We start from the raw sequence: 113,510 nt of genomic DNA, 5'->3' as shown, positions 1-113,510 counted from the left end.
AGCCGAGGAACGCGACGACCCAGCCGCAGGCGGCGACGTGCAGCAGCACATCGCTGTGCGCCGGCAACGCCACCGCAGCGACGCGCGCCAGCGCCGCGATGATGATCGCGGCGTAGATTCCCTGCGTCGCGGGCGAGGCCGTCAAGGCCTGTCCGGTGTGGCCGAGGCTCGCGCGCGTCATCACCGCGAGCGTCATGGTTCCGGCCGCGCCCGCCATCCAGGCATGGATGCCGGCACTCGGCAGCAGCACACCGAAGACAGCCAAGGCATGCAGGATGAAACCGAGCGGCACGAAGACATAACCGACATGCAGGATCAGCAGCAGGCGTTCCCGCGTGGTGCGATCGCCGGCCCAGCGCGCGAGCCGCACCAGATGCAGCACCCCGACCAAGGCCATCACCACGCCGGTGACCACATTCAACGGCGCCACGATCCACGCAACGAGCGCGAGCGCGCTGCATCCAATCACCGCGCCGTCGAACCGTCCGAACGGCACCGGCAGGCGGCCGGGATTGAACTTGACCAGCCAGTTGCGGGTGAAGCTTGGGATGATGCGGCCGCCGATCAGCGAGATCATCAGCACCACCACGCCGATGCCGACGCGGATGCTGACATCGGCCGCGCCTTCGAAATGCGCCTCGAGATGAAAGGCAACATTGCCGGCGAGCAGCACCAGCACGAGCACCACCACGGGCAGATTGCGCCAATTGCCGCCCGCGATGATTTCACGCGTGGCGGCGGCGACGACCAGCGCCAGGAACGCGGCATCGACAGCAAGCGCGAACGCCCAGCCAATATCCGCGGACAACGTCACCGCGAGACGACCGGCGAGCCACACCATCAGCAACGCACCCAGCGACGTCCCCTGAATCGGCAACCGCCCGGTCCAGTTCGGAATCGCTGTGAACAGGAATCCCGTGATCACCGCCGGCAGGAAACCAAAGAGCATTTCGTGAACGTGCCAGTCACGCGGCGCGAAAGCGGATGCCACCGACAATTCACCGTAGAACATTGGCAACCAGGCCAGGATGGACAGCCCTGCCTGGATCGCTGCGAGCAGGAAAAAGGGCCGAAAGCTGTTCGCAAACAGCGGCCAGCCCTCAAATTTGCGGGGTCGAGCGCCAGCCATGGAAGCAACTCCTGTGAATTCAGACCGTTGGCTGGAAAAATACTGCCGCCCCGCCGATCCGTTTTGCGCTATCGCAAACACCAGGACGATTGCAGGTGTCATCACACTCCCGAGCGCCAAGGAGGCAGAATGGCCAAGGTCGACACATCGCTGGTTGCGCATTTGCCGCTGTTCGAAGGCGTCAAGCCGGACGATCTCGACGAGATCCTGCGCGAGGCGCGTTCGGCGCGCTACCCTAAGAACACCGCCATCTTCGAGCAGGGCGCCGACGCGCAATCCTTCTTCCTGCTGCTGCACGGCCATGTCCGCGCGGCCAAGACCACGCCGACCGGCGAGCAGATCGTGGTGCGCTATGTCGCGCCCGGCGAGACGTTCGGGCTGGCGATGGCGATCGGCGCCGCGCACTACCCGGCGACGGCGTTGGCGGTCGACGACAGCGTGGTGCTGATCTGGCCGACCTCGGCCTGGCCGCGACTGATTGAACGGTTTCCGGCGCTTGCCGCCAACACGATGCAGACCGTCGGCACGCGGCTGCAGGAGAGCCACACCCGCATCCTGGAGATGTCGACCCAGCAGGTCGAGCAGCGCGTCGCGCATGCGCTGCTGCGTCTGGCCAAGCAGTCCGGCAAGAAACTCGATCACGGCATCGAGATCGACTTCCCGATCAGCCGTCAGGACATCGCACAGATGACCGGCACCACGCTGCACACCGTCAGCCGCATCCTGAGCGGCTGGGAACAGCAGGGTCTCGTCGAGAGCGGCCGCCAGCGCATCATCCTGCGCGATCCGCACAAGATCGTCGTGCTGGCCGAACGCAACCAGGACAGCGGCGCAGCCTGAAAACAGGAGTGAGGGAGCTTCCGCTTACGGCGAAAGCTCGCCCTCACCCGGGAATCCGCGCGCGTCCCGCGCGAACTGCAGCCCGCCTCACGCCGGCACGCATTCGCACAGCGCGGCGAGGAATTTGTCGCGATCGATGCCATGTTCGCGGCAGGCGTCTTCCACGGTGTGGAAGGTCGCGATCGGACAACCAACACAGGCCATCCTGAAGGCGAGAAACACGCGGATCGTGTGCGGCGCCGTACGCATGATGTCATCGACCAGATCGTCGGATCCGAAGGACATGGGCAACTCCGTTCCGATCTGACGATAGCGGAGCGGGCGGCCATTTCTTTGTTGGAGCGCAAGCTGGCGCGACATCCTCGGCTGTCATTCCGGGGCGCGCAAAGCGCGAGCCCGGAATCCATCGAGCGACAAACTATGCGGTGAAATGGATTCCGGGCTCGCGCCAAGTGGCGCGCCCCGGAATGACGGAGAGAGCGAGTTCAAACCGCTCTGCTGTGCAACTGCTTGCCCGGATCGAGATGCGCATCGAACGCGGCGGCGACGCTGCGGACCAGGAAGCGCGAGTCGCTTGCGACCGCGAGCCGGTCGCCGTCGAGCCTGACGACGCCGTCCGAGATCAGCGGCTTCAGGCGCGACGCCGATCGCAGCATCGCCCCGGCCTCCGCGCCGTGACGGGCGCAGATGTCACCGAGATCGGCGCTGAACTCACACATGATGCGCTCGATGATGTCGGCGCGCAGCCGGTCGTCGTCGGTGAGCCCATAGCCTTTCGCGGTGGCCAATTGGCCATTGGCGATGCTTTGCGCATAGGCGCCGATCTGCACCTCGTTCTGGACGTAGCCTTGCGGCAGATGTCCGATCGCGCTGGCGCCGAAGCCGAGCAGGACGTCGCCCTGATCCGTGGTGTAACCTTGGAAATTGCGCCGCAGCGTGCCCTCCTTGAACGCCACGGCCATGGCGTCGTCGGGACGGGCGAAATGGTCGAGCCCGATCTGCACGTAGCCGGCCTCCTTCAGCGCGTTGGCGATCGCACAAGCCTGGTCGTGCCGCGCCAGGCCGTCGGGCAGATGATTGTCGTTGATCATGCGCTGGTGCTTCTTGAAGCTTGGTACATGCGCATAGCCGAACACAGAGAAGCGGTCGGGCTTAAGCTCGAGCGAACGCCGCACGGTATCCAGGCACGAAGCGACGGTCTGGTGCGGCAGCCCGTAGATCAGGTCGAAGTTGATCCCGTTGATGCCGGCGCGGCGAAGCATGTCGACGACGGAGGCGGTCTGCTCGAAACTCTGCACGCGGTTGATCGCGCGCTGCACGACGGGATCGAAACTCTGCACCCCCAGGCTCGCGCGGTTGACGCCGGAGAGCCGCATAGCCTCGACCATCTCGGCGGTCAGGGTGCGCGGATCGATCTCGACCGCGATCTCGGCGGACGGCAGCACGAAGAACGCGTGGCGCATCGCCGCCATCAACTCGGCAAACGCGTCCGGCGCCATGATCGTCGGCGTACCGCCGCCGAAATGGATGTGCTCGACCTTGATGCGGCGGCCGATGGCGTCCGCGACCCGGTCAATCTCGCTGCGCAGCGTCTGAAGATAGGCGGCGATGAGCTCGTCGCGACGGACGATCTGGGTGTGGCAACCGCAGTACCAGCACATCTCACGGCAGAACGGCACATGCAGATAGAGCGAGGCGCTGGCGCTCGAGGAAAGCTCGGACAGCCACCCGGCGTAGGCGTCGGCGCCGATCGCCGGTGAAAAGTGCGGCGCGGTCGGATAGCTCGTGTAGCGGGGCAATCTCTCTTCGCCGTAGCTCGCTGCGAGATCAGTCCTCATGTCTTACCCATTCGTAAATCAACGTCGCGCAATGACGCGGCAGGTCCCCGATGGCACCAAATTACCCATTTCCGGACGGACGACCTTGCGCTCGCTCAAAGTCTAAGCGCCGGATTGGAGCCATAGTGACGTTCAATCAATGCCCCTCTGGAGATAGGCAATGGCGTGGCTTGCGCTCGATCTCGTTCTCTGGCTCACCGGCGTGCGCGGCCATATCCCCCGCTTCGACGAATTTCGTCCCGTCCCCGCCGCGCCCGCGATCGGCATCAGCTCCATCGTCCGCGTTCTGGCGATCACGGTTGCCGTCTTTGCCGCACTGTCACTCGCGGTCTGGGGTACGGTCTGGATTGCAATCCAGTTGCTCTAGTCCGGCGCATCCAGCCATTGCCAACCGAACTCGTGAGCGACTTGCCGTGGGCGCAAGCGACGTGCCGTCGTGTTTTCGCATCGTCTTTGACACATCGTCATGCGACCTTCGGCAAACGTCTTAAGTATCTTACCGGAAGCGAATCCGGCAGAAGCTTGTCGCAGCACAAACACCGTTGCCGGGATCGGCGCACACTGCATCCGTCATCAAAACCCTTTCAGATGAAGGATGCTTCCGATGTTCACCCGCAGAGCCGCATTAATCAGCGCCGCCGCGACCGCCTTGATGCTGGCGACACCCGCTTTCGCCGCCGACGATCTCAAGCTGCCGCGTCAGAAGGTCGAGCTGGTCGCTCCGCCGTTCGTGCATGCGCACGAGCAGGCGACCAAGCAGGGCCCCAAGATCATGGAGTTCAAGCTCACGATCGAGGAGAAGAAGGTCGTCATCGACGAGAAGGGCACCACCTTTCAGGCCATGACCTTCAACGGCTCGATGCCTGGCCCGCTGATGGTCGTTCATGAAGGCGACTACGTCGAAACGACGCTGGTCAATCCCGCGACCAACACCATGCCGCACAACATCGACTTCCACTCCGCGACCGGCGCGCTTGGCGGCGGTGCGCTCACCCTGATCAATCCCGGCGAGCAGGTCGTACTGCGCTGGAAGGCAACGCGGACCGGTGTGTTCGTCTATCACTGTGCGCCGGGCGGCCCGATGATCCCCTGGCACGTCGTCTCCGGCATGAACGGCGCCGTGATGGTGCTGCCGCGCGACGGACTCAACGACGGCAAGGGCCACGCGCTGAAATACGACAAGGTCTACTATGTCGGGGAGCAGGACATGTACGTGCCGCGGGACGAGAAGGGTAATTTCAAGTCCTACGACTCGCCGGGCGAAGCCTTCACCGAAACCGAAGAGGTGATGAAGAAGCTGATCCCCTCGCATGTGGTCTTCAACGGCAAGGTCGGCGCGCTCACCGGCAAGAACGCCCTGACCGCCAATGTCGGCGAGAACGTGCTGATCGTGCACTCGCAGGCCAATCGCGACAGCCGTCCGCATCTGATCGGCGGCCATGGCGACTATGTCTGGGAGACCGGAAAATTCTCCAACGCGCCTGAGACCGGGCTTGAGACCTGGTTCATCCGCGGCGGCTCGGCGGGAGCTGCGCTGTACAAGTTCCTGCAGCCGGGCATCTACGCCTATGTCACGCACAACCTGATCGAGGCGGCCGACCTCGGCGCCACCGCGCACTTCAAGGTCGAAGGCAAGTGGAACGACGATCTGATGATGCAGGTGAAGGCGCCTGCGGAGATACCGGCCTCGACCAACTAGACGCGACGAGGGGCCGGTCATCACCGGCCCCTTCTTTCTTCGGGGGACGATCATGCTGATCGCATTCAAGCTGAAACTGGCGCTGGCATGCGCCGCCGGACTCGCAGGGCCGATCGCCGTCGCACCGCTGGTCACCGACATCGCGGTGCGCGGCACGGCGACCGAGCCTGCCATCGTCAGAGTGGCGCCGGGCAGCCTGTCCTATCGCGAGGCCGGCGATTTCACGCGCGCCGGGCAGCAGGCGGAGGTGCCGCTGCGCGCGATGCGTTTCACGAAACCCCTTCACATCATGCGCGAGCAAGTCTCCTCCGCCGATTACCAGCTTTGTGTGCAGGACGGCGCCTGCCGCGCGCTCGATCGCGGCGTCGCGATCGCGCTCGATCGGCCCGTCGTGCAGGTCAGCTGGCACGATGCCGAGGCCTATGCGGGCTGGCTGTCGCGCAGGACCGGCCGTCACTACCGCCTGCCCAGCGACGCGGAATGGGCCTTTGCTGCGGGCTCGAAGTTCAAGGACGACGGCGCGCCGGTGGACGCGGACGATCCCTCGAAGCGCTGGCTCAGCCGCTATGAGCGTGAATCCGAGCGCGACCTCTCCGACACCACGGCCTATCCGTTCGGCAAGTTCGGCGCCAACGAGCACGGCATCGAAGATCTCGCCGGCAATGTCTGGGAATGGACCTCGACCTGCTTCGTGCGCTCGCGGGTCGACGTATCAGGCAATGCCGGCCGCCCGACCGTGAATTGCGGCGTGCGTGTCGCCGAGGGCGCACACCGCGCTTATGTTACCGACTTCATCCGCGATGCCCGCGCCGGCGGCTGCGCGCAGGGCGTACCGCCCGCCAATCTCGGCTTCCGCCTGGTGCGGGAAGAACCATCATGGGTCGCGAGCGTATCGGCGCGGTTCAGCAAGGTCTGGGCGGCGAGGTCGTAGGTGCCCCCACACCCAAACGAAAATGGCCGGGACGAGGCCCGGCCATTTCACGACTATCTCGATCTACATCTCAGCTGTTCTTCAGCGCGACGCGGAATTCCGCTTCGGTCTTGGCCTTGACCTCGTCGAGCGAAACGCCGTCGGCGAGCTCGATCAGGGCCATGCCGCCGTCGCCGTGCTTGTCGATGGTGAAGACGGCGAGATCCGTGACGACCATGTCGACCACCCGCTCGCCGGTCAGCGGCAGGTTGCACTGCTTGAGAAGCTTGGAGCCGTCCTTGGCCGAATGCTCCATCACCACGACGACGCGCTTGACGCCGGCGACGAGGTCCATCGCGCCGCCCATGCCCTTGACCATCTTGCCGGGGATCATCCAGTTGGCGAGATCGCCGTTCTGGGCGACCTGCATGGCGCCGAGGATCGACAGGTCCATGTGACCGCCGCGGATCATACCGAAGGAATCCGCGCTCGAGAAATAGGAGGTCGAGGGCAGCTCGCTCACAGTCTGCTTGCCGGCATTGATGAGGTCGGCATCTTCTTCCCCTTCATAGGGGAACGGGCCCATGCCGAGCATGCCGTTCTCGCTCTGCAGGCTGACATCCACCCCGTCGGGGATGTAGTTCGAGACCAGCGTCGGGATGCCGATGCCGAGATTGACGTAGTAGCCGTCGCGCAATTCCTTCGCGGCGCGCGCAGCCATCTGTTCACGGGTCCAGGCCATCAGATTTCAACTCCTGTTCCGGCCGCGGGCGCGCGATCCTGACGCGGGCGGGTGTTGCGGAATTCGATGCGCTTCTTGGCCGTACCGACCTCGATGATGCGCTTCACGAAGATGCCGGGCGTGTGGATGTGGTCGGGATTGAGTTCACCGGCCGGAACCAGATGCTCGACCTCGGCCACCGTGACCTTGGCGGCGGTCGCCATCATCGGGTTAAAGTTGCGCGCGGTCTTGCGGTAGATGAGGTTGCCGGCGGTGTCGCCCTTCCAGGCGTGCACGATGGCGAGGTCGGCGAACAGGCCGCGCTCCATCAGATACTTCTCGCCGTCGAACTCCTTCACTTCCTTGCCTTCGGCGATCAGCGTGCCGACGCCGGTCTTGGTGTAGAAGGCGGGGATGCCGGCGCCGCCGGCGCGGATGCGCTCGGCCAGCGTGCCCTGCGGATTGAATTCGAGCTCCAGCTCGCCGGCGAGGAATTGCTGCGCGAACAGCTTGTTCTCGCCGACATAGGACGAGATCATCTTCTTGATCTGGCGGGTTTCCAACAGGCGGCTGAGCCCGATGCCGTCGACACCGGCATTGTTGGAGACCACCGTCAGGCCCTTGACGCCGGACTCGCGGATCGCGTCCGACAGTTCCTCGGCGATGCCGCAGAGGCCGAAGCCTCCCGACATGATCATCATGTTGTCCTTGAGAACGCCCTCAAGAGCCGACTTGGCGTCGGGATAGACCTTGTTCATGCAAAAAACCTCGACTGAACCTTCGGCTTGCAGGCGTCGCGCCTTATTGGCGGCGATTATTAGGCGAAATCCTCCAAAGCCGTCAATGATACGGGTTCTCCGTTCCGCGAGCCGGTGCTAGAAGCTGCCCATGCCGTGGGCAGAACCGTCCGTGGCCTTGAAAGCGACAAGAAAACCCATCAAGTTGCGGGGGTTGGGCGTGGGGCGCGCAGGTTTCCCGCCCGCCCTTCTGGCTCCAACGACCAACCCGATCAGGACATGCCATTGACCATGGCCCAAGGAATGAAGCGCCTCGGGACGCCGATCGCGGCGCTGCTCGGCGTCGCGCTGATCGCCCTGATCGCGACCTCCTGGCTCATCAACCGCGACGCATTGCGCAAGGCGGTGGAAGCACAGATCCGCGAGGTCACCGGGCTCGAGCTCAATGTTGCCGGCGCGATCGACATCTCGGTGCTGCCGGCGAGCTACATTTCTTTTCATGACGTCGGCCTGAAGGGCGGCGGCACCGGCGACCCCGCGCTCCATGTCGATGTTCTCACCGCAAACCTGCGGCTGCTGCCGCTGCTGCTGCAACGGTTCGAGATCGCCGACCTCACGCTGCTGCGGCCGCGCATCCATGTCAGCCTGAAGCCGGACGGCGAGAGCAACTGGACGCCGTTCATCCAGACCATCGCGCGCACCATGAAGCCCGGCGCCGACAACCAGGTGTCGTTCTCCGAGATCAGGATCCAGGACGGCGTGCTCAACTACGAGGACGCAGCCACCCACGCCACCGAGAAGTTCGAGGACATCGACCTGTCGCTGGCCTGGCCCTCGATCTCGCGCTCCTTCGCCGCGACCGGACAGTTTGACTGGCGCGGCGAGCGCGTCGACGGCTCGATCAGCTTCTCCGATTTCGTCGCCGCCCTCTCCGGCGACCGCTCCGGCCTGAAGGCGCGGATCGCCAGTGCCCCGCTCAAGCTCGCCTTCGACGGCAGCGTCGCCAACCGCACCAGCCCGATGATGGAAGGCACGGTCACGATCGACAGCCCGTCCTTGCGCAACGCGCTGCGCTGGACCGGCCAGCCGCAGCCCGGCAGCGGCGGCTTCGGCCGCTTCGCGCTGAAGGCACGCGCCAATGTCGTAGGCCCCTCGATCGCACTCACCAACGTCAATGTCGAGCTCGACGGCAACACGGCGGAAGGCGTGATGACCTACGCCAATAACGGCCGGCAGACGCTGCAGGCGACGCTTGCCGCCGACGCGCTCGATTTCACGCCTTACATTTCCACCTTCCGCCTGCTCGCCAGCGGCGCGCGGGACTGGAACAGGCAGCTGTTCGATCTCAACGGATTGTCGACCACCGACCTCGACATGCGCCTGTCGGCAGCCAAGCTGACGGTCGGGCCCACGAAACTCGGCCGCACCGCGATCGGCGCCAATTTGCGCAACGGCACGCTGGCGCTCTCGGTCGGCGAAGCCCAGGTCTATGGCGGCATCGCCAAGGGCTCGTTCGGCATCGCGCGCTCCGACACCGTGGCCGACGTCAAGGCGCAATTCCAGTTCATCGACGTCGATCTGCAGGCCTGCGCTTCCGAACTGTTCGGCCTCAGCAAGCTGTCCGGCCGCGGCAACATCAACGTCTCACTTCTCGCCTCCGGCTCGAGCCCGTTCGGCCTCGTGCAGTCGCTCGACGGCACCGCCACAGTGACCGGACATGACGGAGCGATCTCGGGCTTCAATGCCGAGCAGCTCCTGAAGCGGCTGGAGCGGCGGCCGCTGTCGGGCGGCGGCAATTTCCGCAACGGCACGACCCCATACGACAGCCTCACCATCGCGGTGAAATTCTCCGACGGGGTCGCGACCGCCGAGGACATCCGCATCGAAGGGCCGGCTGCGAAGATCACGCTGACCGGCACCGCCTCGGTGCCGACGCGCGAATACGACATGAAGGGCGTGGCAAGCCTCAACACCACATCCGGCTTCCAATTGCCCTTCATGGTGCAAGGTCCCTGGGACGATCCCCTGATCTTCCCCGACCCCGAAGCCCTGATCCGCCAGTCGCCCGCGGCCACGCCCTTCCTCGACCTTCTGAAGCAGCGCATCACCGGCGGCGGAAAGCGCCCCGCGCAGGATGGATCGCCGACGGCGGACAACGCCAAAGAGAACGCGAAGTCCAACTGAGAACGGCAATCGTCCGGTCCTGCCCGATCAGCTGTGAATTGATTCGGTCGAATTGATGCGGCGATTGGATCGATGCGCACATTAAGCGTCTCCCGGGACCGGCACCCCACGACCCGGGTCCGACAAGATGCGTTGATTGCGCTACCATCCTGCGCTAGTGTTTTTCCGACCGGTCAAAACACCGGCGGCTTGAGGGAGAAAATCGTGAAATCCAAGGTTATTGGCGCAGTATCACTGGCGGTCGCTGCGGCCGGGCTGTTCGCAGCCGCTGCACCCGCATTTGCGCAGCAGAAGACGATTACGGTCTGGTGGGGCAAGGGCTTCTACCGCTCCGAAGACGACGCATTGCTCGACACGATCAAGAAGTTCGAAGCCAAGACCGGCATCAAGGTCGAATTGTCGCAGTACGCGATCCAGGACATGATTCCGAAGACGGTCGCCGCGCTCGATGCCGGCACCGTGCCCGATGTGGCCTATTCCGATTCCTATGACGTGCAGGCGCAGGGCAAGTGGGCCTATGAAGGCAAGCTCGAGGATCTCTCGGATGTCATGGAGCCGATCAAGGGCCGGTTCGTGCAGAACACGCTCGACGCCTCGATCCTCTATAACGACGTCACGAAGAAGAAGGCCTATTACGGCTTCCCGCTGAAGCAGCAGAGCATGCATGTCGAGATCTGGAACGACATGCTGGAGAAGGCCGGCTTCAAGCTCGCCGACATCCCGACCGACTGGGCGGGCTACTGGACGTTCTGGTGCGACAAGGTGCAACCGGGCATCCGCAAAGCCACCGGCCAGCGCATCTACGGCGTCGGCCAGCCGATGGGCGTGGAATCCACCGACGCATTCCAGTCGTTCTACACCTTCATGGACGCCTATCACGTCAAGCTCGTAGACGACGACGGCAAGCTGCTGGTCGACGATCCCAAGGTGCGCGAGAACCTGATCGCTGCGCTGAAGGACTACACCGACACCTATATCAAGGGCTGCACGCCGCCCTCCTCCACGACCTGGAAGGATCCCGACAACAACGTCGCCTTCCACAACAAGACCATCGTGATGACCCACAACTTCACGATCTCGATCGCGGCGAAATGGTTCGAGGATTCGCAGAACCAGGCTCTGACCCAGGAGCAGCGCGACGCCGGCAAGAAGGCCTATGAGCAGGACATCGTCACCGCGTCCTTCCCGAAGGCGCCGGATGGCTCGACCATCCGCTACCGCTCCGACGTCAAGACCGGGCTGGTCTTCACCGCGGCCAAGAACAAGGCCGAGGCCAAGCAGTTCATCAGCTTCCTGCTTCAGGAGGAAAACGTTCGTCCCTACATCGAGGGCGCGCTCGGCCGCTGGTTCCCGGTAACGAAGGAAAGCCAGGCCAGCCCGTTCTGGCAGGCCGACAAGCACCGCAAGGCGGTCTACGCCCAGTTCACCGGCGGCACCGCGGCGTTCGACTTCACCAAGAACTGGAAGTTCACGATCCTCAACAACGAGAACGTCTGGGCCAAGGCGATGAACCGGGTCGTCAGCGAGAAGGTCCCGGTCGACAAGGCCGTCGACGAGCTGATCGTCCGCATCAAGCAGGTTGCAGGTTAAGTTCTGTCTCTCCCTCTCCTCGCTAGCGCGAGGAGAGGCGAAACGCTAACACCGGCCGCCTCGTGCGGCCGGCAATTCTTTCAAAGAGTCCTGAAGAATGGCGATCACACTCTCTGGCGACCAGGCAATTCCCGCGCCGCCCCTGGCGCCGCGGCTGACCCCGACGCAGGTCTGGGGCATTATTCTGCTCGCGCCCTATCTGCTCGTCTTCCTCGCCTTCGTGGTCTATCCCGTCTGTTACGGGCTGTGGTTGGCGCGGGCTCCGTCGAACTATGTCGCGCTGTATCACGACCCGATCTTCGCGCGCGCCGCGGTCAACACGCTGATCTTCCTGGTCATCGGCATCAATATCAAGATGCTGATCGCGCTGTTCCTGTCCGGCTTCTTCGCGCAGCAGCGCCCCTGGATCAAATGGCTTTCGGTGATCTTCATCCTGCCCTGGGCGGTGCCGTCGATCCCGACCATTCTGTCGGTGCGCTTCATGTTCAATCCCGAATGGGGCGTGGTGAACCACCTCATCTTCAACTTGACCGGCGAAGATGGCCCGAACTGGCTCAACGACCCGACCGTCGCACTCACCATGGCGATCGGCGTGCACATCTGGAAGTCGCTGCCGTTCTGGACGCTGATCCTGATGACCGGCCGGCTTGCGATTGCGCAAGATCTATTCGAAGCGGCCGAGGTCGACGGCGCGAGCTGGTGGCAGAAATTCCGCTTCATTACCTGGCCGTCGATGCAGACGCTTTACATTACCTGCACGCTGCTCTCGATGATCTGGACGCTCGGCGATTTCAACAGCGTCTATCTGCTCACCGGCGGCGGACCGGCCGATCTGACGCATGTGCTGTCGACGCTCGGCATCCGGTATCTCCGGCTCGACCAGCTCTCGCTTGCGATGGCCTCCATCGTCTGCGCGATACCGTTCGTCCTGCCGCTGATGTACTTCATGATGAAACGGTTGTCGCGATGAAGCTCCCCTCTCTCCGTGACGTCGCGACAGAAGCGCGGCTGCTCCTGATCGGCATTCCCGTCTTCCTGTGGACGATGATACCGATCTACCACATGTTCCTGTTCGCGATCTCGCCGAAGGAAGACGCGTTCTCGGGCAAGCTGTGGCCGGATCATCCGACGCTGCACAACTTCGAGATCGTATTCAAGCAGCAGCACTACTTCCTGCGCGACTTCTATGCGCAGTTCTGGAATTCGCTGGTGATCGCCGCGACCGTCGGCGTGCTGACATTGGTCATCGCCACGGCCGCGGCATTCTCGATCTCGCGACTGAAGGTGCCGGGCGGACGCTTGGTGATGAACCTTGCGCTCTTCACCTATTTCATTCCCGCGGCGTTCCTCGCCGTGCCGATGTACCGCACCATGGGCAATTACGGCCTGCTCAACAATCACTGGTCGCTGATCCTGGCGATGGTGACGATCGCCAGCCCCTACGCGATCTGGGTGCTCAAGCAGGCCTCCGACAAACTGCCGGTCGAGCTGGACGAAGCCGCGGTGATGGACGGCGCCACGACGCTGCAGATATTCCGCCTGGTCTATCTGCCGCTGATGATGCCCTCGCTGGTCGCGATCGGCACCTATGCGGTGCTGCTGGCCTGGAACGAATATCTCTACGCGTTCCTGCTGCTGTCGAACGACCGCGAGATCACCCTCCCCGTCGCGCTCGGCAACTTCCTCGCCGCCGACGATTCGCCGTGGGAGCTGTTGATGACGACCGGCTTCATCTACGCGCTGCCGCCGGCCGCGATCTACTACGCCTTCCGCCGCTACATGGTGGGCGGTCTCACGGCGGGCGCGGTGAAGTCGTAGTAATCGCCCGTCATCGCGAGCGAAGCGAAGCAATCCAGACTGCATCCCCGGAGAGACTCTGGATTGCTTTGTCGCAAGTGCTCCTCGCAATGACGGCCTGGCTACAGCGGCGCCGCGCTCTCGCCCTGCTCGCTCGACAGTTTCGAAGCGAGCGAGGCGATGACGATGACCATCGCGATCAGGCCGATCACCAGCGTGCAGATCGCGTTGATCTCGGGCTTCACCCCTAACCGCACCTCCGAATAGATCCGGATCGGCAAGGTCGCCGAGCCCGGGCCGGTGGTGAAGCTCGCGATCACGAGATCGTCGAGCGACAGCGTGAACGCCAGCATCCAGCCGGCGACGATGCTAGGTGCGATCAACGGCAGCGTCACGGCCACGAACGCGCGAACCGGGTTGCAGCCGAGGTCCATCGCGGCCTCCTCCAGCGAACGGTCGAGCGAGCCGAGGCGCGACTGCACGACCACCGCGACGAAGCACATCGTCAGCGTGGTGTGGGCGATGGTCACCGTCCAGAAGCCGCGCTCGGCGTTCAGCGCCACGAACAGCAGCAGCAGCGACAGTCCGGTGATCACTTCCGGCATCACCAGCGGCCCGTAGAGCATGCCGGAGAACAGCGTTCGGCCTCGAAACCGCTCGCCGCGCGACAGCGCCACCGCGGCGAGCGTGCCGAGCAGCGTGGCGATCGTCGCCGAGGACATCGCGACCTCGAGGCTCATCCAGGCCGCCTCGATCATGGCGCGGTCGTTGAAGAACTCGTGGTACCAGCGCAGCGACCAGCCGCCCCACACCGTCACCAGCCGCGAGGCGTTGAAGGAATAGATGACGAGGATCAGGATCGGCAGATAGAGGAACGCCAGCCCGAGCGTGAGCGAGGCGATGTTGAAGCGGGACAGGCGGGAGGACTTTCGCATCGGCTCAACGTCCCTGTTCCAGTTGACGCTTCTGCAGCCGCTCGTACAGCAGCAGCGGCACCAGCAGCACCGCCAGCAGCACGATCGCCGCGGCGGAGGCGACCGGCCAGTCCTTGTTGGTGAAGAATTCGAGCCACAGGGTCTGGCCGATCATCAGCGAGTTGGAGCCGGCCAGGAGATCCGGGATCACGAACTCGCCGACGATGGGGATGAAGCACAGCAGCACGCCGGCACCGACGCCAGGCAGCGACAGCGGAAAGGTGACGAGCCAGAACACCTGCCAGGGCGGCGCGCCGAGATCGGCTGCCGCCTCCTCCAGCACCGGCTCCATTTTCGCGAGCGTGGCGTAGAGCGGCAGGATCATGAAAGGCAGATAGGAATAGACGATGCCGATATACATCGCGCTGTCGGTGGAGAGCCACACCACCGGCTGGCTGACCAGATGCAGGGCCAGCAGGATCTGGTTGAGCAGGCCGTCGTGCTGGAGGACGTTGATCCAGGCGTAGATACGGATCAGGAACGAGGTCCAGAACGGCACGATCACCAGCACCATCGTCACCGCCTGCCAGCGCGTCTGCAGCCGCGCCATGCCGTAGGCGATGGGATAGCCGATCAGCAGCAGCAGCGCAGTCGCCGTGATGGCGACGGTGAGGCTGCGCACATAGGCGAACACGTAAATGTCGTCGGAGGCAAGCAGCCTGAAATTGTCGAGCGACAGTGCGGAAAACGCCGCGCTCAGCGCTGCCCATCCCGCCGTCAGGTCGAACACCGGCTCGTAAGGCGGCTGCGCGATCGCCGTCTGCGACAGGCTGATCTTCAGCACGAAGCCGAACGGCACCAGGAAGAACAGCAACATCCAGACATAGGGCGCGATCGCGGCAAAGCGCGCCGGCCGCGCGAAGATGCGGCGGGAGCTCATGACATTAGCACCATGCAGTCGTCGGGCGCGAACCAGGCGACGACATGCTGGTTCAGGCTGTAGGCATCGACATCAAGGCGCGCGCTGTTGGCGACGGACGCCTGCACCATCCCGCCGGTATCGAGCTTCACCTTGTAGGTGGTGGTGCCGCCGAGATAGCAGATGTCGGCGATCACGCCGTCGAGCCGGTTGATCGCCGTCTCGTGACCGGCCTCGCTCACCGGGCCCCGGCGCGACAGCTTGACCTTTTCGGGACGGATCGCGACCGCCAATTTTCCACCGCCGACCGGTTCGCGCGGCTCGGCCACCACCAGCGAACCCGCATCACGCGTGCCGATGACCAGGCGATGGCCATCGCGCAATTTGGACTCGCCGTCGAACAGATTGATGTCGCCGACGAACTCCGCGATCCAGCGCGAGCGCGGCGCCTCGTAGAGCTCGCGGGGGCTGGCGACCTGGGCCAGTTTGCCTGATTTCATCACGCCGATCCGGCTCGCCATCGTCATGGCCTCCTCCTGGTCGTGGGTGACGATGATGAAGGTCATGCCGAGCCGGCGCTGCAGCTCCATCAGCTCGCCTTGCGTGCTCTCGCGCAGCTTCTTGTCGAGCGCGGCGAGCGGCTCGTCGAGCAACAGCAGTTGCGGCCGGCGTGCCAGTGCCCGCGCCAGCGCCACGCGCTGGCGCTGGCCGCCGGAGAGCTGGTCGGGCTTGCGCTTCTCCAGCCCCTCGAGCTTCACCAGCGCGACCATCTCGGCCACGCGCGTGGCGATGTCGGCACGCGCCATGCCGGCGCGTTTCAGGCCGAAGGCGATGTTGTCGCGCACCGACAGATGCGGGAACAGCGCATAGTTCTGGAACATCATGTTGATCGGGCGCTCGTGCGGCAACGCCTGCGCGATGTCCTTGCCGCCGAGCAGAATGCGCCCTTCGTCCGGCGCCTCGAAGCCGGCGAGCATGCGCAGCAGCGTGGTCTTGCCGCAGCCGCTGGGCCCGAGCAGCGCAAAGAACTCGCCGGCCTTGACGTCGAGCGAGACGCCGTCCACGGCGCGGAAGGTGCCAAAGGTCTTGGCGACGCCCTCGATGCGCAGCAGCGGCTGGCCGGCAGCCGGATGCGCGTCTCTGCCGGCTGCACCAACCGCGCTGCCTGTTGTGAGCAACTCTTCAGACATATTCCTGCCAACCCCGATTCCGCCGCACGCTAGCGGCCGATCGGCCTTTGCTCAACCGGTTCAGGACTTTTCGTTTCACGTCACACTCGCCATGAACGCCGCCAGCGCATCCCGGTCCGCCGCGGACATGGTCAGGCCGAGCTTGGAGCGGCGCCACAGGATATCCTCGGGAAAGCGCGCCCATTCGCAGGCCATCAGATAGCGCACTTCGGCGCCGGTCAGCTCAGGCCCGAAGGCGGGGCCTAGCTCTTCGCGCGTCTTCGCCTCGCCGAGCACCGCCGATAGCCGCGAGCCGTAGGCCGCGACCAGACGTCGGGCCTGCGTCTCCTCGAGAAAGCGCCAGCGGTCGCAGGCGAGTTCGACTTCAAGGTCGAAACGGTCCCAGGCAAAATCGCCGCCGGGCAGCGCCGCACCGGCGGTCCAGCGCGGTGACATCGGATAGAACGGCGTCAGCCGCGTCACTGCCCGCTCCGCGCGCAGGCGCGACGTCGTGACGTCACCGCCGAACATCGTGATCAGCGGCGCCTTGCGCCGGCGCGCGTGGAACAGCGTGGTGCCGTCGCGCCTCCGTGCGGATGCCAGCGTCAGATTGACGCCGGAGACCGCGCGGACCACGTCGGTCGGCGCGACACGCTCGCGGAAATAGCGGCTGGCGGCGTCGCAGAGATAGCTGACGTCGGCCCCCGCCATCGCCACGATCGCGGGATCGCCGGTGAAGTCGTGCGTGACCGTCCCGATCAGCGTGAAGTCGTGCGCGAAGCTGGACGCGAAGATCAGCCGTCCATCGCTGTTCTGGAAGACGTAGACGTGGTCATGCTCGAACAACCTGGGCACGACGATCTGGCTCATCTGCATGGCCGCCATCGTGGGCTGCCGTTGCCGCAGCACGGTCTCCGCGACCATCGAGGTCCAGCCGCCGGTGGCGTTGGCCAGCGCCCGGGTCGTGATCGTGCGGCGATGGCCGCGGTCGACCACCGCGAGCCTCCATGTGTCGGTTCGATCGGCGCGCACGCAGCGCGCCCCGGTCCGGATCACCGCGCCGCGTTCGGCCGCGTCGAGCGCCGTGAGGACCACCAGGCGGGAATCGTCGACGACGCAGTCCGAATATTCGAAAGCCGTGCCGAACGGACGCTTCAGCGCATTGCCGACAGGATGATGTGTGACGTCGAGGGTGGCAGTGACAGGCAGCCCGCCACGACTCGTCAGGCTGTCATAGACGAACAAGCCGGCGCGCAGCAGCCAGGGTGGGCGCTCCTCGGAATGGGCGGGAATCACGAACCGCATCGGCCGCACCAGATGCGGCGCGATCCGGAGCCAGGTCCGGCGCTCGGCCAGCGCCCGGTGCACCCGCCTGAAACCGCGGCGCTCCAGCACCGAGAGATCGCCATGGATCAGCCGCGGCGTCGCCGAGGACGCGGCGCCGCCGAGATCGCCCTGCTCCAAAAGGATGACGCGCAGGTCGCGGCCAGCCGCATCGCGGGCGAGGCTGACACCGTTCAGACCGCCACCGATGATCGCGAGGTCGTAATCCGCCATGAAGCCGTCGAATGGGAGCGAAGCGCTCCATCATTAGCCGGTCTTGAGCGCGAGCTCCATCGTCTCGGCGCGACCGACGAGGTCGGCATATTTCCCGATCGGCAGCGGCTTGCCGAGCAGATAGCCCTGCACGCCGTCGCAGCCCTCCCGGGCGAGGAAGGCAAGCTGGTCGATCGTCTCGACACCCTCCGCGACGATCGACATGTCGAGGCCGTGGCCGAGATCGATCACGGCGCGCACGATCGCGGCCGATTGCGGGTTGCGGCCGAGATTGATGATGAAGGCGCGGTCGATCTTGATCTTGTCGAACGGGAACGCCTGGAGATAGCTCAGCGAGGAATAGCCGCTGCCGAAATCGTCCATGGAGATACGCACGCCGAGCGCCTTCAGCCGGCGCAGCAGCGCGAGGCCCCGGTCGAAATCCTCGATCAGCACGCCCTCGGTGATTTCGAGCTCGAGCCGGCCGGGCGAAAGCCCGGTTTCGAGCAGGATCGAATGCACCAGCCCGACCACGTCTCCGTGCATGAACTGAGCCGGCGACAGATTGACCGCGACCTGAAGCGGTTTCGGCCAGGACGCCGCCTCGCGGCATGCCTGGCGCAGGATCCACTCGCCCATCTCGACGATCAGGCCGCTCTCCTCGGCGATCGGGATGAAGTCGGCCGGTGAGACCTGGCCACGCACCGGATGCTGCCAGCGCGCCAGCGCCTCGAAGCCGATGATGTCGCTCTCGGCGACACTGTGGCGCGCGATGCCCTGCGGCTGGAAGGCCAGCGAGAGCTCGCCGTTCTTGATCGCGTTCGACAGGTCCTGGTGCAGCACGCGGCGGTCGCGGATCTGCTGGTCCATCTCCGGCTGGTAGAGGCTGATCGTGCCGCGCGACTTCTGCTTGGCGCGGAACAGTGCCGCACCGGCATTGGCGAGCAGCGAGGCGCCATCGGCGCCATTGTGCGGGAAGATCGACATGCCGGTGGTGACGCCGGCGCGGACCGCCCGACCGTCGATCTGGAATTCCTGGGTGACGGCCTCGCCGACATGCTGCGCCAGCGCGAGGCCCGCTTCGGGCTGCTTGCCGTCGATGATGAGCCCGAACTCGTCACCGGACAGGCGCGCCACCAGGCCGCCGCGCGCGACGTCCTGGAGGCGCTGGGCGACCTCGATCAGCAGCTTGTCGCCGAGCGCATGGCCGAACACGTCGTTGACCTCCTTGAGGCCGTCGAGGTCGATCGAGAGGACCGCGAATTCCTCGCCGGTGCCCTCGCAAGCCTCGATCATCTGGTTCAACGCCTGCAGGAAGGCGGCGCGGTTCGGCAGGTCGGTGAGGCCGTCGTGATAGGCCATGTGCGCCATGCGCGACTCGGTCTGCCGGCGGTCGGTGACGTCCTCGTGGGTCTTGATCAGATATTGCGGCTCGCCGGCATCGTCGAGCACGGTGGCGCGGCGAGTGAGGAACAGGCGCAGCCCGGCCTTGGTCGAGATCGGGTGCTCCTCGGAGATCATCCCGCGCTTCTTGATCGCGGCTTCGTCGCGCGCGATGATCAGCTTGGCTTCCTTGGCGTTGAAGATGTCGGAGGCGGTCAGGCCGGTCGCCTCCTCGCGCCTGCGGTTGAGGATCGTCTCCGCACTTCGGTTGGCGAGCAGATAGCGGCCGTCCTTGACCTGCTCCACGATCAGCGCCACCGGGATGTTGTCGACGATGAGCTCCAGGAACTTCTTCGTGCTCTCCAGCTCCTGCGACAGCGAGCGGCGGTCGGTGATGTCCTCGAACACCAGCAGCAGGAATTCGGGCTTGTTGCGCTCGTTGCGGACCACAATGCGTATCGAAGCCACCATGCGCCGCTCGCTACCGCGCTCGACCTCGAATTCGTTGCGATACTGCCCGTCCGGTGCCAGAAGCGCGGTGCGGTCGGTGGCCTCGATGCTTGCCGCCGAAATGGGCCCGAACAGCTCGCGCGCGTTCTTGCCGACAACCTGGTCGCGCGAAAAGCCCCAGAACCGCTCATAGGCGCTGTTGGCGAAGATGTAGCGGCCGTCCTCGATGCTCTTGGCGGCGACACAGGCCGGCACGTGGTCGAGCACCGTTTCTAGGAACTGCTTGGTCGAGGCGAGCTGCCGCGACAGCCTGCGCTCCTCGCTGACGTCGAGATGCGTCGCCACCGAGCCGCCGTTCGGCAGCACGAAATATTTCACCAGGATGGCGCGACCGTCAGGCAGTTCGGTGATCAGGCCGTTGGGGCTTGCCGCCTTCTCGTAGAAATCCTCGTCGGAAACGCCGAGAACGCCGCGCTTGCGCCGCAACTCGAGGATGTCGTAGCCGGTCATGCCGGTCCACAGATCCGAGCGCGACAGGCCGTAGATCTCGAGATAGCGATCGTTGCAGAACATGATGCGCCGCTCCGCATCCGTCATCACCACGCCCTGGTTGAGATTGTTCATGGCCGAGGAGATGAACGCGCTGCGGCGCAGTTGCGACCGCCTGGTCCGGCGCAGCGAGGAATGGATCCACAGGGCGACCGCGGCCAGCAGCGCGCAGACGACGATGCCACCGATCAGGGCTTCCCAGACCACGTTGGCATCGAGCTTGTCGAAAGCCGGCGCGGACAGACTGTCCGACAGCATAAAGGCACGCGCAGGCGCGACCGCGCCGGCCAGGCACACGACGGCCTGCACAGCAATCAGTAGCGTGCTGCCCACATGCCAGTTCTTCTCAGCCATCAGCCACCCGCGATTTCAACGTCGGATTGTCTGGCCTCGCGGGTTTGGATCGGGTAAACGCCTGTACGTGCAACAGAAAAATGCGACGCGAAATACGGCAATTGCCCTGACATGATAAATGCTTCCTTAATGAAAAACGGCCGCGCGGCCCGTTTGCCCGGCAACCCGATCCGACCGGCCCCTCCGGCGAGCCTTCTGCACAACCATGGATAGGGTCGACTGCGTCGTCATCGGAGCCGGCGTGGTCGGGCTCGCGGTGGCTCGAAAGCTCGCCCAGGCCGGGCGCGAGGTGATCGTGCTCGAGGAAGCCGAGGCCATCGGCACCATCACCTCCTCGCGCAACAGCGAGGTCATTCATGCCGGCATCTACTACCGCGCCGGAAGCTGGATGGCCCGCATGTGCGTCAACGGCAAGCACGCGCTGTACCGCTACTGTGGCGAGCGCGGCATTCCGCACAGGAATTGCGGCAAGCTGATCGTCGCGACCAACCCGAAAGAGACCGAGAAGCTGCAATCGATCAAGGCGCATGCCGAGGCCAATGGGGTGCTCGACATGCAACTGCTCGCGGGCGAGGCTGCACGCGCGCTGGAGCCGGCACTCGCCTGCGACGCTGCGCTGCTCTCGCCGTCGACCGGCATCATCGACAGCCATGCCTACATGCTCTCGCTGCGCGGCGAGGCCGAGGCCGCCGGCGCCGCCTTCGCGTTTCACACCCCGCTGATCCGCGCCAAGGCGGCCGGCGGCGTCATCGAAGTCGAGGCGGGCGGCGAAGCACCGATGACGCTGCAATGCGACCTGCTCGTCAATGCCGCCGGGCTCTCGGCAACGAACGTGGCGCGCCACATCGATGGCATGCCGATCGACCGGATTCCGCCGGCCTATCTCGCCAAGGGAAACTACTTCAGCTGCAACGCCAAGGCGCCGTTCTCGCGCCTGATCTATCCGGTGCCCGAGCCCGGCGGACTCGGCGTGCATCTGACGCTGGACATGGCGGGACAGGCGCGTTTCGGCCCCGACGTCGAGTGGATCGAGACGATCGATTACGAGGTTGATCCATCACGCGCCGAGCGCTTCTATCCGGCGATCCGAAAATACTGGCCGACGCTGCCCGATGGCGCGCTGATGCCGAGCTATTCAGGCATTCGCCCGAAGATCGTGCCGCCGGCGGTGGCCACGCAGGATTTCCTGATGCAGGGGCCGCGCGATCATGGCGTCGAAGGCCTGGTCAATCTGTTCGGAATCGAATCGCCGGGGCTGACGTCGTCGCTCGCGATCGCGGATCACGTCGCCGAGTTGGCGCAAATCTAGGCGCCGCGCAAACATCGCCGCGCGACATACGCACCCTGCAGCAGGGATGAGCGCAATAGCTCTCACCCCTGCCTGAAAGGGTACGGTCCAAACTCTACGCTGTTACGGGGGTTACTAGTGGAGCGTGTCGCCGGTGTGCCTCAGACGCTCGATCTGGTCCTTGACCATCAACTTCCGGCGCTTCAACTCAACAATTTGCAGGTCGTCTGTTGAAAGGTGCACGAGAGCTTCGTGCAATTCGTGTTCGAGAGTTTTGTGCTTCCGTTCCAATTCAACCAGATGTGCCTGAATTGTCATTCGAAACCTCCTCGGTAGGGGTGAACCTTGGATTCGATCCGGACGAGGAAGTGTACATCACCGATTCGTTCTGTCGATGGGTATCCGTCGTCGCAGTGTCATTTTTGAAAATTCATATGTAACGAAGCGTGAGTAAGGAACCGTGCAGGAAAAATTCATGATATCAATGTGGTTGCGTAGCGCCGCAACGAATCGTTGAACTATCTTGCGAGAGATCGGTGAGCGACGGCCCGAGATCGCTTGCGATCACGGCGCGCAAGGACGATAATTTCCACAGGGCATCCACAGCCTTAATCTCACGCCATCGGTTTTCGGCCACCGCAGACATGACCAATGAAGACGAGCGTGAGCTCGAAGCCGAGCTCACCCGGTTGCAGCAGGAACACCGAGATCTCGATGCGGCGATCGATGCACTGCATCAATCGCCTGCCCCCGACCTATTGCGGTTACAGCGGTTGAAGAAGCGCAAGCTGTTGTTGCGCGACCGTATCCAGTTCATCGAAGACCAGATCACGCCGGACATCATCGCCTGATCCACAGGCGATTTGCGCGGCAGCTCGCCGCATCCGGAATCCACTTGACTCCAAAAGAACAAAATAGGAACATTTGGGCAGATCAACGCCGCCCAGGAAGCGCCCAAGGAAAACTCACAAGGACAACGCAGATGCCGGCAACCGCCCTTCTCGACAACAGCCATTATGAACAGGCCTGCGATCAGGCGATCGCGATGTGCGACGGCAATCTGCGCAGCACCATCAAGGCGCTGATCATGGCCAACGAATATCTGGAAGCCGAGCTCGAGGAATTGCGGGCGGCGATTTCAGCCGGCTGCATTCCGGAGAGCTCGCGCAGCAAGATGCGGAGCAGCGCCGCTTAAGTTTTGATGCCCGGAGCAACGCGATGTCAGATGTGACTTACTACGTTGCAATGCCTTTCCTGATCGATGCCGACGGATCGCCTGTTGCGGGCGCAGCCGAGGAATGCCAGAGCCCGACGGCCGCGTTGCGGCGTGCCGAGATTTTGTCGCGCGGTCCGGGCCACATCGGCGCGGTCGCTTTCAGTCGCAGCGGCGATCCCATGACCGGCGAATTCGGCGACGCCACGCTGCTGCGCAAGTTCGGCAACGTGCCGGAAGACCTCGCGACACTGTAAAGTCAGCTACTGACCAGCCTGATCCGCGGCTCGTGCCGCCGGTGCGCCTTGCGCACATACATGGCGGCATCCGCCTCCTCCAGAGCGCGGCCCGCATCGGAGTGCGCGCCCAGCAGCGCAACACCGGCGGACGCGCCCGCGGTCACGTGCTGGCCGCGAAAGGTGAACGACAAATCGTCGATCGCCTGTTCGAAGATCGCGGCCTTCGCCTTGGCGTCGGTCTCGCTGAGATTCCACAGCAGCAGCGCGAACTCGTCGCCGCCAAGCCGGCCGACCACATCCGAGGCCCTGACCTGCTGCGTCAGCGTCGCCGCGATGGCCTTGAGCACCTCGTCGCCGGCGGCATGACCGAAGGAATCGTTGATCGGCTTCAGCCGATCGACATCGAGCACGATCAGAGCGCCGCTGGCGCGATAGCGCTTCATGTAGGCAATGGCGCGCGTCAGCTCGCGCTCGAAACCGCGCCGGTTCGGAATCTCCAGCAGGAAATCGGTGTCGGCCGCGGCTTCCAGTTCCGTGACCCGCCGCTGCGCCTCCTTGAGCTTGCTCCGCAGGCCGCGGATGGTCGCCTTGGTGTCGGCGGCCGCCGACGCACCGCGCTGGGCCTGCTTGGCCGGACGCTTCGCCGGAGGTTTGGCCAACCGCTTGGGAACGGCTTTGGATCGGCTGGCGCGGGTCTTCCGGCCCTTTTTGGCCTTCACAGCGCTCGCCCTTGTAGGTTTCTTCATGGGCATCCTGCTCAATGAAGGCTTGCGGGGATTCACCAAGACAGGATAGTGCATTCCCTTCTCCTTGCCACCGCCTTGCGAGCCACCGGCCGGAACCTTTAATCTGGCCTATCTTTCTGTTTTCCGGGCACAATTGACGTCATGACCGCGCCGATCGCCATCATTATGGGAAGCCAGTCGGACTGGGAGACGATGCGGCACGCTGCCGACACGCTTGCAGCACTGGGCATTGCCGCCGAGACCCGCATCGTTTCGGCACACCGCACCCCCGACCGGCTGTTCGCCTTTGCCAAGGGCGCCAAGGCGGCAGGTTTCAAGGTCATCATCGCCGGCGCCGGCGGCGCTGCCCATTTGCCCGGCATGGCGGCGGCACTGACGGAACTGCCGGTGTTTGGCGTGCCCGTCGAATCCAGGACGCTCAAGGGCATCGATTCGCTCTATTCGATCGTGCAGATGCCCGCAGGCATCCCGGTCGGCACCCTCGCCATCGGCAAGGCCGGCGCGATCAACGCGGCGCTGCTTGCCGCAGCCGTGCTGGCGCTGTCCGACCCGGCGCTGTCCGACCGTCTTGCCGCCTGGCGAAAGGCGCAGACCGAGGCGGTCGCCGAGCGCCCGGAGGACAAGGCGTGACAGACAGCAAGCAGGTGAAGCTGAAGCCCGGCGACACCATCGGAATCCTCGGCGGCGGACAATTGGGGCGGATGCTGGCGATGGCCGCGGCTCGGCTCGGCCTGCGCTGCCAGGTGTTCTCGCCCGATCCGGACTCCCCTGCCTTCGACGTCGTCCTGAACGCGACCTGCGCCGAATATGCCGACGTCGAGGCACTGGAATTGTTCGCCAACGACGTCGACGTCATCACCTACGAATTCGAGAACGTGCCGTCCGCCGCCGCGATGGTGCTGGATGCGCGCCGCCCGGTGCTGCCCAACCGCAAGATCCTCGAGACCACCCAGGACCGGCTCGCCGAAAAGGATTTCGTGACGCGGCTCGGCATCGGCACCGCCGCCTATGCCGACGTTACGTCCGTCTCCTCGTTGCGCGAGGCGATCGTCAAGATCGGCCTCCCCGCCGTGCTGAAAACCCGCCGCTTCGGCTATGACGGCAAGGGCCAGGCCATCATCCGCGAGGGCGACGACATAGCCAAGGTCTGGACCAGCCTCGCCACCAAATCGGCAATCCTCGAAGCCTTCGTCCCGTACGAGCGCGAGATCTCGGTGATCGCCGCACGCTCGGCCTCGGGCCAGGTCGAGTGTTTCGACGTCACCGAGAACGAGCACCGCGACCACATTCTGAAAATCTCGCGCGCGCCCGCGCAGATTCCGGATACCCTCGCGGACGAAGCGCGCAGCATCGCCGGCAAGATCGCGAACGCGCTCGACTATGTCGGCGTGCTCGCCGTCGAGATGTTCGTGCTGGCGAATGGCACCGGACCGAAGGTGCTGGTCAACGAGATCGCTCCGCGCGTGCACAATTCCGGACACTGGACGCTCGACGGCGCCTCGGTCTCGCAATTCGAGCAGCATATCCGCGCCATCGCCGGCTGGCCGCTCGGCAAGGCCGTGCGTCACGGCGACATCGTCACCATGACCAACCTGATCGGCGACGAGATCAACGATTACGAGAAGTGGCTGACGGTCCCGGGCGCGACCGTCCACATCTACGGCAAGGGCGCTCCGCGCCCCGGTCGCAAGATGGGCCACGTTACCGAAGTCAGGCCGACGAAGGGCAAGTAGCGGAGCCGCGGCGCATGCCGCGACCCCGCCTGCGACTAAGCCGTCTTCACGCCTGCGACGACGCCCGCGGGCTCTTCGCTGAGCCAGCGATAGATCACCCCGCCCAGCGCCCCGCCGATCAGCGGTGCGATCCAGAACAGCCAGAGCTGCGATAGCGCCCAGCCGCCGACGAACAGAGCGGGACCCGTGCTCCGCGCCGGGTTCACCGACGTGTTGGTGACGGGAATGCTGACGAGATGGATCATCACCAGCGCGAGCCCGATCGCCAGTGGGGCAAAGCCCGCGGGCGCGCGGCCGTGGGTGGAGCCCATGATGATGAACAGGAACATCATGGTCATCACCACCTCGGTGACGAAGCAGACGACCATGCTGTACTGGCCGGGCGAATGCATGTCGTAGCCGTTCGACGCAAACCCCTTGGTGACGTCGAATCCGGGGGCTCCGCTTGCGATCACATAGAGCAGCTCGGCGGCGACGATGGCGCCACAGACCTGCGCGATGACGTAAGGCAGGATCTGCCCTGGCGGGAAGCGGCCGCCGGCCGCGAGCCCGACGGTGACAGCCGGATTGAGATGGCAACCCGAGATATGGCCGATCGCATAGGCCATGGTGACGACGCTCAAGCCGAACGCCAGGGACACGCCGACCAGGCCGATCCCGACCTGCGGAAAGCCGGCTGCGATCACCGCGCTGCCGCAGCCTGCGAATGTGAGCCAGAATGTGCCGATGGCCTCGGCAGCATATTTCTTCATATCCATGTGACGTCTCCCCTGATTTTCCGGCTTGCGGCGCACGGTAATAGCCCGTTCTCGGCGCCGAACCACCCAAATCGGCGCTGTACGGATGGATTTTCACCCCATTTAGTGGCTGAACTTGGCCCGAAATCTCGCCTGGCAGGTGGACATCAAGGGTTTTGTCTGATACATCCGCGCCCTCAAGGTTAAGGGCTTGCGCTTTTTGCCATCCCCTTCGTCTTACCAGAATTCAAAACCGATCCACTGAAGAGGATGCCGCGTGCAGGTTCTCGTTCGCGATAACAATGTCGACCAAGCCCTCAAGGCGCTGAAGAAGAAGATGCAGCGCGAGGGTATTTTCCGCGAGATGAAGCTCCGCGGTCACTATGAGAAGCCGTCCGAGAAGAAGGCCCGCGAAAAGGCCGAAGCCGTGCGCCGCGCGCGCAAGCTGGCCCGCAAGAAGCTGCAGCGCGAAGGCCTATTGCCGATGAAGCCGAAGCCGGTGTTCGGCGCCGGCCCCGGCGGTGATCGTGGCGGTCGCGGTGGCCCCGGTGCAGGTGCTGGCGCCGGTCCGCGCGGACCGCGCTGATCCTGCCGGAATTGCCAGGCGGAGTTTTCCAGGATTTTAGTTTTCAATGACGCGGGCCCCGGGCCCGCGTTATTATTTTGTAGCAGTGCCTTTCTGGGACGGGGCACTACAGATGCGGCACCAACGCGCGAGCGAACCGTAGATGGTCTCCCCTTTCCCCAAGCGCGGCCTGGCGCGGCACCGCCGGATCTGGCGCCAGCCGCTCACGCTGACCCTGATGGGGATCGCGCTGTGCGGCTGCTCCTTCGACCTGGGATCACTGATGCCGGAGAAGGAAAAGCCGCAGGAGGCGCCCAAGGCGGCTGCCGCCCCGGAGAGTGCCGTCAGTGCCGGCAATGTCACCGAGGCCCAGGCTCACACCGCAAAAGGCCAGACCCTGGCGAAGGCGGGGGAGACGGCCGGCGCGCTGGACGAGTTCAACCTCGCCATCGCGCTCGATCCCTATAACGCACAGGCGCTCTATGGCCGCGCCCTGATCTATCAGGGCAGCAACGAGCACAACTTCGCCATCGCCGATTTCAGCGCCGCAAACGGCCTCAATCCGCAGAAGGTCGAGCCGCTGCTCGGCCGCGCCACCAGCTATCTCGCGATCGGCAAGGTCAAGGAAGCGGCGGCCGATCTCGATGAGGCCTCCGAGGCCGATCCGCACAATGCCCAGGTCTGGACCACACGGGGACAGGCCTATGAGCGGCTGGGCGACAAGGCCAAGGCGTCGGCGTCCTACAACAAAGCGGTCGCTCTGCGCCCACGTGACGATGCCGCCCGCAGCGGCCTCGCCCGCGTCGGCGGCTGACAGCGCGGCGGATACCGCTTTTAATCGGGGGTGGAGCTCTTCGGCAGCACCGAGTGGAACATCGACTTCATGCCCGACAGCATCTCGTCCGCAACGTTCGTCTTCTTCGGCCGCGGCATGGTGGCGCCGGCATCGGCACGCAGATCGAGCGGCGGCGCGATCACCGGGACCGGGATATCGGCCGGCGGCGTGATCCGGTTCGGATCGTCGTTGCCGACCGAGGCGGTGTAGGACGGACCACCATTGCCATAGGCCTCAGGCGCGGGAGTCGACACCGTGATCGGCGGCGGCAGCGGGCGCACTGCGGACGGTTCCACCGTGACGACCCTCGGGGCCTCAGGCGTGCGCGCGGCGTCTCGCACGGCAGGCTCCTGGGTCCTCTCGGCCGGCTTGGTCTCGAAAGACTTGTTCTCGAACGACTTGGTCTCGGTGGATTTGGCCTCAGCGGCCTTGGCGTCTGCTGCCTTGGCTTCAGGCGATTTGCGCAGACGCTCGATGGCGGCGCGGGCGAGATCGTTGGCGTCGGGGGTCGCAGCCGGGGATGCGGCGGCCGGCGCCGAATTGGCTTCGACCACCGGAGTGGTTGCCGGGGTCGATTTGGCGGCTGCCTTCTCACGTGCCGCAGGGCGGCCGTGCGAGGCGGTTTCGGGGGGAGCAACGTCCGCAGCCTTTGTGTCCGCAGCCTTGATGTCCGCAGGCTTCTCGGCCGCAGCCTTGTCCGTCACGCTCTTCTCGGAAACGCCCTTGGCCTTGACGCCGTGCGCGGGAAGGCTGGCGGTGTCCGTGGGCTTGCCGTCGGTGCCGCTCTGGGCAGGCGCCACCACGACCGCAGGGGCTTCCGCCGCCGGCTTGGCGTTGATGTAGTGATTAACGATGTACGCCCCGATGATCGTCGCGAGCACCGAGGGTAAAATATCCATCGAGATTTTAGCGAGGTATTTCAGCATTTCTCGGCCACTCCCCGCGCGATCAGATGCGGGAACTTTGGGGCATTGTAAGGGATCAACTGCGACGGATCGATGGCAAAGGTAACGCTTGCCCTACGGCTTAAGCTCGATCTCAAGGAACACGATCTCGGTTGAGGTTTCGTTAAGTACGTCGTGTTGGACGCCGGCCTTGCGGAAATATGATTTTCCGGCCGAAAGCTGCGCCTTGGACCTCTCGCCCCCCGGCGCCACGATGGTCATTTCACCGGCGACGACGGGTACGATCACATAGTCCATCCCGTGGGTGTGATGCCCGGTCGCGCTGCCCGGGGCGAGCCGCCATTCGGTCACCCGGACCTCTTCGTTATCGACCTGGACCTCGGACTTGGCAGCTAACATCGAACCTTCTCCTACGGCACGAAAACCATGAACACGTAGACGGCAAATACCACCATATGGACCAGTCCGAACAGGACATTGGTCCTGCCTGTGCCGAATGTCATCATGCTCAGCAAGAAGGTCAGGAGCAAAAGGATGCTGCTTTGGGGGCTGAGACCGAGTTTGAGCTCCTTGTCGAGCACGTAGGTCGCAACGCCGACGGCGGGGATGGTCAGGCCAATGGTCGCCAGCGAGGAACCAAGGGCGAGATTGATACTCTTCTGGAGATTGTTCCTGCGGGCCGCGGAAATCGCCGCGACGCCTTCGGGCAGCAGGATCAGGAGTGCGACCAGCAGGCCGGCAAAGGCGGGCGGCGCGCCGATCTTGGCACCGACCGCGTCGACCACCAGCGAGAATTTCTTGGCCAGAAGCACCACCGCCAGAAGCGACACCAGCAACAGCACGATGCTGAGCGTCAGCATCCTGCCCGAAAGATGGGCCTCCGCGTCCTCGCCCTCCCCTCGCTCATGGACGAAGTAGTCCTTGTGCGCAACTGTCTGGGTATAGAGGAACACCCCGTAAAGCGCGAGCGTGACGACATCGACGAAGCCGAGCTGCATTGCCGAATACACCGGGCCCGGCGTCGTAGTCGTGTAGTTCGGCATGATCAGGGCAATCGTCGCCAGCGCGAAGAGAACGCTGAGATAGACGTTGGCGCCGGAGACCTGAAAGCCCTGCTCGCCGTAACGCAGGCCGCCGATGAAGACGCAAAGCCCGACCAGCCCGTTGCAGACGATCATGATGACGGCGAACACCGTATCGCGTGCCAGTTCCGGCGCCGGCTTTTCGCCCAGCATGATCGTGGTGATCAGCGCCACCTCGATGATGGTCACCGCCAGCGTCAGCACCAATGTGCCGTAGGGCTCGCCGATGCGCTCGGCAATCACCTCGGAATGATGAACGGCCGCGAACACGGTCCCGAATAGGATCACCAGCAGGGCGATCGCAAACATGGCTCCGCCGGCTGTCAGGGTAAAGCCATAGCCGGTCGCGGTCACGACCAGGAACAGCAGCACCGCCAAAGCGGGGAAGATCCAGGACGACCGCGGCATCGGTCCGGGTGCGCTCATGCGGGCGATTCCTTCAAATGGGGGATTGAGTATGCGCGAGAAGATCGCGCCCGTCAGCCCTCAGGACCCATTGATAAAGTTTCTCGCGAGGTCGGCGACACCAAAATTGCCGAGATCGTCATGCCCACCGCCGAGAATGCGAACGAACTGCTTCGGCTCGTGGGCCAGTTCAAACAGTTTCTCGCCGAATGCGATGGGGATCGTCTGGTCCTGCGCGCCATGGACGATCAGAAGCGGCGCCGTGACGCGTCCGATGCGCTCGTCCGAGTGAAACGGGTCGCGCATCAGAAGGCGCACCGGAACAAGACGGAAATGCGAGGCGGCGACGTCGGCGATCGACGTATAGGGCGCCTCGAGAATCAGCTTTCCGACCGGATGCCCGGATGCGATCGCGATCGCAACGCCGGTCCCGAGCGAGAACCCCCAGGCGACGATGCGCCGGGCATCGTAGCGTGCCGTCGCGAATGAATAGGCGGCCTCGCCGTCGCGCAATAGGCCGTCTTCGCTCGGCGCGCCGCTGGACCCCGCATAGCCGCGATAGGACAGCGCGACGAGACCCGTGCCGTCGGCCGTGATCGCCTTGAAGCGGCCCGCAAGGCCCGCGAGAAAATCACCATTGCCGTGGAAGAACAGCACCACGGGACGGCCGGGCTCTGGCGGCACGTGCCAGACGATGATCTTCTCGCCGTCCGACGTGGTCAGGACGTGCTCCTCGGCCTGCGGAAAGCCCGCGGCGGAAGGCGCGATGCGCTCGGCGGTCGGGATCGGAAACAGCATGGCGCGCTGCTTCACGAACAGCAGGACGAGACCGGCGAGATAACTGGCGGCAACGACGATGGCGGTCTATTTCAGGAATGTCATCGCTATCGCCGGCTCTCCGGCGTTACATCGCCTTGACGATATTCTCGGTGACCTTCTTGGCGTCGCCGAGCAGCATCATGGTGTTGTCGCGGTAGAACAGCGGATTGTCGATGCCGGCATAGCCGGAGGCCAGCGAGCGCTTGATGAACATCACCGTGCCGGCCTTCCAGACCTGAAGCACCGGCATACCGTAGATCGGTGAGGTCTTGTCCTCTTCGGCCGCCGGATTGGTGACGTCGTTGGCGCCGATCACGAAGGCGATATCGGCCTGCGCGAACTCCGAGTTGATGTCCTCGAGCTCGAACACCTCGTCGTAAGGCACGTTGGCTTCGGCGAGCAGCACGTTCATGTGGCCGGGCATGCGGCCCGCGACCGGGTGAATGGCGTACTTCACCTCGACGCCTTCCTTTTTCAGCATGTCCGCCATTTCGCGCAGCGCGTGCTGGGCCTGCGCCACCGCCATGCCGTAGCCGGGCACGATGATGACCTTCTGCGCGTTCTTCATGATGAAGGCGGCATCGTCGGCCGAGCCGAGCTTGGCCGGCTTCTGCTCACCGCCGCCACCGCCGGCCGCGGCGGTCTCGCCGCCGAAGCCGCCGAGGATGACCGAGATGAAGGACCGGTTCATCGCGTGGCACATGATGTAGGACAGGATCGCGCCCGACGAGCCCACCAGCGCGCCGGTGATGATCAGCGCGGAGTTGCCGAGCGTGAAGCCGATGCCGGCCGCGGCCCAGCCGGAGTAGGAGTTCAGCATCGAGATCACGACCGGCATGTCGGCGCCGCCGATCGGGATGATCATGAGCACGCCGAGCGCCAGTGCGATGATGACGATCAGCCAGAAGTCGAGCGCGCTGCCCGACATCACCAGCCCGACGATGAAGACGACGAGCAGAACGGCGAGCACAATATTGATGATGTGGCGGAACGGCAGGATGATCGGCGAGCCGCTCATGCGCGCGGACAATTTCAGGAACGCGATCACCGAGCCGGTGAAGGTCAGCGCGCCGATGGCGACGCCGAGCGACATCTCGACCAGGCTCTGCGGATGGATGTTGCCGGGGGTGCCGATGTCGAAGGCTTCGGGCGCGTAGAACGCCCCGGCGGCGACCAGCACCGCGGCCATGCCGACCAGCGAGTGGAAGGCGGCGACCAGTTCGGGCATCGAGGTCATCGGCACGCGGCGGGCGATCACCGCGCCGACGCCGCCACCGATGGCGATACCGAGAATGACGAGAATCCAGGCTAGGCCGTCCGCCGGCGGATGGCTCGCGAGCGTGGTGGCGACCGCGATCCCCATGCCGACCATGCCGAACAAATTGCCCTGGCGCGACGACGCCGGGCTCGACAGCCCGCGCAGCGACAGGATGAACAGCACCCCCGCCACGAGATACAAGAATGCAGAGAGATTGGCGTTCATCTCAGGTCCCCATTGATCCCTTCAGCCCGAGGTGGCCGCTCATTTCGACTTCTTCTTGTACATCGCCAGCATGCGCTGGGTGACAAGGAAGCCGCCGAAGATGTTCACGCAGGCGAAGATGAGCGCGACGAAGCCGAAGCCGCGTGCCCAGCCGGAGCCGCTCGAAACCATGCCGACGCCGACCGCGAGCAGCGCACCGACCACGATCACCGAGGAGATCGCATTGGTCACGCTCATCAGCGGCGTGTGCAGCGCAGGGGTCACCGACCACACCACGAAATAGCCGACGAAGACGGCGAGGACGAAGATCGACAGCCTGAAAACGAAGGGGTCGACGAGCTGTGCAGCATGCTCCATGGCGGCTCTCCTTAAACCCGATTAAGTTGATTTGTGCTGGAAGTTCGGGTGGATGACGGCGCCGTCCCTGGTCAGCGCAGTCGCCTTCACGAGTTCGTCGTCCCAGTTCACGGCGAGAGCCTTGCTGCCCTTGTCGACCATGGTCTCGATGAAATTGAACAGGTTGCGTGCGTAGAGGCTGGATGCGGAGGCCGCCACCCGGCCGGCGACGTTGGTGTAGCCGACGATCTTGATGCCATCGACCTCGGCGACCTCGCCCGGCCTTGCGCCCTCGACATTGCCGCCGCGCTCGACGGCGAGATCGACCAGCACCGACCCCGGCTTCATCGACTTGACCATCTCGGCCGAGACGAGCCTCGGCGCCGGCCGGCCAGGAATGAGCGCAGTGGTGATGACGATGTCCTGCTTCTTGATGTGCTCGGCAGTGAGCGCGGCCTGCTTGGCCTGGTATTCCCTAGACATTTCCTTGGCGTAACCGCCGGCGGTCTGCGCGTTCTTGAATTCCTCGTCCTCGACGGCGAGGAACTTTGCACCGAGCGATTCCACCTGCTCCTTGGTCGCGGGCCGGACGTCGGTCGCGGTGACGACGGCGCCGAGACGGCGCGCGGTCGCGATCGCCTGGAGGCCGGCGACGCCGACGCCCATCACGAAGACCTTGGCGGCGGGCACGGTGCCTGCCGCCGTCATCATCATCGGGAAGGCGCGGCCGAACGCCTCGGCACCCTCGATCACGGCGCGGTAGCCGGCGAGGTTCGCCTGCGACGACAGCACGTCCATCACCTGCGCACGGGTGATACGCGGCATCAGCTCCATCGCGAAGGCGGAGACGCCGGCATCGGCGATCGTCTTCAGCGCGGCCTCGTTGCCGTAGGGATCCATGATGGCGATGACGAGCGCGCCGCGCTTGTAATGCGCGAGCTCGGAGGCCTCGGGGCGCTTCACCTTGATGACGATGTCGGCGTCCTTCAACGCATCGGCGCTGACGGTGGCGCCCGCTGCGGTGAACTCGGAATCCGGCAGACCCGATTTGAGACCGGCACCCGGCTCGACGGCGATCTCGGCGCCCAGCGCCTTGAACTTCTTCACCGTATCAGGCGAAGCGGCAACGCGCGGCTCCGATGGATCGATTTCCTTGGCAACGGCGATCTTCATAGGCCCTCCGGCGACGCGGGACAAAGCGCGCACGCGAACTTAGCGTTACTCCCGCAACGTTGGATACCGGTTTTGAGACCGGCTTGAATGCAAATTTTATGAGCACCGACGACGATGGCGGTGCAGCAGAGGATGGATCAGGTCAGGAAGATCGCCATCAGGATCACGATGAGAGCGACAGAGGCGGTGCCGTACTTCACCAGCTTGATGAAGCCCTCGTAGGTCTGCTCGTGGGCAACGTAGTCGTTGCCGTCTGCGGTGGTGTAGGCCACTTCGCTATGGTCAGCCATTGATTGTCCCCAGTAGAAAGTCGAATTCCAAGGTGGCAATACCGCAAAGCTTCAGGCAGGGCAACGGCAGGCAGGCGCGGTTTTCCCGCAAATCGGCTCATTTGGAATCCCGATTGTCGCGGATCCAGCGCGTCAGGCTCTGCTCGCTGACTTCGCCGGCGGGGGCCCCTAAGGCCGTTCAATAAATGTTTTACGGCCGCCCTACCCCAGATCCAGCGCGGCGATCGTGGCCGCCATGACTGCAGGCCGCTCGACGACCGGCCATCCCAGCGAGCGGCGGACCTCGTCGATCACGGTTTCGCCCGGCTCGGTAAACCGGGCCGTTCGCGGACTGACGCCGCGCCCGACCACCACCGGAGTCTCCCCAGACAGGAAACCGTGCGCCATGTGGAAGCCCAGCGCGCGGTAGACCTCGAACTGCTCTTCGGAAAAGAACTGGTCACCTGTGGTCTCGTGCGGGAAGCGGTCGTTTCGCCGTGCATAGTCCCGGATGTAGTCGTTCTCGTCGCCATTCAGCGACGATTTGACGTAGACGAGATAGCCTTGGTCATCCCCGCCATAGTCGATGGTGCCGATGGCGACGTGAACGCGATCTCGGGCGGCCCCGTCATGCTCATCGGCCGCGCCGGGATCACCCGCCTTGTTGGCATTGCGCGCCATCAGCGCGCGCGTGCACTCGCGAATCGGCGTCCACGGCAGGTCGATCCGGACGCCGAGATCGATGCGGGCGTATCGTTGCAGCCGCATCAGGGAACCGAAGTTCATCGGCGCATCGGCTTCCGCATCGACCGCGATGATCACCTTGCAGCGGCGGCGGAGCAGCTCGTAGACGCCGAGATTTTCGATATGACCGCCATCCGTGAGGTAGACGCTGTCGCTGTTCTCGTACAGGCGCCCCGAGATCTCGGACCAGAAGTAAAGCGGCGTGGAGCGGCGCTGCGGCCGCACGCGATCATCGACGTAACGTGGATTCTTCAACCAATAGCCGAGCCGAACGTTGAGAAGCGCGAGCGTCGGCGTCAGCGCCCTGATCGAGCTCGAGCCCATGTTCGCAGAGGCCGCGGCTCCGGAAATCGCCATCGCGGTTGCGAGGTCCAGGCTTTGCTCATCGTCCTGCACCAATCCGGTGGGCGCATAACCCGTCGCCTCGCTGCCGACGTTCAGGGCGGAGAACACGAAGAAATCCGCGTTGCGACCGCGCCGGTTGGCAAAGTCCGAGCCTTGAATATTGAGCGCCGTATTGATGAGCTGATAGGGCGCGTGCAGCCTGGGCGCTATTGATTGCCCCGGAATGCGGTCCGCCTCGACCGGAGCCGCGTAGAGATCGGTCAGCTTCATGCGATCGAGCGTTCCGAAATCACGCCCTTGATCGAGGCTGGCTTCGGCGCGCGCGATACCGCCGTCCGCCGAACGCGTCGGATCGAACAGGAAAGCCTTGCTCAGCCGATCGCGATAGAGCCGATGCAAGGAGTTCGCATTCGGCGTCAGGCAAAACGAGACGGCGAACAGAACGACCCCGGCAAACGTGTACAGGATCACCATCGGAAGACTGAACGAATAGGAGAGTTCTGAAGCTGTCCCCCGGAACAGGCCGGGAAACTGCACCTGAACCACATGCCCTGCTTTCTGCGCGAGGAACAGAAGCCAGCCGGGAGCATGCCAGGTGGGCGTCAACCGCTCGCTATCCGCCACGACCGGCGGCATTGCCTTCGGCGTGATTTCGGCCGACAAGATACCCTTGCTGGCATCGAACTGGATCTTGCCTGCGAGGCTGCCTGACGGCGCGTTCGATTTGGCGTTGGCCAGGCACTCCCTTTGCGAAACGGCCCCCAGAGCCGACGGACACCGCTCGAACAGGTCGTTGGAGATGCCCCAATACGACAGGTAGAGGTATGCGACCCAGATGATCAGTGGAAGCGCAAGGCCCGCGATCCATAGGGCGACCCTGGCGACGACCGCAAGCAGCAGTGAACCCCATTGCGAGGAGGCGCTGTTGCCCTTCAACAATTCCACGAATTGCTGCCTGAATGCGGTGACGAAGACACCGATCGGCGCGGCCACCGCCGCGAGCGACTTGATCCAGGTGATCGCGACTGCGGCGGCCGGTCCGCCGACCGCGCTGCTCTCGGCGACGTCGAACATTTGCCCCAGCATGAAGGGCTGAAACTCGAAGAAGGCGATGACGGCCAGCAACACGAGGAAGGTCGCGCCCATGCTCGGCCAGTGTGAACGGAACTCCTGTCGCTTGCCGGGACTTGCGAACGACTGCTTGAGAGCCCATCCGAAAAACAGGACGACGCCGATGATTGCGATCGAAAGAGTCAGCGCGAAATGCTGAACCTTGAGAAAGCGCGCGAAGTCGCACGCAACGCCCAGCAACAGTGTGATCCCGGCAACGTAGGCGAAGACGACGCTTGGGCCGTTTCCACGAATGGAGCGCGAGGTGAAATAGGCGAGCCCGCTGCAAAGCAGCATCACGAAGGCGATCGCCAGGCCGAATGTGCTGAAACCATAACGGTCGATGACGCTGAAATCATGCAGCTCGCATAATTTATTGTTGTCGAGGCTGACGCCGAAGATGTTCGCAACCGTCAGGCAACTCCGCAGCGGCGTGGACCAGATCGTAACGGCGGCAAGCAGCAGCACGATGGGCAGCGTCAGTCCGATATTGGCAACCAGTCCGCGCACGACGATCGCAACGCCGGTCAGGAGATCGCGGGCGCCGGCCGGAATCAGATAGTTGGAATAGTTGCGGAGATGTCCGACCGAAGGCGTATCGCTGATCTCGGCGGCCGTGGCGGTCCCGCCGACCGGCCTTTCACCGAATACAAATCGCTGCGCCTTTGTCATGGTGGCGCAGAGAGAGGTGCCGATATAGCCGCCGCCCGACACCGTGGAGAGATAATCGATCCGCTTGATCAGATCGTGATGGTTCAACGCCTGCAGCACGCCCAGGCAAACGGCCGACGAGCGAATGCCGCCCCCCGACAATGCAAGCCCGGTGACGTCGAGCAACTGGCAGGCTTCGAGGCTGTCGGCATCGATGCGTCGGTCCGGCTCCCGCCGCGTGTTGATCGCCGCGATTTCATCGCGAACGATCTGATGGTGCTTTTCGCACCAAGGCGTTTCCTCGTCGACCGCGGCAGCGTTCTTTGACGCCGGAACCGGCGCGGCGGATCCCTGATCGAGCATGGGTGCCTCCCCAGGGGGAAATCGATCAATCGACAATCAAAAGTTGAAAATTATCTTCTCAATATCTCTTGAGTTAGTCTGGGGGGCTGCGCGAACGTTCAATCTCACGTGGCAAAATCTCAGCCTACGCCGCAAGAACCGCCTCGGTATGTGAATGGAACTCGCAGCGGCACTGCAAAAGACCTGCAGCGCCGCATAGTCGCGAAACTAAAATCGCCACAGCAGCCCGAAAGGAACTCGCGGCCGGCTCAGCCCATCGCCTCCAGCTCGTCGATCATCCCGGCAATGACGCTCAGGCCGCCATCCCAGAATTTGGGATCCTTGGCATCGAGCCCGAACGGCCGCAGCAGCTCGGAATAATGCTTGGTGCCGCCGGCCGCGAGCATGTCGAGGTAGCGCTCGGCAAAGCCTTCCGCGGCGTTCTCGTAGACCGCGTAGAGCGAGTTCACGAGACAATCGCCGAAGGCATAGGCGTAGACGTAGAACGGCGAATGGATGAAGTGCGGGATGTACATCCAGTAGTTCTCGTAGCCCGCCTTGATCTCGATCGCCGGCCCCAGGCTCTCGCCCTGCACCGAGAGCCAGATCTCGCCGAGCCGCGTCGCGGTCAGTTCGCCGTTCTTGCGCTCGGTGTGGACCGCGCGCTCGAAGGAATAGAACGCGATCTGCCGCACCACGGTGTTGATCATGTCCTCGACCTTGCCGGCGAGCAGCGCCTGGCGCTGCCTGGCGCTCTTGGTCTGCGCCAGCAGCCGCCTGAAGGTCAGCATCTCCCCGAACACGCTCGCGGTCTCCGCCAGCGTCAGCGGCGTCGGTGCCATCAGCGCGCCGTTCTTCGCCGCCAGCACCTGGTGCACGCCGTGGCCGAGCTCGTGCGCGAGCGTCATCACGTCGCGCGGCTTGCCCTGGTAGTTCATCAGCACATAGGGATGCGCCGACGGCGTGGTCGGATGCGAGAACGCGCCCGGCGCCTTGCCGGGACGCACCGGCGCGTCGATCCAGCGGTCGGTGAAGAAGCGCTCGGCGATATCGGCCATTTGGGGCGAGAAGCCGCGATAGGCGGTCAGCACCATGTTCCGCGCGTCGGGCCAGCCGATGGTGTCGGTCGCCGCAAAGGGCAGCGGTGCGTTGCGGTCCCAATAGGCCAGCCGCTTCTTGCCGAACCACTTCGCCTTCAGCGCGTAGTAGCGATGCGACAGCTTCGGATAGGCCGCGCGTACGGAGGCGACCAGCGCATCCACCACCTCGCGCTCGACGCGGTTGTTCAGATGACGGGAATCCGCGACGTCCTTGAAGCCGCGCCAGCGGTCGGAGATGTCCTTGTCCTTGGCCAACGTGTTGGTGATCAGCGCGAAGGTGCGCTCATTGGCCTTGAAGGTCTTTGCCAGCGCCTCGGCCGCAGCCTTGCGCTTGGCGCCGTCACGGTCCGCCAGGAAATTCAGCGTCGGCTCGATCGCCAGTTCCTTGGACCCGACCTTGAAGCGCAGGCCGGAGATGGTCTGGTCGAACAGCCGGTTGAAGGCGGAATAGCCGGTTTGCGACTTCTCGAGGAAGAGCTGCTCGAGCTTGTCGTCGAGCTGATACGGCTTCTCCTTGCGCAGATCCTCGATCCACGGACGGTAATACGCCAGCTCGGTGGCCTGCATCGCGCGGTTCAAGATATCGTCATCGACGCGATTGAGCTCGAGCGCGAAAAACAGAAGATGGGTCGACGCCGCCGTCAGCCGCTCCGACACATCGCCGTAAAACTTTGAAATCTTGGGGTCCACGCTGTCGCCGGCATGAACGAGGTCGGCATAGGAACCGAGACGGCCGGCGAGATCGTCGATCGCCTCATAGCGTCGCACCGCCTCGGCGAGCCATTTTCCGCCATCTTCGTTTGCTGTGCCTGTCGCGAGCTTGCCCTTGTAGTCGGTCTCGAAGGCGACGCAATCGGCATCCATCTTTTCGAGATCGCGCGCCACTTCCGGCGCGTCGATCCCGGAATAGAGATCGGCGAGATTCCACTCCGGAAGCTTGCCGGTCTTGCTCGCAGACTTTGCGGGCGAAGATTTGGAGGGCTTTGGCTTGACGGCGGATTTCTTGGCGGCGGACGTCTTGGTGGCGGACTTGCGGAGAGCGGACTTTTTGAGAGCAGTCTTGGAGCGCGAATTCATTGTGTGGGAAACCTGTGTTCAACAATCGCGACGGCGGGCGAGGGCATCAAGGTTTAAGAGTGCGTTAATCGGCTTCGGCCAGAGTGCCCCGATTCGAGACAGATAGTAGTAGCGTGCGGGGAACACCATGGCTGCCAGTATTTTGATCGCCGACGACGACGCTGTGGCCCGCCGGCTGGTCGAGAACATGGTGCAGAAATGCGGCTATGAGACGATCGTCGTGGACTCCGGCGACGCCGCGATCGCCGCCCTCACCGCCCCCGATGCACCGGCCGTCGACGGCGTCATCCTCGATCTGGTGATGCCCGGCCTCGACGGCATGGGCGTGCTGGCGAAAATCCGCGAGGCCGGCCTCAGCGTCCCCGTCATCGTGCAGACCGCCCATGGCGGCATCGACAATGTGATTTCCGCCATGCGCGCGGGCGCGGCCGATTTCGTCGTCAAGCCGGTCGGCATGGAGCGGCTCCAGGTCTCGCTTCGCAACGCCCTCAACGCCTCCGCGCTCAAGGGCGAATTGCAGCGCATCCGTCACAGCCGCGAGGGCCGGCTGACCTTCTCCGACATCATCACCCGCGCCGAAGCGATGGGACCGGTGATGCGCACCGCGCAGAAGGCGGCGGGCTCCTCGATCCCCGTGCTGATCGAGGGCGACTCCGGCGTCGGCAAGGAAATGTTCGCGCGTGCCATCCACGGCAGCGGCGAGCGCAAGGCAAAGCCCTTCGTTGCGGTCAATTGCGGCGCGATCCCCGACAATCTCGTGGAGTCCATCCTGTTCGGCCACGAGAAGGGCGCCTTCACCGGCGCCACCGAACGCCACACCGGCAAGTTCGTCGAGGCCCACGGCGGCACGCTGTTCCTGGACGAGGTCAGCGAGTTGCCGCTGACCGCGCAGGTCAAGCTGCTCCGCGCGCTCCAGGAGGGCGCGGTCGAGGCGGTCGGCGGACGCAAGCCGGTCAAGGTCGACGTCCGCATTATCTCGGCAACCAACCGCCGGCTGTTGGAGCGGGTGAAGCAGGGACATTTCCGCGAAGATCTGTTCTATCGCCTCCACGTGCTGCCGCTGACGATCCCGTCGCTGCGCGCCCGTCGCGAGGACATCCCGCACCTTCTGCGGCATTTCCTGGCGCGCTTTGCCGCCGAGGAGAACCGTCCCATCGCCGGCATCAGCGGCGAGGCGGTCGCGCATCTCGCCCAGCTCGACTGGCCCGGCAACATCCGTCAGCTCGAAAACGCGGTCTACCGCGCGGTGGTCATGAGCGAAGGCGACCAGCTTGGCCTCGGCGACTTCCCCATGCTTTCCTCGCAGCCGCATCCTGAAACGGAGATTCCGACCGCACCGCTGATGCTGGAGCCGATCGCGTCGCCCTCAATGGTATCGGGTAGCGAAATACCGATTGCGCCGCTGCCGTCGGCGGGATCCCTCTCCATGCTGACCCCAACCGGCGACATCCGCCCGCTGGAGGACATGGAGAACGAGATCATCCGCTTTGCGATCTCGCACTACCGCGGACAGATGTCCGAGGTCGCCCGCCGCCTCAAAATCGGCCGGTCCACCCTCTATCGCAAACTCGACGAAGCCGGGGTTCCCGGCCATGGCGGGAAAAGCGGCGAGGAGACGCACTGAACCTCATGCGAACGGAGGTTCGCGTGACCCTGCGGGACCGCCGTAAGCCGTTCGCATGACGGCGGAATTCGACGGCGGCTTGAACCGTGACTTGGAAGTGACAGACACAGTGAAAAGCGCGCGGCAGAGGCGCACAATCCGTTGCAAACCAGCTTCCTTGAAGTCAGTTTGTCGTGAGTTGTCCCGGGTAGCGCTGGCTGCATAAACGGGGCCTGTATATCGTCTGCGTAGGAATCGTTGCGTGCAGGCGTGCAACTTTCGAGAGGCCGGCGCGGTTTAGCCGAAGCTCACTAGGCGATAACGAAGCTGTTCCACGAGGGACAGTTCACCCGAGGGGTGTGACAAAATGCGTGACTGTTTGAACCACCGTGCAGGCTTTGACCGCGTCTTGATGACGGTCGCGGCAACCTTCCTCACGGTATCGGCCAGCTCGGCCCTGGCGCAGGATCAGCCGCGCAGCAGCGCCGCCGAACTCGCGATCGAAGCCGCGATCCCGCGCCCTGAGCCGGCAAACGTCGCCCCCCCGACCGCAGCAGACATCAAGCTCGACAGCACCGCCACGGTGCAGGACTCCACGAAGGAGCCGACCAAGGAACCCGTGAAGGCCGAAGCCGCACCGGCACCTGCCAAGGTCGAGACTAAGCCCGCCGATGTCGCCACCACGCCCGCGCCTGAAGCGCAGCCCGCCAAGGCCGATACTGCGACCACAACGCCGGCCGCTCCGGCAGCACCCGCCACAGCTGCGGCTCCGGCCGCCGAGCCGGTGAAGGCCGCGAGCAACGTGCCCGCCGCCGACCAGCCGGTCGCCGACAAGCTCAAGGACATCATCGGCGCCAAGACCTCGCGTCATTTCGACCGCAAGAACGAGCGCGCAGCCGTGGAGAAGTTCTACGGCGCACGTGACTTCGCACCGGTCTGGACGCAAGCCGGCAGCCTGACCGCTGCGGCCAAGGGCGTGATTGCGCGACTGAAGGATGCCGCGTCCGACGGCCTCAATCCGGCCGACTATCCGGTGCCGGATTTCGCCGCCGCCACTAATCCCGATGCGCTCGCCGATGCCGAGCTGAAGCTCACCGCCAGCATGTTCGACTATGCACGCCAGGCCCAGAGCGGCCGCATGCACTGGTCCCAGGTCAGCGGCGACATCCTCTATCCCGAGCATCCGGTCGATCCGAACGAGGTGCTCGCCAAGATCACGACCGCGACCGACGCCTCCGCTGCGCTCGACAGCTACAACCCGCCGCACAAGCTCTACAAGGAGCTGAAAGCCAAGCTCGCGGAGCTCCGCGGCCAGGGCAATGGCCCGGTGATCGAGATCGCTGATGGTCCGGCGCTGAAATACACCCCAGCCGGCAAGAAGCAGGCTGAAATCGTCGTCGAAGATCCGCGCGTGCCGCAGCTCCGCGCCAAGCTCGGTCTCGCCGAGAACGCCAGCGACACCCGCTATGACGCGACGGTCGCCGAAGCCGTGCGCAAGTTCCAGAACAGCGCCGAGCTGAAGGCGACCGGCATCCTCGACGACAAGACCGTCAAGGCGATCAACACCCCGAAGCGCGACAAGCAGATCGACGTGGTGCTGGTGAACATGGAGCGCTGGCGCTGGCTGCCGCGCGACCTCGGCGTTCCCTCGCTGGGCGACGCCTATGTCATCCTCAACATTCCCGACTACACGCTGAAGGTGATGCAGCGCGGCCAGCAGGTCTGGACCACCCGCGTCGTCACCGGCAAGCCGGGTACGCATGCGACCCCGCTGCTCACCGAGACGATGAAGTACATCACGGTCAACCCGACCTGGAACGTGCCGCCGTCGATCGTCTACAACGAATATCTGCCGGCACTTCAGCAGGACCCGACCGTGCTCCAGCGCATGGGCCTCAAGCTCGAACAGAACCGCGACGGCTCGGTGCACATCTCCCAGCCGCCCGGTGAAGCCAACGCGCTCGGCCGCATCCGCTTCAACTTCCCGAACAAGTTCCTGGTCTATCAGCACGACACGCCGGACAAGAACCTGTTTGCCCGGGACGAGCGCGCCTTCAGCCACGGCTGCATGCGGGTGCAGAACCCGGATCAGTACGCCTCGGTTCTGCTCGGCATAGCAATGCCGAACGAGAAGTACACGCCGGAGCGCATCCGCAGCATGTACGGCAAGAGCGAGATCGACCTGAAATTCCCAACCCCGATCCCGGTTAACATCACCTATCAGACCGCGTTCGTGGATGATGGCGGCAAGCTGCAATTCCGCAAGGACGTCTATGGCCGCGACGCGACCATGATCAACATCCTGAAGAACAGCCGCGGCAAGGACCTCGAGAACATAGTGGCCCACTCGCAGCCGAGCTATTCGCGCCCGGCGACGACGCTGCCGAACGGTGTGGCGGTGGCCAACAACAATGGTGGCTCGTCCGGCCTCAATTTCTTCGAGCGGCTGTTCGGGGCCCCGACCCCGCCGCCGGCTCCGGTCGGCCGCCGTCCGCAGCAACAGCGAGTATTCACCCGCTGAGCCCGGCTCGGACCAAGCGCCTCATTTCCTGAAATTCTGCAATAAAATCAGCGATCCCGTCCCTTGGATGGGGTCGCTTAACGTTAACCATTCTCCACCTGACTTCGGGCGGCGGGCGTTTTTTTGCCACACTCAACCGGTTAGGTTTGTATTCTGACTTGGTTTGGGGGCGGGAAGGTCAACCTCAAATTAACCTTCTCGCTTTAAGAAAGCGTTCACCCTCTTTCGCGCGCTAACGGGGTTGGCGGGAGAGTCCATTTTGAACGCTCGGTCGACTGGGTGGGCTCTAACGTGCTGACTGGTCTCGCACGCCAATTCGCTGTGCTGTCGTTGTCCCATGCGGGAGTGAAGGCCGGATCCAGGATCGGTCTCGCTTGCGCAGTGCTGTTTGCGGCTGCCGGTTCGGTTCACGACGCCGCCGCGCTGAACGAGACCAAGACCCTCTCCTTCCACCACACCCATTCCGGCGAAGACCTCACCGTCACCTTCAAGCGCGACGGTCGTTACGATGAAGCCGCGCTGAAGCAGCTCAATCATTTCCTGCGCGACTGGCGCACCCAGGACGAGACGGTCATGGACCGTCGCCTGTTCGACATCCTCTGGGAAGTCTATCGCGACGTCGACGGCAAGCAGCCGATCCAGATCATCTCCTCCTATCGCTCCCCCGCCACCAACGCCATGCTCCGCCGCCGCTCCTCCGGTGTGGCGCGCTTCAGCCAGCACATGCTGGGACACGCGATGGACTTCCACATTCCGGGCGTGCCGCTGGAGCAGATTCGTTTTGCCGGCCTGCGCCTGCAGCGCGGCGGCGTCGGCTTCTATCCGACCTCCGGCTCGCCCTTCGTGCATCTGGACACCGGCAGCATCCGGCACTGGCCGCGCATGACGCATGACCAGCTCGCCCGCGTCTTCCCGGACGGAAAGACGGTGCATCTGCCGACCGATGGCACGCCACTGAAAGGCTATGAACTCGCCAAGGCCGAGATCGAGCGCCGGGGCAATGGCGACGATTCCGGCAGCAGCAAGCCGGGCTTCTTCGCCGCCTTGTTCAAGGGCAAGCCGGCTCCGGCCGCCAGCAGCAGCGACGAGGATGACGAGGGCGCTCCGGCGGCGGCCGCCAAGCCTGCTTCGCCGACCGTGGTCGCAGCCGCAACCAGGCCGGCCGATCCGGTGCCGACACCGCGCGCCAAGCCGTCGATTGCCGCCACGATCCAGCTTGCCTCGGCCGATGCGCAGATCATTGCGCCGCCCAAGCCGAAGCCCGCGCCCGTGGCTGACAAGTCCCCCGCCGGCAAGCCCGAGACTCCCGCCGACATCATCAATGCGCGCGGCTTCTGGGATACCCCGGCCGCGCCACAGCAGGCGACGCCCGCCCAAGTGGCTGCGCTCAGGGCGCGCCAGGCCCTTGCTCAGGCCACTGATCCGCAAGCGACTGCCAGCGTCTCCAGCGCGGCCTATCAGGCATTGGCCTATGCGCCGGCCTCCGCCTCTCCGGTCGACCGCGCCAACGTCGTCGCCGCCTCCGCGCCGATCCCGCGCGCAGCCCGTCCCGCCGCCGCGACGCGCAGCCTCGCGCCCGCAACCGAGATCAACACCGTTGTCGGCAAGAGTTTCGATGGCGCAGTCGCCACCGCAACCCGCCTCTCGGCGCCCAAGAGTGAGAGCATCTGGCTCAAGATCGTGATGCTGTCGCCAAGCGCCAGCCGCGCGATGTCGGTGACGCTGATGGGCGAGCTCGATACCGTCGCGTTGCGCAGCTATTTCGTCAAGCCGCAGGTCGTGGTCGCGATGGGCTTTGCCGACGATCCGATGCAAGGCCTGTCCTGCGACAGCTTCACGGGCGCCGCCACCGCGAAGCTCCAGACGACGTCGTTCGTCATGCGGACGGCGTCGCTGCGCTGAGGTCTTCGAGCGCGTTAGCGCTTGCTCCGCCGATCCAGATGATATGTCAGCGCCAGCGACAGGCAGACCGTAAGTTCCTGTTTCGGCAGCGCGCCTGACACCGGCAACAACAACGCCCTCGTCTGCCGGTACTCGAATTGATCGGGAAAGCGCTCGCGAAAGGTGTCGACCAGCGTCGTCCTGCAGTTGAACAGGATGGCAGCGCGCTCGGAATCCTTCAGCCGGCCAAGCCGGATTGTGCTGCCGCTACCGGTCTCACCGGTCAGATAAGCAGGCTCGCCCCATTTCAGGGTTTCGGTGAGACGGCCAACATCGTCGTGCGCGGCGGCTGTCGCAAAGATCAGCGCGCGCACCTGCAGCAGCCGCTTGCCGATCGGCGCCGGAAGAACGTCGAAAGCGCGGCCTACCTCGCGCGGCAGTGGCGGCGCGGTCACGACGTCTCTCCCGCCTTGAAGACTTTGGCTCGTCCTGGCTCCCTCCAGGACGAGAGCCGGCCTCAGATCATACCAAGCGCTTGCATGTAGGTCTCGAGGATCGTCTCGGCCTCGGCGCGCTCGTTGGGGTCCTGCTTGCGCATCCGCACGATGGTGCGCAGCGCCTTGACGTCGTAGCCGTTGCCCTTGCTCTCGGCGTAGACGTCGCGAATGTCGTCGGAGATCGCCTTCTTCTCTTCCTCCAGACGCTCGATGCGCTCGATGATGGATTTGAGCTGGTCCTTGGCAAATTTCGTCGCGGGCTCGTCGTCGCGGACGGCGGCGGAGGTGGCCATCTTGGTACTCCCAATGAAACTGGCAAAACGAGGTGACGCCGGCATCCTCACCGCGCGTGCTGGATAGACCCTTAGGGTTGGCGCTCCCTGCGTTCAAGCAAGCATCGCGCTCGTCCACAGCGCGCCCACACCTTCCTACGGTGAAACGAAGAAAGCTGTTGTGTGATGCGACTCAGGGCACGCGTTCGACGAAGCCGGTTCAGTGCCCGTGGGGATGGACTTTCTTCATCGCCTCGATCTGCTCGGGCGTGGCCGCGCCCTGGTATTTCGACTTCCAGGTCTCGTAGGGCATGCCGTAGACGGCCTCGCGGCTCTCGTCCTTGCTCAAGGCGACGCCTTGAGCGTCAGCGGCGTCCTTGAGCCAGTTGGACAGGCAGTTGCGGCAGAAGCCCGCCAGATTCATCAGATCGATGTTCTGGACGTCCGTGCGCGTCTTCAAATGATCGACCAGACGCCGGAAGGCGGCCGCCTCGAGCTCTGTTCTGGTTTTGTCGTCGATTGCCATAACTGAATTCCCTGGCTGTGGCCTGGCTCAGACCCTGATGGCGGTCACCCTTACGGGATCAGGTGGGGTCCTGTCACAGATTTTGCCATATCCCGGCGCAAACGAGGGCAAAGCCGCCCGGGCGGCAGTTCCTCGCCCTACGCCAAATCGTCAATGATCTGATATAGCTTTCGCGACAATGATCGCCGAATCTCCCCGCTCCCCGCTTCGCCTGCTCGCCCGGTTGGTCCCGGTGCTGGTGGTTGGCCTGCTGTGCCTCTGGGCCAGCCCGGCCTCCGCCGATTTCCGGCTCTGCAACAACACCTCGAGCCGGGTCGGCATCGCGCTGGGCTACAAGGACGCCGAGGGCTGGACCACTGAGGGCTGGTGGAACATCTCGTCCCGCTCCTGCGAGACCCTGCTGCGGGGAACGCTGGTCGCCCGCTACTATTACATCTACGCGATCGACTATGACCGCGGCGGCGAATGGTCGGGCCAAGCCTTCATGTGCTCGCGCGACAAGGAATTCACCATCCGCGGCACCGAGGATTGCCTCGCGCGCGGATACGACCGGACCGGCTATTTCGAGGTCGACACCGGCGAGCAGCGGGCCTGGACGGTGCAGCTCACCGACGCCAACGAGCAGCCGTCACGGCAGCAGCGCGTGCCCGGCCTGCCCGGCCCGGTGGGCCCGGGTGGCGGCGTTCCGGGTTTGCCCAACGGTCCGCCCGGTGCTACGCCCCCGGGCTCGCCCGGCCTGCCACCCCCGCCTGGAAATAAGCCATGAGGCGTCTTCGCCGTATCAAGATTCTCGCGACGCTCGGACCTGCCTCTTCGGACCTTGCGATGATCCGCCGCCTGTTCGAGGCCGGCGCCGACCTGTTCCGCATCAACATGAGCCACACCCCGCACGACAAGATGCGGGAGCTGGTGGCGACGATCCGCAATGTCGAGAGTAGCTATGGCCGGCCGATCGGCATCCTGGTCGACCTGCAGGGCCCCAAGCTGAGGCTCGGCGCCTTCGCCGAGGGCGCGGTGCAGCTCCAGAACGGACAGACCTTCACCCTCGATTCCGACAAGACGCCGGGCGATGCCACGCGCGTCAATCTCCCGCATCCGGAGATCCTGGCCGCGCTGCGGCCGGGCCATTCGCTGCTGCTCGACGACGGCAAGGTGCGCCTGATCGCGGAGGAGACCTCGAAGGAGCACGCGGTGACGCGCGTCGTGGTCGGCGGCCGGATGTCCGACCGCAAGGGCGTCAGCCTGCCCGACACCGACCTGCCGGTCTCGGCGATGACGCCGAAGGACCGCGCCGACCTCGAGGCGGCGCTGGTCACCGGCGTCGACTGGATCGCACTGTCCTTCGTGCAGCGCGCCGACGACGTGCTCGAGGCCAAGAAGATGATCCGCGGCCGCGCCGCCGTCATGGCCAAGATCGAGAAGCCGCAGGCGATCGACCGTCTCGCCGACATCCTCGAGGCCTCCGACGCGCTGATGGTGGCGCGCGGCGACCTCGGCGTCGAACTGCCGCTCGAGCGTGTGCCGAGCCTGCAGAAGCAGATGACGCGCATGGCGCGCCGCGCCGGCAAGCCGGTGGTGGTCGCAACCCAGATGCTGGAATCGATGATCCAGTCGCCAGTGCCGACCCGCGCCGAAGTCTCCGACGTCGCCACCGCCGTCTATGAAGGGGCCGACGCCATCATGCTGTCGGCGGAATCGGCGGCCGGCAAATTCCCGGTCGAGGCGGTCGCGACCATGAATCGCATCGGCGAGGAGGTCGAGCGCGACCCGATCTATCGCTCCGTGCTCACCGCCCAGCGCCCCCCGCCGGAGACGACCGCGGGCGATGCCATCGCCGACGCCGCGCGGCAGATCGCCGAGACGCTCGACCTGCCCGCGCTGATCTGCTGGACCAGCTCGGGCTCGACCGCGGTGCGCGTCGCGCGCGAGCGGCCGAAGCCGCCGATCGTGGCGATCACGCCCAACATCAGCGCCGGCCGCCGGCTCGCCGTCGTGTGGGGCGTGCATTGCGTGGTGGCGGACGATGCGCGCGACCAGGACGACATGGTGAGCCGCGCCGGCCAGATCGCGTTCCGGGACGGCTTCGTCCGCGCGGGCCAGCGCGTGATCATCGTCGCCGGCGTGCCGCTCGGCATCCCCGGCACCACCAATATGGTGCGCATCGCATCGGTCGGCCCCGAGGGCGACGCGGATATCTAGGGCCGCCGGTACGGCCCAAACGAAAACCTCGAAAACAACCCCATGCACAGTAGCCGGCGCGTCCGGCTGGTTTGCTGAGGTCTTGCGAAAACGCGTGCTCAGGCAATGACCTGAGCGCGATCAGGTCTCAGCCCCGCTTCCCGTCCAGCTTTCAAGCCCCGACCAGCGCTTTTGCGGTTGGCAGCAGCGTCTGCTGGACCACCAGGCCGCGGGCCCGGGCGTCCATGACGCCGACGGCGCGCAGTGCCAGCAGCGTCACGGTCTGCACGGCGTCGCGCATCCTGGCGGGATCTTCGAGATTGTCGGGCGCAAGCGGCCCGACCAGCGCCTCATGCAGCGCGCCGAGCAGCGCGGTCGCGGCAAGTGCGGTGTCCTGCGCCGGCAAATGACCGGCACGCACGGCAGCGTCGATCCGGGCTGCGATCTCGCCCGCGATCTCGCGGCGGCTGGCAAGGCGGGAGGCGCTGACGTCGACATCGACGGGCTCGGCGAGGATGCCCCAGGCCAGCCGGCGCTGCGACAGGGTATGGACCGCCACCGTGGTCACAGCGGCCGCCAGTGCCGAGGACGGCCCGGGCGCGGCTTCAGCCGCCCGGCGGATCGCCGCGAGCTCGTCGCGCGAGACTTCGGCAATCAGTTCGGAAATCAGCTCGGCCTTGGAGGGGAAGTAGCGGTAAACGGTGCCGGCCGCGACATTGGCCCGGACCGCGACCGGCGCGATCTGCACCGCCGCCATCCCGCCTTCCGACGCAGCCTCGCGCGCCGCCGCCAATATCGCACTGCGCCGCGCCGCAAGGCGCTTCACCACTTGATGCGTTCGCCGATAAACCATGGCGCGCTTCCTGTCCCACACGCCTGCCGCACGCCCGCGGCCGAACGCTTCGTCACTGCAAAAGATGCAAATCGCCCCGCAAGGACTGAACAACTATTCAGAGTGGATGACAAGATGCAAATGCGTGGAGCGTCACGGCGAACGGACGGGAGCGCCATGCTAACGACCAAGGCCAACGACGAGCGCTAGAAGAACGCGGGCATTGGAGGCACGAGAGCTTCCAACAGCGTCATGGCCGGGCTTGTCCCGGCCATCCACGCCCGACGCCGGGGCACAGAGAACGTGGACGCCCGGGACAAGCCCGGGCGGTATTCATAAGAGAGTGCCATGCTCGCGACCGGAAAAGACCACCCAAAACAAAAGAGCCCCGTCCAGGACGGGGCTCTCGAAACTCTCAGGTCGTCCAGTCTTACTTGAGGCTGGACGAGATCGAGCCGAACTTGGTGTTCAGCGAGGTGCCGAGGTTGTTGACGACGGTGATGATGGCCAGCGCGATGCCGGCGGCGATCAGACCGTATTCGATGGCGGTGGCGCCGGATTCGTCCTTCACGAAACGCGAAACGAGGTTCTTCATAACAGCTCCCAAAGAGTACACGAGGCTACAACTGATCTGGTCTTTTCGGCTTCCCAGCGCCGCCCGACCATGAAACCGAACGTAGAGGCAAAGAATTGCGTCGCAGTTAATTCGACTGCGGAAACACGAAGCGCATTGCACGTATTCGACGATGGTAAACCGGAATTGAAAACAATCCGTTAAATCGTACCTATCCGCTGCAGTGATGCGAAGCGCGATTTACTCGAAGTTATGACCGCGCGTGGTGCAATGCCGTCCGCTCGGACCGAAACGCGATGGGAATAAATCGTTCATCGCACTTCGCGTTATTGTTCGAGCATGATCTTTCCGGAAAGCCGCGGCACACTTTTCGGGATCATGCTCGGGTCGACGAGAACAAGCAGGACAACGAGGCGGCATGTCCCTTTCCTTTGCCAACAGCATCGCGGTGCAGAGCCGCGCGCGCGCCCTGGTGCCGCTGTGTGTCGGTGCCTGCACCTATCTGTTCTTCTTCTTTACCGGCGACACGCTGCTTCAGGACTCCGACTCGTTCTGGCAGATCAAGATTGGGCAGTGGATCCTCGATCACGGCGCCATGCCGTATACGGACTTCTATTCCTTCACACGGCAGGGCGAGGCCTGGATCTCGACGTCGTGGCTGTCGCAGGTGCTGTTCGCCTTCTCCTATGCGCAATGGGGGTGGGCAGGTCCCGTGATCATCACCGCGATCGGGGTGGCGCTCACCGCCGCAATCCTGGTCCATCTGCTCGAAACGCAGATCGAGGCGCCGCGCGCGGTGCTGTTTGCGATGCTGGCGCTGGTGCTGTCGTTGCATCACGTGCTGGCGCGTCCGCATATTCTCGCATTGCCCGTGATGGTAGCGTGGGTCGGGCTGCTGATGGCGGCCGCCGACCGCAGAAGCGCGCCGTCCTGGACCTGGCTGCCGCTGATGGCGCTGTGGGCGAACTTGCATGGCGGCTTCGTGCTTGGCCTCGCGCTGATCGGTCCGATCTCGCTCGAGGCGGTCGAACATGCGGAGAAGGGACAGCGGCTTCGGCTGTTCATGCGCTGGGTGCTGTTCGGCGCCGGCGCGCTGCTCGCGAGCTGCTGCACGCCTTACGGCTGGCGAACGCTGATGGGGGCGACCAACATCCTCAGCCTCGGCGAGCTGCTGTCGCTGATCTTCGAGTGGATGCCGGCGAACTTCGCCACCTTCACGTCGTTCGAAGGCGCGCTGCTCGGCCTGATCGCACTCGGCTATTATCGCGGCCTCGTGCTCTCGGCGCCCCGGATATTCCTGATCCTGTTCCTGACCTGGAGCGCGCTGACCCATGTCAGGAGCATCGATGCCTTTGCCTTCCTGGTGCCGCTGGTGCTGGCAAAGCCGCTCGGCGAGATGCTCCCGCGCTCACTGGCCGAATCTGCCGGCGCCGACCGCTGGCCGGCGCGCACCGTCACCGCATTCGGCGCGCTGATGATCGTGGCCGCAGGCTGGACCTCGACCGCGCTCTTCATGGCGCACCACGCCTTCACCTTCACGATGACGCAGACGCCGGTTGCGGCGGTCGACCTGCTCGAACAGCGCAAGGTGCAGCGCATCTTCAACGCCTACCAGTTCGGCGGCTATCTGATCTCACGCAACATCCCCGTCTACGTCGATGGCCGCGCCGAGCTCTACGGCGAGAAATTCGTCATGGACTTCTTCAAGGCGACCGAAGGCAAGAAGCCCGAGTTGCTGCCGCGCCTGCTCGACGACTACAAGATCGACGCGACGCTCCTGGTCGCCGACGCACCGGGCCCGCAGATCCTCGATCAGCTCAAGGGCTGGAAGCGGATCTACGCGGACGACATCGCCGTGATCCATGTGCGGGATGGCGCGTCCGCCGCGGCCGCGCCGGCCAAACCGTGACGATCGCGGCCAGTCTTCCAATCGCGCATCGCCAGCGAAACCTGGCGCCGCTGTGCGCTGCGGCCGCGACCTATCTGCTGCTGCTGGTGAGCGGCGACGGCCTGCTGCACGACCCGGATACGCTCTGGCAGATCAAGGTCGGCCAATGGATTCTGGATCATCGGGCCGTGCCCTGGACCGACGTCTATTCCCTGACGCGCCAGGGCGACGTCTGGCTCTCGACATCCTGGTTGTCCCAGGTGCTATTCGCGGCGACCTATTCTCACTGGGGTTGGGCCGGGCCCGTCATCCTCGCCGCCACGGCGATCGCGGCGGCGATGGGCCTGTTGCTGGCCCTGCTGCAGCGGCATCTCACCCTGCCCTATGCGCTGGTCTTCTGCCTGCTCGCGATGACGCTGGCGACGCCGCATCTGCTGGCGCGTCCCCACGTTCTCGCGCTGCCCGTCATGGTCGGCTGGGCCGGTGCCTTGATGGCCGCGGCCGACCGCGGCCGCGCGCCCTCCTTCCTGCTGCTACCGCTGATGGTGCTGTGGGCCAACCTTCACGGCGGCTTCGTGCTCGGACTCGCCCTGATCGGGGCGATCGGCCTTGAATCGCTCTGGCGCGCGGCGCCGGCACGGCGGCTGGCGCTTACATTGAAGTGGGTCGCATTCGGGCTTGCCGCGCTGGTGGCGAGCTGCTGCACACCCTACGGCCTCGACACCTTGCTGGGCGCTCTGCGCATCCTCAGCCTCGGCACATCCTTCGCGGTCATCGCCGAATGGCGCCCGGCCGATTTCAGTTCGTTCAGTCCGTTCGCGGGCGCACTCCTCGCTCTCCTCGGTCTCGCGCTCTCCCGCGGCCTCTCGCTGTCGCCGCCGCGCGTGCTGCTGATCCTGATCGCAACCTGGATGGCGCTGGCACATATCCGCAGCATCGAGACCTTCGGCATACTCGTCCCACTGGTGCTGGCGCAGCCGTTGGGCACGGGGATCAGGCCCACTGCGTCAGACGCGCCACGGGCCCTGTGGATGGTCCCGCCCGCGCCGGCGGCGCTGGTGATCGTCATGGCTGTCGCGAGCGCGACCGCGGCCTTTGTCGCACATCACGCCTTCGCATTCTCAGCAACGCAGACGCCCGTTGCAGCGGTCGACGTTCTCTCCGAACGCAGGGGCGCGCGCATCTTCAATTCCTATGGCTTTGGCGGCTACCTCATCGTTCGCGACATCAAGCCTTTCGTCGACGGAAGGTCGGAGCTCTACGGCGAAAAATTCCTGATGGACTATTTCGCCGCCGAGGACGGGCGCGACGTGGCCGGCCTGCTGCGCATGCTGGACGACAACAGGATCGACGCAACGCTGCTCACCGCCGATTCTCCCGCCGCCCAGATCCTCGATCACATCAGGGGCTGGAAGCGGCTCTACGCCGACGCCATCGCCGTGATCCACGTCCGCGACGAACAGCAGGCCGCGACGCCACCGAAGTGAGCGCGTGGCGCGCTCTCAATTCCCGGACTGCAACCAACTCTTGCGATCGAGACGAGCTCGATGGCTCAGCCGGCAGATCGCTCCGCCGCCGGCGATGCGTCCTTCCGGGCTGCAGGGGCGTCCGCGCCGGTCGAGAACACGCAGAGCCGCTTCGTGCGATAGACGACGCCGTTCCCCGCGTCCGGGCTCTGACAGACATCGACGACATAGCCGATGCCGTTGCGCGAGGCATAGGCCATTCGCTCCGCAAGCGAGTTCAGGCCCTCGACATCCGTCAACCGGCTTCGCCAAACTGGATAATAGGACGGCGTCAAGACCGATGATCCGCCGCGCTTGAAATCGACCCAGACGCGACGATGCGAGACGAATTCAAACACGCTGCCGCGATCGAGCGCCATGTCGGCGATACTCACCTCGGCCCGGCCGTCAAGCTCCGGCCGTCTCGGCGTCAGGAACATTGCAGTCACAGGCGTATTGCCGCGCGCCCACTTGCCGACGTCGGTCCACTCCGAGACCGCCTCGTTGCAGATCCGGCTGAAGCTGATGCCGGACCAGATCGCAAGCGGGTATGCGACGAGAACGGTCGTGGCAAGCACCAGATAGCCCATGGTGCGCTGATAGGATTGGGGCGGTCCCGGCACGCTCGTTCGAAGCGCAAAGACCAGGACGGCTGCGACGAGAGCCAGGCCGGGCCAGCCATCAAAGGTCACGAACAGCACGATCAGGCAAGCCGGAAGGAAAGCCGCCTCCCTGTCACGCCGCAGCCAGTTCGTCGCCAATGCCGCGATCGCCAGGGCGGCCAGCAGATGAATGACCGTGCTCGAGCGCAGCAGATGCAGGTTGAGAATGATCGGTGATCTCGTGACGAACGGAAGGGCGATTCCGATCAGATAGACCAGAATGATGCCGAGATAGGCCGCCCGCAATTCGGGCGCGGCCTGCCTCGACCAGAACAGCGCGAGCGCTCCGATGAGTATGACACCCGACAGACCCACGATGTCGCCGAGCGATGTCGTGTCGAACAGCACGTGTCCGGGAAAATACTGGCGCAGGAAATTCGCAAGGTCGAACGGATGACCGAACTCCGGATTCGAGAAGAACCCGCGCAGCACGACATACGCAAGCGGCAGGCACAGGATGCAGCCGATCAGCACGCGCGACGAGATTTCGCCGATCGTGGCTTTCCGCTGCGACAGCTGCCAGATCCCGATCAGCGCCAGCGGCGGCACGAGCCAGGCCGCAAAGAAGGCGTTGATGAAGGACGTGATGCCGACGGCAACGATCGCTGCCGTGTAGAAGCCTCGCGCGGCAAAGTAGATCGCCAGAAGCGCCACGCCATTCGCCATCTCCGAATGGGTGAAGTAGTTGATGAACAGGCCGCCGGAGCCGGCGTAGCTGTAGCCGTCGAGAAACGCGACGAAGCAGAGGATCAGGCTGAAGACGATCTTGTCGCGCCGTTCCGTCACCCCGAGCAGGGAGGCGCAACAGAGAAACCCGACGAAGCTGACCAGCCGGGAGAGGAAGAACAGGACGAAGAACAGCAACGGAACATTGTCGAAATACTTCTCGACACCGCTCAACGTCAGCCAGACGCCGGACGCAAAGTAACGCAGCGACTGGATATACCCGTCGTTCTGATATTGCGGCTCGTCGTAAAGACCGGCGACGATCGGCAAATGATAGAGATTGCTGGTCAGACCGAAGACGAAACCCGTCCGCAGCACGGACAACGCCGATGCGAAAAATGCGATCAGAAATGTCTCGGCCCAGGCGTTCGGAATGCTGGCCGCGCGACCGCGACCGACTATGTCAGAGGTGACGTTGACGTCCACCATCGGGGTGCCGGAGCAAGTGAGGGCTGCGGATCAGCCTCGGTTAAGCGCCGTGTCTACCGCCCGCTTTCAAGCATCTGGCTGGCCCTGGCCCGCGGAGCGATGGAGACGCACCTCAGCAGACCTAACCGGCAAACGCTAATGGCGGATTAATCCGCGTCCGGGAATTGGACGCGCCAGCCCCCACAGCGGCCAACAAAAAACGCGGCGTTTCCGCCGCGTTTTTCAATTCGATTGGCCGCTTCTCGTTACGCCTGCGGCTGCGGCTCCAGGCCGGGATCCGGATCGGGCCGCGGGCGCGACTTGCCGGCCGGCGGCACGGCGGAGGCGCGCGGCGTGGTCGGCTCGAGCACGGACTCGCGGTTCGGCTTCTTGCCCTTGAGCAGATCGATGATCTCGTCGCCGGACAGCGTCTCGAACTCGAGCAGGCCCTTGGCAAGCGCTTCCAAATCGGCGCGCTTTTCCGTGAGAATGCGCGTTGCTTCGTTGTAGCCTTCCTCGACGAAACGCCGGATCTCGGTATCGATCTTCTGGACTGTCGCTTCCGATGCGTTCTGGGTGCGCGACACCGACATGCCGAGGAAAACCTCGTCCTGGTTTTCACCATAGGACACGGTGCCGAGCGCCTCGGACAGGCCCCAGCGCGTCACCATCATGCGGGCGAGGCGCGTGGCCTGCTCGATGTCGGAGGACGCACCCGAGGTCACCTTCTCGCGGCCGAAGATCAGCTCTTCGGCGACACGGCCGCCCATCATGATGGCAAGGCGCGAGGTCATCTGCTCCAGCGACATCGACAGCTTGTCGCGCTCGGGCAACTGCATGACCATGCCGAGTGCACGGCCGCGCGGAATGATGGTCGCCTTGTGGATCGGGTCGGTCGCGACGACGTTGAGGCCGACGATGGCGTGACCGCCCTCGTGATAGGCCGTCAGCAGCTTTTCTTCCTCAGTCATGACGAGCGACTTGCGCTCGGCGCCCATCATCACCTTGTCCTTGGCCTCTTCGAACTCGGCCTGCGTCACCATTCGCTTGTTGCGGCGGGCGGCGGTCAGGGCGGCTTCGTTGACGAGGTTCATCAGGTCCGCACCGGAGAAGCCCGGGGTGCCGCGCGCGATGGTCTTGAGGTTGATATCCGGCGCCAGCGGCACCTTGCGGACGTGAACCTTGAGGATCTGCTCGCGGCCGACGACGTCGGGATTGGGCACCACGACCTGGCGGTCGAAGCGGCCGGGACGCAGCAGCGCGGGATCGAGCACGTCGGGACGGTTGGTCGCCGCGATCAGGATCACGCCCTCGTTGGCCTCGAAGCCGTCCATCTCGACCAGCAACTGGTTCAGCGTCTGCTCGCGCTCGTCATTGCCGCCGCCAAGACCGGCGCCACGGTGACGACCGACCGCGTCGATTTCGTCGATGAAGATGATGCAGGGCGCGTTCTTCTTGGCCTGCTCGAACATGTCGCGGACGCGGGACGCACCGACGCCGACGAACATCTCGACGAAGTCGGAACCCGAAATGGTGAAGAACGGCACGTTGGCTTCGCCCGCGACCGCACGCGCGATCAGGGTCTTGCCGGTGCCGGGAGGGCCGACCAGCAGCACGCCGCGCGGAATGCGGCCGCCGAGGCGCTGGAATTTGCCGGGGTCGCGCAGGAATTCGACGATCTCCTGCAGGTCCTGCTTGGCTTCGTCCACACCGGCGACGTCCTCGAAGGTGACGCGGCCATGCGCTTCCGTCAGCATCTTCGCGCGCGACTTGCCGAAACCCATCGCCTTGCCGGCGCCGCCCTGCATCTGCCGCGACAGGAAGATCCAGACGCCGATCAGCGCGATGAAGGGCAGCCAGGAGACCAGCAGCGAGACGAACCACGGCACGTTGTCGCCGGGCGGCTTCGCGCTGATCTGCACCTTGCTGTCATAGAGGCGCTTCACCAGCGTCGGGTCGTTCGGCGCATAGGTCTGGAAGCTCGAGCCGTTGGTGAAGGTGCCGTGGATGTCCGGCCCCTGGATCACGACGTCGCGCACATTGCCGCGGTCAACTTCGCTGAGGAGTTGGGAGAAGGCGATGTCCTGCGAGGAGGCGCGCTGACCCGGATTCTGGAAGAGCGTGAACAACGCCAACAGCAGCAGGACAATGATGACCCAGAGGGCGAAATTGCGCAGATTGGCGTTCATCGATCTTCCTTCGTGGTCGCGCGGATCGCGGCCCTGATCCTTCGTCGTTTACTTGGTCAGTTACTTTGGGCAGCGCGAGGAAATCCCAAAGGAATCTTCTCGGTTGGACGCATACAATCTAGGTGCCGCCCCGGTCGCTGCCAAGGGAACGAGATGGGACTATTTAGCCCATCTTGGAGCGATTCCCGCTGAAATAATGGCGATCAATCCGGGGTTTTTCCCGCCTGGTTAAGGTGTCCTGACGGCGCATGGCGGAAACGGCCGGTGTCATGGTCCGCCCTCATCCGCCCATCAGGTCCCCTTGCAGGTCCCCTTGGACCGTCGGGCCGGCGCCGGCGTGATGTGGATACGCCCCCCGGTAAGGCTGATCAAGGCTCCCGCAAGGGTCTGCTTCAGGATCGCACGGCCACGTGCGGCACCAGCGGGCCCAGCGGCGATGGCCTGATCAAGCGCGGCCATGAGGGTTTCGACCTTGCCGAGTTCCGCCGGCCCCTCATGGCCGAGGGCATTGACGGCCCGCAGAAGAAGCCGCAGCCGAACCTCCTCCGGCAGGGCGGCAAACGCGGATGCTTCATAGCGCCGACTGCCCGCCTGCGGCGCATCGCCGCGCGCCCGGAGCTGAAGGAAGCGCTCGGCGCCATCGACCAGCACCTCGACCGCCGCATTGGCGCGGGACAGCCGCACCGCCAGCCGCGCCAGCGTGCGGGCATCGCCACCCTCCATCGCGAGCTGCGGCAGCAGCGCGCGCAGCCGCGGCCGGGTGAAGGCGGTGTCGCGATTGGTGGGATCGTCGGCAAAGCCGATCTTGGCGCGCTTCAAGGTCGCGACGAGCTGCGACTTCGGCACATCGAGCAGAGGGCGCGCCAGGACGATGCCGTCGCGCTCAGTGCGGCGCGCCATCGCCGACAGCCCGGCAAGCCCGCTGCCGCGAACCAGGCGCATCAACAGGGTCTCGGCCTGGTCGTCGCGGGTGTGGGCGGTCAGCACATGGCTCGCGCCGGCCTTGCGCGCGGCCTGCGCGAGCAGGCGGTAGCGCGCCTCGCGGGCGGCCGCCGGCAGTCCCCTCTTCGGCTTCACACCGCGCCAGCGCAGGGTCCGGTGGGTCAGGCCGAGCTCTGTTGCCAGCTGCTTGACCTCGCGCGCCTCGTGGGCCGCTTCGGGTCGCAGGCCATGATCGACGGTGACGACGGTAAGTTGCGGGCCGCGCGAAAGGCTGCGCCGCCAGCGCGCGGCGAGCCACATCAGCGCGACCGAGTCCGGCCCGCCGGAGACCGCGAGCACCAGTGCCGGTGAGCTCTTGAGCTCGGCGAAGAGTTGCTTCGCCGCGCGCGCCGAAATCGGCGAATTGTCGTCGTCTGACATGACGCTGCAATCGTCCGCGGATGGACCGACTGTTTAGCGCAAACTGATACGCCTTGTCAGCGGATCAGCACTTCACGCGCTTCTGCTCGCGATCGACCGCGGCCTTGACGCCGGCGGAGGCGCGCGGAAATTTGCGGCCGACCTCGCCGAAGGCGGCGCAGGCGGCCTCCTTCTCCTTCAGCGCGGCCAGCGACTGGCCGAGCCGCAGCAGGGCATCCGGCGCCTTGGCCGATTTGTCGTATTTGGTGGTGACGGCGAGGAAGGCTTCCGCGGAGTCGCGATATTGCTGGCGCTGGAAGTAGCTCTCGCCGAGCCAGTATTGCGCGTCCCCGAGCAGCGGGTCGCCAGGATATTTCTGCGCAAAATTCTTCATGGTCTGCTCGGCGAGCGCATAGTCCTTGCGCTGCATGTAGCCGATGCCGAGGTCGAACTCGTCGCGCGGCGTTGCCGAGGGCGGCAGCGTGGTCAGGCCAGGGGCAGCGCTTCCGGCCGGCGCGGGATAGCCTGGCTGGGCCGGCGGATAGACCGGCTGGGCGGGCGCTGCGGCCTGCGGATAGCGACCGCCGGTGTTGCCAAGATCGAGCGGCTCGCCGGCGTTGCGCCCGCCGGGCGCGCCGACCTGAGAACCTGCCGGCATCGGCTGCTGTCCGCCGCCAAGCGCGCGCGGCGCGCCGGGCGCGCTTGGATTCTGGCTCGGGTCAAAGGCATCGCCGCGGCGACGGCTGCCGGGGGCGCCCGGCGCCGGCTGCTCCTGAACGATCGGCGCGGGAGCCGCGATCTGGGGCTGCTCGTAGTTCGGCTGAGCGGGCTGCTGCTGACGGTAGGCCGGCGCGACCTGAGCAGGCGGCATCGCGGCGACATTGGGCTGCGCCGGCGCCTGTCCGGGCGTCGCGCCTTGCGCGCCGCCCTCCAGCGCCCGCAGCCGCTCTTCGAGCTGACGGTTGCGATATTGCAGCTCTTCGTTCTGGCCGGTGAGCTGGCGCAGCTGGTTTTCAAGCCGCTCGATCCGGATCTCGGGGTCATCGTCCGACTGAGCGAAAGAAGGCGAGCCCAAAGACAGCAGCGCGGCGATCGCCACGGTGCCGGAAAAGACCTTGGATCTGGATGACATCTTGCCCTGACGACGAAAACGAAATGATCTGCGACGGAACATGCGACGCGGCACACATTGAAAGGCACTACGCCAAAAATGTGACTGGCACCACGGGGTTTCGGTCACAGATTGCTGAAACGAAACCGGCGCCCGAGAGGGCGCCGGCATGATCGGTTTCCGAAGATGAACGGTGCCTGACTGAAGCCTCAGGAGCTCGCGTTCAGCACAGTCACGGCGCGACGGTTCTGCGACCAGCAGGAGATGTCGTTACAGACGGCGACCGGCCGCTCCTTGCCGTAGGAGATCGTGCGCATGCGGTTGGCGTCGATGCCGCGCGAGGCGAGGAACGAACGCACCGACTGGGCACGGCGGGCGCCGAGCGCGATGTTGTATTCGCGGGTGCCACGCTCGTCGGCATGACCTTCGATGGTGAAGGAGTAGCGCGGGTAGCTCTGCAGCCACTGTGCCTGCTTCTCCAGGGTCACGATCGCCTGCGGGGTCAGATCGGTCTGGTCGCTTTCGAAGAACACGCGGTCACCCACGTTGACGACGAAGTCCTGCTGGCTGCCCGGCGTCGCCGCGTTGGCCATCGCATCCGTCGCAGCATTCTTGTTGGCGCAGGCGCCCATCGACAGCGCGATTGCGACCACCGCAGCCAGCTTCAATCCCTGGAGGATGCGCATAGGGTATTTCATTCCGGAGCCTCCACGCTCACGTTCGTCCACTGCCATCGGGTCTACAGGGGGTTGGTTAAGCGAACGTTCCGTCAACCTTGACGGAACCTTGCTCAAGCCGGTCAAATGCCCCCAACCAGCGAAAAGCACCCGCCATGGTTAATGGGTTGTAAATGTGGCGCGAGGGTGAAGGCAAGCCGCGTTCGCCGGCAACCATGCCGGTTTTGCCGGAATTTCAGCCCAAGGTGTGATCCGCGGAGACGGGGGCTGCGGCCGAAAGGCATCGGGCGCGGCCATAGACCACGCCGGCGCGGACTTTAGACGTGAGCGGCGTCCGCCACGAGCACAGGCCGCTGCGGGACCTGGCGCTGACCACCCCGCCCGAACAGCATCCGCCGCTCGAAGGCAGTGGATCGCATGATCGGATAGCGCTCGAACACCTTCTTGCGGAAGGTCGGGAAGTCCGCCGCCATCAGGCCAAACGACTTGGTGAGCCCCGGAACGAGCCGGGGCTCGGCAATGGTCTCATGCAGGAACACCCGGCGGTAAAACGCCTGATGCTCGGAACGTACGATGGCAAGGCCGAGATCGGCATTGAAATGCTCGCACGCCATGTAGGCGAGCCGGGTGGTCAGATAGGGCAATTCCGGAACCCGCTTCACCTGGTCCGGATCGGCAACGAACCGTGTCGGATCGATCATTACCTCGCCGCGATCGAGCCGCGGCATCAGGATCTCCGGGAAGACATCGGCCGAAGTGGACTCGCGCCACTCCGAGGTCAGCACGCTGATGCGCACCGAGCTGCAGAGCTGGCCACGGAGGTAGACGCCGAAGGTCCAGGCGTTCGGCAGTTCGTCGTAGCGGTCGGTGACCCGGGCTTCCGGGGATTCCTTGACGGCGCCCTCACGCAGATAGGCGCGGTAGCGGAGGTTGTAGATCTCTTCCTTCTCCGCGGCCGTTTCCGCGAGATGGTAATCGACGTCGGTCAGGAGCTCCGCTCCACGTCCAACAGCCGAAATGACAGATCTGGCTGAGGACTGCATTCCAACTCCTTACCCACCACTCACGACGCGTCAGCTTCAAGGCAATTTGCCCGGGACAACTTGCGCGGGCGTGATGATTTATTAACACCTTCTTAACAAGTATGCAAAGCAATCGAACGGTTAGGGTTAACATCCGTAGCACTACGTAGCGAGAGCAACAGTCTGAAAGGACGGGTGGTTTTGGGTGTCTCGTCAGGCGAAGGAGCGCGAGACGACGACCTGGAGCAGGCCGTCTCCGCGGCGTCCATGCGAGGCATTGAGGAGCTGGCGCATCCGCACCGCGGGTACCGGACGGCTGAATAAATAGCCCTGCGCCTCCGAGACGGTGCCGTCGGCGCTGATCAGCTCGAGTTGCTCGTTGGTTTCGATGCCCTCGACCACGACGGACATGCCGAGGTCGGCGGACAGGCGCGCGACGCCGCGCAGCAGCGTCAGCGGCCGGTCGGTGTCGATGCCCTCGAGGAAAGAGCGGTCGATCTTGACCTTCTGCATCGGGAAATTGTGGAGATAGCTGAGGCTCGAATAGCCGGTGCCGAAATCGTCCAGCGAGATACGCACGCCCAGCGCATGCAGTTGCGACAGGATGTCATGGGTGAGCTGGGTGTTGCGCAGCAGCGAGGATTCGGTGATCTCGATCTCAAGGCGATGGGCCGGAAGGCCGGAGACCTCGAGGGCGTAGCGGATTTCGCTGAGCACGTCGCGCTGGTGGAATTGCTGCGGTGAGAAGTTGACGGCGACGCTGACGCCGTCCGGCCAGTTCATGCATTCCATGCAGGCGCGGCGCAGGATCCAGCGGCCGAGATCGACGATCAGGCCCATGTCCTCGGCGACCGGAATGATGTCGACCGGCGAGACCGTACCGCGCACCGGATGATTCCAGCGCAGCAGTGCCTCGCAGGTGGTGATCTTGCCGGTCTTGAGGTTGACGAGCGGCTGGTAGAACAGCTCGAACTCCTCGTTGGCGAGCGCCTTGCGCAGGTCGAGCTCGAGGATGCGGCGGGCCTCGACGGTCGCCGCCATCTCGTCGCGGAAGAAGCAGAAGGTGCCGCGGCCGTCGGCCTTGGCGCGGTAGAGCGCCATGTCGGCGTTCTTGAGCAGGGTGTCGGCGCTGACGGCGCCGTCCGGCGAAGTCAGCGCGATGCCGACACTGGCGCCGATCTCGACCAGATGATTGTCGATGCGGTAGCGCTCGCTGAGCCGCTCGACGATGCGGCGGGCGAGGCTCGCGGCATCCTCGGCCGCGCTGATGTTCTGCTGGAACACGACGAACTCGTCGCCACCGAAGCGGGCGACGAAATCCTCGGGCCGCAGCATCTCGCGCAGGCGGTTGGCGACGGCGCACAGGAGCTGGTCGCCGCAGGGATGACCGAGCGTGTCGTTGACCTGCTTGAACTGGTCGAGATCGACGAACAGCAGTGCGGAAAGGCGCTCGGCATGGTGTGCGTTCGCCAGCAGCCGCCCGATCTCGTCGCGGAAGGAAACGCGGTTAGGCAGCGCGGTCAACTCGTCATAGCGGGCGAGATGGCTGATCCGGGCTTCGGCATTGGTACGTTCGGTGATGTCTTCCAGCAGCAGCACGGTGCCGCCACGGGCCATCGGCTGGAACGTCCAGGCCAGCGTGCGGCCGCGAGAGGAATCCGGATCGGCGGTGACGATCTCGCGGATCCGCCCATGGTCGATCTCGGCCATGATCTGTTTGCCGCTTTCCGCCGAGATGGAGCCCGCGGCGATGCAGGCCGACACGATATCGGCGGCGGTGGCACCTCGCTTGACAAGGTCCTCCGGCAGGGCCATCAGTTCGCCGAAGCGGTGGTTCATCACCGCAAGGCGTCCGTCGGCGCGAAACATGCACAGGCCGTGCGGCATGTTGTTCAGCGCGGTATCGAACTGGCTCGCCAGCGCGGACTCCCGGAAGCTCGACGTCAGTGCCTTGACGAAGATCGCATGCAGGCTGAGGTTGATGTTCTTCATGCCGATGAAGAAGAACATCAGCAGGACGGCAAGGCCGACGTGATAGAAGCCGCCGTGCAGCATCAGCGCGAGCGACATCGGCCCGCAGGCGAGCGCGACGTGCCACTGGATCAGCCGCGGCCTTCCATAGTTGCGGGCGGCGCCGCCGGCCGTGTAGCCGATGCCGATGGCGACACAGAGCATGTCGGCAACCGCATCCTCGTTGAGATAGATGACGACAAAGGCCCACAGGCCAAGCACGGCGGCGTAGATCAGCGCGCCGATCCAGTAGCGCGGCTCCAGTTGCCTCGCCTCTTCGAACGACAACCCATGCGCGCGGTTCTCGTAGCGCCGCATCTGGAACGCGCGTCCGGTGCCGACAGCGATGAGTGCGAACGCAATCGGCCACAGCCGGACGTCGCCGGTCTTCAACGCAGTCATGACCGCGGCCACGGCCGCTGAGGCCGAGCCAAGGAAGATCGCCCAGAAATTCTGCACCATAGAGTTGACGAGAGCGGCGTAGAGAATCGGCTCCAGCTCGTCTCGATCGCTCTGCTTCTGGTCTGCCAGTTGCATTGGCTTGTTACGCGTCCTGTTTGGCGCGTACTTTTACCCAGACCAGATGAAGCCTTTCTGAGGGAACATCGTTAAAGTCGAGTTGTTTTTCGGCAATAGCGAACCTGTTTTTGCTGAAATATCAAGCAACTAGGCAAGCGTTGCCGGGCACAAGGTGAAGGAAAGCTTGCCTTGCGCACCAAACCCGAAAAATTCTGCATGTTTTTCGAAAGCATCGCGCGGCCAAGCGCGCGACGTTTCAGGCCGGATGTCTCTATCCCGGCGTGGAGGACAACAGCGGCGACCAGGCCGGGTCGGAGGCGAAGCCCGGCGTCGGTACCTTGAGCTCGTTGCGGCCGGAGATGTCGACGGAGAACAGCGAGGGACCGCCTGCCCCGCCGGGATCGCGGAAGAACATCAGCACGCGGCCGTTCGGCGAGAAGGTCGGACCTTCATTGTGGTAGCCGGAGGTGAGGAGCCGCTCGCCGCTGCCGTCCGGCTTCATGACGCCGATCGAGAATTGCCCGCCGCCCTGTCTGGTGAAGGCGATGTAGTCGCCGCGCGGCGACCACACCGGCGTCGAATAGGTGGCGTTGGTGTCGTCCTTGGAGAATGAGATGCGCTGCGCAGCCCCTCCTCCTGCCGACATCACGTAGATCTGCGACCTGCCGCCGCGATCGGATTCGAAGCAGATCCGGGTGCCGTCCGGCGAGTAGGACGGCGAGGTGTCGATCGCCGGCGTATCGGTGAGGCGCGTGGTCGAGCGCGAGCGCAAATCCATCACGAACAGGTTGGAATTGCCGCCCTGCTGCAGGCTCATGATGACGCGCTGGCCGTCGGGCGAGAAGCGCGGCGCGAAGGTCATGCCGGGGAAATTGCCGACGATCTCGCGCTGGCCGGTCTCGATGTTGAAGAGATAGACCTTCGGGTCGCCCTGGCCGAACTCCATGTAGGTGATCTCTTGCGAGTTCGGCGAGAAGCGCGGCGTCAGCACGAGGTCGGAGCCGCGCGTCAGGTAACGCACATTGGCGCCATCCTGGTCCATCATCGCGAGCCGCTTGACGCGGCGCTCCTTCGGCCCGGTCTCGTCGACGAAGACCACGCGACTGTCGAAATAGCCCTTCTCGCCGGTCATCTGCTCATAGATCTGATCGGAGATGATGTGGGCGATGCGGCGCCAATATTCCGGCGAGGTGAAGTATTGCTGGCCGGTGAGCTGCTGGCCGGTGATGACGTCCCACAGGCGGAATTCGGCCTTGAGCCGGCCGTCCTGCTGCCGCGTCATGCGGCCGGTAACCAGCGCCTGCGCGTTGAGAGTCTTCCAGTTCTGGAATTGCGGCGCGACATCGATGTTGCTGATGCGCTCGATGAAGGCGGCCTGGTCGATCGGCGCGAACAGGCCCGACCGCTTCAGATTGTTGGTGATGACCTGGGTGACGCCGTTGCTGACATCGCCGTCGGCGGGCGAGCCCGGCACGAAGTTGGAGATCGCGATCGGGATCGGCCGAAACTCCGTGGGGTCGATGCGGATGCGCTGGGCGAAGGCAGGTCCGCCCCCGAGCATTGCAAGCGTCGATCCGGTCAGGGTCAGGAAGCGGCGGCGGTTCATCGATCGAGCGTCATTCATCGCAAAATTCTTTTGTCCGGATGTCACAACATGTCTTTCAGGCCGAAAGTCATTTCGATCTTCTTCCAGCCTTCGTATTGCTGCCTGGGCATGAACGAATAGACCTGACATTGCACGATGGCGCGCTTGGCGCTTTCGGCCACGGCCTGGGCAATCGACCTCGATGGGCCTCGCACCGCCACGATGATCGGCTCGGATGCAAGCGAGCCGTCGATCTGCATCGGAATGTCGATGTCAGCCTCGTACAGATCGGCATCCTGCCCGTTATAAGTGGGCGTGAAACAGCGCCTGACCGCGCTGGTGAACGCGCCCCGCCACGTCGCGACGTTATTGGCGGCCGTGCCGCTCGTCGTTCCCAGCGCAGCCGAGGCATTCAGCGCCGAGCCGGAGAGCTCGTGCCGGGTCGCAGCGCGCTTGTCGAGGTCGCGCTGGATCTGCGCGGGATCGAAGCTGCGCTCCTTGGGCTTGGGCTGCTGCTGCGGCTGCACCGCCGCGACCTTCTGCTCCACGGGCTTGGGCGGCGGCTTCTTGGTGTCGAGCTTCTTCTGCAGTTCGGCGATCGGATCTTCCTTGGCCGGATCAGGCTTCTTTTCCGGCGGCTTCGGCTCTTCCTTCGGCTTGGACTCGGCAACGGGCTTCGGCGGCTCGGGCTTCTTCTCGACCGGCTTCTCGACGGGTTTCGGCGGCGGCTCGGGCGTCGAATTGGTCTTGATCAGCTCTTTCTTCTCGGTGACCTTGCCGACGGCGTCCTCTTCGGGCTTGGCCTCGGCGATCTTCTCGACCTTGGGCTTCGGCTCTTCCTTCTTGCCGGTCTTCTGCCCCGACATCATCTTGGCAAGCTGATCGGTGGAGATGATGTCGACCGGGAGCGACTCTTCCGCCGGCACGTAGGCCTTGCTGCTAAAGGTGAACAATCCCCATCCAAGCACGAGGACGTGGAGGGTAATCGACGCAACGAGTGTCTTGTCGACGTTCACCTTCACTGGCTTACCCCTGATCCGCCTCGGTGACGAGCGCCAGCTTCTTGAAGCCCGCGCCGGACAACAGGCCCATGACCTTGGCGACCGTTCCGTAATCCGCCTTCTTGTCGGCGCGCAGATAAATGCGTTCCTCGAGCCCGCCGCGCGCCTCCGTGATCGCCTTGAGCTTGGGGATCAGCTCGTTGATCGCGATCTCGGAATCGTTGATGAACACCTTGCCCTTGATGTCGACCGACATCTGGATCGGCTTCTGGTCGTTGTTTTCGAGGCTCTTGGCCTGGGTCTGCGGCAGGTCGAGCGGCACGCCGACCGTCAACATCGGCGCCGACACCATGAAGATGATGAGCAGCACCAGCATCACGTCGACCATCGGCGTGACGTTGATCTCGGCCACGACGGGCTTGCGCCGGCCACGGCGCCCGCCGCCTCCGGACGAACTCGCAACGTTCATCGCCATGATCGCGTGCCCAAATTGCCCTTCACACTATACATGCCGTCCGTCAGCCCCGCTCGTCGATCTGGCGCGACAGGATGGCTGAAAATTCGTCGGCGAAGCCTTCGAGCCGCTGGGCCTGCCGGTTCACCTCGGAGGTGAACTTATTGTAGAAGATAGTGGCAGGAATGGCGGCGATAAGGCCGACGGCGGTCGCAAACAGCGCCTCCGCGATGCCCGGGGCCACCACCGCCAAGGAGGTATTTTTCGACGCCGCGATCGACTGGAAGCTCGACATGATGCCCCAGACCGTCCCGAACAGGCCGACGAAGGGGCCGGCGGAGCCGACGGTTGCCAGCACCAGCAGGCGGCGTTCCAGCCGCTCCACTTCGCGGGCGATCGAGACGTTCATCACTTTGTCGATGCGCATCTGAAGGCCGGCGACCGAGCGCGCCTGGTTCTCGAACGAGCGCTTCCACTCGCGCATTGCCGCGACGAAGCAGGCCGCCATCGAATGCGTCGGCTTGGCCGAGAGGGTGCGATAGAGCTCCTCGATCGACTCGCCGGACCAGAAGGCCTGCTCGAAACGGTCCATCGAGCGGCGGGTGCGGGCAAACAGGAAGATCTTGTCGATGGCGATTGCCCAGACCCAGACCGAGCAGCCGAGAAGGCCCAGCATGACCCCTTTCACGATCCAGTGAGCCTGCCAGAACAGCGCGATCAGCGACACGTCCGCGGAGGCGGCAACCGGAAGGGCGGACTGAGCCATTTCGGCCGGGTTCATAAGCAGTATCCTCTCAAGGCGATCGTTACCGATGTTCCGTGGCAGCGAAGGGCCGCCGGTTCCCCAACAGCCGCGCTAGTGCACCGGCGCGGCCGGCAAGCCCGCTCAAAGCCTTGTTTTTCTGGAGTGCAGGGGCTCGTCCAAAGCCGGCCGTCTGCATTCCCTGCCAAGATGTCAAAACTATGGGCCTTGACCGCAGCTTTGGGCGCGATTGTCCGCAATTACCAGAGCCCGGCGATGGTTAATGCGGGGTTACCGCGGGCGAATTTGGCTGCGGGAAAGGTAGGCAGCGCAGGCGGTTGGGGTCAGGCCGCCGGAACGGGCTCCGGGCAATTGGTCAACCGCGCGGGATTGCCGACCGCCGTGCAGCCGGCCGGCACGTCTGAGGTCACAACCGTGCCGGCACCGACCTTGGCGAAATCGCCGATGCTGATATCGCCAAGAACGGTCGCGCCAGCTCCGATATAGACGCCGCGGCCGATGCGGGGCGAGCGCGCCGGCAGTTCGCTGTTGCGGCCGATGCTGACATTCTGGAGGATGGTGGTCCCATCGCCGATGACCACATTCGCGCCGATCACGATGCCCGTGGCGTGGTCGAGATACACCGACGAGCCGATGCCGGCGGCTGGATGGATGCTGACCTGCAGCAAGTTGGACGACTCGTTCTGAAACAACAGCGCGGCATCGACATGACCGCGATGCCAGAGCCAGTTCGAGACGCGCCAGGCTTGCAACGCGACATAACCCTTGAAATGCAGCAGCGGCGGCAACAGCCCGGCGATGGCGGGATCGTGGCTCGCGATCGCCTGCAAGTCGCGGCCGGCTGTCTCGATCACGTCCGGTGAGTCGCGAAAGGCGTCGAGCGCAAAGGTCGTGAAGCGCGCTCGCTCCGCCGCTGAACCGCCAAGTCTGCGCCCGATCAGGTCGGCCAGGACGGCAGCAAAATCATCATGGACGAGGACTGCATCGGCAAGGGATTTGCCAAAGACAGGGTCGGCGTCGATCGCACGTTGCGCCTCATCGCGCATCTGCTGCCAGAAACTATCGTTCGCCGAGGTCGCTGCCGCCATCATCGCCGCCTCTTGCTTCTCGCGTCTCGAATATAGGCCGCGTGCCGCCCCTGCGCCACGCCGCGCCGGCGGCGCGCGTGGGTCCCCCCGAGCAACTTGCCGCAGCTCTCCGTGAGGCTACGAGCTTGCATGCCAGGCTTCTGCAACCATATAGTCCAGTGAAGTTCAGGCCGACTCTGCGCGGCCGGGGATGTCCAGGCAAAGCATCCCGTTCGAGCCCCCGCGGTGGTCCGCCATCCGCGGGTTTTTCGTACCCGGCGGCCTTCGGCGCCGCCGCAACGAATCCCGGATCCCCCTCACCCAAGGTCACGCCAAGACATGTCGCCCAACGCGCCCGCCGACCACCAGCACGACGACATCATGTACCCCTCCGCAATACCGTTCGTGCTGGTCCATCTCGGCTGCTTTGCAGCGATCTGGTCAGGCGTCACCTGGCCGGCCGTCGCGATCTGCGGTTCGCTGTATGTCGTGCGCATGTTCGCAATCGGAGCAGGTTACCACCGCTATTTCTCGCACAAGTCTTTCGCGACCGGACGGGTATTTCAGTTCATCCTGGCCTGCCTCGCGCAGAGCACCGCGCAGAAGAGCGTGTTGTGGTGGGCGGCAAAGCATCGGCACCATCATCTGCATTCCGATACCGAATTGGACGTGCATTCGCCGCGTCAGCGCGGCTTCCTTTACAGCCATCTCGGCTGGATTTTTTACCGGGAGCACGACGCGACCGACCTCGTGAAAGTCGGCGATCTCGCTGTCTATCCCGAGCTGATGTGGCTGCATCGGCTGGAGCTGCTGCCCGCCTTTGTACTTGCCGCGCTCTGCTTTTTGGTCGCTGGTTGGTCGGGCCTGGTCGTCGGCTTCCTGTGGAGCACGGTGCTGGTCTATCACGCGACCTTCTGCATCAACTCGCTCGCGCATGTGCATGGACGCAAGCGCTACGTGACGGGCGACGATTCCCGCAACAACTGGCTGCTGGCGTTGTTCACCATGGGTGAGGGCTGGCACAACAATCACCACGCCTACCAGAGCAGCGTACGGCAAGGCTTCCGCTGGTGGGAAATCGACGTGACCTTTTACATCCTGAAGGTCCTGTCCTGGTTCGGCATCGTCTGGAACATGAAGGCGCCGCCCGAACAGGTGCTGCGCAACGAGCAGCCGCTCGGCGCACGGGTTATCAATCGGGCGGCGCGCGATCTTGCCGCACGGTTCGATGCGCAGACGCTCGCGCACGCGATTTCGTCGGCGCGGCGCCGGGCCGACCTCGCCCAGATGCAGTTGCCGACGCTGCAGGACATCCTCAACCGGGCCCATGAAGGCGTCGATGCGCTGACACATCTGCATCTGCCGAAGATACCGACCCGGGATGAGTTTCTCGCCGAGGCCAGGGCGATGTTCGCGCGAACCCGGTCCCTCAACGAGATCGTGGACCACGCCTACGAATACTTCCTGGCATCGGTTCGCGCGCAGCTCGCCACGGCGAGTTGACATAGGCGAGCGCGGCAGGCGCTGGCAGAACGGTTCTCGCCTGCGCGGATCGGCTTCTATCGGCTCGGCACATGCGTATGATCGACGCCGCACAGCGAACGTCCGCCGGCACAAAGGCGAAAATGGCAGTCGGGATCGAACGCACAGCTGCCATAGACCATGCTGATATAGCCCAGCACTGCGACCGCGGTCACGACTAGCAGCAGGCGGGTCCAGCGATCCATGATCCAAATCGTCCAACATCAGGCGCGCGGCGAACGCCGCAAGTCTTGGTGTTGGATCGTCGGCAGTTGGTTCTCATGTCCTCCAAAACCAACCCGCCCGCCTGCGCGTTGCGCAGGCGGGCGGCTCGGGGCCATCAGGACTTTGGGGGCATGCGCCTGAAGGCTTGAGAGGCGTCGGCGTCCGGATCAGCCTTGCTGCTGATCGGTCGGCGGCGGGGTCGGACGCGTCTTGTGCTGGGCCATGAACTGGTCGAACTCTTCCTTGTCCTTGGCGTGGCGCAGACGATCGAGGAAGTTCTTGAACTCGACCTGCTCTTCCTCGAGCCGCTGCAGCGTTTCAGTGCGGTATTCGTCGAAGGCGCGGTTGCCGCTCGAGGGCGGCCCGAAGCCGAAGCCGAAACCACGGCGCTCCATGCGGCCGCGCATGCGATCCATCTTGTACTGCATCCGCTCCATCTTGTTCTGCCAGCGGTCCTGATTGCTCCAGCACGACATTCTTCTGCTCCCGAGTGTGAAAAAGAGAAGGGCAAGTCCGATCGGCCACCACAGGATGAAGCCGAGGATGGTCACGGCGATCCAGCCGGGATGCCAGGGCGTCTCGAGCATGCGGGGACGCTCGTAGTGTTGTTCCGAAGGACCGCGCCATCGATTGACATCAGCGGTGTAGGCCATCTCCATCTCCATCACGGCACCAGCGCCGTTGTGAATGTAAATAACATTTACATAGCTAGACCATCCCGTCGTTTTGTCAAGCTGGCCGCCTGACAGTGCGGGCGAATTATTTGCGCAATTTTATTTCGGCTTGCCCCAGGGGCCGCCGGGCGGCACGCCAGAACCGGAGGATGCCTCCGGTGGCACCGGCGGCGGCTCGGCGCTTTTCGGCTTCGGCGGGGCGCGGCGGTCGGTCGGGAAGCCGAGGCCGCGCAGATAGATCAGCACCTCGGCCTCGAGCAGTTCGTCCGGCGACATCGGCAATTTTCGCCGCGCGGCGTCGCCGCGTGAGAACAGCGACGCTACGCCATGCGCCATCGACCAGATGTGCAGCGCCATCATCATGGCCGGCGGACGAGGCGTGCCCGGCGGAGCCAGCGCCGCGAGGCGCTCGGCGGCGGCGCGGATGATGTTGAAAGCGCGCTCGCTGGCGGCCTGAAGCGCCGGATTGGCGTCGACCGGCAATCCCGACTCGAACATCGCGTTGTAGAAGGCCGGCTCCTCGCGGGCGAAGGCGAGATAGGCCCGGCCGACGCGCTCGAACGCGGTGACGGTGTCGGGCCGGCCGTCGTCCCAGGCCGCGGTCAACCGCGCCTCGAACTGCTCGAAACCGCGCTGCGCGATCGAGGACAGCAACTCCTCACGGTCGCGGAAATGCCGGTAGGGCGCCGCGGCGCTGACGCCGGCCATGCGCGCGGCATCGGCGAAGGTGAAGCCGGCCGCGCCCTTCTCGGCGATCAGCCCGAGGGCGGCCTGCAACAGGGCTTCCTTCAGATTGCCGTGGTGATAGCCGCGCTCGGCGCGGCGCGTCTCCTTGCGCCAGCTCATGTGAACGACCTTTACATGAGCCGGGGGTGGAGGTCACTAGCCCTCACTCGTCATTCCGGGGCGACGCGCAGCGTCGAACCCGGAATGTGGGATTCCGGGTTCGGTCCTGCGGACCGCCCTGGAATGACCGTGCGAGCCTACCGACCCGGGATCGGCAGGACCGGCATGACTTCAACGGACTCGCCCGGGAAGATCGCAAAGTGCGGATGGTTCTTGAACAGCTCCGCCGCGGCTTCCTGCGAGGCTGCGCGCACCACCGTAAACCCGGTCAGCGCATTGCTGATTTCGGTCACGCCGCCGGCGTCGATCTTCCGGGTCTTGCCCAGCGGGCCGCCCAGCTCGACGATGGCGGCCTTGTGCTTTTCGACCCAGCCGTGCCAGGCAGCCAGCCCCTCCTGCTCCTTCGCCTTGCGTTCGACCTCGGGCAGCGCCTGCCAGGCGGCCATTTTCGGGCCGGTCATGCTGCCGAGATAGACGGCGAGGAATTTGTGTTCGGTGCTCATCGGTTTTCTCCTTTGATTGATGATTGACGACAGCCGCGCATGTCTATCGCGGCCGCTTTTGGCTACGTCTTCAGGTCGGCGAAACCGGCGGCGGCGGCCTGCACCTCCGGCGAGAAGTCGGCCATCTCCTGCACCTGCCGGATCTCGATCAGCTCGTTGGCGGAGGCCGGGCATTGCCTGGCCCAGGCGATCGCCTCCGCGCGCGAGGTCACCTCGATCATCCAATAGCCGCCCAGGACTTCCTTGGCCTCGGTGAAGGGGCCATCGGTCACAACCGGCTCGCCGGTCGCAAACGAGACGCGCGCGCCCATCGAGGGCGGATGCAGGCCGTCGAGTGTGACCAGGACGCCGGCGTCCTTCAGCGCTTCGTTGTAGCGCATCATCGCGGCGACGCGGTCGGGATCGAGCTGGACGTCCGGCGGCGCGGTCTCGTAGCCGAGCGGGATCATCAGCATCATGAAACGCATGGAGAGTTCCTCTTGCTTCGTCATTCCGGGGAGCGAGGCGGAGGACCGGAATGGCAACGGTGCCGCTGTAAGACGAGCGACCCGTTTCGGAACCGACATTGGCGCGAACATTATTTTGCAGGCCGTGGCGCGCGACCATTCGACGAACCGGCCGCATCGCGTTGTGCCGCCACCAATCGATCGCTGCGACACACCCGCTGAACGCGGAAATATTTTTCAAATTACGCCCGTACAATTACGGCCGCGGCGTCGCCGACATATGAATTCTGCCGTGCATATGAATCGAGAATGCTTTCAACCTGAACGAGATACGTTCCCCGCGGAAAACCACGGAAGACGCGCAGGTTCTTGCAGGGGTTTACAGTTGCTCAACGAGCCTATGCAACTTTTCCGCTAAGCGGAACGGTACGTCGATCCCTTTTGGAACCGCCTTTCGAGTCTTACGGAGCATCACGTGTTCAATTTCCAGAGCAAGAAAGTCAGGCACGCGATCGCCGAGGTCGAGGCGCTCGATCGGTCCCAAGCCGTCATCGAATTCGATCTCGACGGCACCATCCTCGACGCCAACGAGAATCTTCTTAAGATGAGCGGCTATTCGCTCGCCGAGATCAAGGGCAAGCATCACAGCATCTTCGTCAGCCCGGCCGAGCGCGAGAGCGCCCGCTATCGTGACTTCTGGGCCAGCCTGAACCGCGGCGAGTTCCAGACCACGCAATACCGCCGCTTCGGCAAGAACGGCAAGGAAGTCTGGGTCCACGCCTCCTACGCGCCGCTGCTCGACGAGAACGGCAAGGTGGTCAGCTTCATCAAGTTCGCCACCGACATCACGGCTTACAAGATGCGGACCCTGGAGGACGCGGGCAAGATCGCCGCGATCAGTCGCGCCCAGGCCGTGATCGAGTTCAACATGGACGGCACCATCGTCACCGCCAACGAGAACTTCCTCAATGCGATGGGCTATGCGCTGGACGAGATCCAGGGCAAGCATCACAGCATGTTCGTGACGCCGGAGGATCGTGCCAGCGCCGCCTATGCCGATTTCTGGGCGCGGCTGAACCGTGGCCAGTTCGAGGCCGCCGAATACAAGCGGATCGGCAAGGGCGGCAAGGAGATCTGGATTCTCGCAACCTACAACCCGATCCTCGACGAGATGGGCAGGCCCTTCAAGGTGGTGAAGTTCGCGACCGACGTCACCGCGCAGAAGATGAAGGCGGCCGACAATGACGGCCAGCTCGCCGCGATCCAGAAGTCGCAGGCCGTGATCGAGTTCAACATGGACGGCACGATCCGCACCGCCAACCCAAACTTCCTGAACGCGATGGGCTATTCGCTGGCCGAGATCAAGGGCCAGCACCACAGCATGTTCGTCGAGCCGAGCGAAAAAAACTCGGCGACCTACCGCCAGTTCTGGGAGACGCTCAATCGCGGCGAATACCAGGCCGCCGAATACAAGCGGATCGCCAAGGGTGGCCGTGAGATCTGGATCCAGGCGTCCTACAACCCGATCTTCGACCTCAACGGCAAACCCTACAAGGTGGTGAAATACGCCACCGACATCACCGCGCAGGCGATCGGCCGCAAGAAGGCCGACAATGCCCGCGGACTGATCGAGGCGGTCGCGGCCGGCAGCGAAGAGATGAGCGCTTCGATCCGCGAAATCTCCGAGACCATGGCGAAGTCGCGCGAGAACTCCAAAGTCGCGACCAGCCGGGTCGACGCCGCCGACGGCCAGGCACAGAAGCTGAACGCGGCCGCGCAGGCCATGAGCGGCATCGTCGAGATGATCTCCGGCATCACCAGCCAGATCAACCTGCTCGCGCTCAACGCCACCATCGAATCGGCGCGCGCCGGCGAGGCCGGCCGCGGCTTTGCGGTGGTCGCCTCCGAGGTGAAGAACCTCGCGAGCCAGGCCAAGCAGGCGACCGACACGATCACGTCCGAAATCGACGCGCTGAACACCATCTCCGGCGACGTCGCCAGCTCGCTGACCGCGATCAAGGTCGCGATCGCCGGCGTCAACGAGTTCATCGCCACCACCGCCGCGGCAGTCGAGGAGCAGAGCGCGGTGACAGCCGATATGTCGGCCAACATGCAGCGCGCATCGGCGGAGCTGTCCTAGGCAAACCACCTTTATCCATCTCCGTCCTTCTTGCCGGAACGAAAGCGCAGTAAAAGGCGCGGGCCGCCCTTGCGGCTCCCGCTTCCGACAGAAGGACAGATCAGCCCATGCCCGCCTCTCCGCAAAAAGTCGCTCTCGTCACCGGCGCCGCGCGCGGCATCGGGCTTTCGACGGCGAAGAAATTTCTCGCCGAAGGCTGGCGCGTGGCGCTGCTCGACATCGAGGGCGAGTTGCTCGGCAGTGCCGTCGCCGAAATCGGCCAAGGCGAGGCGACGCTGGCGCTCACTTGCGACGTCTCGGATGCCGCCGCCGTCGATGCCGCGATGACGACGGTCGAGCAGAAATTCGGCCGGTTGGATGCGCTCGTCAACAACGCCGGCATTGCCGTGTTCGCGCCGCTGATGGAGACGTCGGAGGCCGACTGGCGCCGCGTGCTCGAGGTCAACCTCACCGGCCCCTTCCTCTGCACCAAGGCGGCGGTGCCGCTGATGCGGGACGGCCACGGCGGCGCCATCGTCAACATCACCTCGATCTCGGCAGTGCGCGCCTCGACGCTGCGCTCGGCCTACGGCACCAGCAAGGCGGGCCTTGCGCACCTGACGAAACAGCTCGCGGTCGAGCTCGCTTCCCTCAACATCCGCGTCAACGCGGTGGCGCCGGGGCCGGTCGACACCGCGATGGCAAAGCAGGTGCACACCCGGGAGATCCGCGCCGACTATCACGACGCCATTCCGCTCAACCGCTACGGCCTGGAGGAGGAACTCGCGGAAGCGATCTATTTCCTGTGCTCGGGAAGCGCGAGCTACATCACCGGCCAAATTTTGGCCGTCGATGGCGGCTTCGATGCGGCTGGCATTGGCCTGCCGACGCTGCGCGGCCAACGGCGGAACGGATAGGCACGGAAATTGTAAGGTGGGCAAAGGCGCGCAAGCATCATGCCCACCTTGCGGAACCGAATTCGTGGAGAGTTCATGCGACGCGTCATCATCTTCAAGGTCCTGATGCTCGCATCCGCGCTGCTCGCGGCCGATCCCTCCGCGGCCGAAATCCGCATCATCCAGTCGCCGGGAGGCCAGGTCGGGCCGTTCCTCGATCTGTTCGAGAAAGTGCGCGAGAGCGGCGAGCGCGTGGTGATCGACGGACCCTGCCTGTCTGCCTGCACGCTGGTGCTGAGCGTCGTCCCGGGTGAGCGCATCTGTGTGACAAAACGCGCCGTGCTCGGCTTTCATGCGGCGCGTTCGGTCGACCGGCGTGGCCGCTTCTATGCCGAACCGGAAGCATCGGACGCGGTGCTTCAAGCCTATCCGGGCCCGGTGCGCGACTGGATCAGCCGCCGCGGCGGGCTCTCGTCACGGTTGCTTCTGTTGAAGGGACGCGACCTCACCGCGATCTACTCACGCTGCCGGTGAGGATCACGCCGCCCGCCCGGGACGTGACCGGCTTGCACCTGCTACTGTCCGACGAATAGGCAGTTCTGCAAATTTCGTCGCAAGCCGCCTGGCGGGGCGGAGATCCGCCGCGACGACGGAGGCCGCAGACCGCGCGGCCGCGCAACTACATTCTTCCGATGGTTGTGATCGCAAGCGTCAGCTTCACGCTCATCGCATTTCTCATGAGCTTGCAGGTCATCCGAGCCAGCAGGCCGGGCGCGTCGGCGAGATTGCCGCCGGCCACTCGCTCGTCAGCGCTAGTAGAGCCTCTGGATCATCTGCGCCAATTCCATGCTCGCGCAGATGAGCATACCCCACAGTGCAAAATTGATCTGCAGCGCCGCCGCCATCGGTCGCTCCCCTTCCAAATCACGCCCGCCCCAGTTTGTAGAATTTATGAAGGAATGATTACCGATTCTGACACGCAGTTCACAGCCTAATATTGCGCCAGTTGTTGTGCGATGCGGTCCGTATCATTTCACGAAGCGGCCTCACTGCGCTCGCAAAGTGATGCGAAAGCAGCAGTTCATATTCGGCCATGCCGGCCACGCCGTTTCCCTTAAGTTCCATTTAACGGCGCGATGCAAACCTTCCCACGCGGAGTTTGCGAGTCGCGTATCGCACCAAGGGTTCGGCATGATTCGACGCGGCTTCGTCTTGCTCACTTTTTGCGCAGCGCTCATGGGATGCGCGGCGGCGCCGGCGCAGGAGCATCGTCCAATCGCATGGGACGGCTTCGGCCAGAACCCGAACCGCACCTCCGTCACAAAGCGGCGCGCAGCGATCCCCGCGCCTGCGCAGGAAGATCCCAATCAGGAGCGCCGGAGAGTGCTCGGCACCTTGCGCCCGTACTCCGAAGCATGGTGGGCGGTCCATGACGAGATCGAAGCGGAGAACGACAGGCAGCTCGGCACCAAGCTGGTGATCTGCCCACGCTGCGTACAGTCGCCGCCGTCCGGCGAGGACGTGACCGGATCGATCCGCTGAGAGGCACATGGCCAGCTGCCCATGAGGTGACGGCATCAGGCCAGCGTGCCCGTCACATTCCCTCGGCCGGGCAGTTCACCATCCAGGGAATGCCGAACTTGTCGACGCACATGCCAAAGCCCTTGGACCAGAACGTCTTGCTGAAGGGCATGGTGACGGTGCCGCCGTCGGCCAGCGCGTTGAACTTGCGCTCGCCCTCCGCGGGGTCTTTGAGGGTGAGCGAGATCGAAAAGCCCTGCGGCTTGTTGAAGTGCTCTGCCGGCACGTCGGAAGCCATCAGCACCGTGCCGTCGGGCAGCGACATCCGCGCATGCATGATCATCTTCTCGCGGCCGGGCGCGGCAGGCATGTCAGGAGGCGCGTCCGACGAACGCATCATGGCGTCAATCCTGCCGCCCAGAACCTTGGCGTAAAAGTTGAACGCCGTTTCGCAAGTGTCCTGATAGAACAGATAGGGATTAAGCATGGTTTCTCTCCTCTTCGTTTTCCTTCGGAAGTAGGCCTCGTTACTTCTCGGTGAGCTTCTTCAGGCTGGCGAGGCCGGCCTCGAAATCCTTGCCGATCATGTTGTCCATGTTGATGAACACCTGCATCACCTTGGACATGAACGGGGCCGGACCGTGCATCGCCCATGTGACCTGTGTCGCATCGCCCTGCGGCATAAAGGTGAACTCGGCGGTGTTGTGGCCCTCGAACGGACGCTCGAAATCGAGCTTGATGCGCAGCTTCGACGGCGAGCTCGCCTCCAGAATCTCCATATGGCCGGCGCCGACATTGTTGTTGCCGTCCCAGGCGTAGGTCGCGCCCTTTCCTGCCGCGGCTCCACCGTAGGTGCGCTTCATGCCGGGATCGCGGTTCTCATAAGGCGACCAGCCCGTCCAGCGATGGAAATCAGCGACCTGGGGATAGATGGCATCGGCCGGCGCCTTCACTTTGAGGCTTCGTTCGACACGGAAGGTGTCGGGTTTGGTGAAGGCAAAGGCGAGGACGGCCGCGATCCCGACCGCGAGCACGAGGGCGATGATGGCAATGGCTTTCAGCATGAAGGACTCCCTGGATACGGCCCAAGGACGAAGGGGAGAGGTCGGGGCCGACAATGAGGAACGGGATTTTTCGGCGTGCTTCGCCGCATGACGATGTGGACACAGCCTGCCCTATTTCGCCTTCGCCCCCTGCTTTGCGTTCCCGTTGGCCCCCTCGGGCTGATTGTCCCGGATCAGCCGGTCAATATGCATGCGGATGTGGGCGGCCTCCGCCGAGGTGTTGGCAAGCGCGATGGCACGGTCGAAGGCGATGCGGGCTTCGTCGTTGCGGCCGAGCTGCATCAGGAAGGCGCCGCGCACGCCGTAGAAATGGAAGTAGTTGGCCAGCTTTGGCGCCAGCGGCTCGATCAGGTCGAGGGCTGCTTGCGGCCCGCGTACCTTGGAGACCGCGACCGCGCGATTGAGCGTCACCACCGGCGAAGGCTGCACCACTTCGAGCGCACCATAGAGCAGGTCGATCTGCGTCCAGTCGGTCTCCTCCGGCGTCGACGCACGCGCATGCAGCGCGGCGATCGCGGCCTGGATCTGGTAGGGGCCGCTGCGGCGATGTCGCATCGCCTTGTCGATCAGCGCGAGCCCTTCCGCGATCATGTTGCTATTCCACAGCGAACGGTCCTGGTCCTCCAGCAGGATCAGCGTGCCGTCCGCGGCGAAGCGCGCAGCGCTGCGCGCATGCTGCAACAGGATCAGTGCCGTGAGCCCCATGATCTCCGGCTCGCTCTGGAACAGCCGCAACAGCAGCCGCGCCAGCCGGATCGCCTCCTCGCATAATGGCTTCCTGATCTCGGCGGTGTCGCCGCTCGCCGAATAGCCTTCGTTGAAGATCAGGTAGATCATCGCGGCGACGCCGGCGAGCCGCTCGGAACGCTCGACCGCGCCCGGCGTCTCGAACGGCGTCCCGGCCTCCGCGACTTTCGCCTTGGCGCGAGTGATGCGCTGCTCCATCGCAGCGTCCGAGACCAGGAAGGCGCGCGCGATCTGCTTGACCGTCAGGCCCGAGACGATGCGCAGCGCCAGCGCGATCTGCTGCGTCGCCGGCAGCTGTGGATGGCAGCAGATGAACATCAGCCGCAGAATGTCGTCGCGGTAGTGCGAGCCGTCGAGCCGCTCGGCGAGGGCGCCCTCGGCGTCGTCGAGATCGGAGATCGCCTGGTCGTCCTCCGGCAGCGGCGTCTGCTTGCGGGCGCGGCGCACCTCGTCGATCGCGACGTTGCGGCCGACCATGATCAACCAGGCCGCGGGATCGCGCGGCGGGCCGTTCTGCGGCCAGGTCTTGAGCGCGCGCAGGCAGGCGTTCTGAAAGGCCTCCTCGGCGGTATCGAGGTCGCGGAAATAGCGGAGCAGCGCGCCCACCGCCTGGGGTCGCGCCGAAGTCAGCGCAGTCTCGATCCAGGCGGTATCGGCCTCGCTCACTGCGAAATCCCTCCGGGCCGGAACACGCCGACCGGACGCACCTCGTAGGCCCCGCCGGGATTGGCCGCACCAAGGTCGCGCGCAACGTCGAGGGCGTCGTCGAGGTTCTTGCAATCGACGATGTAGAAGCCGAGCAACTGCTCCTTGGTTTCGGCATAGGGGCCGTCGAGCACCAGCGGCGGGTCTTCCTTGCGCAGCGTCGCTGCCGCCGTGGTCGGCAGCAGCCGCGCCACCGGCCCGAGCCGGCCTTGCTGGGTCAGCTTGTCCTGCACCACCGCGAGCTTCTTCATCACGGCCTCGTCCTGGTCCTTGCTCCAGGAGCCGACGAAGTCCTCGTCATGATAGCAAAGGATCGCATAAAGCATGGGCAGCACCTTCCCTGAACGCTTGTTTTTAAGACGATCCAATATGCCCCGGCCCGACAAGGCTGCGGAAAAAATTTGCGAGAAAAATCCGTCAGATCGTGCCAAGGAGAGCCACCGAAAGCGGAACCTTATGAGGCACTTCGAATGACCGTTGGCACACTGGCCGTCCTGATCAACAGCACGCAGCAGAACTGGCTGCCGGAGCGCTGGAAGGCCCGGTTCGACGCGGTCTGCGGCCGCCGCCGCGTGGTGCTGCTGCCGGATGCCGGGCTCGATCCGGCCGAGGTGCACTATGCCGCGGTGTGGAAGCCGGTGCCGGGCGACCTCGGCGCCTTCCCCAATCTGCGGGCGATCTTCAATCTCGGCGCGGGCGTCGACGCGCTGATGGCGGACAAGAGCCTGCCCGATGTGCCGCTGGTGCGCGTCGCCGTGCCTGATCTGACCAACCGCATGACCGAATATGTCGTGCTGCATGTGCTGATGCACCACCGCCAGGAGCTCTACCTGCGGGACTCGCAGCGCGCCAAGCGCTGGGAGCCGAAATATCAGTGGCCGGCGAGCGCCGTGACGGTCGGCGTCATGGGATTGGGCACCCTCGGTGCCGATGCGGCCGACGTGCTGAGCCGGCTCGGCTTCCGCGTCACCGGCTGGAGCCGCAGCCCGCGCACCATCGCGGGCGTCGAGTGCTTCCACGGCACGACCGGAATGGATGCATTCCTGCGCACGACCGACATCCTCGTCAGCCTTTTGCCGCTGACGCCGGACACCCACGGAATTCTCAACCGCGACGTCTTCACCAAGCTCAACCGCAAGAGCCCGCTCGGCGCACCCGTGCTGATCAATGCCGGCCGCGGGGGTCTGCAGAACGAAGCCGACATCCTGGCCTGCCTCGACGACGGCACGCTGGGCGCCGCCTCGCTCGACGTCTTCGTGCAGGAGCCGCAGCCGGCCGACAGCCGGTTCTGGACCCATCCGATGGTGGTGCTGACGCCGCACAATGCCGCCGACACCGACGCGGATGCGATTTCAGCCTACGTCGCCGAGCAGATCGCAAGCTTCGAGGCGGGCGGCGCGCTGGCGAACGTCGTGGACCGGGTCAGGGGGTATTAAGCCCGCCTCCTCCGATCCGCCGGTATCTCGTTCATCCTCTCTTAGCGAGAAGTTGTTAAGCGTTATAAACCAACGCTTAACCAACGGGTCGGACATGCGCGCGAACCTCGGACTCAGGATGCGGATCACGGTCGCGCTGGCGGTGACGGCGGCAGCGACAGCGCTGTTTGCCGTGCTGGGAGCGATGTGGATCATCGCCGGAATCATCGACCGCGCCGACCAGCGCGAGCTGCGCAGCCATTACGATGCCCTTCAATCGCGCATCACCGAGGAATCCCGTCGTGCCGCCGCGATGAGCGCCGTCGTAGCCGCGATGCCGGCGACGCAGGACGCGATGGCGAAGCAGGATCGCAACGCACTGGTCGGCCTGTTCGGGCCGGTCTTTGCCGCAACCAAATCGGAATACGGCGTCGAGCAATTTCAGTTCCATCTTGCGCCGGCGACCTCGTTCCTGCGCGTGCACCAGCCCGCGAAATTCGGCGACGACCTCTCCGGCTTCCGCAAGACTGTCGTCGCCGCCAACCAGGACCACAAGGTGGTGGTCGGCCTCGAAGGCGGTGTCGCCGGCCTCGGTATCCGCGGCGTGATGCCGATCGCGCAAGGAGGCAGGCATCTCGGCTCGGTGGAATTCGGCCTGACCTTTGGCCAGTCGTTCCTCGACGACTTCAAGGCCAATCGGCACGTCGATGTCGCCTTCCATCTCTCCGACGGCTCGAGCTTCAAGCTGTTCGGCGGGACGCTGAAGGGCAAGAGCTTCTTCGATGCGGCCGACTATGGCCGCGCCACCGGCGGCGATTTCACCGTGCGACAGGCCAGGCTCGACACGACGCCGGTCGCAGCCCTGCTCGGACCGATCAGGGATTTTTCCGGTAAGCCGCTCGGCGCGGTCGAGCTGGTGATGGACAATGCCGATTACGAGGCCTCCGCCGACCGCGCCTGGATGCTCGCGATCGGAATTGCCGGGCTCGGGCTCGTGCTGGCCGGGATCGTCGGCTATCTGATCGCCCGCAGCATCTCGCGGCCGATCCTGTCGATCACATCGGTCATGCGCGAGCTCGCGGAGGGGCGGCTCGACGTTGAGGTTCCGGTCAGCAAGGCGAATGACGAGGTCGGCGCCATGGTGAAGGCGGTCGCGGTGTTCCGCGACAATGCCGTCAACTTTGGCAAGCTCCAGGCCGATCAGCTCGAGGCCAAGGCTCAATCCGAGGCGGAGAAGCGGCGCGCGTTCGCCGCGCTCGCCGACAATTTCGAGGCCAGCATCCGCGACGTCGTCACCACGGTGTCCTCGGCCGCCGTCGAGATGGAGCACACGGCGCGCTCGATGTCGGCCATCGTCGCGCAGTCGCGCGAGCAGACCCGCACGGTGTCGTCGGCCTCGGCGCTGGCCTCGGAGAACGTGCAGACGGTCGCGGCCGCGGCGGAAGAGTTGTCTTCGTCGATGACCGAGATCAGCCGCCGCCTTGCGCACGCGACCGAAGTGGTCGGCAAGGCCGCGAGCGACGGGCGGCAATCGAATGCGCGGGTCCAGAGCCTTGCCGATGCCGCGCAAAAGATCGGCGACGTCGTCTCATTCATCAACGGCATCGCGGGGCAGACCAATCTGCTTGCGCTCAACGCAACCATCGAGGCCGCGCGCGCGGGTGAAGCCGGCCGCGGCTTTGCCGTGGTCGCCTCCGAGGTGAAGGCGCTGGCGACCCAGACCGCCAAGGCGACCGAGGAGATCGGTGCGCAGGTGACGGCCGTGCAGGGGGAGACGTCAGGCGCGGTCGAGGGCATCCAGTCGATCTGCGCGACCATCCAGCAGGTCGACGAAATCTCCGCCGCAATCGCGGCGGCCGTCGGCCAGCAGGGCACGGCGACGCAGGAGATCGCACAGAACGTGCAGCAGGCCGCCGCCCGCACCGGCGAAGTCTCGCATAACATCGCGGGCGTGACCGACGGCATCGCAGCGACGGGGACAGCCGCGGAAGAAGTGTTGGGCTCGGCGATCGAGCTGTCGAAGCAGTCGCAGCGGCTGCGGGACGAGGTCGATCGTTTCCTGGCGCAGATTCGCGCGGCGTAGCGAGGCGCGTCCTCAAACTCGGTGTCGTCTCCGCCTGGTGGGCAATTGCGCACGGGCGCGGGACGACAGCTCAGGTTTTAACGCCTGCCCCCACCATCACATCGATCGCGCCCTTCACGATCGCCTCCAGATCTTTCCGCGGGACACGCGCGCGCGAGCGGATGGCGATGGTGTGCACGGTGGCTGATGCGACCTGCGCCAGCACGGCGGGATCGGCGCTCTCCGGCAACTCGCCCTTCTCCTTGGCTTTGCGGAAGCAACTCGCAAAAGCCTTGTCGAGTTCGTTCAACCCGTCGAGCACCATCGCGCGGATCTCGGGATCACCCACCGCTTCGGACGCCGCCGTCACCACCGTGAAACAGCCGCGCGGGCCGGCCTCGCCGGAGAGATAGATATTCAGCGCGGAGGCGAAGATGCGCTCCAGCCGCTGGCGCACCGGCATCTCCTGGCGAAAGATCTCCACCATCGCCGCGCGCGCTTCCTCGCGGTAGCGCTGGTAGCTCTTGATGTAGAGCTCGCGCTTGTCACCAAAGGCACCATAGAGGCTGGGCCGGTTCATGCCGGTGGCTTCGCTCAGGTCGTCGAGCGAGGTCGCTGCAAAGCCCTGCTCGCGAAACAGGTCGAGCGCCTTGCCGAGCGCAATTTCGGGCTCATAGGCACGCGGACGACCGCGGCGTTTAGGCGGATTGGCAGCAACTGGCGGCTTCGAATTTTGTACCATGTCGCAAATTAATCCTTGACCGGCCATATATTATGCAAGACAGTACAAAAATCAATCTGGCCAGGTTGAGATACTCCAAAAGTCACATCGAGGAATTGTCCCAGGAGGCCCAAGATGGATGTTTATTTTTCGCCGCTCGCCTGTTCGATGGCGACGCGCGTCGCGCTCTATGAAGCCGGCGCCGACGCCAACTATCTCGAAGTCGATCCGCCGACCAAGACGGTGCTGAACGACGGCACCGATTTCCGCACCGTGAATCCGATCGGCCTCGTGCCGACACTGCGCACCGACGAAGGCGCGGTGCTGACCGAGAACGCGGCGATCCTGCAATATGTCGCAGATCGTTTTCCGCAATCCGGCCTTGGCGCTCCCGCAGGCATCGATCGGACGCGGCTGCATCAATGGCTGTGCTTCGTCGGCACCGAGCTGCACAAAGGTCTCTTCCTGCCGCTGCTCGACCGCAAGGCGCCGCAGGAAACCAAAGCCTATGCGCTGGAGAAGAACCTGTCGCGGCTCGACTATCTCGACAACTACCTGAAAGGCCGCGACTTCCTGCTCGACCATTTCAGCGTCGCCGATGCCTATCTCGTCACGGTCATCAACTGGACAATGGCGACGCCGCCGATCGAGCTTTCGAAATGGCCGAATGTGAAGGCCTATTACGAGCGCCTGCGCCAGCGGCCGTCGGTGGCGAAGGCCATCGCGGAGGAGTTCGAACTGTACAAGGCCGAGCAGGCGCGGAAGAAGGCGGCGGCATAAGGGAGCGGTCGTCATGCCCGGGCTTGTCCCGGGCATCCACGTTCTTCGTGCCCAAGACCAAGGCGTGGATGGCCGGGACAAGCCCGGCCAAGACGCTCTTGAACCGATGTCGGCCGAACTTATCCGTAAAGCAACCGCGGCAGGATCGTGACGATGCCGGGCCAGAGCGTCAGCAGCAGCACGAAGCCGATCATGATGATGAGATAGGGCATCGTGACGCGCGCGATGTAGCCGAGGCCGTCGTCGGTCAGGCCTTGGATCACGAACAGGTTGAAGCCGACCGGCGGTGTGATCTGCGCCATCTCGACCGCAAGCACCAGGAAGATGCCGAACCAGATCTCGTCGAAGCCCGCGCCCTTCACGATCGGCAGCACGATCGGCAGGGTCATCACGATCATCGAGAAGCCGTCGAGGAAGCAGCCGAGGATCAGGTAGAAGATGATCAGCACGACGATCAGCATGAAGGGCGACAGGCCGAGCCCCTTGACGAAGGCGGCCACCGCCTGAGGGATGCCAAGGAACGCTGCGGCATTGCCGAGAATCGAGGCGCCAAGCACGATCAGCGCGATCATCGAGCAGGTGACGACGGAGCCGATCAGCACGTCGCGCATAACCTGCTGCGACATCGAGCCTTGAGCCCAGGCCACCAGCGCCGCGCCGAGCACGCCGACAGCCGCGGCCTCCGAAGGCGTTGCGAGCCCGCCATACATCGAGCCGAGCACGCAGGCGATCAGGAACAGCGCCGGCGCGAGGTCCTTGAGCGCGGCGAAACGTTCGCCCCACGGCACCTGCGACAGCTTCGCCTCCGCCTCCGGCACCATGGACGGCTTGAGCGTGGTGTGCAGCATCACCCAGCCCATGAAGGTGCCGGCCAGCAACAGGCCCGGCAGGACGCCGGCCGTGAACAGTTTCAGGATCGAGACGTCGCCGAGCACGCCGTAGATGATCATGATGTTGGAAGGCGGGATCAGGAAGCCGAGCGTGCCGGCGCCGGCGAGCGAGCCGATCGCGATATCGCGGGAATAGCCGCGGCGCGTGAGCTCGTTGAGCGACATGCGCCCGATCACCTGCGTGGTCGCAGCCGACGAGCCCGAGATCGCCGCGAAGATGGTGCAGCCGATCACGTTCACATGGAGCAGGCGGCCGGGCAGCAGGCCCGCCCAGGGCGCCAGTCCCTGGAACAGCGAACGCGACAGCTTGGTGCGAAACAACAGCTCGCCCATCAGGATGAACAGCGGCAGCGCCAGCAACTCCTGCGTGGTCAGGATGTTCCAGGCGTATTGCGGCAGCAGCTTGTCGAGTGGGATCGAGCGGAACATCGCGAGCAGCAGCGTCGCGGTGAGCGCGAGAGTGAGGCCGATCCATACACCGCAGGCCAGCAGCGCAAACAGAATCGCGAACAGGGCGACGACTTCGATGGTCATGCGATCTTGAATCCGGGAGCGAGAAAGGCGTTCATTCGACGGGCGAGGCTTTCATGCGGTGATCCTCCAGCGGCAGGCCGAGCACGGCCTGGATCGCGCGCGCGAGGAACTGCAAGGTCAGCAGCAGCATGCCGAATGTCACGACGGCTTGCGGAAACCACAGTGGCGTATCGCTCGAGGTCGAGACCTGACCACGCACGAAGGCGCTCCAGGCGAATTTTCCCATCGACGAGGTCAGGAAGGCCATGAAGGCGAAGCCGGCCGCGGCCGAGAGGATCTCGAGCGCGCGCTGAAACGGCGGTGGAACGTTCTTCAGGAGCAGCACAACGCGGATGTGGCCGCCGACGCGCAGCGTCATGGCGGCGCCGAAGGTGAAAGACGCCGCCATCAGGTAGGAGGAATATTCCCAGGCGATCGAGATCGTCGGCGGGAAGAACGACAGGAAGTTCGAAAGGAAGCGGGTTGCGACCTCGCACAGCATCAGAAGCGTCAGCATGAGCAGGCAGCCGCCGCCGATCCAGCCGTCGAGCCGGCCAAGACGGTCGATGCCGTCGAGCAGGATGCGCAGCGGCGCTGGCGCCGCTGAGTTGAGACTTTGCGGAGCCGCAGACGAAACGCTGACCATGATTGATCTCAGCGCTTCATTTCGGCGAGATAGGCCCGCACCGGCTTGTCGGCCGCAGGCACGCGCTTGAGGAAGGCTTCGAGTTGCGGCGCGGTCTTGGCCCGGATGTCCGTGATCATCGCCTGCGAGACCGGCACCACCTCCATGCCACCCTCCTTCAGGCGGTTGAGGCTGTCGACGTCGGCCTTGAGCGAGTTCGCCCAGAAAGCCGGCTCCATCTTCGCCGCCGTATCTGCGACGAGCTTCTGCTGGTCGGCGCTGAGCGCCTTCCAGGAATCGAGATTGACGGTGAGCATCTGCGACGACCAGACGTGGTTGGTCGGGTAGACGTATTTCAGGAATTCCCAGAACTTGCCGTCGACGCCCGACACCGCGGAGGTCGAGACGCCGGAGACCGCGCCGGACGCCAAGGCCGGAATCGTCTCGCCCCAGGGAATCATGATCGGCGCCATGCCGATCGCGGCCAGCATGTCGACGGCGCCCTTGTCGGGCACGCGGATCTTGATGTTCTTCAGGCCGTCGACCTCGGCGGTCTTGACCTTGAGGTGCAGATACTGCGTCGGCCACGGCACGATGTAGAGGATCTTCTGGTTGTTGCGCGCGGCGACCTTCTCGTATTCGGGCCGCACATATTTGTGCAGCACCTTGAGTTCGTCCATCGAACCGCACAGGAAGGGAATGCTCTCGACGCCCATGAAGGGCTCGTCGCCGACCTGCTGGATGTTGAGGACGTCGGCGAGCGGCACCAGGCCGTCGCGTACGGCACGCAAATGCTCAGGGCCCTTGAAGCCGAGCTGGCCGCCCGCCTTCACGGTGATGGCGATCGAGCCGCCGCTCTGCTTCTTCAGCTCTTCGGCGAAGGCCATCGCGTTCTGGGTGTGGAAATTGCCGTCAGGCCAAACCGTCGACATGTCCCAGCTCACGGTCGCGGCCCGCGCGCGGGTCGAAATGTGGCCGGCGGCGAGCAGCGTCGCTGCGCCTGCAGTGAAGTTTCGTCGCGTAATCATAGAGCCCCTCCGTTTACCAAACGCACTGACGCGTCACCGCGCATAGCCATAAATTGCAACCGCGTTGTCGGCCGACACGAGGCCGCTTTCGATGTCGTCGTTGACCGCCGCGCGATCGCGCTCGCTGGGCGCGCCGATGCCGGCTCCGCCGGGCGTCAGCACGACGAGACGATCATCCGGCGGCACTTGCTGAAAGCCTTTTCCGCGCAACTTCTTGCCGGATTTCAGGCCGACATAGCCGGCCTCGCCGTTCTTACCGCCGTCGCGGCCGCGCGGCGGATGATCGATGCGATCGAACGCCGCCAGAATATCGAACGGCGCATCGACGCCGCTCCCGACCTCGATGATTTGGCCAAGACCCCCGCGGGTACGCCCTGCCCCACCGGAATCCGGACGCAGCTCCTTGCGCCAGAAGATCAGCGGCGTCTGCGTCTCGGCGATCTCGACCGGCGTGCCGCGCACGCCGCTCGGATAGGCCGTGGCCGACAGGCCGTCCTTGCCGAAGCGCGCGCCGGTGCCGCCATTGGAGGTCACCGCCATCGAGAATCCGTAATTGCCGCCGGCGCCGGAGCGCGTCTGTCCGCGCACGTTGAGATTCCACAGGCACGAGGTGCCTTCTGCCGGCACGCGCTCGGGAATGATCTGGCGCAGGCAGCCGAACACGACGTCGGGCAGCATCTGGCCGATGATGTGACGGGAAGCGACCGGCGCCGGCTTCGGCGCGTTGAGGATCGCACCAGGGGGAGCCGACACCGTCAGCGGCGAGAGCGAGCCGGCATTGTTCGGGATCTGCGAGGCGACGACGCAGCCGAGGCCGAACACGGTGTAGGCCGTGGTGTAGGACAGCGGCACGTTGATGCCGAACTTCGAGGCGGCCGTGGTGCCGTCGAAATCGACGTGAATGCCGGTATCCGAAATCGTCAGCGTCGCCGCCAGCGTCACCGGCGAATCGTAGCCGTCGACGACCATGGTGTTGTGCCAGCTTCCCTTCGGCAGCTTGGCGATCTCGGCCAACACCGCTTCGCGCGAGCGGTCGCAGATGTAGTCGCCGAGCCCGTCGAGCGTGTCGATCTCGAACTCGGTCATCATTTCGACCAGGCGCTCGCAGCCGACGTCGTTGCAGCCGGCGAGCGAATAGGTGTCGCCCTCGGTGTCGATCGGCAGCCGCGTGTTGGTGCGGATCATCGCCATCAGCGTCTCGTTGACGACGCCCTGGTCGATCAGCTTCAGCATGGGGATGTAGAGCCCCTCCATGAACACGTCGGTGGCGTCAGGACCGAAGCCGATGCCGCCGATATCCATGAGATGGCTGGTGCAGGAGAACAGCGCGACTGGCTTGCCGTCCTTGAAGCAGGGCGTGGTGACGACGAAGTCGTTGAGATGGCCGGTGCCCATCCAGGGATCGTTGGTGATGTAGGCATCGCCCTCCTTCATCGTCTCGATCGGAAATTGGGCGATGAAGTGCTTGACCGATTCCGCCATCGAGTTGACGTGCCCGGGCGTGCCCGTCACTGCTTGCGCCAGCATCCGCCCCTCGAGGTCGAACACGCCGGCCGAGAGGTCACCGCATTCGCGCACGATCGGGCTGAAGGCGGTGCGGAGCAGCACCTGCGCCTGCTCCTCGACCACGGCGATCAGCCGGTGCCACATGATCTGGAGATCGATCAGGCTCGCGCCATTTGCCTTGCTCATGATCAGGCTGCCTTCCGTTCCATGACGATGCTGCCGGCGCCGTCGATATGGGCGTCGAAACTGTTTGAGACGAACGTGGAGGTTTCGTCCTCGGCGATCACGGCGGGGCCCGCAATCGTGGCGCCCGGCGCCATGTCCTCGCGGCGATACAGCGGGATCTCGATCACCTCTCCCGCGCGGCCGTCAAAGAATTTGCGGCTGCCGGAGGCCTTGCCCGCGGGCGTGCGCGCGACGGAAGCAACAACGGCGGGATTGCGCGCATCGGTGGTCGCGAGCACCGACCAACTCAACACTTCGATCGCGGCACCCGGAATCGACCGCTCGAACATCGCCGAGTAGTCCGCCTCGAACTTCTGGCGCAGGCCGGCGAGATCAGCCGTCGTCAGCGGGCGGTTCGGCAACTCGATCGTGATCTCGTGGCCCTGGCCGACATAGCGCATGAAGGCAGCGCGCCGCTCGCGCACGGGCGCACCGGCCGCACCTGGCTCGACCAGCGCGCGGGCTTCGGTCACCATCTCTTGAAGCAGGTCCGACACCGCCTTGGTGTCGAAATCGTCGAGGCGGACGTGGCGGCTGCGCACCAGCTCATAGGCGATCGGAGCGGCCAGGAATCCGACGGCCGAACCGACGCCGGCATTCGAGGGCACGATCACGCGGGAGACGCCGATCTTCTCGGCGACACGCGCCGCGTGCAACGGTGCGGCGCCTCCGAACGCAATCAGCGTGTGCTGGCCGACGATCTCACCACGCTCGACCGCATGCACGCGCGCCGCGCTCGCCATGTTCTCGCAGACGACCTCGTGCACCGCATAGGCTGCCGTCTCCGCCGACAGGCCCAGCGGCTCGCCAACAGCGCGCAGCAGCGCCTGTTTGGAAAGCTCCGGGTCGAGCTTGATCGTGCCGCCAGCAAACGCATCGGGATCGATCATGCCGAGCGCGACGTCCGCATCCGTGACGGCCGGGCGCTGGCCGCCGCGGCCATAGCAGGCAGGTCCCGGCTCCGACGAGGCACTCTCGGGGCCGACAGTGACACGCTTCATTGCGTCGACATGCGCGATCGAGCCGCCGCCGGCGCCGATCTCGACCATTTCGATCACGGGAATGCGGACCGGCAGGCCGGAGCCCTTGAGGAAGCGCGCGGCGCGATCGACCTCGAACACGCGCGAGGTTTCGGGCTGGTATTTTTCGATCAGGCAGATCTTTGCGGTGGTGCCGCCCATGTCGAAGGAGAGCACCTTGCTCTCGCCGAGCCTTGCTGCGATCTGCGCAGCGAAAATGGCGCCGCCGGCGGGACCGGATTCGACGAGTCGCACCGGAAAGCGCCGCGCCGTCTCGATCGACGTGACGCCGCCGCCGGAGGTGACGAGATAGATGGCGCCGCGGTATTGCTCCACCTGCAAAGCATCCGCCATGCGGGCGAGATAGCCGTCGATCAGCGGTTGCACATAGGCGTTCGCGACCGCAGTCGATGTGCGCTCATACTCGCGAATTTCCGGACAAACGGCCGAAGACACTGTCACCGAAACGCCCGGCATCTCCTCCGCAAGGATCGCGGCGGTGCGCCGTTCGTGCTCGGGATTGGCATAGGAGTGTAGAAAGGCGATCGCGACCGCCTCGACCTTCAGTTCGCGCAACTTCGGAGCGAGCGCACGCACTGCGGCTTCGTCAAGCGGGAGACGAACGGCGCCGTGGGCATCGATGCGCTCGGGCACGGTGAAGCGAAGGCTGCGCGGCGCCAGCGGCTTCGGCTTGTCGATGGTGAGATCATACTGATCGTAGCGGCTCTCGGTGCCGATATCGAGCACATCGCGGAAGCCCTCGGTCGCGATCAGCGCCGTTTTCGCGCCGCGCCGCTCGATGATGGCGTTGGTCGCGAGCGTCGTGCCGTGAATGAAGACGTCGATGTCGCTGATATGTGCACGCGCATCAGCGAGAATGAGACGCATCCCGTCCAGCACCGCCTGCTCCGGCCGCTGCGGCGTGGTCAGCACCTTGCGTGTCTTGCGATCCTGACCCACGTCCAACACGATATCGGTGAACGTGCCACCGATATCGACGGCAAGCCGCACCTCGGCTCCTTCAAGCATACCAAATTCTCCGGCTGATCGTCCAATTGCGCGAAAACCGCAGCAATTTTCATACCAGCGACGGCGCCGATGGTGAAGCGCGTGGCACCTATGCGATAGCAGGAGTTCGGTGCGCCAAGCTCAGAGCAGGAAGGCGAGCGCAGCTTCGCAACGGTCCTCGACCTTGAGCGTCAGGAGTTCGTCGGCGCGGGTGCGTCCGAGGTTGACCGCGGCGATCGGGATCTGCCGGCGCGCGGCCGCCTGCACGAAGCGGAAGCCGGAATAGACCATCAGCGACGAGCCGACGATCAGCATGGCGTCGGCCTGCGACAGATGGTCCTGCGCGGTGGCGACCACATCGCGCGGAACGTTCTCGCCGAAGAACACGACGTCGGGCTTGAGGATGCCGCCGCAGGCCTCGCAGGCCGGCACTGTGAACGACGAGAAATCCGCGTGCTCGAGATCAGCGTCGCCATCCGGTGCATCCGCAGCATCGAGCGTCAGCCACTCCGCGTTCGCGCGGCCCAGCGTCTGCTGGAATTCGTTACGCGGCGTCTTGGCGCCGCAACCCATGCAACGGACCAGATCGAGCCGGCCGTGCAGGTCGATCACATGCCGGTGGCCGGCGGACTGATGCAGCCGGTCGACGTTCTGGGTCAGCAGCATCTCACACCGACCGCTGGCCTCGAGGCGCGCGAGCGCATGATGAGCATCGTTCGGGCGGGCCTGGCCGAACCGCCGCCATCCGATCAGGCTGCGCGCCCAGTAGCGCTGGCGCGTCTGCTCTTCCGCCATGAAGGCCTGGAAGTTGACCGGCTGGGTTCGCTTCCAATTGCCGGCACTGTCGCGATAGTCGGGAATGCCCGAATTGGTGCTGCACCCGGCACCGGTCAGCACGAACAGACGCTCGTGCCGGCCGACGAAATCCTGGAGCGAAGGGTTTGCCACCGGAGGGTTTGTCATGGCGCAGATGTAGTCTGCGCCGGCGGGTTTTTCCAGATCACATCCGCGGCGGCGGCGCGGGACCCGCAATCAGCTTCACGAGCTCGCTCTGGCGCGCGGTGCCGGTCTTGCGGAAGACGGGTGGAGATGAGTCTCGCTCACGGCATCGGCACGAGCTATTTCGACGGCACGCTCGGCTTCGGTGGAGCGGCCTGCTTCTGCGACACGACCGCCTTGCCCGGCGGAACCTCGGGCGCTGGAGGTGCGACCGGCGAAGACTGACCGACCGACAACGACACGCCGATCACGCGCCATTGTCCTTCGACCGGCGCGAACAACAGTTCGAAATTCACCTGCGAGGGCACCGAGGGAAAAAATCCCGCCACGTGCAGGAGACCGTTCGGCTCGATCTGCGGCAACAACGACAATTGCGGATCGATGACGGCGACACCGGAGATATCGAGCTTGTCGCCGCGCTGCTTGGCGAAGATCTCCGCGAGCTTGGCGGCGGTGTTGACCTGAAACCCGGGCGCGCCGAGGTCGCGCAGCACGGTGTAATTGCCGGTCTTGTTGGCGTGGTCGAGCGCGAGCAGCGTCGATCGTATCAGCATGAGCACGCCGTTCCGGTCGATGTTGGCCGGCTTCGCTGCGGCCTGCGGCTGCGGCGGCGCCGCCTGGTGTGGCTGCGGCGGCGTCTGTTGCGCAGACGTCGTCACCGCGCCCAGGATCAGCAGCCCTAGAACCAAGAGCCCGAGGCCTGCACTTACCCAGCGAAGCGTCATGGCGACCGCGTTCTTCCTGTCACGATGGCAGCGAGCCCGGCGCAATGAACGAGCGTGGCGCCCGCGACGGATTTGGTCAAAGGGAACATCGCTCTCGCGATCGCAGGAGGCATTTGCGCTCTCAGGTCTAGAGGTCGGGTCTGTCCCGACCGTTGGCCGGATACGGCCGCCGTGAATGTGGGGCAGGAGACGCGAGCGAGCATCAACCGTACGGTCGAGTTCGCCCGAGCTTACCGAACCGGCGACCTGGTTGTTCGCGACTGTTGCTGGATCGCATCGCGAGGCTTCACGACGGCCCGTCAGGCCTTGGGAGAACCGACGTCATGCCTGTGCTTGTGAAGGAACCGGGCGAGCTGCCCACGGAGCGATGCTGTCTCCAACAATGTTCCGACCGATCCGGCGGTATCGAATATCTCCCGCTGAAGTGCCGTCGGCAGAGAATTCCACTGCATGATGACCGCCGCGCCGAGACACCGCAAAACACGCTCCTCCTCCGCCGCGAGGGCTGCGCCGCGCAATCGCTCCGTCTCCCCGGCGTTGACCGCATCCACGTATTGGTCCGCGAGGACCTGTTCGTTGTCCGCACGCGATGCAAGGCTATCCTGCAGTTTCTCGAATTTTCGAGTGTCATCCTTGCCGGGCGAGCTCTTGGCCAGTTCGCCATACGCGGCTGCCTTAGCGCGATACTGCAGAAATTTGAACATACCGTCCTTTCGTTGAAGTCTCCGCGTATCCAGCCTGCCACTTGCAGGCTCTGCCGGCGTCGCGCCACTCAAAATCCGCGCGACCTTCCATCACGAATGAGGGGAGGCCGCTGCATCGTCATTCTACTGGGGCGTCTTCTTTACGGAGAAATATGCGAGGATCTCAGCGGCATTTCCAAGGATCGCGGCCCTGCGCATCGCAGCAGTCCGCTCGTCTCCCGACGGCATCTTGCGAGCCCGATCGAGGGCCTCGATCACCCTGGTGTTCAGTTCGCCAGCCAACGGCGACTGGATCAATTCTGACGAGCTAACCGATTCAGCCGACGGCGACGACAACGGCACGCCGAAACCGGTTACCATTGTATGAGCATCGCAGAGGCAACCAGCAGCATGAAGAATACCGGCAGCAGCACCGGAGGTACGAGCCACTCGCGAAGACCGTATCCAGGAGAATCCGACATATCGACCGCCTCTTGATCACGGCGGGAGCGCAATGCTCTCAGTCACCGATAACAGCCGAGGGGCGCGCGATGATAAGTCGGATATAGTGATCTTTCGCCGAATAACGAGGTCCGGCTGAAACTAATCGCCACAATATGCATTGAACAGGGCTATAGCATCATGGTCGCCAGTAGCGCACCCGACTCGCAGCAGCCGTCTCCCTGCGCCGCGCGGCTCTCCCAAGGATGGGCCTAACCGCATCTCGACGAAGTGTCCGTGTCCTTGACGTATCTGCCGAGTGTCGCCTCCGCAAAAGTGCCTCGTCCAAGCCGACGCTGGCACCTGAACCTGATCGGGCCCGAACCATGATTGATTTTCCAAATCACAGCCGCTCATATGACCGGACCCGACGAGCCGTGCGGTTCTGGGGACACGACAGCGCCATCGAGGCCTCGTTCTACATCGATGAGGGCGCATTGAAGCATATCCAGCCGGGCGCCAATCCCAACGAGTCGGGCTTTCTGAACGCGTTCGATTCCCACCGCGACCTGATATGTGCCGCTGCGGCCCGGAAATATGTTCGGGGCAGCAGGGGCTCTTACGATCTGGTCGCGGGAGATTTCTGAAACTGTCCGCTCGAACTTGCCCTGATCTAGCTCGCCCAGTTCTCGCGGAACTCGGGGAATAGCGTCAGGCCTCCGCAGGCGTAGATCGTCTGCCCGGTGATGTAGCTCGCATCGTCCGACGCCAGGAAGGCGAACACGGCGGCGATCTCTTCCGGCGTTCCGACACGGCCGAGCGGAATGTGACCCGTGACGTCGCCGCGCTTTTTCGGGTCGTCGGTCCAGGCTGCATTGATCGGCGTGTCGATCGCGCCCGGCCCGACCGCGTTGACCCGAATGCCCCGGCCAGCGAACTCCAGCGCCAGCGTCCGCGTCAGATTGGCCATCCCGCCCTTGCTGATCGAATAAGCGAGATAGCCGGGCTTTGGAATGATCTGGTGGACGCTGGAGCAATTGATGATGCTGCCGCCCGCGCCGCGCGCCACGAAATGCGCCAGCGCCTTCTGCGCGCAGAGCACGGCACCGTTGAGGTTCACGTCGATGATGCGGCGATAGGTTTCGACGTCGAGCGCCTCGCTCGGCGATTCCGCCTGGAAGCCGGCATTGTTGACGAGGCAGTCGAGCCGCTTCCAGCGCGCCAGGATCGTCTCGAACATCGCGGCAATTTCCTTCTCGTTGGCGACGTCCGCCTGCACGACGACATGATCGAGCCCGATGTGGCCGCGATCGCTCGATGCTTTCCGTGCGAGCGCGAGCGTTTCCTCCGCCCTCTCCACATGACCGAAATAATTGATGGCAACCGTCGCGCCCTCCTGGGCGAGGCGAATCGCCACCGCGCGGCCGATGCCCTGCGATGCACCGGTCACCAGTGCATATTGGCCGATGAGGCGCGAGGGAAACTGGGGTGAACGATCGGTTTGCGGCATGGTCGGCTCCAGATCATCTTGAGGTCGCGAGATTTCATCAACGGGCCGGGATTTTGGTTCCATCGCCTGACCGGCATGATCGGCAGCCGATGCCGGTTGCAGAGACGGATGCCGACCAGTTGCGGTGCAGCGGCCGATCTTCGTGCGTTCCGACAAAAATGTGATTGTCGCTTCTGCGGCGGCCATCACATGATGCAAATCATGCAAGGTCAATTCCTGCAAAATCAAAGCGTTCCGGGGCCTACGATATGACACAAGTTGCGATCCAGCCAGCCATCCATCGCCGGCATCAGCCCTGGTACACGATCCTCTATGTCCAGGTCCTGATCGCGATCGCGCTCGGGGTGCTCATCGGCTATGTCTATCCTGATCTCGGCAAGGCGCTGAAGCCGCTCGGCGACGGCTTCATCGCGCTGATCAAGATGATGATCGCACCCGTCATCTTCTGCACCGTGGTACACGGCATCTCCTCGATGGGCGATCTCAAGCGGGTCGGCCGGGTCGGTCTGAAGTCGCTGATCTATTTCGAGACGGTGTCTACGGTGGCGCTCGCGATCGGCCTGTTGGTCGGCGAGATTCTCCAGCCCGGCAACGGCTTCAATATCGATCCCGCCACGATCGACCCGAAGTCGGTGGCGACCTATGTCAACAAGGCCCACGAAGACGGCATCGTCGCCCATCTGATGGCGATCATTCCCGACAGCTATGTGGGCGCGATTGCGCGCGGCGACCTCTTGCAGGTCTTGCTGGTCTCGATCCTCTCCGGCTTCGCCATCGCCTTCCTCGGCAAGGCCGGCGAGCCGATCGCGGAGGCGATCGACAAGGCCGCAAAGACGTTCTTCGGCATCATCCGCATCATCGTGCGCGTGGCGCCGATCGGCGCATTCGGCGCGATGGCCTTCACCGTCGGCGCCTACGGTCTCGGCTCGCTGCTCAACCTCGCCGCCCTGATCGGCACGTTCTATCTGACCAGCATCCTGTTCGTGGTGATCGTGCTCGGCGCGATTGCGCGCCTTGCCGGCTTCTCGATCCTGCGCTTCATCGCCTACATCAAGGACGAGCTCTTGATTGTGCTCGGTACCTCGTCGTCGGAGACGGTGCTGCCGCAGATGATCCAGAAGATGGAGCATCTCGGCGCCTCGCGCTCGGTGGTCGGCCTCGTCATCCCGACCGGCTACAGCTTCAACCTCGACGGCACGAACATCTATATGACGCTGGCAACGCTGTTTCTGGCGCAGGCGACCAACACCCATCTGACGATCTGGCAGGAGCTCGGCATTCTCGGCATCGCCATGATCACCTCCAAGGGGGCCTCGGGCGTGACCGGTGCCGGCTTCATCACGCTTGCCGCGACGCTCTCGATCGTGCCGGATATCCCGATCCAGTCGATCGCGATCCTGGTCGGCATCGACAAGTTCATGAGCGAGTGCCGCGCCCTGACCAATCTGATCGGCAACGGCGTCGCCTGCGTCGTTATCAGCATCTCCGAAGGCGAGCTCGACCGCGACGCGCTGCACGAGACCATGGCGCATCCGCTGGAGATGGGCGAGGCGCTGGAACCTGGCGGCAGCGCAGCGTCGTAGCCTTGGTTCCGACGCGGTAGTTTCCCGGTGTGGTCAATTGGTGCGCTCCGAGTCACAACAATCGGGTTGGGATCACGGACTGATACTCATACGTTCCACCCGACGCGCTGGGGGCAGGGCGTCGGGTTTTTGAAAGATTGCTGTCGTATCGGAACCGCGAGGCGGGATCAGACGATCCCGCCATCGGGGCTCTGAGCGCCGGCGCCAAGATCGAGCCGTCGCGTGACCCCGATCGCCTGCAAGAACGCTTCATCATGACTGACGACAAGCAGCGCGCCGTCGTAGAGCTGCAAGCCTGCTTCCACGGCTTCAATGGACTCGATGTCCAGATGATTGGTCGGCTCGTCCAGGATCAACAGGGACGGAGGTGCCGGGCCGCCTAGCACGCAGGCCAGGCCCGCGCGAAACATCTGCCCCCCGCTCAAATGTCCTACGGTCTGCAACGCCGCATCCGCGCGAAACATAAAGCGGGCCAGCGCGGCATGACATTCGTTCGCGCCCGCCTTCGGATTGAGACGCCGGAAGTTTTCCAGAATGGAAATTGTGGCATCGAGCAGGCTGATCTTCTGGTCGAACAGCGCGAGGTCCGGCCTGACCCGCACGATGCCCGAGAGCGGACGTAACTCGCCCGCGATGAGCTTCAACAGCGTCGTCTTGCCTGAACCGTTGGGCCCGACCAGCGCGACACGCTCCGGCCCGACCACGGAGAATGAGAGATCGTGCAAGACGGGGCGGTCCGGTTGATAACCGGCACTTACCCTTTCGAGCCAAACCACCTCCCTGCCCGCCGGCAGGTTTGTCGCGGGCATCTTGGCCGACAGTGGTTGAAGAATCTCGACACGGCGGCGCGCCGTGTCGACAGCATCGAGCGCTTCCGCGCGCCGCCGCTCGGCGATCTGCGTATTCTTGCCGCCGGTGTCCTCGCTGCGGTCCTTGCGTCCGCCGGCCAGGATGCGCGGCATGTCGCCTTTGGCACGTTTCTTCCTGCCGCCGCTGTCCTTGCGCGCCTTCCTCTCCGCGGCCTCCTGCGCCTTGCCGTCGATCTCGGCGAGATGCCTCTCTGCATGCGCGAGGTCATGTTTCACGGCCGCCAGCTCGACGGCCCTCTGCGCGCGAAAGCTGCTCCAATTGCCGCCGTATCGCGTTGCGCCAAGCGATGTCAGCTCGACGATCGCGTCCATGGTTTCGAGCAGGCCCCGATCATGGCTGACGACGATCGCGCCGCCGCGCCAGCCGGAGAGGAGATCGATCACCGCCTTGCGCCCATTCTGATCGAGATTGTTGGTAGGTTCGTCCAGGAGCAGAAAGTCCGGCTCAGTGAAGACCAGCGCGGCGAGACGAACCCGCGTGATCTGTCCGCCGGACAGGCGGGACAGCTCCGTATCGGGAGTCGGATCAAACCCGAGACGCGCCAGGGCAGTTTCCAGCCGCACTTCGAGCGTCCAGTCGATCGCAGCGATGTCCTCGGCAGACGCCTCACCCCGCTCGGCCCGGCGCAGCAGTTCCAGCGCATGGCGCGCGCCGAACAGGTCGGCCACGGTCGCGCCCTCGAGGATCTGCACGTCCTGCCGCAGCAGGCCGAGTGTGCCGTTGATCAGAACGCGGCCGGATTGGGGAACATGCCCCTCGGACATCGACGCAAGCAGCGTCGTCTTCCCGATGCCATTGCGGCCGACGAGACCTGTTCGCTCGGCAGCGAATGTCAGATCGATGTCGGAGAGAAGAGCGCGGCCGTCAGGCGTGAACAGAGACAGGTTCGACAGGATGATTGAAGCAGGCATGGAATTCCCCGTGAGCAAGGCGGATGGGCTTTGCGGTCGGGGTAAAATCCATGGGTGCGAATATCCTGATTGAGAGACGCTCTAATTAGCCTTGTTGAGGAACGAGATCAAGTCGTGGGGACGGCAGCGCGCGGAAGCGCCGACGTCCCTCTCCGCCTGCGCGATCAGCCCTTGAACGCGGTCACCACTACTTCGATCAACGCGCCGCCGCCGAGATCGGCGACGCCGACGGTGGCGCGGGTCGGCAGATCGTCGCCGAAGAACTCGGTCCAGGCCGCGTCCATCTCCTTCTTCTTCGAGAGATCGGTGACGAAGATCGAGGTGCTGACGACGCGGCTCTTGTCGGTGCCCGCCTCCTTCAGATAACCGGCGACCTTGCCGAGGATATTGCGGGTCTGGTCGCCCATCGAGACCGAGGTGTCGTCGGCGATGGTGCCGCCGACGAAGACGAAGCCGTTGGCTTCGACGGCGCGGTGCATGATGGGCGTGCGGATGCTGCGGATGATGCTCATGATGTCCTCGTATTGCTAGAGCGTCGTGGGATGGAAGCGGTCGATGCCGAGCTCGCCGATGCGGGTCTGGGTGCCGCCGTTGACGATCAGCTCCGCCATGACAGCGCCGGCACCGGGGCCGAGCTGAAAACCGTGCAGCGAGAAGCCGAACTGATGATAGAGGCCCTTGTGGCGTGAACTCGGTCCGAACACGGGAATGTCGTCCTTCATCTTCGCCTCGATGCCGGCCCAGGCGCGCATGATCGTCGCATCGCGCATCACCGGGAACAGCTCGAACACCGTGCCCGCGCTGATGGCGAGGCTCTTCCAGTCCAGCACCGTCTCGTTGCGGTCCTGATAAGGCGTTGCCAGATGGCCGCCGCCGATCAGCACGGTGCCGTTCTTGAACTGCTTGAAGGAGAGCTTTCGGCCGCGCAGGATCACGACGGGGTCGATGAAGTGCGGCACGCGCGAGGTGATCATCAGCATCGGCGCCACGGTCTCGACCGGGACCGGCTCGCCGAGCGCGGCCGCGATCTTGCCGGCCCAGGCGCCGGCGGCGTTGACGAGCACCGGCGCGGCGTAGGTGTCCGAGCCGACATCGACAGACCAGAGGCCGTCGCTGTAGCGGATGTTGCTCGCCGCGACACCCTCGCGCACGGTCGTGCCGAGCTGCTCGGCCTTGCGCCGGAACGCAGTCGTCGCCTGCGCCGGATTGGCCGCGCCATCGCGCCGCGAGACCACGCCGCCGGGGCAGGTGTCGGCCACCGCCGGCACGAGGCGCCGCAACTCCGCCGCGTCGATCAGTTCTTCATGGGTGAAGCCGAGGGCATTCAGCTCGGCGACACGCGCGCGGCAGACCGCAAGCTCCTCCTCGTTCTCGGCGACCAGGACCTGACCGTAGCTCTCAAAGCTGCAATCGTCATCGAGCAGATCGGTGATCTTTTCCCAGATCCCCATCGAGCGGATCGAGAGCGGGATTTCGGGGATGTGCCGCGCAAGCTGGCGCACGCCGCCGGCATTGACGCCGGAGGCATGGCGCCCTGCATAGTCCTTCTCGATCAGCACCGGCTTCAGGCCGGCGAGGCAGAGATGCAGCGCGGTCGAGCATCCGTGGATGCCGCCACCGACGACGATTGCATCCACGTTTGTCGTCATCCGCGCACCACCGCCTTGACGTCGGCCTCGCTCTTCGGAACGGCGGCAAGCTCGGCCAGCGTGATCGGCTTGACCGGCGCGCGCAGCCGGTAATATCCGATCTCCTGCGGGGTCTTCCCGCGCGCCTGCGCCATCAACTCGGTGACGGTGAGGCCGCAGAGCCGACCTTGGCACGGGCCCATGCCGGTGCGGCGATAGGCCTTGAGCTGGTTCGGCCCGGTCGCGCCGATCGCGACGGAATCGAGAACGTCCTTTGCGGTGACCTCCTCGCAGCGGCAGACGATGGTATCGCCCGAGGGAATGCGGAACTGCGGCGCCGGGCGGAACAGCGTATCGAGAAAGACGCGGCCGCGTTCAGCCTTGGCAAGATCGGCGCGCAGCGTAGCCATTGGCGCGAGTTTCGAAGCCGCCGCCGGCGCCAATGCTTCCACCGCCGCGCGCGCCGCGATGCGGCCCCGGACCACCGCGGCGTTGGCTCCGCCGATGCCGGCACCGTCACCGGCGATCGCAATGCCCGCGACCGATGAATTGCCGCTTCCATCGAGGACCGGCGACCAGCACAGTTGCAAGTCATCCCAGCGATGCTCGACGCCGGCCGACATCGCGAGATTGACGTTGGGCACGACGCCCTGATGCAGCAACAGGAGATCGGCAGGGATAGTCTCGCGCTTGCCGCCCGCGACATAGCTCACGTTCGCAAGCTGACCGTCACCGGCTGCTGAGAGCTCGGTGACGCCGGAGACGACCTGCACCTTTGCCTTCACTTCGCGCATCATCGACAAGCCCTTGCTGAAATAGGGCGAGGTCAGGAAGGCGAAGGCGTGAGGCAGCGCGGCGAAATAATTGCCGCGCTCGGTGGTGTCGAGGATGCGGTCGATCCGGCCGCCAAGCCGCAGAATCTGCGCGGCGAGCAGCCAGAGCAGCGGCCCCTGCCCTGCGATCACGGTGCGCCCGTCAGGCACCAGCGCCGACGATTTCAGCATGGTCTGCGCGGCGCCTGCGGTCATCACGCCGGGCAGCGTCCAGCCGGGGATCGGAAACGGCCGCTCCAGCGCGCCGGTGGCCAGGATCACGCGCTTGGCCTTGACGAAGGCCGAGGCGCCGCCGACGGAGACAGCGATGTCGAGATTGCGGTCGAGGCTCCAGACGGTGGCACGATGAATGACCTCGGCATTGCTCGCGCGCAGCGACTGCACGAGCTCCGCGCCGACCCAGTAGTCGGCGCCGAGCTGGTTGCGGTCGGTCACGGGCGTCGAGGCGATGGCGCGAAACACCTGGCCGCCCGGACCGATGTTTTCATCGAGCAGCAGCGTCGACAGGCCGGCCTCGGCGGATGTCGCCGCGGCAGCAAGGCCCGCGGGCCCGGCTCCGATCACCACCACGTCGTAGTCTTCGCGCTTGGGAGCCATGGTCATTTTCCGATCTCCCGCTTGCCCTTCTGGATCTCGATCTGCATGCCCTCGGCGACGGGGATGAGACAGCCCTGCCGGTTGCCGACGCCGTCGATGGTGACGAGGCAGTCGAAGCAGACGCCCATCATGCAATAGGGCAGCCGTGGCGCACCGCTGACGGCAGTCGACCGGCGCACGTCTTGACTGGAGGCCAGCAGCGCGGCGGAGACGGTGTCGCCCTGACGCGCCGCGACGGCAACGCCGTCGACGAAGATCTGCACCTGTGGCCGCTTGTCCTGTTCGGATCGTTTGAACATCTTGCTCCTTCAATATCTCTAGTAGCCGCTGTTGTTCGCCGCGCCCGCGCCGCCAAAGCGGCTGGCGGAAAACGCACCGACCAGCTCGGGCTCGAGCGCGCCCTGCGCGACCATGCGCGCGATCTCGAAGGCGTGGTTGGAGGCGAGCGTCACGCCGGAATGGCAGCAGGCGACGAAGGCACCGGGATGCGTCTCCGACTGGTCGTAGATCGGAAAGCCATCCTGCGGCATGACACGGATGCCGGCCCAGCTCCTGACCACGTTGAGCCGCGACAGATGCGGGAACATGCGCTGGGCGCGATCGGTCATCACGGCGCTGATCGAGTGCTTCAGCGCGCGGTCGTCGAGCTCGTCCTCCTTGCTGTCGCCGATCATCACCGTGCCCTCGTCGGTCTGACGAATCGTCGTCAGCGGATGCGGCAGGAACGGCATGGTGCGTTCGGTCACCACGATCTGGCCGCGGGTCGGCCCCATCGGCGCATAAAGACCCACCATCGGCGCCAGCGTCTGGTTGGCATTGCCGGCAGCCAGCACGATCTTGGCGGCGCGGAGCTCGCCCTTCGGCGTGGCCAGGCGGAATTCGCCGCCGCTCTTGCTGATCGCCGAGACCGGGCGCTCCGGGAAATAGTCGATGCCGAACGCCCTAAAGCCGGTGTGGAAGGCGCGGAACGTCCGCAGCGAATTGACGTGGCCGTCGAGCGGGCAATAGCTGCCGCCGGAGACCTCCGGCCCGATCAGCGGCAGCGACTTCTTCACCTCGGATGCGGACAGCATCTCCATCTTGTAGTCGGCCGCGCCAGTCTGGTTATGCATGCGCTTGACCAACTCGGTGCGCTGGCCGAATTCGTCGTCGCCGAGCGTCAGATGAAAGCCGCCATTCTGCTGGAGGGCGACGTCCAGCCCGGTCTGCTGCTTCAGCTCCAAGGCGAGCCGGCCCCACGCTTGTGATGCGTGCACGGTCCAGACCGTGTAGGCGGGCATGCCGAGCCCTTTGCTCTGGACCCAGACCAGCGCGAAATTCGCACGCGAGGCACGCTTGGTGATGTCGCCTTCGTCGAGCACGGCGACGCGCTTGCCGAGCCGTCCGAGGCCCCAGGCAATGGCGGAGCCGAGCAGTCCGCCGCCGACGACGGCGACGTCGTAATCCGTTCGCATAGATTCTCCTATCGTCCCGTATCGCCCTTGCCGGCGAGCACACGGTCGAGCCCGTAGAAGCGGTCGAGCAGAATGAGGGCGGTCATGGTGATCGCGATCACGCAGGCCGAGACCGACGTCACCAGCGGATCGATGTTGTCCTGGATATAAAGGAACATGCGCACGGGCAACGTTTCGGTCCCCGGTGCAGCAAGGAAGACGGTCATGGTGAGATCGTCGAAGGACTGGATGAAGGCGAGCGCCCAGCCGCTGATGACGCCGGGCAGGATCAGCGGCAGCGTCACGCGGCGGAACAGCGTCCAGCCGCCGGCGCCGAGCGAGACAGCCGCCATCTCGACCGTGCGGTCCATGCCCGTTGCGGCCGCCAGCGTCAGCCGTAGCGCGAACGGGAACACGATGATGACATGCGCGATGATCAGCGCGGCAAAACTGCCGCCAAGGCCAGCCGAGGTGAAGAAACGCAGGAAGGCAATGCCGAGCACGACATGCGGGATCATCAGCGGCGACAGGAACAGCGCGGCGAGCGCGTCGCGGCCGCGGAAACGATAGCGCGCGATCGCGAGCGCGGCGGGCACCGCAAACAGCAGCGCCACGAAAGACGACAGCGCGCCGAGACCAAGGCTGACCCAGAAGGCGTGGATGAATTCGGGATAGTTGCCGATCGCCCTGAACCAGCGCAGCGAGAAGCCGTTGGTCGGCAGCGAGAGGAAGCCCTCGGGCGTGAAGGCGACGAGGCAGACCACCAGGATCGGCGCCACCATCACGATGACGAAGATGGTGTGGAAGATCAGCGCCAGCGGGCCGTTCCGTCTCATCGGAACACCTCGGCATAGCGGCGCTCGATCAGCGCGTTGCTGCCGACGACGATCAGCACCAGCGCGACCAGCAACAGCGTCGCGACCGCGGCACCGAGCGGCCAGTTCAGCGTGTTGAGGAATTCGTCATAGGCAAGCGTCGCCGCGACCTTGAGCCGGCGGCCGCCGATGATCGCGGGCGTCGCAAACGCGCTGGCCGAGAGCGAAAACACGATGATCGCGCCCGACAGCACGCCCGGCATGATCTGCGGCATGATGATGCGGCGGATCGTGGTGATCGGGCCGGCGCCGAGTGACATCGCGGCATTCTCGATCTGTGGGTCGAGCCGCTGCAGCGCCGCCCACACCGACAACACCATGAACGGCATCATGACATGCGCGAGTGCGATGACCATGCCGGTCTCGGTGAACATGAAGGGAATCGGCGAGCGGATCACGCCTGCCGACATCAGCAGCTTGTTGACGAGGCCGTTGTTGCCGCCGAACAGCAGCGCCCAGCCGAGCGTGCGCGCCACCACGGAGATCAGCAGCGGCCCGAGAATGACCAGCAGGAAAATACTCTTCCAGCGGCCGTCCATGCGGTTGAGAATGTAGGCCTCGGGTGCGCCGAGCAATGCGGTGAGCAGCGTGGTCAGGATCGCGATGCGAAACGTCCGCCAAAACATCTCGGCGTAATAGGGATCGGTCGCGATCTCGTGCCAGTTCTTGAGGATGAAGACCGGCTCGATGCCCTTGTATTGGCCCCAGTCGTGGAACGACAACATCACCGTCATCGCCAGCGGAATCATCAGCACGCCGACGAACAGCACCAGGGCCGGCGCCGTCAGCGCCCAGGGCGCACGTGCGTTGCGCTCGTCGGCGGCCGTGCTCATGCGGAAGCTCCGCCGCGCACGCTCATGTCCTCCGGACGCCAGGCAAGACGAACGGCCTCGCCTTCGGCCGGCTGCTTCTCGCCGTCATTCTGCCGGATCACGATCGCCGGGCCGCATTCGCTCTCGCACTGGAACAGCCAGTGATTGCCCTGGAAGATGCGTGTGACGATCCTGGCGCTGAGACCGGTATCGCCAAAGCCGATCCGCTCGGGTCGAATGCTGACGGTCACGGGGCCGCTGAGACCAGCCGGCGCCGGCGCGCTCCAGGAGCCCGCCGTCACCCGCGCTTGCGCGGCGGTCCGATCGATCGTCGCGGCAAAATCGTTGGTCTTGCCCAGGAACTGCGAGACGAACGCCGAAGCCGGCCGCTCATAGGTCTCCTGCGGCGTGCCGATCTGCTCGATCTTGCCCTGGCTCATCACCACGATGCGGTCGGACAGCGACATCGCCTCGTTCTGGTCGTGGGTGACGAGAATCGTGGTGGTACCGATGGTGCGCTGGATCTGGCGCAGTTCGATCTGCATCTCCTCGCGCAGCTTGGCGTCGAGGTTGGACAGCGGCTCGTCGAGCAGCAGCACGCTCGGCTTGATCACCAGCGCACGGGCCAGTGCCACGCGCTGCTGCTGGCCGCCGGACATGCGACGCGGATGGCGGTCCTCGTAGCCGGCGAGCCCGACCATCGCGAGCGCGGCGCGAACACGTTCGGCCCGCTCACTGCGCGTCACCTTGCGCATCTCCAGACCAAAGGCGACGTTTTCCGCCGCAGTCATGTGCGGAAACAGCGCGTAGCTCTGGAACACGATGCCGAGCCCGCGCTTGGCCGGATGGATCGCGGCCAGATCCTTGCCCTCCAGGCGGATCGCGCCGCGCGTGGGGTCGAGGAAGCCCGCGATCATCTGCAGCGTCGTGGTCTTGCCGCAACCCGACGGGCCGAGAAAGGAGATGAACTCCCCCTTCCCCACCGACAGGCTGAAGTCGTCGACCACGGTCTGCGCGCCGAACTGCTTGGCGACCCGATCGAGCTCGAGATAGGCCATGACGCTGTCTCCGCTACGAACGATCAGATCAACGCTCGACTTCGCGATTCCAGCGCTTGGTCCACTCCTCGCGCTTCTCGTTGATGACGGTCCAGTCCGGATTATAGAGCTTTGCCGCGCGCTCGCCGATCGGCGCCATCTTGCCGAACTCCGGCGGCACCACCAGCGATTTCAGCACCGGGCCGTAGCCGTATTCCTTCAGCATCACGAGCTGGATCTTGGGATCGAGCAGCATCTTGACGAAGCTGGACGCCAGCGGGGAGGCGTTCGGCTTGGTGATCGGACACGCCGTCGTCAGCAGCGTCGCCGCGCCCTCCTTCGGATAGACGAAGTCGACGGGGAAGCCGGTGTTGGCGAAGCTCTGCACGCGGCCGGTGCCCCACACCGCGATCACGGCCTGGCCGGACTGGAACAGCTCGGTCATCTTGCCCGGCGACGGCTCGTAGGCGAGCACGTTCGGATTGATCTGCTCCTTGAAGATCTTGAAGCCGGAATCGACATTGGTCTCGCCGCCGCCGTTCATCTTCGACAGCATCACCAGCGCTTCCAGGCCATAGGTGTTGTTGATCGGCGGGATCACGAGCTGCTTGGCGTATTTCGTGTCCTTCAGGTCATTCCACGAGGTTGGCGGCGCCCAGCCTTTCTCGGCAAACACCTTGGTGTTGTACATCAGCCCGGTGGCGACGATGCCGATCGCGACGGCACGATCGTCCTTGAAGCGGGCGGTGTCGTACAGATCGGCCGGCAGGCCGTCGAGCTTGCCGCAGAAGCCGAGCTGGATCGCCTGATACATTGGGCCGTCATCGACGATCGCGACGTCGATCTGCTGGTTTCCCTTCTGCGCCTGGAGCTTTGCCAGCGTGTCGGTGGAGTTGCCGGCGACGTATTCGACCTTGACCCCATTCTCCTTCTCGAAGGTCGGGATCACCTCGTCCCGGATGGTCTTCTCGAACGAGCCGCCGTAGCCGGCGACATAAAGCGTTTTCTGCTGAGCCGAGGCGGCCGAAATGCCGGCGGCGAGCGCCGCGATGCTGACCGCTGTCAGAAGGCGAAGAGTCTTCATGTGGTCCGATCTCCATACCGGAATGAGGTGACGTGCCGACAAATCTCCGACTGAGGCGCCTTCCGCATTCCCTTCCGCGCAAAACCTCTCCGGACAGGGCTCGGGCCCTTGTTCGGCGGGCTTTGGCGCGATCTGGAGGTTTGAACCCCTCCAATCTGCCGAAAAAGCGGGCTGTCTCCAGTCCTGATGAAAAAGATCGCAAACCTATACTTCCATCGTCCAATGAATAATGGCACCCTCTGCATGCTGAAATGTTATGAATGGAAATCAGGATGGCCCGGATCAATTCGCGACAGGTGGAAGCCTTCCGGGCAACGATGCTCACCGGCAGCGTCACCGAGGCGGCCGCGTTGATGACCGTGACGCAGCCGGCGGTCAGCCGGCTGCTGCGCGACCTCCAGGCGCTGTTGAAGATGGAGCTGTTCGAGCGGCGCGGCACCGGCCTCGTGCCGACCGCAGCAGCAATGGCGCTCTATACTGAAGTGGAGCGCTCCTTCGTCGGCCTCGAACGCATCACCGCGGCGGCCGAAGAAATCCGCGGCCGCCGCACCGGCTCGCTGCGAATTGCCGCCCTTCCGGCGCTGTCGAACGGCTATCTGCCGCGGCTCACCGGGCATTTTTTGAAAGAGCGTCCCAACCTGAACCTCGCTTTCTTCGGCGTGATCTCGCCCATCGTGGTCGACTGGGTGCTGAACAATCAGTGCGACGTCGGTTTTGCCGAGGTGCCGATCGCGCATTCCGGCCTGCCGAGCCAGAAGCTGCCGGCGCCCGCGCGCGTCGCGGTGCTGCCCACAGGCCATCGGCTCACGGAAAAGGAAGTTCTGGAGCCGCGCGATTTCGAAGGCGAGACCTTTATCTCGCTGTCGGCGGGATCTTCGAGCCGGCACCTCGTCGACCAGATCTTCCATCGTCACGATGTCCGCCGCGTGCTGCGGGTCGAGACCGCGCTGTCGGAGATCATGTGCGGCATGGTGTCATCGGGGCTGGGCGTCGCGATCTGCGATCCCTTCACCGCGCAGGAATTTTCCACCCGCGGCGTCGTCGTGCGCCGCTTCCTGCCGCGCATCGACTTCGAATTCTCCGCGGTATTCCCTGCGCAGCGCAGCCCCTCGCCTGTGGCGCTGGATCTGGTCGAGACCATGCGCAAGGCGCTTGTTGAATTTGAAGATTAGGGCTTGAGTTGAAAGGGTGCAGCCACAAGCTGGCTGCAACCTCTCCCGCTTGCGGGGGAGGTCGGCGCGAAGCGCCGGGTGGGGGCTCTCTCCACACACGGAGTGTCCTATGTGGAGAGACCCTCTCCCCTGCCCTCTCCCGCAAGCGGGAGAGGGAGCGCACCTTTTTCGTGATAACGATCAAGCACCCCACAGACGCTCAGCCGTTGAACGCGGCCTGCGCCTCCGGCAGGTCCCAGATCTTGCCGATCGCCGCGGTGCCGGCTGCGGTAATCGCCGCTTCGTCGGCGCCGAGATAGCGCCCGGCGTCGATCAGCATGCGGCCATCGACCATGACCTGATCGATATTGGCGCGGTTGGCGAGCGCGATCAGCGCGCGGCGCGGATCGAACAGCGGCTGCAGATGTGGATGAGCGAGATCGACGACGGTCAGGTCAGCCGTCGCGCCCGGCTCGATGCGGCCGAGGTCCGGCCGCTTGATCACGTCGGCGGCAACAGCCGTGTTCGCCTCGATCAATTCGGGCGAGTTAGCGACATCGGCGCGCTGCGACGTGATCTTGGAGATCAGCGAGGCGGCATTGAGCTCGCCGAGCAAATCCATGTTGTAGCCGTCGGTGCCGACTACGGTGCGGACACCGTGCTCGGCGAAGCGGCTGAAGGCGGCAGTGACGCCGGCGCGCGCGAACACGCGGGGGCAATTCAGCACGGTCATGCCGCGCGCCGCCATCAGCTTGAGATCGTCATCGCTGCTGAATATGCAATGCGCCGCCATCAGATCGTGGGCGAGCAGGCCGAGCCAGTCCAGATATTGCGCTGGGGTGCGGTCGCCATAGCGCTTGCCGATGGTCTCGACCTCGGCGCGGCTCTGCGCCATGTGCGTGGTGATGGGAACGCCGAGTTCGCGTGCCCGCGTCGCACAAGCCCTCAGCAGGTCGGGGCCGCAGGTGTCGGTCGCGTGCGGGCTCATCGCAAGGCCGATGCGGCCGTCGCCGCGATTGTTCCAGCGTTGATAGAGCGCGTCCCACGTCGCCATGTCGGCGGTACCGTCATCGCCGGAATACTGAACGACACCATCGGGGCCGGCCTTGGCGTCGGACGTCGAGAACAGATAAGGCGCGCCGTAGAAGCGGATGCCCATCTCCTCGGCGGCATCGAACATCTCCGGGATCGAATTGCGGAACGGCTCCATCACGGTGGTGGCGCCGCCCTTGAGGAGTTGAAGGATGCCAAGCCGCGCGACCGCCATTCGCTCTTCCGCCGACAAGATCTCGGCGCCGCGCTTCGTGAGGGGCAGCAGCACCGTATAGACGATGCTCTGGTTGTTCTTGCGGCCGTTGCCGTCCTCGCTGTGGCTGCGCGCCACCGCTTCAGAGAAGCAGTGATTGTGCAGGTTCAACAGGCCCGGCAGCACGAAGCGGCCGGGACGGTCGTAGACCTCGTCGGCGCTCGGCTTGTCGCGCGTAACTGCGACAATCTTCTTGCCTTCGACCAGAACCCAATGGTCGCGCAGCACATCCTGCGCGCCGTCCTTCCGTGACAGCACATAGCTGCCGAAGATTGCGATGGTGCTCATGCGGGGCGTACGTTCCAGAAGACGGCGGCGCCGTCGAGAATGCCGGTGATGGCTTTGCGATAGGCGGTCGGCTGCTTGTACAGGCCGATCGGAATATAGGGGATTTCCTCGAACGCCACCGCCTGGATCTCGCGGCAGATGCGCTGCTGCTCGGCGAGCTCGGAGGCCGCCAGCCACTGGCTGCGCAAGGGTCCCATCCTCTCGCTCGCATACCAGCCGGCGACCTTGCCTTCGCCACGGATGTTGGTGTTGCCGGCCGGGTTGAGCCAGTCGATGCCCTGCCAGTTGCCGACCGCGGCGCTCCAGCCGCCCTGCCCGATCGGGTCCTTCTTGAGCTGGCGCTGCAGCACGACGGCGAAATCGAGCCCGGCATATTCGACGTTCATGCCGGCCTTGCGCAGGCTGTCGACGGCGATCTCGCCGAGCGGCTTTTGCGCCAGCGAGTTGGTGGGGACGAGGAGCACGATCTTCTCGCCATTGTAGCCGGCGGCCTTGAGGTCAGCCTTGACCTTGTCGTAGTTGCGCGGCCCGCGGAACACGTCGAGACCGATGTCGCTCGCCATCGGCGTCCCCGGGGCGAAATAGCCGATCGGCGAGACCTGGAAAGCCGGATCGGTGCCCGCCACCGCTGTCATGAACGCGGACTGGTCGATGGCACCGAGCAGCGCGCGGCGGATGGCGGGATTGTCAAACGGCGGCTGCAGATGATTGAGCCGCAGCATGCAGGCGTAGCCGCGGGGATCGAGGATCCGCGTCTCGATGTCGCCGGCGGCCTTGACGATCGGCAACAGATCGTGCGGCGTCGTTTCCTGCCAGTCCTGCTCGCCGGTCTGGAGCGCGGCGACGCCGGTGCCGGCGTCAGGTGTCGTGGTCCAGACCACGCGATCGTAGTGTACGATCTTCGGCCCCGCGGTCCAATCCGGCTTGCCGTCGGTGCGCGGCTGGTAGCGGTCGAACCTGGCATAGGCGTTACGGGCGCCCTGCACGCGCTCGTCTGCGAGATAGCGGAACGGGCCGCTGCCGATCACCTCAGTGAGCGGCTTGAACGGGTCCTGGCTCGCCAGCCGCTCCGGCATCATGAAACATGGATTGATCGCGGCCTTGCCGAGCGCCTGCGGCAGCAGCGGGAACGGACGCTTGAGACGGAAACGGATGGTGCGGTCGTCCGCAGCCGAGAGCTCCGCGGTCGCATCCATCAGCTCGCCGCCAAAACCGTCGCGCGCCGCCCAACGTCGGATGCTGGCGACGCAGTCGCGCGCCAGCACACGTTCGCCATCGTGCCAGAACAGGCCATCGCGCAAGCTGAGGTCCCATTGCAGCATGTCACCGGAGATGGCGTGGCCCGACAGCATCTGCGGCGAGACCTGGAGCGAGGAGCTCATGCCGTAGAGCGTGTCGCAAACCATGAAACCGTGGTTTCGCGACACCTGAGCGGTCGAATAGATGGGATCGACGAATGCGAGATCGATGACGGGAATGAAGCGCAGTGTGGATTGCGATTCAGCACGGACGACGCCCGGCAGCGACAGCGCCGGCACTGCGGCGGCAGCCTTGAGGAGCGAGCGGCGGGAGATAGGCATGACAAGAGGCTCCTGAAGGATCTTAGATGTTCAACAAGACGGCGCCGATCGCGGCCGCGACCGCCTGCTGCGCAGGCTCGATCACGGGCACGCCGATGGCGTCCGCAATCGCCGCGCGGTGCGAGGCCATGCCGGCACAGCCCATCACCACGACGTCGGCGCGGCATTGGGTGACGAGCGCGCGGCCGGCCTCGATCAATCGTCCGCGGATATCGGCACCCGCCGTCTCCGCCGCGCTTGCGCCGACCGACCAGCTCCCGGCGTAGCGGCTGTCGACACCCAGCACCCGCGCCATGCGCTGCTGGCGGCGGATGCTGGAGGGCGACAACGCGATGACGCCAAAGCGCTCGCCGAGCATCAGCGCGCGAAAGATGCCG

The 113,510-nt window shown here is 64.7% G+C and carries 106 protein-coding genes (2 of these 106 only partly in view); 34 read left to right on the top strand and 72 right to left on the bottom strand.

The window, feature by feature from the left end:
- Positions 1-1,129, bottom strand: the 5' portion of a protein-coding gene (locus FNV92_RS06020) for an NnrS family protein (RefSeq protein ID WP_143841720.1). The gene continues 83 nt to the left of window position 1, outside the view; 1,129 of the gene's 1,212 nt are visible here — the first part of the coding sequence; its start codon is at positions 1,127-1,129; the stop codon falls past the left edge of the window.
- Positions 1,130-1,258: 129 nt separating this feature from the next.
- Here FNV92_RS06020 and FNV92_RS06015 point away from each other — a divergent pair, with 129 nt between their 5' ends.
- Positions 1,259-1,969, top strand: coding sequence for a Crp/Fnr family transcriptional regulator (locus FNV92_RS06015; RefSeq protein ID WP_143841721.1), 711 nt, complete (start codon positions 1,259-1,261; stop codon positions 1,967-1,969).
- A gap of 87 nt (positions 1,970-2,056) precedes the next feature.
- Here the strand turns inward: FNV92_RS06015 and FNV92_RS06010 are convergent, their stop codons facing one another.
- On the bottom strand, positions 2,057-2,254 hold the full coding sequence (locus FNV92_RS06010) for a DUF1858 domain-containing protein (RefSeq protein ID WP_014439853.1): 198 nt from the start codon (positions 2,252-2,254) through the stop codon (positions 2,057-2,059).
- 200 nt (positions 2,255-2,454) lie between these two features.
- Positions 2,455-3,807 carry an oxygen-independent coproporphyrinogen III oxidase gene (hemN, locus tag FNV92_RS06005; protein ID WP_143841722.1) on the bottom strand — a complete coding sequence of 451 codons (1,353 nt, stop codon included), beginning with the start codon at positions 3,805-3,807 and terminating at the stop codon, positions 2,455-2,457.
- 160 nt (positions 3,808-3,967) lie between these two features.
- On the opposite strand from hemN, the gene FNV92_RS06000 reads away from it, so the two are divergent.
- The 3 genes from FNV92_RS06000 (at position 3,968) to FNV92_RS05990 (ending at position 6,437) form a co-directional block, all read left to right on the top strand.
- A complete protein-coding gene (locus FNV92_RS06000) occupies positions 3,968-4,174 on the top strand; it encodes a hypothetical protein (RefSeq protein ID WP_143841723.1) in 207 nt (68 codons plus the stop codon).
- A gap of 237 nt (positions 4,175-4,411) precedes the next feature.
- Positions 4,412-5,506, top strand: coding sequence for a copper-containing nitrite reductase (nirK, locus tag FNV92_RS05995; protein ID WP_014439850.1), 1,095 nt, complete (start codon positions 4,412-4,414; stop codon positions 5,504-5,506).
- Between the two features lie 52 nt (positions 5,507-5,558).
- A complete protein-coding gene (locus FNV92_RS05990) occupies positions 5,559-6,437 on the top strand; it encodes an SUMF1/EgtB/PvdO family nonheme iron enzyme (protein WP_143841725.1) in 879 nt (292 codons plus the stop codon).
- Between the two features lie 70 nt (positions 6,438-6,507).
- Here the strand turns inward: FNV92_RS05990 and FNV92_RS05985 are convergent, their stop codons facing one another.
- Both FNV92_RS05985 and FNV92_RS05980 read right to left on the bottom strand, forming a co-directional pair.
- Entirely contained in the window at positions 6,508-7,158 is a 651-nt protein-coding gene (locus FNV92_RS05985; protein WP_014439848.1) for a CoA transferase subunit B, read from the bottom strand.
- Positions 7,158-7,895 (bottom strand): CoA transferase subunit A, encoded by a 738-nt coding sequence (locus FNV92_RS05980; RefSeq protein ID WP_014439847.1) that lies wholly within the window; start codon positions 7,893-7,895, stop codon positions 7,158-7,160. The genes FNV92_RS05985 and FNV92_RS05980 overlap by 1 nt, the downstream gene beginning before the upstream one ends.
- A gap of 270 nt (positions 7,896-8,165) precedes the next feature.
- Here FNV92_RS05980 and FNV92_RS05975 point away from each other — a divergent pair, with 270 nt between their 5' ends.
- The 4 genes from FNV92_RS05975 (at position 8,166) to FNV92_RS05960 (ending at position 13,466) form a co-directional block, all read left to right on the top strand.
- Positions 8,166-10,058, top strand: a complete 1,893-nt coding sequence (locus tag FNV92_RS05975) for an AsmA family protein (RefSeq protein WP_168213763.1) — start codon at positions 8,166-8,168, stop codon at positions 10,056-10,058.
- Positions 10,059-10,262: 204 nt separating this feature from the next.
- Complete coding sequence (locus tag FNV92_RS05970) at positions 10,263-11,648, top strand: ABC transporter substrate-binding protein (RefSeq protein WP_143841727.1); 1,386 nt, start codon at positions 10,263-10,265, stop codon at positions 11,646-11,648.
- A 97-nt stretch (positions 11,649-11,745) separates the two neighbouring features.
- Positions 11,746-12,618 (top strand): carbohydrate ABC transporter permease, encoded by an 873-nt coding sequence (locus FNV92_RS05965; RefSeq protein WP_014439844.1) that lies wholly within the window; start codon positions 11,746-11,748, stop codon positions 12,616-12,618.
- Positions 12,615-13,466, top strand: a complete 852-nt coding sequence (locus FNV92_RS05960; RefSeq protein ID WP_143841728.1) for a carbohydrate ABC transporter permease — start codon at positions 12,615-12,617, stop codon at positions 13,464-13,466. The genes FNV92_RS05965 and FNV92_RS05960 overlap by 4 nt, the downstream gene beginning before the upstream one ends.
- 101 nt (positions 13,467-13,567) lie before the next feature.
- On the opposite strand, the gene FNV92_RS05955 is transcribed toward FNV92_RS05960, so the two are convergent.
- The 5 genes from FNV92_RS05955 to FNV92_RS05935 form a co-directional block, all read right to left on the bottom strand.
- Complete coding sequence (locus tag FNV92_RS05955) at positions 13,568-14,380, bottom strand: ABC transporter permease (protein ID WP_143841729.1); 813 nt, start codon at positions 14,378-14,380, stop codon at positions 13,568-13,570.
- Positions 14,381-14,384: 4 nt separating this feature from the next.
- A complete protein-coding gene (locus tag FNV92_RS05950; RefSeq protein WP_143841730.1) occupies positions 14,385-15,299 on the bottom strand; it encodes an ABC transporter permease in 915 nt (304 codons plus the stop codon).
- Positions 15,296-16,468 carry an ABC transporter ATP-binding protein gene (locus tag FNV92_RS05945; protein WP_143841731.1) on the bottom strand — a complete coding sequence of 391 codons (1,173 nt, stop codon included), beginning with the start codon at positions 16,466-16,468 and terminating at the stop codon, positions 15,296-15,298. Before FNV92_RS05945 ends, FNV92_RS05950 begins: the two co-directional genes overlap by 4 nt.
- A gap of 75 nt (positions 16,469-16,543) precedes the next feature.
- Positions 16,544-18,004 carry a glycerol-3-phosphate dehydrogenase gene (locus FNV92_RS05940; RefSeq protein ID WP_143841732.1) on the bottom strand — a complete coding sequence of 487 codons (1,461 nt, stop codon included), beginning with the start codon at positions 18,002-18,004 and terminating at the stop codon, positions 16,544-16,546.
- 33 nt (positions 18,005-18,037) lie between these two features.
- Positions 18,038-20,719 carry a sensor domain-containing protein gene (locus tag FNV92_RS05935; RefSeq protein ID WP_143841733.1) on the bottom strand — a complete coding sequence of 894 codons (2,682 nt, stop codon included), beginning with the start codon at positions 20,717-20,719 and terminating at the stop codon, positions 18,038-18,040.
- A gap of 205 nt (positions 20,720-20,924) precedes the next feature.
- Between FNV92_RS05935 and FNV92_RS05930 the strand changes: the two genes are divergently transcribed.
- A complete protein-coding gene (locus FNV92_RS05930; protein WP_143841734.1) occupies positions 20,925-22,028 on the top strand; it encodes an NAD(P)/FAD-dependent oxidoreductase in 1,104 nt (367 codons plus the stop codon).
- A 114-nt stretch (positions 22,029-22,142) separates the two neighbouring features.
- Here the strand turns inward: FNV92_RS05930 and FNV92_RS05925 are convergent, their stop codons facing one another.
- Positions 22,143-22,325 carry a YdcH family protein gene (locus FNV92_RS05925; protein WP_014439835.1) on the bottom strand — a complete coding sequence of 61 codons (183 nt, stop codon included), beginning with the start codon at positions 22,323-22,325 and terminating at the stop codon, positions 22,143-22,145.
- A 326-nt stretch (positions 22,326-22,651) separates the two neighbouring features.
- On the opposite strand from FNV92_RS05925, the gene FNV92_RS05920 reads away from it, so the two are divergent.
- The 3 genes from FNV92_RS05920 (at position 22,652) to FNV92_RS05910 (ending at position 23,477) form a co-directional block, all read left to right on the top strand.
- Positions 22,652-22,858: a YdcH family protein gene (locus FNV92_RS05920; RefSeq protein ID WP_014439834.1), complete on the top strand. Its 207-nt coding sequence runs from the start codon at positions 22,652-22,654 to the stop codon at positions 22,856-22,858.
- Positions 22,859-22,989: 131 nt separating this feature from the next.
- Positions 22,990-23,202 carry a hypothetical protein gene (locus FNV92_RS05915; RefSeq protein ID WP_014439833.1) on the top strand — a complete coding sequence of 71 codons (213 nt, stop codon included), beginning with the start codon at positions 22,990-22,992 and terminating at the stop codon, positions 23,200-23,202.
- Between the two features lie 23 nt (positions 23,203-23,225).
- Entirely contained in the window at positions 23,226-23,477 is a 252-nt protein-coding gene (locus FNV92_RS05910) for a hypothetical protein (protein ID WP_143841735.1), read from the top strand.
- A 2-nt stretch (positions 23,478-23,479) separates the two neighbouring features.
- Here the strand turns inward: FNV92_RS05910 and FNV92_RS05905 are convergent, their stop codons facing one another.
- Positions 23,480-24,205: a GGDEF domain-containing protein gene (locus tag FNV92_RS05905; protein ID WP_186355499.1), complete on the bottom strand. Its 726-nt coding sequence runs from the start codon at positions 24,203-24,205 to the stop codon at positions 23,480-23,482.
- Between the two features lie 141 nt (positions 24,206-24,346).
- On the opposite strand from FNV92_RS05905, the gene purE reads away from it, so the two are divergent.
- Together purE and FNV92_RS05895 are read left to right on the top strand one after the other, a co-directional pair.
- Positions 24,347-24,835 (top strand): 5-(carboxyamino)imidazole ribonucleotide mutase, encoded by a 489-nt coding sequence (gene purE, locus FNV92_RS05900; RefSeq protein WP_014439830.1) that lies wholly within the window; start codon positions 24,347-24,349, stop codon positions 24,833-24,835.
- Complete coding sequence (locus FNV92_RS05895; RefSeq protein ID WP_143841737.1) at positions 24,832-25,938, top strand: 5-(carboxyamino)imidazole ribonucleotide synthase; 1,107 nt, start codon at positions 24,832-24,834, stop codon at positions 25,936-25,938. Before purE ends, FNV92_RS05895 begins: the two co-directional genes overlap by 4 nt.
- A 35-nt stretch (positions 25,939-25,973) precedes the next feature.
- On the opposite strand, the gene aqpZ is transcribed toward FNV92_RS05895, so the two are convergent.
- On the bottom strand, positions 25,974-26,696 hold the full coding sequence (aqpZ, locus tag FNV92_RS05890; RefSeq protein ID WP_014439828.1) for an aquaporin Z: 723 nt from the start codon (positions 26,694-26,696) through the stop codon (positions 25,974-25,976).
- A 256-nt stretch (positions 26,697-26,952) separates the two neighbouring features.
- On the opposite strand from aqpZ, the gene rpsU reads away from it, so the two are divergent.
- Both rpsU and FNV92_RS05880 read left to right on the top strand, forming a co-directional pair.
- Positions 26,953-27,261: a 30S ribosomal protein S21 gene (gene rpsU / locus FNV92_RS05885; RefSeq protein WP_014439827.1), complete on the top strand. Its 309-nt coding sequence runs from the start codon at positions 26,953-26,955 to the stop codon at positions 27,259-27,261.
- 142 nt (positions 27,262-27,403) lie between these two features.
- Positions 27,404-28,054, top strand: coding sequence for a tetratricopeptide repeat protein (locus tag FNV92_RS05880; protein ID WP_143841738.1), 651 nt, complete (start codon positions 27,404-27,406; stop codon positions 28,052-28,054).
- 20 nt (positions 28,055-28,074) lie between these two features.
- Here the strand turns inward: FNV92_RS05880 and FNV92_RS05875 are convergent, their stop codons facing one another.
- The 10 genes from FNV92_RS05875 to FNV92_RS05830 all read right to left on the bottom strand — a co-directional run bounded on the left by FNV92_RS05875 (position 28,075) and on the right by FNV92_RS05830 (position 39,916).
- Positions 28,075-29,001, bottom strand: coding sequence for a hypothetical protein (locus tag FNV92_RS05875; protein ID WP_143841739.1), 927 nt, complete (start codon positions 28,999-29,001; stop codon positions 28,075-28,077).
- Positions 29,002-29,094: 93 nt separating this feature from the next.
- On the bottom strand, positions 29,095-29,379 hold the full coding sequence (locus FNV92_RS05870) for a cupin domain-containing protein (protein ID WP_143841740.1): 285 nt from the start codon (positions 29,377-29,379) through the stop codon (positions 29,095-29,097).
- A gap of 11 nt (positions 29,380-29,390) precedes the next feature.
- Positions 29,391-30,488, bottom strand: coding sequence for a calcium:cation antiporter (locus FNV92_RS05865; RefSeq protein WP_143841741.1), 1,098 nt, complete (start codon positions 30,486-30,488; stop codon positions 29,391-29,393).
- A gap of 60 nt (positions 30,489-30,548) precedes the next feature.
- Complete coding sequence (locus FNV92_RS05860; protein ID WP_416377745.1) at positions 30,549-31,265, bottom strand: alpha/beta hydrolase; 717 nt, start codon at positions 31,263-31,265, stop codon at positions 30,549-30,551.
- A gap of 106 nt (positions 31,266-31,371) precedes the next feature.
- Entirely contained in the window at positions 31,372-32,769 is a 1,398-nt protein-coding gene (locus FNV92_RS05855) for an NAD(P)(+) transhydrogenase (Re/Si-specific) subunit beta (RefSeq protein ID WP_143841742.1), read from the bottom strand.
- Between the two features lie 39 nt (positions 32,770-32,808).
- Positions 32,809-33,126 (bottom strand): proton-translocating transhydrogenase family protein, encoded by a 318-nt coding sequence (locus tag FNV92_RS05850; protein WP_143841743.1) that lies wholly within the window; start codon positions 33,124-33,126, stop codon positions 32,809-32,811.
- A gap of 21 nt (positions 33,127-33,147) precedes the next feature.
- Positions 33,148-34,278 carry a Re/Si-specific NAD(P)(+) transhydrogenase subunit alpha gene (locus FNV92_RS05845; protein ID WP_143841744.1) on the bottom strand — a complete coding sequence of 377 codons (1,131 nt, stop codon included), beginning with the start codon at positions 34,276-34,278 and terminating at the stop codon, positions 33,148-33,150.
- Between the two features lie 137 nt (positions 34,279-34,415).
- Entirely contained in the window at positions 34,416-34,568 is a 153-nt protein-coding gene (locus FNV92_RS05840) for an aa3-type cytochrome c oxidase subunit IV (protein ID WP_008136857.1), read from the bottom strand.
- Positions 34,569-34,769: 201 nt separating this feature from the next.
- Positions 34,770-37,760, bottom strand: coding sequence for a patatin-like phospholipase family protein (locus FNV92_RS05835; protein ID WP_143841745.1), 2,991 nt, complete (start codon positions 37,758-37,760; stop codon positions 34,770-34,772).
- A 248-nt stretch (positions 37,761-38,008) separates the two neighbouring features.
- The gene (locus FNV92_RS05830) at positions 38,009-39,916 is read right to left on the bottom strand and encodes a M3 family oligoendopeptidase (RefSeq protein WP_143841746.1); all 1,908 of its coding nucleotides are present in this window, start codon (positions 39,914-39,916) and stop codon (positions 38,009-38,011) included.
- A gap of 127 nt (positions 39,917-40,043) precedes the next feature.
- On the opposite strand from FNV92_RS05830, the gene FNV92_RS05825 reads away from it, so the two are divergent.
- The 3 genes from FNV92_RS05825 (at position 40,044) to FNV92_RS05815 (ending at position 45,942) form a co-directional block, all read left to right on the top strand.
- Positions 40,044-41,540, top strand: coding sequence for a sigma-54-dependent transcriptional regulator (locus FNV92_RS05825; RefSeq protein ID WP_143841747.1), 1,497 nt, complete (start codon positions 40,044-40,046; stop codon positions 41,538-41,540).
- Positions 41,541-41,886: 346 nt separating this feature from the next.
- Positions 41,887-44,040, top strand: coding sequence for a L,D-transpeptidase family protein (locus FNV92_RS05820; RefSeq protein ID WP_143841748.1), 2,154 nt, complete (start codon positions 41,887-41,889; stop codon positions 44,038-44,040).
- Positions 44,041-44,319: 279 nt separating this feature from the next.
- Positions 44,320-45,942 carry a peptidoglycan L,D-endopeptidase MepK gene (locus FNV92_RS05815; protein WP_143841749.1) on the top strand — a complete coding sequence of 541 codons (1,623 nt, stop codon included), beginning with the start codon at positions 44,320-44,322 and terminating at the stop codon, positions 45,940-45,942.
- 14 nt (positions 45,943-45,956) lie between these two features.
- Here the strand turns inward: FNV92_RS05815 and FNV92_RS05810 are convergent, their stop codons facing one another.
- The 3 genes from FNV92_RS05810 to FNV92_RS05800 all read right to left on the bottom strand — a co-directional run bounded on the left by FNV92_RS05810 (position 45,957) and on the right by FNV92_RS05800 (position 47,216).
- A complete protein-coding gene (locus tag FNV92_RS05810) occupies positions 45,957-46,376 on the bottom strand; it encodes a hypothetical protein (protein WP_014439813.1) in 420 nt (139 codons plus the stop codon).
- 62 nt (positions 46,377-46,438) lie between these two features.
- Positions 46,439-46,711, bottom strand: coding sequence for a DUF2312 domain-containing protein (locus FNV92_RS05805; protein WP_008136868.1), 273 nt, complete (start codon positions 46,709-46,711; stop codon positions 46,439-46,441).
- A 199-nt stretch (positions 46,712-46,910) separates the two neighbouring features.
- Complete coding sequence (locus FNV92_RS05800) at positions 46,911-47,216, bottom strand: DUF1244 domain-containing protein (protein WP_143841750.1); 306 nt, start codon at positions 47,214-47,216, stop codon at positions 46,911-46,913.
- Between the two features lie 178 nt (positions 47,217-47,394).
- Between FNV92_RS05800 and FNV92_RS05795 the strand changes: the two genes are divergently transcribed.
- Positions 47,395-47,982, top strand: a complete 588-nt coding sequence (locus FNV92_RS05795) for a DUF1036 domain-containing protein (RefSeq protein ID WP_014439811.1) — start codon at positions 47,395-47,397, stop codon at positions 47,980-47,982.
- Positions 47,979-49,415 carry a pyruvate kinase gene (gene pyk, locus FNV92_RS05790; RefSeq protein ID WP_143841751.1) on the top strand — a complete coding sequence of 479 codons (1,437 nt, stop codon included), beginning with the start codon at positions 47,979-47,981 and terminating at the stop codon, positions 49,413-49,415. Before FNV92_RS05795 ends, pyk begins: the two co-directional genes overlap by 4 nt.
- Before the next feature lie 151 nt (positions 49,416-49,566).
- Here pyk and FNV92_RS05785 read toward each other — a convergent pair whose 3' ends face one another.
- Both FNV92_RS05785 and FNV92_RS05780 read right to left on the bottom strand, forming a co-directional pair.
- Positions 49,567-50,247 (bottom strand): TetR/AcrR family transcriptional regulator, encoded by a 681-nt coding sequence (locus FNV92_RS05785; protein ID WP_014439809.1) that lies wholly within the window; start codon positions 50,245-50,247, stop codon positions 49,567-49,569.
- A gap of 409 nt (positions 50,248-50,656) precedes the next feature.
- Positions 50,657-50,821, bottom strand: coding sequence for a Flp family type IVb pilin (locus tag FNV92_RS05780; RefSeq protein ID WP_014439808.1), 165 nt, complete (start codon positions 50,819-50,821; stop codon positions 50,657-50,659).
- Between the two features lie 397 nt (positions 50,822-51,218).
- Here FNV92_RS05780 and FNV92_RS05775 point away from each other — a divergent pair, with 397 nt between their 5' ends.
- Together FNV92_RS05775 and FNV92_RS05770 are read left to right on the top strand one after the other, a co-directional pair.
- Entirely contained in the window at positions 51,219-52,709 is a 1,491-nt protein-coding gene (locus FNV92_RS05775; RefSeq protein WP_143841752.1) for a hypothetical protein, read from the top strand.
- Positions 52,706-54,175 (top strand): hypothetical protein, encoded by a 1,470-nt coding sequence (locus FNV92_RS05770; protein WP_143841753.1) that lies wholly within the window; start codon positions 52,706-52,708, stop codon positions 54,173-54,175. Before FNV92_RS05775 ends, FNV92_RS05770 begins: the two co-directional genes overlap by 4 nt.
- Positions 54,176-54,240: 65 nt before the next feature.
- Here the strand turns inward: FNV92_RS05770 and FNV92_RS05765 are convergent, their stop codons facing one another.
- The 12 genes from FNV92_RS05765 to FNV92_RS05710 form a co-directional block, all read right to left on the bottom strand.
- The gene (locus tag FNV92_RS05765; protein WP_143841754.1) at positions 54,241-56,010 is read right to left on the bottom strand and encodes a DUF6798 domain-containing protein; all 1,770 of its coding nucleotides are present in this window, start codon (positions 56,008-56,010) and stop codon (positions 54,241-54,243) included.
- 245 nt (positions 56,011-56,255) lie between these two features.
- Complete coding sequence (ftsH, locus tag FNV92_RS05760) at positions 56,256-58,178, bottom strand: ATP-dependent zinc metalloprotease FtsH (protein WP_014439804.1); 1,923 nt, start codon at positions 58,176-58,178, stop codon at positions 56,256-56,258.
- A gap of 291 nt (positions 58,179-58,469) precedes the next feature.
- A complete protein-coding gene (gene tilS, locus FNV92_RS05755; RefSeq protein WP_143841755.1) occupies positions 58,470-59,540 on the bottom strand; it encodes a tRNA lysidine(34) synthetase TilS in 1,071 nt (356 codons plus the stop codon).
- Positions 59,541-59,604: 64 nt separating this feature from the next.
- Complete coding sequence (ybgF, locus tag FNV92_RS05750) at positions 59,605-60,651, bottom strand: tol-pal system protein YbgF (protein WP_168213334.1); 1,047 nt, start codon at positions 60,649-60,651, stop codon at positions 59,605-59,607.
- Between the two features lie 188 nt (positions 60,652-60,839).
- On the bottom strand, positions 60,840-61,328 hold the full coding sequence (gene pal / locus FNV92_RS05745; RefSeq protein ID WP_041748053.1) for a peptidoglycan-associated lipoprotein Pal: 489 nt from the start codon (positions 61,326-61,328) through the stop codon (positions 60,840-60,842).
- Between the two features lie 296 nt (positions 61,329-61,624).
- Positions 61,625-62,350 (bottom strand): N-acyl amino acid synthase FeeM domain-containing protein, encoded by a 726-nt coding sequence (locus tag FNV92_RS05740; protein WP_143841757.1) that lies wholly within the window; start codon positions 62,348-62,350, stop codon positions 61,625-61,627.
- A 192-nt stretch (positions 62,351-62,542) separates the two neighbouring features.
- Positions 62,543-64,876: a putative bifunctional diguanylate cyclase/phosphodiesterase gene (locus tag FNV92_RS05735; protein WP_143841758.1), complete on the bottom strand. Its 2,334-nt coding sequence runs from the start codon at positions 64,874-64,876 to the stop codon at positions 62,543-62,545.
- A gap of 253 nt (positions 64,877-65,129) precedes the next feature.
- The gene (gene tolB, locus FNV92_RS05730) at positions 65,130-66,464 is read right to left on the bottom strand and encodes a Tol-Pal system beta propeller repeat protein TolB (protein WP_014439798.1); all 1,335 of its coding nucleotides are present in this window, start codon (positions 66,462-66,464) and stop codon (positions 65,130-65,132) included.
- A gap of 41 nt (positions 66,465-66,505) precedes the next feature.
- The gene (locus FNV92_RS05725; protein WP_143841760.1) at positions 66,506-67,465 is read right to left on the bottom strand and encodes a protein TolA; all 960 of its coding nucleotides are present in this window, start codon (positions 67,463-67,465) and stop codon (positions 66,506-66,508) included.
- Positions 67,466-67,469: 4 nt separating this feature from the next.
- Complete coding sequence (tolR, locus tag FNV92_RS05720; protein ID WP_014439796.1) at positions 67,470-67,919, bottom strand: protein TolR; 450 nt, start codon at positions 67,917-67,919, stop codon at positions 67,470-67,472.
- A 43-nt stretch (positions 67,920-67,962) separates the two neighbouring features.
- Positions 67,963-68,679 carry a protein TolQ gene (gene tolQ / locus FNV92_RS05715; protein WP_014439795.1) on the bottom strand — a complete coding sequence of 239 codons (717 nt, stop codon included), beginning with the start codon at positions 68,677-68,679 and terminating at the stop codon, positions 67,963-67,965.
- 305 nt (positions 68,680-68,984) lie between these two features.
- Entirely contained in the window at positions 68,985-69,752 is a 768-nt protein-coding gene (locus tag FNV92_RS05710; RefSeq protein WP_143841761.1) for a serine acetyltransferase domain-containing protein, read from the bottom strand.
- A 315-nt stretch (positions 69,753-70,067) separates the two neighbouring features.
- Here FNV92_RS05710 and FNV92_RS05705 point away from each other — a divergent pair, with 315 nt between their 5' ends.
- Complete coding sequence (locus FNV92_RS05705; protein WP_143841762.1) at positions 70,068-71,231, top strand: acyl-CoA desaturase; 1,164 nt, start codon at positions 70,068-70,070, stop codon at positions 71,229-71,231.
- 56 nt (positions 71,232-71,287) lie between these two features.
- Here the strand turns inward: FNV92_RS05705 and FNV92_RS05700 are convergent, their stop codons facing one another.
- The 5 genes from FNV92_RS05700 to FNV92_RS05680 all read right to left on the bottom strand — a co-directional run bounded on the left by FNV92_RS05700 (position 71,288) and on the right by FNV92_RS05680 (position 73,964).
- A complete protein-coding gene (locus tag FNV92_RS05700; protein WP_143841763.1) occupies positions 71,288-71,455 on the bottom strand; it encodes a hypothetical protein in 168 nt (55 codons plus the stop codon).
- Positions 71,456-71,641: 186 nt separating this feature from the next.
- Complete coding sequence (locus FNV92_RS05695; RefSeq protein ID WP_014439791.1) at positions 71,642-72,127, bottom strand: DUF2852 domain-containing protein; 486 nt, start codon at positions 72,125-72,127, stop codon at positions 71,642-71,644.
- A gap of 120 nt (positions 72,128-72,247) precedes the next feature.
- Positions 72,248-72,994: a TetR/AcrR family transcriptional regulator gene (locus FNV92_RS05690; RefSeq protein WP_143841764.1), complete on the bottom strand. Its 747-nt coding sequence runs from the start codon at positions 72,992-72,994 to the stop codon at positions 72,248-72,250.
- A 137-nt stretch (positions 72,995-73,131) separates the two neighbouring features.
- Positions 73,132-73,497 (bottom strand): YciI family protein, encoded by a 366-nt coding sequence (locus FNV92_RS05685; protein WP_143841765.1) that lies wholly within the window; start codon positions 73,495-73,497, stop codon positions 73,132-73,134.
- 62 nt (positions 73,498-73,559) lie between these two features.
- Entirely contained in the window at positions 73,560-73,964 is a 405-nt protein-coding gene (locus FNV92_RS05680; RefSeq protein WP_143841766.1) for a YciI family protein, read from the bottom strand.
- Between the two features lie 454 nt (positions 73,965-74,418).
- Between FNV92_RS05680 and FNV92_RS05675 the strand changes: the two genes are divergently transcribed.
- The 4 genes from FNV92_RS05675 (at position 74,419) to FNV92_RS05660 (ending at position 78,500) form a co-directional block, all read left to right on the top strand.
- Positions 74,419-76,083 carry a methyl-accepting chemotaxis protein gene (locus tag FNV92_RS05675; protein WP_143841767.1) on the top strand — a complete coding sequence of 555 codons (1,665 nt, stop codon included), beginning with the start codon at positions 74,419-74,421 and terminating at the stop codon, positions 76,081-76,083.
- 107 nt (positions 76,084-76,190) lie between these two features.
- Complete coding sequence (locus FNV92_RS05670; protein WP_143841768.1) at positions 76,191-76,979, top strand: SDR family NAD(P)-dependent oxidoreductase; 789 nt, start codon at positions 76,191-76,193, stop codon at positions 76,977-76,979.
- 75 nt (positions 76,980-77,054) lie between these two features.
- Positions 77,055-77,492, top strand: coding sequence for a hypothetical protein (locus tag FNV92_RS05665; RefSeq protein ID WP_014439785.1), 438 nt, complete (start codon positions 77,055-77,057; stop codon positions 77,490-77,492).
- A gap of 657 nt (positions 77,493-78,149) precedes the next feature.
- The gene (locus tag FNV92_RS05660) at positions 78,150-78,500 is read left to right on the top strand and encodes a hypothetical protein (protein ID WP_143846081.1); all 351 of its coding nucleotides are present in this window, start codon (positions 78,150-78,152) and stop codon (positions 78,498-78,500) included.
- Between the two features lie 52 nt (positions 78,501-78,552).
- Here the strand turns inward: FNV92_RS05660 and FNV92_RS05655 are convergent, their stop codons facing one another.
- From FNV92_RS05655 to FNV92_RS05640, 4 genes are all read right to left on the bottom strand, one after another.
- Entirely contained in the window at positions 78,553-78,966 is a 414-nt protein-coding gene (locus FNV92_RS05655; RefSeq protein WP_143841769.1) for a VOC family protein, read from the bottom strand.
- 40 nt (positions 78,967-79,006) lie between these two features.
- A complete protein-coding gene (locus FNV92_RS05650) occupies positions 79,007-79,543 on the bottom strand; it encodes an SRPBCC family protein (RefSeq protein ID WP_143841770.1) in 537 nt (178 codons plus the stop codon).
- 111 nt (positions 79,544-79,654) lie between these two features.
- Positions 79,655-80,956 carry an RNA polymerase sigma factor gene (locus FNV92_RS05645; RefSeq protein ID WP_143841771.1) on the bottom strand — a complete coding sequence of 434 codons (1,302 nt, stop codon included), beginning with the start codon at positions 80,954-80,956 and terminating at the stop codon, positions 79,655-79,657.
- Positions 80,953-81,321, bottom strand: a complete 369-nt coding sequence (locus FNV92_RS05640; protein ID WP_143841772.1) for a YciI family protein — start codon at positions 81,319-81,321, stop codon at positions 80,953-80,955. Before FNV92_RS05640 ends, FNV92_RS05645 begins: the two co-directional genes overlap by 4 nt.
- A gap of 144 nt (positions 81,322-81,465) precedes the next feature.
- Between FNV92_RS05640 and FNV92_RS05635 the strand changes: the two genes are divergently transcribed.
- Positions 81,466-82,431, top strand: coding sequence for a 2-hydroxyacid dehydrogenase (locus FNV92_RS05635; protein WP_143841773.1), 966 nt, complete (start codon positions 81,466-81,468; stop codon positions 82,429-82,431).
- Between the two features lie 94 nt (positions 82,432-82,525).
- Positions 82,526-84,493, top strand: a complete 1,968-nt coding sequence (locus tag FNV92_RS05630; RefSeq protein WP_168213335.1) for a methyl-accepting chemotaxis protein — start codon at positions 82,526-82,528, stop codon at positions 84,491-84,493.
- A gap of 70 nt (positions 84,494-84,563) precedes the next feature.
- Here FNV92_RS05630 and FNV92_RS05625 read toward each other — a convergent pair whose 3' ends face one another.
- Positions 84,564-85,214 carry a TetR/AcrR family transcriptional regulator gene (locus tag FNV92_RS05625; RefSeq protein WP_143841774.1) on the bottom strand — a complete coding sequence of 217 codons (651 nt, stop codon included), beginning with the start codon at positions 85,212-85,214 and terminating at the stop codon, positions 84,564-84,566.
- 114 nt (positions 85,215-85,328) lie between these two features.
- Between FNV92_RS05625 and FNV92_RS05620 the strand changes: the two genes are divergently transcribed.
- Entirely contained in the window at positions 85,329-85,973 is a 645-nt protein-coding gene (locus FNV92_RS05620) for a glutathione binding-like protein (protein WP_143841775.1), read from the top strand.
- Positions 85,974-86,092: 119 nt separating this feature from the next.
- Here the strand turns inward: FNV92_RS05620 and FNV92_RS05615 are convergent, their stop codons facing one another.
- The 8 genes from FNV92_RS05615 to FNV92_RS05580 all read right to left on the bottom strand — a co-directional run bounded on the left by FNV92_RS05615 (position 86,093) and on the right by FNV92_RS05580 (position 95,215).
- Positions 86,093-87,397: a TRAP transporter large permease gene (locus FNV92_RS05615; protein WP_143841776.1), complete on the bottom strand. Its 1,305-nt coding sequence runs from the start codon at positions 87,395-87,397 to the stop codon at positions 86,093-86,095.
- Positions 87,398-87,428: 31 nt separating this feature from the next.
- Entirely contained in the window at positions 87,429-88,022 is a 594-nt protein-coding gene (locus FNV92_RS05610; protein ID WP_143841777.1) for a TRAP transporter small permease subunit, read from the bottom strand.
- Positions 88,023-88,030: 8 nt separating this feature from the next.
- A complete protein-coding gene (locus FNV92_RS05605; RefSeq protein WP_143841778.1) occupies positions 88,031-89,029 on the bottom strand; it encodes a TRAP transporter substrate-binding protein in 999 nt (332 codons plus the stop codon).
- A 33-nt stretch (positions 89,030-89,062) separates the two neighbouring features.
- Positions 89,063-90,721, bottom strand: coding sequence for a hydantoinase B/oxoprolinase family protein (locus FNV92_RS05600; protein WP_143841779.1), 1,659 nt, complete (start codon positions 90,719-90,721; stop codon positions 89,063-89,065).
- A 2-nt stretch (positions 90,722-90,723) separates the two neighbouring features.
- The gene (locus FNV92_RS05595; RefSeq protein WP_143841780.1) at positions 90,724-92,808 is read right to left on the bottom strand and encodes a hydantoinase/oxoprolinase family protein; all 2,085 of its coding nucleotides are present in this window, start codon (positions 92,806-92,808) and stop codon (positions 90,724-90,726) included.
- 120 nt (positions 92,809-92,928) lie between these two features.
- Positions 92,929-93,750, bottom strand: coding sequence for an NAD-dependent protein deacetylase (locus FNV92_RS05590; protein ID WP_143841781.1), 822 nt, complete (start codon positions 93,748-93,750; stop codon positions 92,929-92,931).
- A 155-nt stretch (positions 93,751-93,905) separates the two neighbouring features.
- On the bottom strand, positions 93,906-94,511 hold the full coding sequence (locus tag FNV92_RS05585) for a hypothetical protein (RefSeq protein WP_143841782.1): 606 nt from the start codon (positions 94,509-94,511) through the stop codon (positions 93,906-93,908).
- A 299-nt stretch (positions 94,512-94,810) separates the two neighbouring features.
- Positions 94,811-95,215 (bottom strand): hypothetical protein, encoded by a 405-nt coding sequence (locus tag FNV92_RS05580; protein WP_143841783.1) that lies wholly within the window; start codon positions 95,213-95,215, stop codon positions 94,811-94,813.
- Positions 95,216-96,072: 857 nt separating this feature from the next.
- On the opposite strand from FNV92_RS05580, the gene FNV92_RS05575 reads away from it, so the two are divergent.
- Positions 96,073-96,282: a DUF1488 family protein gene (locus FNV92_RS05575; protein ID WP_014439765.1), complete on the top strand. Its 210-nt coding sequence runs from the start codon at positions 96,073-96,075 to the stop codon at positions 96,280-96,282.
- Between the two features lie 26 nt (positions 96,283-96,308).
- Here FNV92_RS05575 and FNV92_RS05570 read toward each other — a convergent pair whose 3' ends face one another.
- Complete coding sequence (locus FNV92_RS05570; protein WP_143841785.1) at positions 96,309-97,145, bottom strand: SDR family oxidoreductase; 837 nt, start codon at positions 97,143-97,145, stop codon at positions 96,309-96,311.
- 248 nt (positions 97,146-97,393) lie between these two features.
- On the opposite strand from FNV92_RS05570, the gene FNV92_RS05565 reads away from it, so the two are divergent.
- Positions 97,394-98,728 (top strand): dicarboxylate/amino acid:cation symporter, encoded by a 1,335-nt coding sequence (locus FNV92_RS05565; protein ID WP_143841786.1) that lies wholly within the window; start codon positions 97,394-97,396, stop codon positions 98,726-98,728.
- A gap of 167 nt (positions 98,729-98,895) precedes the next feature.
- Here FNV92_RS05565 and FNV92_RS05560 read toward each other — a convergent pair whose 3' ends face one another.
- The 10 genes from FNV92_RS05560 to FNV92_RS05515 all read right to left on the bottom strand — a co-directional run bounded on the left by FNV92_RS05560 (position 98,896) and on the right by FNV92_RS05515 (position 108,808).
- Positions 98,896-100,509 carry an ABC-F family ATP-binding cassette domain-containing protein gene (locus FNV92_RS05560; protein WP_143841787.1) on the bottom strand — a complete coding sequence of 538 codons (1,614 nt, stop codon included), beginning with the start codon at positions 100,507-100,509 and terminating at the stop codon, positions 98,896-98,898.
- A 164-nt stretch (positions 100,510-100,673) separates the two neighbouring features.
- On the bottom strand, positions 100,674-101,021 hold the full coding sequence (locus FNV92_RS05555; RefSeq protein ID WP_014439761.1) for a RidA family protein: 348 nt from the start codon (positions 101,019-101,021) through the stop codon (positions 100,674-100,676).
- Positions 101,022-101,036: 15 nt separating this feature from the next.
- Positions 101,037-102,158 (bottom strand): NAD(P)/FAD-dependent oxidoreductase, encoded by a 1,122-nt coding sequence (locus FNV92_RS05550; RefSeq protein WP_143841788.1) that lies wholly within the window; start codon positions 102,156-102,158, stop codon positions 101,037-101,039.
- Positions 102,155-103,573, bottom strand: coding sequence for an FAD/NAD(P)-dependent oxidoreductase (locus tag FNV92_RS05545; RefSeq protein ID WP_014439759.1), 1,419 nt, complete (start codon positions 103,571-103,573; stop codon positions 102,155-102,157). The genes FNV92_RS05550 and FNV92_RS05545 overlap by 4 nt, the downstream gene beginning before the upstream one ends.
- Positions 103,570-103,866 (bottom strand): (2Fe-2S)-binding protein, encoded by a 297-nt coding sequence (locus tag FNV92_RS05540; protein WP_014439758.1) that lies wholly within the window; start codon positions 103,864-103,866, stop codon positions 103,570-103,572. The genes FNV92_RS05545 and FNV92_RS05540 overlap by 4 nt, the downstream gene beginning before the upstream one ends.
- Positions 103,867-103,884: 18 nt before the next feature.
- Entirely contained in the window at positions 103,885-105,021 is a 1,137-nt protein-coding gene (locus tag FNV92_RS05535) for an NAD(P)/FAD-dependent oxidoreductase (protein WP_014439757.1), read from the bottom strand.
- Positions 105,022-105,029: 8 nt separating this feature from the next.
- The gene (locus FNV92_RS05530; RefSeq protein WP_014439756.1) at positions 105,030-105,836 is read right to left on the bottom strand and encodes an ABC transporter permease; all 807 of its coding nucleotides are present in this window, start codon (positions 105,834-105,836) and stop codon (positions 105,030-105,032) included.
- Positions 105,833-106,708: an ABC transporter permease gene (locus tag FNV92_RS05525; protein ID WP_014439755.1), complete on the bottom strand. Its 876-nt coding sequence runs from the start codon at positions 106,706-106,708 to the stop codon at positions 105,833-105,835. The genes FNV92_RS05530 and FNV92_RS05525 overlap by 4 nt, the downstream gene beginning before the upstream one ends.
- Positions 106,705-107,745, bottom strand: a complete 1,041-nt coding sequence (locus FNV92_RS05520) for an ABC transporter ATP-binding protein (RefSeq protein WP_143841789.1) — start codon at positions 107,743-107,745, stop codon at positions 106,705-106,707. Before FNV92_RS05520 ends, FNV92_RS05525 begins: the two co-directional genes overlap by 4 nt.
- A gap of 28 nt (positions 107,746-107,773) precedes the next feature.
- Positions 107,774-108,808 (bottom strand): ABC transporter substrate-binding protein, encoded by a 1,035-nt coding sequence (locus FNV92_RS05515; protein WP_014439753.1) that lies wholly within the window; start codon positions 108,806-108,808, stop codon positions 107,774-107,776.
- A 272-nt stretch (positions 108,809-109,080) separates the two neighbouring features.
- On the opposite strand from FNV92_RS05515, the gene FNV92_RS05510 reads away from it, so the two are divergent.
- On the top strand, positions 109,081-109,980 hold the full coding sequence (locus FNV92_RS05510) for a LysR substrate-binding domain-containing protein (RefSeq protein WP_014439752.1): 900 nt from the start codon (positions 109,081-109,083) through the stop codon (positions 109,978-109,980).
- Positions 109,981-110,179: 199 nt separating this feature from the next.
- On the opposite strand, the gene FNV92_RS05505 is transcribed toward FNV92_RS05510, so the two are convergent.
- The 3 genes in view from FNV92_RS05505 to FNV92_RS05495 are tightly spaced (at most 22 nt apart) and all read right to left on the bottom strand, a layout consistent with a single transcriptional unit that may run on beyond the window.
- A complete protein-coding gene (locus tag FNV92_RS05505) occupies positions 110,180-111,553 on the bottom strand; it encodes an amidohydrolase family protein (RefSeq protein ID WP_143841790.1) in 1,374 nt (457 codons plus the stop codon).
- On the bottom strand, positions 111,550-113,133 hold the full coding sequence (locus tag FNV92_RS05500) for an ABC transporter substrate-binding protein (RefSeq protein ID WP_143841791.1): 1,584 nt from the start codon (positions 113,131-113,133) through the stop codon (positions 111,550-111,552). Before FNV92_RS05500 ends, FNV92_RS05505 begins: the two co-directional genes overlap by 4 nt.
- A 22-nt stretch (positions 113,134-113,155) precedes the next feature.
- Positions 113,156-113,510 carry the 3' portion of an aspartate/glutamate racemase family protein gene (locus FNV92_RS05495; protein ID WP_143841792.1) on the bottom strand. The gene runs 302 nt beyond the window's last position, so the window shows 355 of its 657 coding nt (coding positions 303-657); its start codon lies beyond the right edge, outside the window; it ends in the stop codon at positions 113,156-113,158.

Source organism: Bradyrhizobium cosmicum (assembly GCF_007290395.2).
Lineage (GTDB): Bacteria > Pseudomonadota > Alphaproteobacteria > Rhizobiales > Xanthobacteraceae > Bradyrhizobium > Bradyrhizobium cosmicum.
Note: the sequence above shows the minus strand (reverse complement) of the source record. Positions and strands in the feature narration are given on the sequence as shown.

Coding starts and splice junctions, on each gene's coding strand:
- FNV92_RS05820 (WP_143841748.1), top strand. CDS start 41,887: ATGCGTGACTGTTTGAACCACCGTGCAGGCTTTGACCGCGTCTTGATG.
- tolQ (WP_014439795.1), bottom strand. CDS start 68,679: ATGAACCCGGCCGAAATGGCTCAGTCCGCCCTTCCGGTTGCCGCCTCC.
- FNV92_RS05695 (WP_014439791.1), bottom strand. CDS start 72,127: ATGGCCTACACCGCTGATGTCAATCGATGGCGCGGTCCTTCGGAACAA.
- FNV92_RS05850 (WP_143841743.1), bottom strand. CDS start 33,126: ATGGAGCATGCTGCACAGCTCGTCGACCCCTTCGTTTTCAGGCTGTCG.
- FNV92_RS05565 (WP_143841786.1), top strand. CDS start 97,394: ATGACACAAGTTGCGATCCAGCCAGCCATCCATCGCCGGCATCAGCCC.
- tolR (WP_014439796.1), bottom strand. CDS start 67,919: ATGGCGATGAACGTTGCGAGTTCGTCCGGAGGCGGCGGGCGCCGTGGC.
- FNV92_RS05620 (WP_143841775.1), top strand. CDS start 85,329: ATGGATGTTTATTTTTCGCCGCTCGCCTGTTCGATGGCGACGCGCGTC.
- ybgF (WP_168213334.1), bottom strand. CDS start 60,651: ATGTCATCCAGATCCAAGGTCTTTTCCGGCACCGTGGCGATCGCCGCG.
- FNV92_RS05560 (WP_143841787.1), bottom strand. CDS start 100,509: ATGCCTGCTTCAATCATCCTGTCGAACCTGTCTCTGTTCACGCCTGAC.
- FNV92_RS05920 (WP_014439834.1), top strand. CDS start 22,652: ATGACCAATGAAGACGAGCGTGAGCTCGAAGCCGAGCTCACCCGGTTG.
- FNV92_RS05950 (WP_143841730.1), bottom strand. CDS start 15,299: ATGAGCTCCCGCCGCATCTTCGCGCGGCCGGCGCGCTTTGCCGCGATC.
- FNV92_RS05570 (WP_143841785.1), bottom strand. CDS start 97,145: ATGCCGCAAACCGATCGTTCACCCCAGTTTCCCTCGCGCCTCATCGGC.
- FNV92_RS05740 (WP_143841757.1), bottom strand. CDS start 62,350: ATGCAGTCCTCAGCCAGATCTGTCATTTCGGCTGTTGGACGTGGAGCG.
- FNV92_RS05935 (WP_143841733.1), bottom strand. CDS start 20,719: ATGGCTGAGAAGAACTGGCATGTGGGCAGCACGCTACTGATTGCTGTG.
- FNV92_RS05615 (WP_143841776.1), bottom strand. CDS start 87,397: ATGACCATCGAAGTCGTCGCCCTGTTCGCGATTCTGTTTGCGCTGCTG.
- FNV92_RS05775 (WP_143841752.1), top strand. CDS start 51,219: ATGTCCCTTTCCTTTGCCAACAGCATCGCGGTGCAGAGCCGCGCGCGC.
- FNV92_RS05670 (WP_143841768.1), top strand. CDS start 76,191: ATGCCCGCCTCTCCGCAAAAAGTCGCTCTCGTCACCGGCGCCGCGCGC.
- FNV92_RS05925 (WP_014439835.1), bottom strand. CDS start 22,325: ATGACAATTCAGGCACATCTGGTTGAATTGGAACGGAAGCACAAAACT.
- FNV92_RS05515 (WP_014439753.1), bottom strand. CDS start 108,808: ATGAAGACTCTTCGCCTTCTGACAGCGGTCAGCATCGCGGCGCTCGCC.
- FNV92_RS05545 (WP_014439759.1), bottom strand. CDS start 103,573: ATGACCATGGCTCCCAAGCGCGAAGACTACGACGTGGTGGTGATCGGA.
- FNV92_RS05500 (WP_143841791.1), bottom strand. CDS start 113,133: ATGCCTATCTCCCGCCGCTCGCTCCTCAAGGCTGCCGCCGCAGTGCCG.
- FNV92_RS05915 (WP_014439833.1), top strand. CDS start 22,990: ATGCCGGCAACCGCCCTTCTCGACAACAGCCATTATGAACAGGCCTGC.
- FNV92_RS05510 (WP_014439752.1), top strand. CDS start 109,081: ATGGCCCGGATCAATTCGCGACAGGTGGAAGCCTTCCGGGCAACGATG.
- FNV92_RS05860 (WP_416377745.1), bottom strand. CDS start 31,265: ATGCTGTTTCCGATCCCGACCGCCGAGCGCATCGCGCCTTCCGCCGCG.
- purE (WP_014439830.1), top strand. CDS start 24,347: ATGACCGCGCCGATCGCCATCATTATGGGAAGCCAGTCGGACTGGGAG.
- FNV92_RS05795 (WP_014439811.1), top strand. CDS start 47,395: ATGATCGCCGAATCTCCCCGCTCCCCGCTTCGCCTGCTCGCCCGGTTG.
- FNV92_RS05540 (WP_014439758.1), bottom strand. CDS start 103,866: ATGTTCAAACGATCCGAACAGGACAAGCGGCCACAGGTGCAGATCTTC.
- FNV92_RS06015 (WP_143841721.1), top strand. CDS start 1,259: ATGGCCAAGGTCGACACATCGCTGGTTGCGCATTTGCCGCTGTTCGAA.
- FNV92_RS05830 (WP_143841746.1), bottom strand. CDS start 39,916: ATGAATTCGCGCTCCAAGACTGCTCTCAAAAAGTCCGCTCTCCGCAAG.
- FNV92_RS05945 (WP_143841731.1), bottom strand. CDS start 16,468: ATGTCTGAAGAGTTGCTCACAACAGGCAGCGCGGTTGGTGCAGCCGGC.
- FNV92_RS05855 (WP_143841742.1), bottom strand. CDS start 32,769: ATGAACGCCAATCTCTCTGCATTCTTGTATCTCGTGGCGGGGGTGCTG.
- FNV92_RS05610 (WP_143841777.1), bottom strand. CDS start 88,022: ATGGTCAGCGTTTCGTCTGCGGCTCCGCAAAGTCTCAACTCAGCGGCG.
- FNV92_RS05600 (WP_143841779.1), bottom strand. CDS start 90,721: ATGAGCAAGGCAAATGGCGCGAGCCTGATCGATCTCCAGATCATGTGG.
- FNV92_RS06010 (WP_014439853.1), bottom strand. CDS start 2,254: ATGTCCTTCGGATCCGACGATCTGGTCGATGACATCATGCGTACGGCG.
- FNV92_RS05685 (WP_143841765.1), bottom strand. CDS start 73,497: ATGAGCACCGAACACAAATTCCTCGCCGTCTATCTCGGCAGCATGACC.
- FNV92_RS05960 (WP_143841728.1), top strand. CDS start 12,615: ATGAAGCTCCCCTCTCTCCGTGACGTCGCGACAGAAGCGCGGCTGCTC.
- FNV92_RS05605 (WP_143841778.1), bottom strand. CDS start 89,029: ATGATTACGCGACGAAACTTCACTGCAGGCGCAGCGACGCTGCTCGCC.
- FNV92_RS05555 (WP_014439761.1), bottom strand. CDS start 101,021: ATGAGCATCATCCGCAGCATCCGCACGCCCATCATGCACCGCGCCGTC.
- FNV92_RS05975 (WP_168213763.1), top strand. CDS start 8,166: ATGGCCCAAGGAATGAAGCGCCTCGGGACGCCGATCGCGGCGCTGCTC.
- ftsH (WP_014439804.1), bottom strand. CDS start 58,178: ATGAACGCCAATCTGCGCAATTTCGCCCTCTGGGTCATCATTGTCCTG.
- FNV92_RS05875 (WP_143841739.1), bottom strand. CDS start 29,001: ATGCTGAAATACCTCGCTAAAATCTCGATGGATATTTTACCCTCGGTG.
- pal (WP_041748053.1), bottom strand. CDS start 61,328: ATGAAATACCCTATGCGCATCCTCCAGGGATTGAAGCTGGCTGCGGTG.
- FNV92_RS05505 (WP_143841790.1), bottom strand. CDS start 111,553: ATGAGCACCATCGCAATCTTCGGCAGCTATGTGCTGTCACGGAAGGAC.
- FNV92_RS05665 (WP_014439785.1), top strand. CDS start 77,055: ATGCGACGCGTCATCATCTTCAAGGTCCTGATGCTCGCATCCGCGCTG.
- FNV92_RS05690 (WP_143841764.1), bottom strand. CDS start 72,994: ATGAGCTGGCGCAAGGAGACGCGCCGCGCCGAGCGCGGCTATCACCAC.
- FNV92_RS05780 (WP_014439808.1), bottom strand. CDS start 50,821: ATGAAGAACCTCGTTTCGCGTTTCGTGAAGGACGAATCCGGCGCCACC.
- FNV92_RS05580 (WP_143841783.1), bottom strand. CDS start 95,215: ATGTTCAAATTTCTGCAGTATCGCGCTAAGGCAGCCGCGTATGGCGAA.
- FNV92_RS05700 (WP_143841763.1), bottom strand. CDS start 71,455: ATGGATCGCTGGACCCGCCTGCTGCTAGTCGTGACCGCGGTCGCAGTG.
- FNV92_RS05735 (WP_143841758.1), bottom strand. CDS start 64,876: ATGCAACTGGCAGACCAGAAGCAGAGCGATCGAGACGAGCTGGAGCCG.
- FNV92_RS05625 (WP_143841774.1), bottom strand. CDS start 85,214: ATGGTACAAAATTCGAAGCCGCCAGTTGCTGCCAATCCGCCTAAACGC.
- FNV92_RS05655 (WP_143841769.1), bottom strand. CDS start 78,966: ATGCTTAATCCCTATCTGTTCTATCAGGACACTTGCGAAACGGCGTTC.
- FNV92_RS05785 (WP_014439809.1), bottom strand. CDS start 50,247: ATGGTTTATCGGCGAACGCATCAAGTGGTGAAGCGCCTTGCGGCGCGG.
- FNV92_RS05865 (WP_143841741.1), bottom strand. CDS start 30,488: ATGAGCGCACCCGGACCGATGCCGCGGTCGTCCTGGATCTTCCCCGCT.
- FNV92_RS05825 (WP_143841747.1), top strand. CDS start 40,044: ATGGCTGCCAGTATTTTGATCGCCGACGACGACGCTGTGGCCCGCCGG.
- FNV92_RS05680 (WP_143841766.1), bottom strand. CDS start 73,964: ATGCGTTTCATGATGCTGATGATCCCGCTCGGCTACGAGACCGCGCCG.
- FNV92_RS05800 (WP_143841750.1), bottom strand. CDS start 47,216: ATGGCAATCGACGACAAAACCAGAACAGAGCTCGAGGCGGCCGCCTTC.
- aqpZ (WP_014439828.1), bottom strand. CDS start 26,696: ATGGATATGAAGAAATATGCTGCCGAGGCCATCGGCACATTCTGGCTC.
- FNV92_RS05640 (WP_143841772.1), bottom strand. CDS start 81,321: ATGCTTTATGCGATCCTTTGCTATCATGACGAGGACTTCGTCGGCTCC.
- FNV92_RS05880 (WP_143841738.1), top strand. CDS start 27,404: ATGGTCTCCCCTTTCCCCAAGCGCGGCCTGGCGCGGCACCGCCGGATC.
- nirK (WP_014439850.1), top strand. CDS start 4,412: ATGTTCACCCGCAGAGCCGCATTAATCAGCGCCGCCGCGACCGCCTTG.
- FNV92_RS05990 (WP_143841725.1), top strand. CDS start 5,559: ATGCTGATCGCATTCAAGCTGAAACTGGCGCTGGCATGCGCCGCCGGA.
- FNV92_RS05835 (WP_143841745.1), bottom strand. CDS start 37,760: ATGCTCGATCAGGGATCCGCCGCGCCGGTTCCGGCGTCAAAGAACGCT.
- FNV92_RS05525 (WP_014439755.1), bottom strand. CDS start 106,708: ATGAGCACGGCCGCCGACGAGCGCAACGCACGTGCGCCCTGGGCGCTG.
- FNV92_RS05805 (WP_008136868.1), bottom strand. CDS start 46,711: ATGGCCACCTCCGCCGCCGTCCGCGACGACGAGCCCGCGACGAAATTT.
- FNV92_RS05905 (WP_186355499.1), bottom strand. CDS start 24,205: ATGAAGAAACCTACAAGGGCGAGCGCTGTGAAGGCCAAAAAGGGCCGG.
- FNV92_RS05535 (WP_014439757.1), bottom strand. CDS start 105,021: ATGCGAACGGATTACGACGTCGCCGTCGTCGGCGGCGGACTGCTCGGC.
- tolB (WP_014439798.1), bottom strand. CDS start 66,464: ATGAACCGCCGCCGCTTCCTGACCCTGACCGGATCGACGCTTGCAATG.
- FNV92_RS05590 (WP_143841781.1), bottom strand. CDS start 93,750: ATGACAAACCCTCCGGTGGCAAACCCTTCGCTCCAGGATTTCGTCGGC.
- FNV92_RS05630 (WP_168213335.1), top strand. CDS start 82,526: ATGCGCGCGAACCTCGGACTCAGGATGCGGATCACGGTCGCGCTGGCG.
- FNV92_RS05955 (WP_143841729.1), bottom strand. CDS start 14,380: ATGCGAAAGTCCTCCCGCCTGTCCCGCTTCAACATCGCCTCGCTCACG.
- FNV92_RS05910 (WP_143841735.1), top strand. CDS start 23,226: ATGTCAGATGTGACTTACTACGTTGCAATGCCTTTCCTGATCGATGCC.
- tilS (WP_143841755.1), bottom strand. CDS start 59,540: ATGTCAGACGACGACAATTCGCCGATTTCGGCGCGCGCGGCGAAGCAA.
- FNV92_RS05840 (WP_008136857.1), bottom strand. CDS start 34,568: ATGGCTGACCATAGCGAAGTGGCCTACACCACCGCAGACGGCAACGAC.
- FNV92_RS05965 (WP_014439844.1), top strand. CDS start 11,746: ATGGCGATCACACTCTCTGGCGACCAGGCAATTCCCGCGCCGCCCCTG.
- FNV92_RS05520 (WP_143841789.1), bottom strand. CDS start 107,745: ATGGCCTATCTCGAGCTCGATCGGGTCGCCAAGCAGTTCGGCGCGCAG.
- FNV92_RS05660 (WP_143846081.1), top strand. CDS start 78,150: ATGATTCGACGCGGCTTCGTCTTGCTCACTTTTTGCGCAGCGCTCATG.
- FNV92_RS05595 (WP_143841780.1), bottom strand. CDS start 92,808: ATGCTTGAAGGAGCCGAGGTGCGGCTTGCCGTCGATATCGGTGGCACG.
- FNV92_RS05705 (WP_143841762.1), top strand. CDS start 70,068: ATGTCGCCCAACGCGCCCGCCGACCACCAGCACGACGACATCATGTAC.
- FNV92_RS05550 (WP_143841788.1), bottom strand. CDS start 102,158: ATGACGACAAACGTGGATGCAATCGTCGTCGGTGGCGGCATCCACGGA.
- FNV92_RS05650 (WP_143841770.1), bottom strand. CDS start 79,543: ATGCTGAAAGCCATTGCCATCATCGCCCTCGTGCTCGCGGTCGGGATC.
- FNV92_RS06000 (WP_143841723.1), top strand. CDS start 3,968: ATGGCGTGGCTTGCGCTCGATCTCGTTCTCTGGCTCACCGGCGTGCGC.
- FNV92_RS05980 (WP_014439847.1), bottom strand. CDS start 7,895: ATGAACAAGGTCTATCCCGACGCCAAGTCGGCTCTTGAGGGCGTTCTC.
- FNV92_RS05710 (WP_143841761.1), bottom strand. CDS start 69,752: ATGATGGCGGCAGCGACCTCGGCGAACGATAGTTTCTGGCAGCAGATG.
- FNV92_RS05870 (WP_143841740.1), bottom strand. CDS start 29,379: ATGTTAGCTGCCAAGTCCGAGGTCCAGGTCGATAACGAAGAGGTCCGG.
- FNV92_RS05985 (WP_014439848.1), bottom strand. CDS start 7,158: ATGGCCTGGACCCGTGAACAGATGGCTGCGCGCGCCGCGAAGGAATTG.
- FNV92_RS05930 (WP_143841734.1), top strand. CDS start 20,925: ATGGATAGGGTCGACTGCGTCGTCATCGGAGCCGGCGTGGTCGGGCTC.
- FNV92_RS05845 (WP_143841744.1), bottom strand. CDS start 34,278: ATGAAGATCGCCGTTGCCAAGGAAATCGATCCATCGGAGCCGCGCGTT.
- FNV92_RS05940 (WP_143841732.1), bottom strand. CDS start 18,004: ATGGCGGATTACGACCTCGCGATCATCGGTGGCGGTCTGAACGGTGTC.
- hemN (WP_143841722.1), bottom strand. CDS start 3,807: ATGAGGACTGATCTCGCAGCGAGCTACGGCGAAGAGAGATTGCCCCGC.
- FNV92_RS05765 (WP_143841754.1), bottom strand. CDS start 56,010: ATGGTGGACGTCAACGTCACCTCTGACATAGTCGGTCGCGGTCGCGCG.
- FNV92_RS05635 (WP_143841773.1), top strand. CDS start 81,466: ATGACCGTTGGCACACTGGCCGTCCTGATCAACAGCACGCAGCAGAAC.
- FNV92_RS05530 (WP_014439756.1), bottom strand. CDS start 105,836: ATGAGACGGAACGGCCCGCTGGCGCTGATCTTCCACACCATCTTCGTC.
- FNV92_RS05585 (WP_143841782.1), bottom strand. CDS start 94,511: ATGACGCTTCGCTGGGTAAGTGCAGGCCTCGGGCTCTTGGTTCTAGGG.
- pyk (WP_143841751.1), top strand. CDS start 47,979: ATGAGGCGTCTTCGCCGTATCAAGATTCTCGCGACGCTCGGACCTGCC.